The sequence below is a fragment of the Enterobacter sp. 342 genome (genome assembly GCF_036663495.1).
Lineage (GTDB): Bacteria > Pseudomonadota > Gammaproteobacteria > Enterobacterales > Enterobacteriaceae > Enterobacter.
Genome location: NZ_JAWUEI010000004.1, coordinates 1 through 110975, shown reverse-complemented (window position 1 = coordinate 110975; position 110975 = coordinate 1). Strand labels below are relative to the sequence as shown.

General features: G+C 54.6%; 120 protein-coding genes, 2 tRNA genes, 1 other RNA gene, 3 pseudogenes and 2 riboswitches (1 of these 128 running past the window's edge). Of the genes and pseudogenes, 52 read left to right on the top strand and 74 right to left on the bottom strand.

The annotated features are described in order from the left end of the window. The 8 genes in view from V6E55_RS04960 to flgB are tightly spaced (at most 57 nt apart) and all read right to left on the bottom strand, a layout consistent with a single transcriptional unit that may run on beyond the window. Positions 1-497, bottom strand: partial view of a flagellar basal body P-ring protein FlgI gene (locus tag V6E55_RS04960; RefSeq protein WP_029740346.1) — the 5' portion only. Its footprint begins 601 nt before the window's first position; the window shows 497 of its 1098 coding nt (coding positions 1-497); its start codon is at positions 495-497; its stop codon lies off the left edge, out of view. 12 nt (positions 498-509) lie between these two features. Continuing rightward, entirely contained in the window at positions 510-1208 is a 699-nt protein-coding gene (gene flgH, locus V6E55_RS04955) for a flagellar basal body L-ring protein FlgH (RefSeq protein ID WP_008500809.1), read from the bottom strand. A gap of 57 nt (positions 1209-1265) precedes the next feature. Then, a complete protein-coding gene (gene flgG, locus V6E55_RS04950) occupies positions 1266-2048 on the bottom strand; it encodes a flagellar basal-body rod protein FlgG (RefSeq protein WP_008500810.1) in 783 nt (260 codons plus the stop codon). 11 nt (positions 2049-2059) lie between these two features. Continuing rightward, on the bottom strand, positions 2060-2815 hold the full coding sequence (locus tag V6E55_RS04945) for a flagellar basal body rod protein FlgF (RefSeq protein WP_049007894.1): 756 nt from the start codon (positions 2813-2815) through the stop codon (positions 2060-2062). Between the two features lie 20 nt (positions 2816-2835). After that, entirely contained in the window at positions 2836-4044 is a 1209-nt protein-coding gene (gene flgE, locus V6E55_RS04940) for a flagellar hook protein FlgE (RefSeq protein WP_114978220.1), read from the bottom strand. Positions 4045-4070: 26 nt separating this feature from the next. Next, on the bottom strand, positions 4071-4781 hold the full coding sequence (flgD, locus tag V6E55_RS04935) for a flagellar hook assembly protein FlgD (RefSeq protein WP_316942299.1): 711 nt from the start codon (positions 4779-4781) through the stop codon (positions 4071-4073). Positions 4782-4792: 11 nt separating this feature from the next. Next, positions 4793-5197, bottom strand: a complete 405-nt coding sequence (flgC, locus tag V6E55_RS04930; protein ID WP_013097138.1) for a flagellar basal body rod protein FlgC — start codon at positions 5195-5197, stop codon at positions 4793-4795. A gap of 3 nt (positions 5198-5200) precedes the next feature. Further along, a complete protein-coding gene (gene flgB / locus V6E55_RS04925; RefSeq protein WP_316942298.1) occupies positions 5201-5617 on the bottom strand; it encodes a flagellar basal body rod protein FlgB in 417 nt (138 codons plus the stop codon). 157 nt (positions 5618-5774) lie between these two features. Between flgB and flgA the strand changes: the two genes are divergently transcribed. The 3 genes from flgA to flgN all read left to right on the top strand — a co-directional run bounded on the left by flgA (position 5775) and on the right by flgN (position 7251). Continuing rightward, positions 5775-6434 (top strand): flagellar basal body P-ring formation chaperone FlgA, encoded by a 660-nt coding sequence (gene flgA / locus V6E55_RS04920; RefSeq protein WP_316942297.1) that lies wholly within the window; start codon positions 5775-5777, stop codon positions 6432-6434. Positions 6435-6527: 93 nt separating this feature from the next. Further along, on the top strand, positions 6528-6821 hold the full coding sequence (gene flgM / locus V6E55_RS04915) for a flagellar biosynthesis anti-sigma factor FlgM (RefSeq protein ID WP_114978222.1): 294 nt from the start codon (positions 6528-6530) through the stop codon (positions 6819-6821). A 4-nt stretch (positions 6822-6825) separates the two neighbouring features. Next, positions 6826-7251: a flagella biosynthesis chaperone FlgN gene (gene flgN, locus V6E55_RS04910; RefSeq protein ID WP_028019068.1), complete on the top strand. Its 426-nt coding sequence runs from the start codon at positions 6826-6828 to the stop codon at positions 7249-7251. Positions 7252-7310: 59 nt separating this feature from the next. On the opposite strand, the gene murJ is transcribed toward flgN, so the two are convergent. The 4 genes from murJ to rimJ form a co-directional block, all read right to left on the bottom strand. After that, the gene (murJ, locus tag V6E55_RS04905; RefSeq protein ID WP_316942296.1) at positions 7311-8846 is read right to left on the bottom strand and encodes a murein biosynthesis integral membrane protein MurJ; all 1536 of its coding nucleotides are present in this window, start codon (positions 8844-8846) and stop codon (positions 7311-7313) included. Between the two features lie 129 nt (positions 8847-8975). After that, the gene (locus V6E55_RS04900; protein WP_129996108.1) at positions 8976-9899 is read right to left on the bottom strand and encodes a Gfo/Idh/MocA family protein; all 924 of its coding nucleotides are present in this window, start codon (positions 9897-9899) and stop codon (positions 8976-8978) included. Positions 9900-9901: 2 nt separating this feature from the next. Further along, the gene (locus tag V6E55_RS04895) at positions 9902-10552 is read right to left on the bottom strand and encodes a YceH family protein (RefSeq protein ID WP_129996109.1); all 651 of its coding nucleotides are present in this window, start codon (positions 10550-10552) and stop codon (positions 9902-9904) included. A 9-nt stretch (positions 10553-10561) separates the two neighbouring features. After that, on the bottom strand, positions 10562-11146 hold the full coding sequence (gene rimJ / locus V6E55_RS04890; RefSeq protein ID WP_013097146.1) for a ribosomal protein S5-alanine N-acetyltransferase: 585 nt from the start codon (positions 11144-11146) through the stop codon (positions 10562-10564). A gap of 236 nt (positions 11147-11382) precedes the next feature. Here rimJ and mdtH point away from each other — a divergent pair, with 236 nt between their 5' ends. The 9 genes from mdtH (at position 11383) to V6E55_RS04845 (ending at position 18061) form a co-directional block, all read left to right on the top strand. Then, positions 11383-12591 (top strand): multidrug efflux MFS transporter MdtH, encoded by a 1209-nt coding sequence (gene mdtH, locus V6E55_RS04885; protein WP_114978226.1) that lies wholly within the window; start codon positions 11383-11385, stop codon positions 12589-12591. Positions 12592-12716: 125 nt separating this feature from the next. Then, on the top strand, positions 12717-13277 hold the full coding sequence (locus V6E55_RS04880) for a lipoprotein (RefSeq protein ID WP_129996110.1): 561 nt from the start codon (positions 12717-12719) through the stop codon (positions 13275-13277). Positions 13278-13403: 126 nt separating this feature from the next. Then, a complete protein-coding gene (gene pyrC / locus V6E55_RS04875) occupies positions 13404-14450 on the top strand; it encodes a dihydroorotase (RefSeq protein ID WP_316942295.1) in 1047 nt (348 codons plus the stop codon). A 74-nt stretch (positions 14451-14524) separates the two neighbouring features. Further along, a complete protein-coding gene (dinI, locus tag V6E55_RS04870; RefSeq protein WP_114978229.1) occupies positions 14525-14770 on the top strand; it encodes a DNA damage-inducible protein I in 246 nt (81 codons plus the stop codon). 275 nt (positions 14771-15045) lie between these two features. Then, positions 15046-15300 (top strand): biofilm formation regulator BssS, encoded by a 255-nt coding sequence (bssS, locus tag V6E55_RS04865; RefSeq protein ID WP_008500827.1) that lies wholly within the window; start codon positions 15046-15048, stop codon positions 15298-15300. 116 nt (positions 15301-15416) lie between these two features. Next, complete coding sequence (solA, locus tag V6E55_RS04860) at positions 15417-16535, top strand: N-methyl-L-tryptophan oxidase (RefSeq protein WP_129996112.1); 1119 nt, start codon at positions 15417-15419, stop codon at positions 16533-16535. Positions 16536-16595: 60 nt separating this feature from the next. Further along, positions 16596-16709, top strand: coding sequence for a DUF2770 family protein (locus V6E55_RS04855; RefSeq protein WP_048339068.1), 114 nt, complete (start codon positions 16596-16598; stop codon positions 16707-16709). A 208-nt stretch (positions 16710-16917) separates the two neighbouring features. After that, positions 16918-17484: a cytochrome b gene (locus V6E55_RS04850; protein ID WP_316942294.1), complete on the top strand. Its 567-nt coding sequence runs from the start codon at positions 16918-16920 to the stop codon at positions 17482-17484. Position 17485: 1 nt separating this feature from the next. Further along, complete coding sequence (locus V6E55_RS04845; RefSeq protein WP_114978232.1) at positions 17486-18061, top strand: YceI family protein; 576 nt, start codon at positions 17486-17488, stop codon at positions 18059-18061. Between the two features lie 41 nt (positions 18062-18102). Here the strand turns inward: V6E55_RS04845 and trhO are convergent, their stop codons facing one another. After that, positions 18103-19152, bottom strand: coding sequence for an oxygen-dependent tRNA uridine(34) hydroxylase TrhO (gene trhO / locus V6E55_RS04840; protein WP_208594645.1), 1050 nt, complete (start codon positions 19150-19152; stop codon positions 18103-18105). A 222-nt stretch (positions 19153-19374) separates the two neighbouring features. Here trhO and V6E55_RS04835 point away from each other — a divergent pair, with 222 nt between their 5' ends. From V6E55_RS04835 to V6E55_RS04825, 3 genes are all read left to right on the top strand, one after another. Further along, on the top strand, positions 19375-20301 hold the full coding sequence (locus tag V6E55_RS04835) for a Kdo(2)-lipid IV(A) acyltransferase (RefSeq protein ID WP_316942293.1): 927 nt from the start codon (positions 19375-19377) through the stop codon (positions 20299-20301). 140 nt (positions 20302-20441) lie between these two features. Then, entirely contained in the window at positions 20442-21659 is a 1218-nt protein-coding gene (gene mdtG, locus V6E55_RS04830) for a multidrug efflux MFS transporter MdtG (protein WP_129996117.1), read from the top strand. A 97-nt stretch (positions 21660-21756) separates the two neighbouring features. Continuing rightward, on the top strand, positions 21757-22131 hold the full coding sequence (locus V6E55_RS04825; protein WP_114978235.1) for a MysB family protein: 375 nt from the start codon (positions 21757-21759) through the stop codon (positions 22129-22131). A 6-nt stretch (positions 22132-22137) separates the two neighbouring features. Here V6E55_RS04825 and V6E55_RS04820 read toward each other — a convergent pair whose 3' ends face one another. The 3 genes from V6E55_RS04820 to mdoG all read right to left on the bottom strand — a co-directional run bounded on the left by V6E55_RS04820 (position 22138) and on the right by mdoG (position 26521). Next, positions 22138-22365 (bottom strand): YceK/YidQ family lipoprotein, encoded by a 228-nt coding sequence (locus V6E55_RS04820; protein ID WP_008500835.1) that lies wholly within the window; start codon positions 22363-22365, stop codon positions 22138-22140. 81 nt (positions 22366-22446) lie between these two features. Further along, entirely contained in the window at positions 22447-24975 is a 2529-nt protein-coding gene (gene mdoH, locus V6E55_RS04815) for a glucans biosynthesis glucosyltransferase MdoH (RefSeq protein ID WP_129996118.1), read from the bottom strand. Then, a complete protein-coding gene (gene mdoG / locus V6E55_RS04810; protein WP_114978237.1) occupies positions 24968-26521 on the bottom strand; it encodes a glucans biosynthesis protein MdoG in 1554 nt (517 codons plus the stop codon). Before mdoG ends, mdoH begins: the two co-directional genes overlap by 8 nt. 254 nt (positions 26522-26775) lie before the next feature. On the opposite strand from mdoG, the gene mdoC reads away from it, so the two are divergent. Continuing rightward, positions 26776-27933 carry a glucans biosynthesis protein MdoC gene (gene mdoC / locus V6E55_RS04805; RefSeq protein WP_114978238.1) on the top strand — a complete coding sequence of 386 codons (1158 nt, stop codon included), beginning with the start codon at positions 26776-26778 and terminating at the stop codon, positions 27931-27933. Between the two features lie 16 nt (positions 27934-27949). Here mdoC and ymdB read toward each other — a convergent pair whose 3' ends face one another. From ymdB to csgB, 5 genes are all read right to left on the bottom strand, one after another. Further along, a complete protein-coding gene (gene ymdB, locus V6E55_RS04800; protein WP_114978239.1) occupies positions 27950-28492 on the bottom strand; it encodes an O-acetyl-ADP-ribose deacetylase in 543 nt (180 codons plus the stop codon). A gap of 104 nt (positions 28493-28596) precedes the next feature. Then, complete coding sequence (locus V6E55_RS04795) at positions 28597-28917, bottom strand: type 1 fimbrial protein (protein WP_129996120.1); 321 nt, start codon at positions 28915-28917, stop codon at positions 28597-28599. A 160-nt stretch (positions 28918-29077) separates the two neighbouring features. Next, positions 29078-29410, bottom strand: coding sequence for a curli assembly chaperone CsgC (csgC, locus tag V6E55_RS04790; protein WP_316942292.1), 333 nt, complete (start codon positions 29408-29410; stop codon positions 29078-29080). 61 nt (positions 29411-29471) lie between these two features. Next, entirely contained in the window at positions 29472-29930 is a 459-nt protein-coding gene (gene csgA, locus V6E55_RS04785) for a curli major subunit CsgA (RefSeq protein ID WP_129996122.1), read from the bottom strand. 41 nt (positions 29931-29971) lie between these two features. Further along, positions 29972-30427 (bottom strand): curli minor subunit CsgB, encoded by a 456-nt coding sequence (gene csgB, locus V6E55_RS04780; RefSeq protein WP_114978377.1) that lies wholly within the window; start codon positions 30425-30427, stop codon positions 29972-29974. A gap of 761 nt (positions 30428-31188) precedes the next feature. Here csgB and csgD point away from each other — a divergent pair. From csgD to csgG, 4 genes are read left to right on the top strand one after another with little or no spacing between them, the layout of a single operon-like run. Continuing rightward, positions 31189-31839 (top strand): biofilm master transcriptional regulator CsgD, encoded by a 651-nt coding sequence (gene csgD / locus V6E55_RS04775; RefSeq protein WP_114978243.1) that lies wholly within the window; start codon positions 31189-31191, stop codon positions 31837-31839. 4 nt (positions 31840-31843) lie between these two features. Next, entirely contained in the window at positions 31844-32233 is a 390-nt protein-coding gene (gene csgE / locus V6E55_RS04770) for a curli production assembly/transport protein CsgE (protein ID WP_114978244.1), read from the top strand. Between the two features lie 23 nt (positions 32234-32256). Further along, positions 32257-32670 (top strand): curli production assembly/transport protein CsgF, encoded by a 414-nt coding sequence (csgF, locus tag V6E55_RS04765; protein ID WP_114978245.1) that lies wholly within the window; start codon positions 32257-32259, stop codon positions 32668-32670. 26 nt (positions 32671-32696) lie between these two features. After that, positions 32697-33530: a curli production assembly/transport protein CsgG gene (gene csgG / locus V6E55_RS04760; RefSeq protein ID WP_025755858.1), complete on the top strand. Its 834-nt coding sequence runs from the start codon at positions 32697-32699 to the stop codon at positions 33528-33530. 43 nt (positions 33531-33573) lie between these two features. Here csgG and V6E55_RS04755 read toward each other — a convergent pair whose 3' ends face one another. The 4 genes from V6E55_RS04755 to ghrA all read right to left on the bottom strand — a co-directional run bounded on the left by V6E55_RS04755 (position 33574) and on the right by ghrA (position 36488). After that, complete coding sequence (locus tag V6E55_RS04755; protein WP_236920180.1) at positions 33574-34056, bottom strand: DUF1097 domain-containing protein; 483 nt, start codon at positions 34054-34056, stop codon at positions 33574-33576. A 96-nt stretch (positions 34057-34152) separates the two neighbouring features. Beyond that, entirely contained in the window at positions 34153-34707 is a 555-nt protein-coding gene (locus tag V6E55_RS04750; RefSeq protein ID WP_316942291.1) for a TorD/DmsD family molecular chaperone, read from the bottom strand. Between the two features lie 20 nt (positions 34708-34727). Beyond that, positions 34728-35465, bottom strand: a complete 738-nt coding sequence (locus tag V6E55_RS04745) for a phosphatase (RefSeq protein WP_316942290.1) — start codon at positions 35463-35465, stop codon at positions 34728-34730. Positions 35466-35549: 84 nt separating this feature from the next. Then, positions 35550-36488: a glyoxylate/hydroxypyruvate reductase GhrA gene (ghrA, locus tag V6E55_RS04740; protein WP_316942289.1), complete on the bottom strand. Its 939-nt coding sequence runs from the start codon at positions 36486-36488 to the stop codon at positions 35550-35552. A 232-nt stretch (positions 36489-36720) separates the two neighbouring features. On the opposite strand from ghrA, the gene V6E55_RS04735 reads away from it, so the two are divergent. Continuing rightward, positions 36721-36808 (top strand) — tRNA-Ser (locus tag V6E55_RS04735). Between the two features lie 225 nt (positions 36809-37033). Here the strand turns inward: V6E55_RS04735 and V6E55_RS04730 are convergent. Continuing rightward, positions 37034-37938 (bottom strand): annotated as a pseudogene (locus V6E55_RS04730) (LysR family transcriptional regulator). Between the two features lie 109 nt (positions 37939-38047). Between V6E55_RS04730 and V6E55_RS04725 the strand changes: the two are divergent. The 4 genes from V6E55_RS04725 (at position 38048) to V6E55_RS04710 (ending at position 40012) form a co-directional block, all read left to right on the top strand. After that, on the top strand, positions 38048-38908 hold the full coding sequence (locus V6E55_RS04725; RefSeq protein WP_316942288.1) for a pirin family protein: 861 nt from the start codon (positions 38048-38050) through the stop codon (positions 38906-38908). A 20-nt stretch (positions 38909-38928) separates the two neighbouring features. Next, on the top strand, positions 38929-39606 hold the full coding sequence (locus V6E55_RS04720) for an isochorismatase family protein (protein WP_316942287.1): 678 nt from the start codon (positions 38929-38931) through the stop codon (positions 39604-39606). 137 nt (positions 39607-39743) lie between these two features. Then, positions 39744-39831: transfer RNA gene (locus tag V6E55_RS04715), tRNA-Ser, on the top strand. A 44-nt stretch (positions 39832-39875) separates the two neighbouring features. Next, positions 39876-40012: non-coding RNA, RtT sRNA (locus V6E55_RS04710), on the top strand. 41 nt (positions 40013-40053) lie between these two features. Here the strand turns inward: V6E55_RS04710 and V6E55_RS04705 are convergent. The 5 genes from V6E55_RS04705 to efeU form a co-directional block, all read right to left on the bottom strand. After that, positions 40054-41559: an alanine/glycine:cation symporter family protein gene (locus V6E55_RS04705; RefSeq protein WP_236920184.1), complete on the bottom strand. Its 1506-nt coding sequence runs from the start codon at positions 41557-41559 to the stop codon at positions 40054-40056. Between the two features lie 342 nt (positions 41560-41901). After that, positions 41902-42693 (bottom strand): phosphate starvation-inducible protein PhoH, encoded by a 792-nt coding sequence (gene phoH / locus V6E55_RS04700; protein WP_014831397.1) that lies wholly within the window; start codon positions 42691-42693, stop codon positions 41902-41904. A gap of 500 nt (positions 42694-43193) precedes the next feature. Next, on the bottom strand, positions 43194-44477 hold the full coding sequence (gene efeB / locus V6E55_RS04695) for an iron uptake transporter deferrochelatase/peroxidase subunit (RefSeq protein WP_316942286.1): 1284 nt from the start codon (positions 44475-44477) through the stop codon (positions 43194-43196). A gap of 5 nt (positions 44478-44482) precedes the next feature. Next, positions 44483-45610 (bottom strand): iron uptake system protein EfeO, encoded by a 1128-nt coding sequence (gene efeO, locus V6E55_RS04690; RefSeq protein WP_129996130.1) that lies wholly within the window; start codon positions 45608-45610, stop codon positions 44483-44485. A 42-nt stretch (positions 45611-45652) separates the two neighbouring features. After that, a complete protein-coding gene (gene efeU, locus V6E55_RS04685; protein WP_114978258.1) occupies positions 45653-46486 on the bottom strand; it encodes an iron uptake transporter permease EfeU in 834 nt (277 codons plus the stop codon). Between the two features lie 251 nt (positions 46487-46737). Here efeU and V6E55_RS04680 point away from each other — a divergent pair, with 251 nt between their 5' ends. Beyond that, positions 46738-47922: a NupC/NupG family nucleoside CNT transporter gene (locus tag V6E55_RS04680; protein ID WP_114978259.1), complete on the top strand. Its 1185-nt coding sequence runs from the start codon at positions 46738-46740 to the stop codon at positions 47920-47922. Between the two features lie 31 nt (positions 47923-47953). On the opposite strand, the gene V6E55_RS04675 is transcribed toward V6E55_RS04680, so the two are convergent. Both V6E55_RS04675 and putP read right to left on the bottom strand, forming a co-directional pair. Continuing rightward, positions 47954-48373 (bottom strand): DUF3574 domain-containing protein, encoded by a 420-nt coding sequence (locus V6E55_RS04675; RefSeq protein ID WP_316942285.1) that lies wholly within the window; start codon positions 48371-48373, stop codon positions 47954-47956. Positions 48374-48491: 118 nt separating this feature from the next. Further along, positions 48492-50000, bottom strand: coding sequence for a sodium/proline symporter PutP (putP, locus tag V6E55_RS04670; RefSeq protein ID WP_114978261.1), 1509 nt, complete (start codon positions 49998-50000; stop codon positions 48492-48494). A gap of 422 nt (positions 50001-50422) precedes the next feature. Between putP and putA the strand changes: the two genes are divergently transcribed. Both putA and V6E55_RS04660 read left to right on the top strand, forming a co-directional pair. Continuing rightward, positions 50423-54385, top strand: coding sequence for a trifunctional transcriptional regulator/proline dehydrogenase/L-glutamate gamma-semialdehyde dehydrogenase (gene putA / locus V6E55_RS04665; RefSeq protein ID WP_129996133.1), 3963 nt, complete (start codon positions 50423-50425; stop codon positions 54383-54385). Positions 54386-54436: 51 nt separating this feature from the next. Then, on the top strand, positions 54437-54832 hold the full coding sequence (locus V6E55_RS04660; RefSeq protein ID WP_316942284.1) for a lysozyme inhibitor LprI family protein: 396 nt from the start codon (positions 54437-54439) through the stop codon (positions 54830-54832). Here V6E55_RS04660 and rutR read toward each other — a convergent pair. After that, a complete protein-coding gene (gene rutR / locus V6E55_RS04655; RefSeq protein ID WP_129996135.1) occupies positions 54829-55467 on the bottom strand; it encodes an HTH-type transcriptional regulator RutR in 639 nt (212 codons plus the stop codon). The two genes, V6E55_RS04660 and rutR, sit on opposite strands and share 4 nt — an antisense overlap. Before the next feature lie 650 nt (positions 55468-56117). Here rutR and V6E55_RS04650 point away from each other — a divergent pair. The 9 genes from V6E55_RS04650 (at position 56118) to rutG (ending at position 64183) form a co-directional block, all read left to right on the top strand. Beyond that, positions 56118-57632, top strand: a complete 1515-nt coding sequence (locus V6E55_RS04650; protein ID WP_316942283.1) for a hypothetical protein — start codon at positions 56118-56120, stop codon at positions 57630-57632. A gap of 176 nt (positions 57633-57808) precedes the next feature. Continuing rightward, on the top strand, positions 57809-58426 hold the full coding sequence (locus V6E55_RS04645; protein ID WP_316942282.1) for a hypothetical protein: 618 nt from the start codon (positions 57809-57811) through the stop codon (positions 58424-58426). Positions 58427-58742: 316 nt separating this feature from the next. Beyond that, the gene (gene rutA / locus V6E55_RS04640) at positions 58743-59834 is read left to right on the top strand and encodes a pyrimidine utilization protein A (protein ID WP_114978265.1); all 1092 of its coding nucleotides are present in this window, start codon (positions 58743-58745) and stop codon (positions 59832-59834) included. Continuing rightward, complete coding sequence (gene rutB / locus V6E55_RS04635; RefSeq protein ID WP_316942281.1) at positions 59834-60523, top strand: pyrimidine utilization protein B; 690 nt, start codon at positions 59834-59836, stop codon at positions 60521-60523. The genes rutA and rutB overlap by 1 nt, the downstream gene beginning before the upstream one ends. A gap of 11 nt (positions 60524-60534) precedes the next feature. Then, on the top strand, positions 60535-60921 hold the full coding sequence (gene rutC / locus V6E55_RS04630; RefSeq protein WP_028019115.1) for a pyrimidine utilization protein C: 387 nt from the start codon (positions 60535-60537) through the stop codon (positions 60919-60921). A 7-nt stretch (positions 60922-60928) separates the two neighbouring features. Then, positions 60929-61729, top strand: coding sequence for a pyrimidine utilization protein D (rutD, locus tag V6E55_RS04625; RefSeq protein WP_316942280.1), 801 nt, complete (start codon positions 60929-60931; stop codon positions 61727-61729). Positions 61730-61738: 9 nt separating this feature from the next. Next, entirely contained in the window at positions 61739-62329 is a 591-nt protein-coding gene (locus tag V6E55_RS04620) for a malonic semialdehyde reductase (protein ID WP_316942279.1), read from the top strand. Between the two features lie 9 nt (positions 62330-62338). Continuing rightward, on the top strand, positions 62339-62833 hold the full coding sequence (gene rutF, locus V6E55_RS04615) for an NADH-dependent FMN reductase RutF (RefSeq protein ID WP_316942341.1): 495 nt from the start codon (positions 62339-62341) through the stop codon (positions 62831-62833). A gap of 21 nt (positions 62834-62854) precedes the next feature. Further along, a complete protein-coding gene (gene rutG, locus V6E55_RS04610; protein ID WP_129324464.1) occupies positions 62855-64183 on the top strand; it encodes a pyrimidine utilization transport protein G in 1329 nt (442 codons plus the stop codon). Positions 64184-64256: 73 nt separating this feature from the next. On the opposite strand, the gene V6E55_RS04605 is transcribed toward rutG, so the two are convergent. The 4 genes from V6E55_RS04605 to V6E55_RS04590 all read right to left on the bottom strand — a co-directional run bounded on the left by V6E55_RS04605 (position 64257) and on the right by V6E55_RS04590 (position 66320). Then, on the bottom strand, positions 64257-64778 hold the full coding sequence (locus V6E55_RS04605; protein WP_108090257.1) for a GNAT family N-acetyltransferase: 522 nt from the start codon (positions 64776-64778) through the stop codon (positions 64257-64259). A 6-nt stretch (positions 64779-64784) separates the two neighbouring features. Next, a complete protein-coding gene (locus tag V6E55_RS04600; protein WP_028019121.1) occupies positions 64785-65054 on the bottom strand; it encodes a type II toxin-antitoxin system TacA family antitoxin in 270 nt (89 codons plus the stop codon). A gap of 73 nt (positions 65055-65127) precedes the next feature. After that, complete coding sequence (locus V6E55_RS04595) at positions 65128-66033, bottom strand: DMT family transporter (protein WP_114978273.1); 906 nt, start codon at positions 66031-66033, stop codon at positions 65128-65130. 116 nt (positions 66034-66149) lie between these two features. Then, entirely contained in the window at positions 66150-66320 is a 171-nt protein-coding gene (locus V6E55_RS04590; RefSeq protein ID WP_001273664.1) for a general stress protein, read from the bottom strand. A gap of 391 nt (positions 66321-66711) precedes the next feature. Here V6E55_RS04590 and wrbA point away from each other — a divergent pair, with 391 nt between their 5' ends. Together wrbA and V6E55_RS04580 are read left to right on the top strand one after the other, a co-directional pair. Further along, on the top strand, positions 66712-67308 hold the full coding sequence (wrbA, locus tag V6E55_RS04585) for an NAD(P)H:quinone oxidoreductase (protein WP_114978274.1): 597 nt from the start codon (positions 66712-66714) through the stop codon (positions 67306-67308). A gap of 18 nt (positions 67309-67326) precedes the next feature. After that, complete coding sequence (locus tag V6E55_RS04580; RefSeq protein WP_028019124.1) at positions 67327-67554, top strand: YccJ family protein; 228 nt, start codon at positions 67327-67329, stop codon at positions 67552-67554. A gap of 33 nt (positions 67555-67587) precedes the next feature. Here V6E55_RS04580 and agp read toward each other — a convergent pair whose 3' ends face one another. Then, entirely contained in the window at positions 67588-68829 is a 1242-nt protein-coding gene (agp, locus tag V6E55_RS04575; protein WP_316942278.1) for a bifunctional glucose-1-phosphatase/inositol phosphatase, read from the bottom strand. Between the two features lie 151 nt (positions 68830-68980). Here agp and V6E55_RS04570 point away from each other — a divergent pair, with 151 nt between their 5' ends. Next, positions 68981-69424 (top strand): winged helix-turn-helix transcriptional regulator, encoded by a 444-nt coding sequence (locus V6E55_RS04570; protein WP_114978276.1) that lies wholly within the window; start codon positions 68981-68983, stop codon positions 69422-69424. Between the two features lie 126 nt (positions 69425-69550). Continuing rightward, positions 69551-70345, top strand: a complete 795-nt coding sequence (locus V6E55_RS04565) for an SDR family NAD(P)-dependent oxidoreductase (protein WP_114978277.1) — start codon at positions 69551-69553, stop codon at positions 70343-70345. A gap of 1 nt (position 70346) precedes the next feature. Here V6E55_RS04565 and V6E55_RS04560 read toward each other — a convergent pair whose 3' ends face one another. Continuing rightward, a complete protein-coding gene (locus tag V6E55_RS04560; protein ID WP_028019128.1) occupies positions 70347-70706 on the bottom strand; it encodes a winged helix-turn-helix transcriptional regulator in 360 nt (119 codons plus the stop codon). Positions 70707-70806: 100 nt separating this feature from the next. Between V6E55_RS04560 and V6E55_RS04555 the strand changes: the two genes are divergently transcribed. Further along, a complete protein-coding gene (locus tag V6E55_RS04555; RefSeq protein WP_316942277.1) occupies positions 70807-71556 on the top strand; it encodes an SDR family oxidoreductase in 750 nt (249 codons plus the stop codon). A gap of 1 nt (position 71557) precedes the next feature. Here the strand turns inward: V6E55_RS04555 and V6E55_RS04550 are convergent, their stop codons facing one another. Beyond that, positions 71558-72061, bottom strand: a complete 504-nt coding sequence (locus tag V6E55_RS04550) for a DedA family protein (RefSeq protein WP_316942276.1) — start codon at positions 72059-72061, stop codon at positions 71558-71560. A 159-nt stretch (positions 72062-72220) separates the two neighbouring features. Continuing rightward, a riboswitch (M-box (ykoK) riboswitch) is annotated at positions 72221-72390 on the top strand. Between the two features lie 60 nt (positions 72391-72450). Between V6E55_RS04550 and V6E55_RS04545 the strand changes: the two genes are divergently transcribed. Next, positions 72451-73452, top strand: coding sequence for a magnesium transporter (locus V6E55_RS04545; RefSeq protein ID WP_114978281.1), 1002 nt, complete (start codon positions 72451-72453; stop codon positions 73450-73452). Positions 73453-73535: 83 nt separating this feature from the next. On the opposite strand, the gene hpxK is transcribed toward V6E55_RS04545, so the two are convergent. The 7 genes from hpxK to hpxU all read right to left on the bottom strand — a co-directional run bounded on the left by hpxK (position 73536) and on the right by hpxU (position 79875). Beyond that, positions 73536-74765 carry an allantoate amidohydrolase gene (gene hpxK, locus V6E55_RS04540; RefSeq protein WP_316942275.1) on the bottom strand — a complete coding sequence of 410 codons (1230 nt, stop codon included), beginning with the start codon at positions 74763-74765 and terminating at the stop codon, positions 73536-73538. Beyond that, on the bottom strand, positions 74762-76003 hold the full coding sequence (locus V6E55_RS04535) for a pyridoxal-phosphate-dependent aminotransferase family protein (RefSeq protein WP_114978283.1): 1242 nt from the start codon (positions 76001-76003) through the stop codon (positions 74762-74764). The genes hpxK and V6E55_RS04535 overlap by 4 nt, the downstream gene beginning before the upstream one ends. Positions 76004-76017: 14 nt before the next feature. Further along, positions 76018-76755, bottom strand: a complete 738-nt coding sequence (locus tag V6E55_RS04530) for an amino acid ABC transporter ATP-binding protein (RefSeq protein WP_010429436.1) — start codon at positions 76753-76755, stop codon at positions 76018-76020. After that, positions 76736-77395, bottom strand: coding sequence for an amino acid ABC transporter permease (locus tag V6E55_RS04525; RefSeq protein ID WP_114978284.1), 660 nt, complete (start codon positions 77393-77395; stop codon positions 76736-76738). Before V6E55_RS04525 ends, V6E55_RS04530 begins: the two co-directional genes overlap by 20 nt. Next, complete coding sequence (locus tag V6E55_RS04520; RefSeq protein ID WP_236920196.1) at positions 77392-78057, bottom strand: amino acid ABC transporter permease; 666 nt, start codon at positions 78055-78057, stop codon at positions 77392-77394. Before V6E55_RS04520 ends, V6E55_RS04525 begins: the two co-directional genes overlap by 4 nt. 4 nt (positions 78058-78061) lie before the next feature. Beyond that, on the bottom strand, positions 78062-78844 hold the full coding sequence (locus V6E55_RS04515) for a transporter substrate-binding domain-containing protein (protein WP_028019137.1): 783 nt from the start codon (positions 78842-78844) through the stop codon (positions 78062-78064). 191 nt (positions 78845-79035) lie between these two features. Then, entirely contained in the window at positions 79036-79875 is an 840-nt protein-coding gene (hpxU, locus tag V6E55_RS04510) for a MurR/RpiR family transcriptional regulator HpxU (protein ID WP_316942274.1), read from the bottom strand. Between the two features lie 142 nt (positions 79876-80017). On the opposite strand from hpxU, the gene hpxW reads away from it, so the two are divergent. Genes hpxW through hpxZ form a run of 4 tightly spaced genes read left to right on the top strand, consistent with a single transcriptional unit; the run spans position 80018 to position 83577 of the window. Next, positions 80018-81601: an oxamate amidohydrolase gene (gene hpxW / locus V6E55_RS04505; RefSeq protein ID WP_316942273.1), complete on the top strand. Its 1584-nt coding sequence runs from the start codon at positions 80018-80020 to the stop codon at positions 81599-81601. A gap of 10 nt (positions 81602-81611) precedes the next feature. Beyond that, positions 81612-81800 carry an oxalurate catabolism protein HpxX gene (gene hpxX, locus V6E55_RS04500; protein ID WP_316942272.1) on the top strand — a complete coding sequence of 63 codons (189 nt, stop codon included), beginning with the start codon at positions 81612-81614 and terminating at the stop codon, positions 81798-81800. Then, positions 81797-83194: an AtzE family amidohydrolase gene (locus tag V6E55_RS04495; RefSeq protein WP_316942271.1), complete on the top strand. Its 1398-nt coding sequence runs from the start codon at positions 81797-81799 to the stop codon at positions 83192-83194. Before hpxX ends, V6E55_RS04495 begins: the two co-directional genes overlap by 4 nt. Next, entirely contained in the window at positions 83191-83577 is a 387-nt protein-coding gene (hpxZ, locus tag V6E55_RS04490) for an oxalurate catabolism protein HpxZ (protein WP_316942270.1), read from the top strand. Before V6E55_RS04495 ends, hpxZ begins: the two co-directional genes overlap by 4 nt. A 49-nt stretch (positions 83578-83626) precedes the next feature. Here hpxZ and puuE read toward each other — a convergent pair. From puuE to V6E55_RS04475, 3 genes and pseudogenes are all read right to left on the bottom strand, one after another. After that, positions 83627-84478, bottom strand: a pseudogene (puuE, locus tag V6E55_RS04485) (allantoinase PuuE); the annotation flags it as partial. After that, a pseudogene (gene hpxA / locus V6E55_RS04480) lies at positions 84444-85317 on the bottom strand (allantoin racemase). The pseudogenes puuE and hpxA, both read right to left, overlap by 35 nt. After that, on the bottom strand, positions 85317-86033 hold the full coding sequence (locus tag V6E55_RS04475) for a GntR family transcriptional regulator (RefSeq protein WP_049008408.1): 717 nt from the start codon (positions 86031-86033) through the stop codon (positions 85317-85319). The pseudogene hpxA and the gene V6E55_RS04475 overlap by 1 nt, the downstream one beginning before the upstream one ends. 144 nt (positions 86034-86177) lie before the next feature. On the opposite strand from V6E55_RS04475, the gene V6E55_RS04470 reads away from it, so the two are divergent. Both V6E55_RS04470 and guaD read left to right on the top strand, forming a co-directional pair. Continuing rightward, on the top strand, positions 86178-87674 hold the full coding sequence (locus V6E55_RS04470) for an NCS1 family nucleobase:cation symporter-1 (RefSeq protein ID WP_316942269.1): 1497 nt from the start codon (positions 86178-86180) through the stop codon (positions 87672-87674). A gap of 102 nt (positions 87675-87776) precedes the next feature. Next, positions 87777-89093 (top strand): guanine deaminase, encoded by a 1317-nt coding sequence (guaD, locus tag V6E55_RS04465; protein WP_316942339.1) that lies wholly within the window; start codon positions 87777-87779, stop codon positions 89091-89093. On the opposite strand, the gene uraH is transcribed toward guaD, so the two are convergent. Together uraH and uraD are read right to left on the bottom strand one after the other, a co-directional pair. Beyond that, positions 89073-89396, bottom strand: coding sequence for a hydroxyisourate hydrolase (gene uraH, locus V6E55_RS04460; protein WP_316942268.1), 324 nt, complete (start codon positions 89394-89396; stop codon positions 89073-89075). The genes guaD and uraH overlap by 21 nt on opposite strands. After that, positions 89393-89893 (bottom strand): 2-oxo-4-hydroxy-4-carboxy-5-ureidoimidazoline decarboxylase, encoded by a 501-nt coding sequence (gene uraD / locus V6E55_RS04455; protein WP_316942267.1) that lies wholly within the window; start codon positions 89891-89893, stop codon positions 89393-89395. Before uraD ends, uraH begins: the two co-directional genes overlap by 4 nt. 169 nt (positions 89894-90062) lie before the next feature. Here uraD and hpxO point away from each other — a divergent pair, with 169 nt between their 5' ends. The 3 genes from hpxO to V6E55_RS04440 are packed head-to-tail and all read left to right on the top strand — an operon-like array spanning position 90063 to position 93216. Further along, positions 90063-91217, top strand: a complete 1155-nt coding sequence (gene hpxO / locus V6E55_RS04450) for an FAD-dependent urate hydroxylase HpxO (RefSeq protein ID WP_316942266.1) — start codon at positions 90063-90065, stop codon at positions 91215-91217. 17 nt (positions 91218-91234) lie between these two features. Next, positions 91235-92269 (top strand): molybdenum cofactor-independent xanthine hydroxylase subunit HpxD, encoded by a 1035-nt coding sequence (gene hpxD, locus V6E55_RS04445; protein WP_316942265.1) that lies wholly within the window; start codon positions 91235-91237, stop codon positions 92267-92269. A gap of 11 nt (positions 92270-92280) precedes the next feature. Next, entirely contained in the window at positions 92281-93216 is a 936-nt protein-coding gene (locus V6E55_RS04440) for a PDR/VanB family oxidoreductase (RefSeq protein WP_316942264.1), read from the top strand. Between the two features lie 48 nt (positions 93217-93264). Here V6E55_RS04440 and cobT read toward each other — a convergent pair whose 3' ends face one another. Genes cobT through V6E55_RS04335 form a run of 21 tightly spaced genes read right to left on the bottom strand, consistent with a single transcriptional unit; the run spans position 93265 to position 110369 of the window. Further along, positions 93265-94320 carry a nicotinate-nucleotide--dimethylbenzimidazole phosphoribosyltransferase gene (gene cobT, locus V6E55_RS04435; RefSeq protein WP_316942263.1) on the bottom strand — a complete coding sequence of 352 codons (1056 nt, stop codon included), beginning with the start codon at positions 94318-94320 and terminating at the stop codon, positions 93265-93267. A 10-nt stretch (positions 94321-94330) separates the two neighbouring features. Next, positions 94331-94939, bottom strand: coding sequence for an alpha-ribazole phosphatase (gene cobC, locus V6E55_RS04430; protein WP_114978300.1), 609 nt, complete (start codon positions 94937-94939; stop codon positions 94331-94333). Between the two features lie 3 nt (positions 94940-94942). Then, positions 94943-95701, bottom strand: a complete 759-nt coding sequence (gene cobS, locus V6E55_RS04425; RefSeq protein WP_316942262.1) for an adenosylcobinamide-GDP ribazoletransferase — start codon at positions 95699-95701, stop codon at positions 94943-94945. Further along, positions 95692-96243, bottom strand: coding sequence for a bifunctional adenosylcobinamide kinase/adenosylcobinamide-phosphate guanylyltransferase (gene cobU, locus V6E55_RS04420; RefSeq protein ID WP_114978302.1), 552 nt, complete (start codon positions 96241-96243; stop codon positions 95692-95694). The genes cobS and cobU overlap by 10 nt, the downstream gene beginning before the upstream one ends. Further along, positions 96240-97763 (bottom strand): cobyric acid synthase, encoded by a 1524-nt coding sequence (locus tag V6E55_RS04415; protein WP_316942261.1) that lies wholly within the window; start codon positions 97761-97763, stop codon positions 96240-96242. Before V6E55_RS04415 ends, cobU begins: the two co-directional genes overlap by 4 nt. Next, the gene (locus V6E55_RS04410) at positions 97760-98578 is read right to left on the bottom strand and encodes an energy-coupling factor ABC transporter ATP-binding protein (protein WP_316942260.1); all 819 of its coding nucleotides are present in this window, start codon (positions 98576-98578) and stop codon (positions 97760-97762) included. The genes V6E55_RS04415 and V6E55_RS04410 overlap by 4 nt, the downstream gene beginning before the upstream one ends. A gap of 11 nt (positions 98579-98589) precedes the next feature. Then, positions 98590-99267: an energy-coupling factor ABC transporter transmembrane protein gene (locus V6E55_RS04405; protein ID WP_316942338.1), complete on the bottom strand. Its 678-nt coding sequence runs from the start codon at positions 99265-99267 to the stop codon at positions 98590-98592. Further along, complete coding sequence (locus tag V6E55_RS04400; RefSeq protein WP_028019167.1) at positions 99254-99535, bottom strand: energy-coupling factor ABC transporter substrate-binding protein; 282 nt, start codon at positions 99533-99535, stop codon at positions 99254-99256. Before V6E55_RS04400 ends, V6E55_RS04405 begins: the two co-directional genes overlap by 14 nt. Position 99536: 1 nt before the next feature. Next, positions 99537-100274 carry a cobalt ECF transporter S component CbiM gene (gene cbiM / locus V6E55_RS04395; protein ID WP_316942259.1) on the bottom strand — a complete coding sequence of 246 codons (738 nt, stop codon included), beginning with the start codon at positions 100272-100274 and terminating at the stop codon, positions 99537-99539. Further along, a complete protein-coding gene (locus V6E55_RS04390) occupies positions 100271-100984 on the bottom strand; it encodes a cobalt-factor II C(20)-methyltransferase (protein ID WP_129996161.1) in 714 nt (237 codons plus the stop codon). The genes cbiM and V6E55_RS04390 overlap by 4 nt, the downstream gene beginning before the upstream one ends. Further along, positions 100981-101775, bottom strand: coding sequence for a sirohydrochlorin cobaltochelatase (gene cbiK / locus V6E55_RS04385; RefSeq protein WP_316942258.1), 795 nt, complete (start codon positions 101773-101775; stop codon positions 100981-100983). The genes V6E55_RS04390 and cbiK overlap by 4 nt, the downstream gene beginning before the upstream one ends. A gap of 10 nt (positions 101776-101785) precedes the next feature. Then, on the bottom strand, positions 101786-102571 hold the full coding sequence (locus tag V6E55_RS04380) for a cobalt-precorrin-6A reductase (RefSeq protein ID WP_316942257.1): 786 nt from the start codon (positions 102569-102571) through the stop codon (positions 101786-101788). Further along, complete coding sequence (locus tag V6E55_RS04375) at positions 102568-103293, bottom strand: precorrin-3B C(17)-methyltransferase (RefSeq protein ID WP_028019172.1); 726 nt, start codon at positions 103291-103293, stop codon at positions 102568-102570. Before V6E55_RS04375 ends, V6E55_RS04380 begins: the two co-directional genes overlap by 4 nt. Next, positions 103293-104348: a cobalt-precorrin 5A hydrolase gene (gene cbiG / locus V6E55_RS04370; RefSeq protein ID WP_316942256.1), complete on the bottom strand. Its 1056-nt coding sequence runs from the start codon at positions 104346-104348 to the stop codon at positions 103293-103295. Before cbiG ends, V6E55_RS04375 begins: the two co-directional genes overlap by 1 nt. Next, positions 104329-105102 (bottom strand): cobalt-precorrin-4 methyltransferase, encoded by a 774-nt coding sequence (locus V6E55_RS04365; RefSeq protein WP_114978310.1) that lies wholly within the window; start codon positions 105100-105102, stop codon positions 104329-104331. The genes cbiG and V6E55_RS04365 overlap by 20 nt, the downstream gene beginning before the upstream one ends. Continuing rightward, entirely contained in the window at positions 105095-105664 is a 570-nt protein-coding gene (locus V6E55_RS04360) for a decarboxylating cobalt-precorrin-6B (C(15))-methyltransferase (RefSeq protein ID WP_114978311.1), read from the bottom strand. The genes V6E55_RS04365 and V6E55_RS04360 overlap by 8 nt, the downstream gene beginning before the upstream one ends. Continuing rightward, complete coding sequence (locus V6E55_RS04355; protein WP_316942255.1) at positions 105654-106259, bottom strand: cobalt-precorrin-7 (C(5))-methyltransferase; 606 nt, start codon at positions 106257-106259, stop codon at positions 105654-105656. The genes V6E55_RS04360 and V6E55_RS04355 overlap by 11 nt, the downstream gene beginning before the upstream one ends. After that, positions 106253-107392, bottom strand: a complete 1140-nt coding sequence (gene cbiD, locus V6E55_RS04350; protein ID WP_316942254.1) for a cobalt-precorrin-5B (C(1))-methyltransferase CbiD — start codon at positions 107390-107392, stop codon at positions 106253-106255. The genes V6E55_RS04355 and cbiD overlap by 7 nt, the downstream gene beginning before the upstream one ends. Further along, positions 107389-108021: a cobalt-precorrin-8 methylmutase gene (locus tag V6E55_RS04345; RefSeq protein WP_316942253.1), complete on the bottom strand. Its 633-nt coding sequence runs from the start codon at positions 108019-108021 to the stop codon at positions 107389-107391. Before V6E55_RS04345 ends, cbiD begins: the two co-directional genes overlap by 4 nt. Positions 108022-108033: 12 nt before the next feature. Continuing rightward, positions 108034-108993: an adenosylcobinamide-phosphate synthase CbiB gene (gene cbiB / locus V6E55_RS04340; RefSeq protein WP_316942252.1), complete on the bottom strand. Its 960-nt coding sequence runs from the start codon at positions 108991-108993 to the stop codon at positions 108034-108036. Continuing rightward, on the bottom strand, positions 108990-110369 hold the full coding sequence (locus tag V6E55_RS04335; protein WP_316942251.1) for a cobyrinate a,c-diamide synthase: 1380 nt from the start codon (positions 110367-110369) through the stop codon (positions 108990-108992). The genes cbiB and V6E55_RS04335 overlap by 4 nt, the downstream gene beginning before the upstream one ends. A gap of 100 nt (positions 110370-110469) precedes the next feature. After that, positions 110470-110644: riboswitch (cobalamin riboswitch) on the bottom strand. Between the last annotated feature and the right edge of the window lie 331 nt (positions 110645-110975).

The window sequence follows — 110975 nt, the reverse complement described above, 5'->3', positions numbered from 1 at the left end:
GTGATACGTCCGCCGTTCAACTGGTTCACCTGCACACTGCTCCCGCCAGCAGAAGCACCCGCCCCGCCGACCAGAATGTTCCCCTGCGCCAGGGCATACACCTGGCTGTCGACGCCTTTTAGTGGCGTCATTAACAGCGTACCGCCACGCAGACTTTTGGCGTTACCCATGGAGGAAACCACCACGTCAATGGTCTGCCCCTGACGCGCAAACGCCGGGTAGGAGGCGGTGACCATAACGGCGGCAACGTTTTTCAGCTGCATGTTGGTTCCCGCCGGGACCGTAATACCGAGCTGGGAAAGCATGTTGTTCAGGCTTTGGGTGGTGAAAGGCGTCTGGGTGGTCTGGTCACCCGTACCATCCAGACCAACCACCAGGCCATAGCCAATCAGTGAGTTTTCGCGTACGCCCTGAACACTGGTGAGATCGCGAATACGGTCAGCCTGGGCAAACGTTGCCACCAGCGCCAGCGCCACGGCGAAGATCGATTTAAACATGGGTCACCTCGCTTACATCGGCGATAAATTAAGGAAGAAGCGTTGCAGCCAACCCATATTTTGCGCTTCGTTGATGTAGCCGTTACCGACGTACTCAATGCGCGCATCCGCCACCTGGGTGGACGGAACAGTGTTGGTGCCGCTGATGGTGCGAGGGTTTACCACGCCCGAGAAGCGGATGAATTCAGTGCCCTGATTGATAGCAATCTGTTTTTCACCCACAACATGTAAGTTGCCGTTAACCAGAACCTGGTCAACCGTTACCGTCAGCGTGCCGCTGAAGGTATTGCTGGCGTTCGCGCCACCTTTACCGTTAAAGGTATTGCCACCAGAGGCATCCACATCCGCACGCGCATTGCCGAACAGGCCTTGCAGATAACGTGGAACGGTGTCGAAGCCAAAATTCGTTTTGCCATCGCGGCTGGCGTTCGCCGACGAGCTTTTACTCGCACTGACGTTTTCCTGCAGCACAATGGTCAATGTATCGCCGACATTACGTGGACGACGATCTTCAAACAGCGGCTGATAACCGTAGTTAATCGGCTGCGCGGTCTGGAAAATGGAGCCGTTTACTACTGGCGCCGGGCCAGGAACGGGTTGGGCAGTCGTCGCACCCTGGACCAATGGTTTGGACGGGATCCAGGCACACCCGCTGAGAGTGACAGCCAGAACAGTCAGTATCGGATAACGAAACGCCGCGTTTTTTTGCATTGCCTTCATCTTCGAAAACAGGGAGCCGGTGCGGTATTTACCGCACCGGACTACACCTTAGAGTTGCGTCAGTTTCTGCAGCATCTGATCGGTCGTCGATACTGCTTTACTGTTAATTTCATACGCGCGCTGGACCTGGATCATATTCACCAGTTCTTCCGCCACGTTCACGTTGGAGGTTTCAACATAACCCTGGTACAACAGACCCGCCCCGTTCAGACCTGGGGTGCTCTCATTTGGCGTACCGGAGGATTGTGTTTCGGTGTAGAGGTTCTCACCAATGCTTTCCAGACCAGTATCGTTCATGAAGGTGGTCAGGTTGAGCTGGCCAACCTGAACAGGCGCAGCCTGGCCTTGTTGGGTCACACTGACGACGCCGTCACGCCCGATGGTAATGCTCAGGGCGTTCGCCGGGATGGTAATCGCAGGCTGAACCTGGAAACCACCTGCCGTGACCAACTGACCATTCTGATCAACCTGGAATGAACCGTCGCGGGTATAGGCAGAGGTCCCGTCAGGCAACTGCACCTGGAAGAAGCCCTGGCCTTTGATTGCCACGTCTTTACTGTTGTTGGTCTGAGACAGGTTGCCCTGGCTGTGCAGACGTTCGGTGGCCACCGGACGAACACCGGTACCGATCTGCAGACCCGATGGCAGCGTCGTTTGCTCAGAAGACTGCGCACCCGGCTGACGGATGGTTTGATAAAGCAAATCTTCGAAAACGGCGCGCTGGCGCTTGAAACCGTTGGTGCTTACGTTTGCCAGGTTGTTGGCAATCACATCCATGTTGGTTTGCTGCGCGTCCAGGCCAGTTTTCGCGATCCATAAAGAACTGATCATAAGGAGTCCTGTTAACTCATAGCCAGAAGTTGGTTAGCCTTTCCCGCGTTTTCATCCACGCTGCTGATGATCTTCATCTGCATTTCAAAACGGCGGGCGCTGGCAATCATGTCGCTCATGGCGGCTACCGGCTTAACGTTACTGCCTTCCAGCACGCCAGACATCACACGGATGCTCGGATCGGCCTGTAATGTGGCACCACGTGTGGCCTGGGCTGCCTGGGTCAGACGGAACATGCCGTCGTCACCACGCTGCACCTCTTTGCCTTCCGCTTTGACCAGTTTCAGACGACCGACGGGCGCAACGGTATTAGCCGGATCGCCCGGGTTCAGCGCCGAAATGGTGCCGTCAGCAGCGATAGTCAGCTCCGAGCCTTCTGGCACGGTCAGCGGACCCGCTTCACCCATTACCGGGTGACCCTGAATCGTTAACTGGCCCGTCGCGCTCACCTGGATATTCCCGTTACGGGTATAACCTTCGCCACCGTCAGCGGTTTGCACTGCCAGCCAACCGTCCTGCTGCAGAGCAACATCCAGCGGGCGTGACGTGTAATCCATCTGCCCTGGCGTCATATCTGCGCCAGGAGTAGATGCCGTAACCAGCGTACGCGTTGGCAGAGACAGCCCTTCTACCGGCACCGCACGCAGCGCATTAAGCTGGGCACGAAAACCCGGTGTCGAGGCGTTTGCCAGGTTGCTGGCCGTAACGGCTTGCTGATTGAGCGTCTGACTTGCCGCGCCCATCGCGGTATATATTGCGTGATCCATTGCGCTTTCCTGTTAGCCGCTTAACGCAGGTTAACCAGCGTGTTGAGGATCTGGTCCTGGGTTTTGATGGTCTGCGCGTTCGACTGATAGTTACGCTGTGCGACGATCATGTTCACCAGTTCTTTACTCATATCCACGTTGGAGGCTTCCAGCGCGCCGTTAGTCAGCTTGCCGAAGTTACCGGTACCTGCGGTACCCAGCAGCGCCACACCAGAAGACTGGCTGGCAGACCAGACGTTGTCGCCTTCCGATTTCAGACCTTCGTTGTTAGCGAAGTTAGCCAGTACGATCTGCCCCAGAACCTGAGTCTGTTCGTTGGAGTAGTTCCCCACAACGGTGCCATCATCGTTAATCTGATAGCTCACCAGGTCGCCCGGCTTGAAGCCGTTCTGGCTGGTCGCCACAATATTGTTCGCACCGGTATTCTGCTGCATGGAGTTCGCAAAACTCATCGCGAAGGTCGCTGGGGTCGCACCGGGTATGGTCGCGGTAGTTAAGTTGACGTTACCACCACCGGTCAGCGAACCGTTGTTATCGAAGGTCAGCGTGGTCGCCAGTGTCGCCGCGCTACCTGCTACGCTACCGTCCTGGGAATACACTTTCCAGGAGTTAGCGGGCGCAGCATCTTTGACGTAAAACAGGTTCATGTTGTGCGCATTACCCTGGCTATCAAAGACGGTCACAGTCCCTTTTTTGTTATAGGTATCCGGGTTAGTAGGGTCGAATGCCACCGTTGGCGCGGTATCGGTGGAGTTAAGGTTGATCTGCTGGGAAGCCGTGCTCGTCGACTTAGCTGCCATCAGCGTGGTTGGGATAGTGATCGCCTGTGGGTTAGCACCAGTTTGGACTTTTGATGGTGTGCCAGCTACCGGATAACCCGTCAGCTGCATACCCTGCATGTTGACCAGCGTGCGGTTTTCGTCGAGCTTGAATTGACCGTTACGGCTGTAGAACACAGAACCGTTGGAATCGACCATACGGAAGAAACCGTTCTGGCTGATCGCAACGTCCAGACCACGACCAGTGTTGGTGGTGGTGCCGTCGGTAAAGTCCTGAGTGATGCCCGCAACTTTGACGCCCAGGCCAACTTTGGAACCGGCAAACATGTCTGCAAATGAGGCAGAACCGGATTTAAAACCATAGGTCGCGGAGTTGGCGATGTTGTTGCCAATGACATCCAGGTTGGTGGCCGCAGCATTCAGGCCGCTGACCGCTTGAGAAAAGGCCATGACTTACTCCTGATAAGTGTTAAGGCTTAGATAATCTGCCGAACTTCGTCGAGTGTGGTGGTACCAGAGGTACCCAAATCCAGTTTGTTGCCGTCGCTTCCTTTAATCACGCCCTGGACCAGCGCGAACTGCAGCGGCTGCGCCACCAGCTGGGTTGTCCCGTTGCTGGCGCTAATCGCCACTTTATAGGAACCGTTTGGTGCTTTGGTGCCGTCGGTCAGGGTGCCATCCCAGGTAAAGGTGTGAACGCCCGCCTTCAGCTCGCCAATATCAATGGTACGGACAACCGCGCCAGTGGAATCCGTGATCGTGGCGGTGACCTTCTCAGCCGCCTGCTGGAGCTCAACACCAAACGGTGTGGTGGTCGTTGTGGTGTTGCCTTCGGTGGTGCTGGAGCCCGCCAGAATGGTGGTACCCGGGATCATTACCCCATGACCAATCAGGCTCGCGGCCTGCAGAGACTGGCTGCTACTAATCTGACCAGATACGGAACCGAGGGTGGTATTGAGTTTCTCAATGCCGCTAACGGTGCTGATCTGCGCAAGCTGCGTGGTCAGTTCGTTATTTTGCATTGGGTTCGTGGGATCCTGGTTCTTAAGCTGCGCCACCAGCAGCGTCAGAAAGCTGCCCTGAAGATCGGCGGCATTACTCCCGGTGAGGGAGTTAGAACCCGTCGTACTCTTTGTGTTGTTAACACCCGAGTTCGTAGGATCATTCACATTTACGGCGATGGACATGCATGTCTCCTTTACTGGCCGAGAGTGAGTGTTTTGAGCATCATGCTCTTCACGGTATTAAGCACTTCGACGTTGGCCTGGTAACTACGGGAAGCCGACATGGAGTTCACCATCTCACCCACCACATCCACATTAGGCATTTTCACGTATCCGTTAGCATCCGCGAGTGGGTTGCCGGGCTCATACACCAGCTTATCCGGTGCCTGGCTCTCTACCACATCAGACACTTTCACGCCGCCCGTTGCCGCGCCAGGCGCCGCATCAACCTGGAAGACAACCTGTTTGGCACGATAAGGCTGGCCGTCTGGTCCAGTCACGCTGTCGGCGTTCGCCAGGTTACTGGCAGCCACGTTCAGACGTTTGGACTGCGCGGTTAACGCCGAACCGGCGATATCAAAAATATTCAGCAAGGCCATCTATCAGTTGCCCCCCTGCAGGACGCTCATCATGCCTTTGATTTGTCCGCCGAGTAGGGTCAGGCCTGTCTGATATTTCAGGCTGTTATCGGCAAACTGTGTACGCTCCCGGTCCATATCCACGGTGTTACCGTCGAGTGAGGGCTGATCGGGAATGCGATAAAGTAAATCGGTCGTTGGCGCGGTCATCGCCTGAGCAGGAATATGGCGAGAGGATGTCATCGCGAGTGCAACACCCGTTCCTTCGGCACGTCCACGCTCCATCACCTTTTTGAGTTCACTGGAAAAATCAATATCGCGCGCCTGATACCCCGGTGTATCGGCGTTGGCGATGTTGGCGGCTAAAATCTCCTGCCGCTGGGCGCGTAAATTGAGCGCTTCCTGCTGAAAACGTAACGCGGCGTCGAGTTTATCGAGCATGTCTCCTCCGCTGATGGCAAAATTTCAGTTCACAGCTTAAATCTCACCCGGTCTCCCCTATCGACGGAATAAGCGCAAAATGCGTCGCTATTTATTCCGTTGATGCAAAACCACTGCAGGTAGAATTCACTCAATTCTGGAAACGGTGGAACTTGCGATGCAAACGTTAAAACGTGGCCTGGTGGCAACTTTCTTGCTGTTTAGCCCTCTGGTGCAGGCCGAAGGCTTACAGGATCAACTGACGGCTTTTTTCGCTGAAAAGCTGACGGGCTTTAGCGATGACGTTACCGTTACCGTACGCACACCACCGAATCTCTACCCCACATGTGAACAGCCGTCATTCAGCGTCACGGGGACCACGAAGCTGTGGGGGAATGTGAATGTGCTGGCACGTTGCGCCAACGAAAAACGCTATTTACAGGTTGCAGTTCAGGCGACGGGCAATTATGTTGTCGCCGCCGTGCCCATTGCTCGTGGTAGCGCACTTCAGACAAACAGCGTGACGTTAAAACGCGGCCGTCTGGATCAGTTGCCGCCACGAACCATGCTGGAAATCAACCAGGCACAGGACGCCGTCAGCCTGCGCGATGTCGCACCCGGCCAGCCGATACAGCTCTCAATGCTGCGCCAGGCATGGCGGGTAAAAGCGGGTCAACAGGTGATGGTTGTTGCCAATGGAGATGGCTTTAGTATCAACAGTGAAGGGAAAGCGTTAAATAATGCCGCGGTGGCGCAAAACGCCCGCGTCAGAATGACCTCAGGCCAGGTGGTTAGCGGAACCGTCGATTCTGATGGGAATATTCTGATTAACCTATAATCTTTTTAAAGATTTCGCGACGCTTGCCGATAAATATTCAACTAATGATGATGTCAGGCGCAAACGCCGCGAACCCTCGATGAGGACAACACTATGAGCATTGATCGTACATCAGCCCTGAAGCCGGTAAGCGCTGTACAACCTCGCGAAACGAATGACACGCCAGCGCAGAAAACGCGTCTGGAAAAACCGTCAACGTCCAACAGCACCAGCGTGACCCTGAGCGACGCGCAGGCAAAACTGATGCAGCCAGGCAGCAACGATATCAATATGGAACGTGTTGAAGCGCTGAAAACGGCTATTCGTAACGGTGAGCTGAAAATGGATACCAGCAAAATTGCTGATGCCCTGATTCAGGAAGCACAGAGTTTCTTACAGAGTAACTAACCGTATGAGTCGACTGTCAGAAATACTGGATCAAATGACGGTTGTCCTGAACGACCTGAAAACGGTAATGGACGCAGAGCAACAGCATCTCTCTTCCGGTCACATTAACGGTAGCGCGTTGCAGCGTATTACTGAAGATAAAAGTTCGCTTCTGGCGACACTGGATTATCTGGAGCAACAACGCCGCGCAGAGCAAGATCCTAAGCGCAGTGCAAATGACGATATTGTTGAACGCTGGCAGACTATTACTGAAAAAACCCGGCACCTGCGCGATCTCAACCAGCATAATGGCTGGCTGCTTGAAGGGCAGATAGAGCGTAATCAGCAAGCGCTTGAGGTGTTGAAACCGCATAAAGAAACCGGACTGTACGGTGCGGATGGTCAGACTGCTACTGCACGTATTGCGGGTGTTAAAAAGATTTCGATTTGAAGCAGCAGCGACAAATCATGCAGTGGGGAGCACCATAAGGTGAACTCCCCTTTTGGCGTTTATGCCGTACGACGGGTGAATTCTTTCACCTTGAATCCCAACACCGCGAGCGTGGCAAAGTAAGCCACTACACCGACCAGCACCACGGCCATCAGCCGCATCAGCCGGTATGGCATGGTTCCCAGAGACCACTCTGGCATGACATACATCATGCCAAGTAACGCCGCTGACATCACCAGCACCGCGATGATCAGACGCACAAGGAAACGAGACCAACCCGGCTGCGGCGTGAAGATATCCTGCTTGCGCAGCTGCCAGTACAACAGCCCGGCATTCAGACAAGCGGCCAGACCGATAGACAATGACAAGCCTGCATGCTTCAGAGGACCAATAAACGCCAGGTTCATCAGTTGGGTCATAATCAGCGTCACAATCGCAATTTTCACCGGCGTTTTGATGTCCTGACGCGAGTAGAAACCTGGCGCCAGCACCTTGACGACGATCAGCCCCATTAAACCAACCGAGTAGGCTATCAGGGCGCGCTGCGTCATGGCGGCATCAAACGCGGTGAATTTCCCGTACTGGAAGAGCGACACCGTCAGCGGTTTGGCCAGAATACCCAGTGCCACTGCACTTGGCAGCGCCAGCAGGAAGCAGAGACGTAAACCCCAGTCCATCAGGCGGCAGTACTCATCATGATTACCACTGGCAAAACTCTTCGACAGCGACGGCAGCAGGATCGTCCCCAGCGCCACACCCAGTACCCCAGACGGAAACTCCATCAGACGGTCTGCGTAGTACATCCAGGAGACCGAGCCGGACACCAGGAAAGAAGCAAAAATGGTATTGATGATAAGCGAGATCTGGCTGACGGAGACGCCAAGGATCGCAGGCCCCATCTGCTTAATGACACGCATTGCACCGGCATCTTTTAGATTGATGCGTGGCAGTACCAGCATGCCAATTTTTTTCAGATGTGGCAGCTGATAAGCCAGTTGCAGCACGCCTCCCACGGTCACCGCCCATGCCAGCGCCAGGACCGGCGGGTTGAAATGCGGTGCGGCGAACAGGGCAAAGCCGATCATGCTGACGTTAAGAAACGTCGGGGCAAATGCCGGAACGGAGAAACGGTTCCAGGTGTTCAGTATTGCCCCCACCAGTGAGGCCAGCGAGATCAACAGAATATAAGGGAAGGTAATGCGCAGAAGCTGTGAGGTCAGAGCAAATTTATCTGCCGTATCGGCAAAACCAGGTGCGGTCACCATAATCACCCAGGGTGCTGCCAGCATCCCGACGACAGTCACCACGGCCAGGGCCAGCGTCAGCAACCCGGAAACATAAGAGACAAAAACGCGCGTCGCGTCCTCACCCTGCTTACTTTTATATTCCGCCAGGATCGGAACAAAAGCCTGAGAAAATGCCCCTTCTGCAAAAATACGACGCAACAGGTTTGGCAATTTGAACGCGACGAAAAAGGCGTCCGTAGCCATCCCTGCACCAAAGACCCTTGCCACAATTGCATCGCGCGCAAAACCGAGTACGCGGGAAAACATGGTCATCGAGCTGACGGCTGCCAGCGATTTTAATAAGTTCATTAATGTGAATTTCCACAACCCTACGGATTTGTAAGCCGGGTAAGCGTAAGCGTTACCCGGCGAAACCAACAACCGGCGCTTAGTCTACCCGGATTTCAACGAATTACTATCCGCAGATGTTACAGCGAATTATTCACTCATCGCCTCTCGCCAGAGCCGTTCCACAATGCGTTGCGCCATAATAGCCTGCTCTCCGGACGTTTCAGGAACCGTCTGATTTTGCACACAGGTGATAAAGTGGCGGGCACATCCTGCGAACCCGCGCTGCTCAAGGGTACTCTGCCAGCCGGGCGCCGGGAGCGTCACCACGCCGTTGCCCTTCTCTTCCCGCCACTCACGCATGTCCGTAATGTCGTAAAGCGCACCGTCAGTCACCGCCTGAACGGACTCACGCTGACTGCCCGCACGACGATGCATGCTGGTCGTTACCTGCAGATGGTCAATCGCGAAGTGATGTTCGGCATAGACCATCTCGCCCTGCTCATTCGTCAGGAGCGTCCCGCTTTGCAGTTGCGCATTGCCGTTACTGAGCCACAGCGCCGTGTCCACGACGTGCAGATAGTCATCCAGCAGCGTGAAACGTAAATCGTTTGGTCCGATACTATCGGTACGGTGTTTATCCATACGGAGCGAGGCCAGACTACCGGACTGCGCTTTCAGCTGTTGGTAAAGTGGTGCGAAGCGGCGGTTGAAACCCACCATCAGCGTCAGTTTCTTACGTGCCGCCAGCTCAATCAACCGTTCAGCATCCTGGACATTTTCAGCCAGCGGTTTATCCACACAAACATGAACCCCTGCATGGAGTAGCTCGCTCACCACCTGATAGTGGGTTGCCGTTGAGGTATGAACAAAGACCGCATCGCACTCACGGGCTAAATCCTGAAGAGAGCTGGCATAAGGGATTCGCCACGTTTCACAGATCCGCTCTGCTTTCTCGCGAGTGGGTGACCACGCCCCCTGAAGCGTCCAGTCCGTCGCCGCACCCAATACAGGTAGCCAGGCTTTTTGCGCGATGCCGCCCAGCCCTACCACGCCTACACGTAATTTATTCATCCTTAGTCTCCCAGGTGTGCCAGTAACGCATCCAGACGCTGTTTCAGTCCTGCGACCTCCTCTTCCAGCGCTGCCACACGCGTAACCAAATCATCTTGTTCAACAGTTACATCGGTTGCCAGAGACTTTACTGAAATATCGACTTCGCCGCTGAACAGATGCATATAGCGGCTTTCTCGTTTACCTGGCTCGCGCGCCAGACGCACCACATAAGGCCCCTCTTCCCGCGAGGCCAGCTCTTCCAGAACCTGCTCAACTTCCTGCATATCCGCAAACTCATGCATGCGGGAAGCGCGTGTACGCAGTTCACCCGGCGTTTGTGCCCCGCGCAGCAACAGTGTGGTGATCACCGCGACTTCTGCGGCGCTTAACTTCAGATTGCCAAATTCGGAGTTACAGAAACGCTGCTCATATTTGGTCACACGATTACCGAAGCCGCTAACGGTACGCAGGTAATGACGTTTAACCAACTCATCCAGCACGTCCTGAACCTCATGCTCACTCAGATTCATCACTGGCTCACGATTGGTTTTCTGATTGCAGGCCATCGTCACGGCATTGACAGAGAGCGGGTACTGCTCTGGCGTGGTGACTTGTTTTTCGAGTAAGCACCCAATCACGCGCGCTTCGGTACCGCTTAGCTGATATTTCATCTTTTCTCCTTAACGACCTGCAGTCCAGTCCCGGGTGGTTAATGCTGTCAGAACGTGGTCACGCCACTCTCCGTCTATCAACAGATAATCTTTGGCGTAGCCCTCTTTCTCGAACCCTAATCGCGCCAGCAAATTACCGCTACGCTGATTATGCGGCATATAGTTCGCCATAATGCGATGGATATGTTGTGTGCGCTGCATATAGCGGATTGCCACCGTTAACGCCTCGTACATCAGCCCCTGCCCCTGCCATTTCTGGCCGATGGAGTAGCCCAGGTAGCAGGCGTGAAACGATCCCCGTACCACATTGGAAAAATTGGCGATCCCGATGATCTCTTTCTCTTCGGGATCCAGCAGCGCAAAATAGAACGCACTTCCCTGCTTGTGAAATTCCGCAATCATGCTGAGGCGCGCCTGCCAGCCAGAAGGGTAACAATGGCTCTCATCCCGAACGGGTTCCCAGGGTTTTAAAAACTGGCGATTCTCGGCGTAATAGTCCGCCAGACGCCAGGCATCACGCTCATGCACCAGACGAACGACCAGCCTGTCCGTTGTCAGACGCACTTTTGGCACATTACTGCGATAGCCAAACATCGATACCACTCCTTCCCGTCACTTCTGCTTACCCATTAGCTTTACTATACCTGCGCCTGCGCCGTCTGTGAAAACAGTGACATACCATTTTGCCCTCTTTTCACCATTTTCGATGAGAACTCTCTATCAAAGCACCTTTTTGATAAAAAAATATTGTCACGTGCAGGGGTGGGAAAAAGCGGAATGACACCGCAGAATGTTAGCGTGCTCACCTTCTTATTTTCCCCGGAGGGAAAATGTCCCGCGTATCACAGGCCAGGAACCTGGGTAAATATTTCCTGCTCGTCGATAACATGCTGGTCGTGCTCGGCTTTTTTGTCGTATTCCCCCTTATCTCGATTCGTTTTGTCGATCAAATGGGCTGGGCGGCATTGATGGTTGGCATTGCGCTGGGGTTACGCCAGTTTGTCCAGCAGGGTCTCGGTGTCTTTGGCGGCGCCATCGCTGACCGCTTTGGCGCGAAACCGATGATCGTTACCGGTATGCTGCTGCGCGCGGCAGGTTTTGCCACGATGGCGGTCGCTCAGGAGCCGTGGCTGCTGTGGTTCTCCTGCTTCCTTTCCGGTATCGGAGGCACGCTATTTGATCCGCCACGTACTGCGCTGGTGGTGAAACTCATTCGCCCACAGCACAGAGGGCGTTTCTTCTCGATTCTGATGATGCAGGACAGTGCGGGTGCGGTTATTGGCGCACTGCTGGGAAGCTGGCTGCTGCAGTATGACTTCCGTCTGGTGTGCGCCGCTGGCGCGCTGCTCTTTATTCTGTGCGCACTGTTTAATGGCCTGTTCCTGCCAGCCTGGAAGCTGTCGACGGTCAAAGCGCCCGTCCGGGAAGGCCTAGGTCGTGTGCTGCGCGACAAGCGTTTTGTCACGTACGTGTTAACCCTGACGGGCTATTACATGCTCGCCGTGCAGGTGATGTTGATGCTGCCGATCATGGTTAACGACATCGCAGGAACACCTGCTGCCGTTAAATGGATGTATGCCATCGAAGCCTGCCTTTCGTTGACGCTGCTGTATCCAATTGCCCGCTGGAGCGAACGACGTTTTCGTCTGGAACATCGCCTGATGGCTGGGCTGTTCCTGATGACGCTGAGCATGATGCCGATCGGGCTAGTGAACTCTCTTCAGCAACTGTTTACGCTGATTTGCACGTTCTACATTGGTTCTGTCATTGCCGAACCCGCCCGTGAAACACTCAGTGCTTCGCTTGCGGATGCGCGTGCACGTGGCAGCTATATGGGGTTCAGCCGGCTGGGACTGGCGCTTGGCGGCGCATTAGGGTACACCGGCGGTGGTTGGTTATTTGATGCAGGTAAAGCCCTGAATCAACCCGAACTGCCCTGGATGATGCTCGGTGTGGTGGGTTTTATCACACTGCTGGCCCTGTGGTGGCAGTTCAGTCAAAAGCGCAGCGCGAGCGGCATGCTCGAGCCTGGCGCGTAGCACTTCCCTTGAGCGGGAGTACACTCCCGCTCCCATTTCTCAGCTTTTTCTGCTGGTTTCTGCAATTTCACACTGACATACTGACGTCACAGGACAGAAGCGCCGATTTTTCGTTGAGGAACACTATGAAGAAAATTTTTTTCGCCGCAGCATTGATTGTTAGCGGTCTGCTGGTGGGCTGTAACCAGCTAACGCAATACACCGTCAGTGAACAGGAAATTAATCAGGCGCTGGAAAAACATAACAATTTCTCCAAAGACATTGGCGTGCCAGGGCTGGCCGATGCACATATCGTCCTTTCCAACCTCACCAGCCAGATTGGGCGTGAAGAGCCAAACAAAGTCACTCTGTCAGGAGATGCAGATCTTGATATGTCCTCTCTCTTTGGCAACCAGAAAGCCAACATTAAGCTCAAACTGAAGGCCCTGCCCGTTTTCAACAAAGAAAAAGGGGCGATTTTCCTGCAAGAGATGGAAGTGGTCGATGCGCAGGTTTCCCCGGAGAAGATGGCTCCGGTTCTGCAAACCCTGATGCCCTATCTGAACCAGTCGCTGCGTAATTATTTTAATCAGCAACCTGCGTATGTCTTAAGTGAAGACAAGAGCAAAGGTGAAGCCCTTGCGAAAAAATATGCAAAAGGGATAGAGGTGAAACCGGGAGAAATTGTCATTCCTTTCACCGATTAACCTGAAGGGCGCTGAGGCGCCCTTTTTTTTACGGAAAAGTGTGCAAACGAAAACGTTTCCGCTTATGATTTGTGTCCGGCAAAAACAGCCATCCTAATGACTGATTCCTGACAAGCCGGAGCTTCCATGACTGCACAACCCCAGGTTCTTAAAATCCGCCGCCCAGACGACTGGCATATCCATCTGCGTGATGGCGATATGCTGAAAACCGTCGTGCCCTATACCAGCGAAATTTATGGCCGCGCGATTGTCATGCCTAACCTGGTTCCACCAGTCACCACCGTCGATGCCGCAATCGCATATCGCCAGCGCATCCTTGATGCCGTTCCCGCAGGACATGATTTCACCCCATTGATGACCTGTTACCTGACCGACTCACTGGATCCGAACGAAGTGGAGCGCGGTTTTAACGAAGGTGTATTCACCGCGGCAAAACTCTACCCGGCGAATGCCACCACTAACTCCAGCCACGGCGTCACCAGCATTGATGCCATCATGCCGGTTCTGGAACGCATGCAGAAACTGGGCATGCCGCTGCTGGTACATGGTGAAGTCACCCACGCCGAGATCGACATCTTTGACCGTGAAGCCCGCTTTATTGAGACCGTGATGGAACCGCTGCGCCAGCGACTGCCTGCGCTTAAAGTCGTGTTCGAACACATCACCACCAAAGACGCGGCAGAGTATGTGCGTGACGGCAACGATCTCATTGCCGCCACCATCACTCCTCAGCACCTGATGTTTAACCGTAACCACATGCTGGTGGGCGGCGTTCGTCCGCACCTGTACTGTCTGCCGATCCTCAAGCGCAACATCCACCAGCAGGCTCTGCGTGAGCTGGTTGCCAGCGGTTTTTCTCGCGCGTTTCTGGGCACTGATTCCGCGCCTCATGCGCGGCATCGTAAGGAAGCAAGTTGCGGGTGCGCGGGCTGTTTCAACGCCCCAACCGCCCTCGCAAGCTACGCGACCGTGTTTGAAGAGATGAACGCACTGCAGCATTTTGAAGCGTTCTGCTCCCTCAACGGCCCGCGCTTCTATGGTCTGCCGGTCAATGACACCTTCATCGAACTGGAGCGTAAAGCGAGCCTGGTTGAGGAGTCCATTGCCCTGACGGATGACACTCTGGTCCCATTCCTGGCGGGCGAAACCGTTCACTGGACAGTAAAACGCTAAATATTCAGTGCCCCTTGTTGTCAAATCGATAATATACCTGTATAAATAAACAGTATATTACACAGGGGGCATTTATGCGTATTGAAGTCACCATAGCCAAAACTACCGTCCTGCCTGTTGGCGCACTGGATGCGCTGGCAGGAGAATTATCCCGTCGTATTAACAACACCTTTCCCGACAATACAGGTGCCGTAACGGTTCGTTACGCGGCAGCAAACAACCTCTCCGTCATTGGCGGTGCGAAAGAAGATAAAGATCGCATCAGTGAAATTCTGCAAGAAACATGGGAAAGCGCTGACGACTGGTTCATCACAGATTAATACTGCTCCCTCATTGTGTTTTTTTGCCGGGTCGCCCCGGCTTTTTTTTTCACCTGAATATTCTGAAAGTTCAAATTATTCCGATATCTTCTTTAAAAATCGTGAACAAGATGGTGTTTTATTGTTCGATCAATCCTAAAAAGCAGAAAAATGTGTTGCTACCTGTTTATTTTTCCCGTCGAAACCCTTATTACTTGGTATACTGAAAAAGCTTCAGAAAAACATGCATTGAACCTCAGAGCCGTTGTCTTCTAACACGCATTAAGGGGGTTATAATGGAAAAGAATAGTGAAGTCATCCAGACCCACCCGCTTGTTGGCTGGGATATCAGTACCGTAGATAGCTACGATGCACTGATGCTGCGTTTGCACTACCAAACCCCGAATCAACTCAACCGTGAAGAAGCGGAAGTTGGACAGACGCTGTGGCTAACAACAGACGTCGCTCGTCAGTTTATTTCTATTTTAGAGGCAGGTATTGCAAAAATAGAATCTGGCGACTATCAGGAAAATGAGTATAAGCGGCACTAACTGTATGCCAACCTTTCACTCAACAGGCACCCTTGCGGTGCCTTATTTATTTCATCCTTGTCTAAGCCCACGTTGTTAATTACTCTGCTCACATAACGTGAGTTTACGAGATGCATATGAGATACGACTTAATCATTATTGGTAGCGGCTCCGTAGGTTCCGCCGCCGGATATTATGCGACACAGGCGGGGCTGAAGGTCCTGATGATTGATGCCCACCGCCCTCCACATGCAGAGGGTAGCCATCATGGCGACACCCGACTCATACGCCATGCGTATGGTGAAGGAGAGCGCTATGTTCCGCTGGTGCTTCGCGCACAGGCGCTGTGGGATGACCTGGCGAAACAGACTGAAGATCGCATTTTCGAGCGCACAGGGGTGATCAACCTCGGCCCGGCCAGTTCTGATTTTCTCGCCAACGTCGAACGCAGCGCAAAAGCGTTCAACCTTGAAGTTGAGAAGCTGGATGCGATGGCCATCTCGGCACGCTGGCCTGAAATCACTGTTCCGGACGATTATATCGGCCTCTTTGAAGCCAACTCAGGAGTGTTGCATTCAGAAACGGCAATTAAAACCTGGATCGATCTGGCCGCCAAAGCTGGTTGCGCACAGTTGTTTAATTGTCCGGTCGATGCCATCACCCATGACGCGAATGGCGTCACAGTGAGTACCATTGACGGGGAATATTCAGGTTCCCGTTTGCTCATCAGCGCCGGAACCTGGGTAACCCGTCTGCTGCCAGACCTGCCTGTCCAGCCTGTGCGTAAAGTCTTCTCATGGTTCCAGTCAGATGGTCGCTACAGCGCGCAGAATAAATTCCCGGCCTTCACCGGTGAATTACCTGATGGCAATCAGTTCTACGGCTTCCCATCCGAGAAAGACGCGCTGAAAATCGGTAAACACAATGGCGGACAAGTCATCTCCTCACCTGAAGAGCGTAAACCGTTTGGCGCATACCCGCAGGATGGTTCAGAAGCCTTTTCGTTCCTGCGCAATATCCTTCCAGGCATTGGCGGCTTGCTGTATGGCGCAGCCTGTACCTACGACAACACGCCGGATGAGGACTTTATTATTGATACGCTGCCAGGACATGACAACACCCTGCTTATTACAGGCCTGAGCGGCCATGGCTTTAAGTTTGCTTCCGTGCTGGGCGAAATCGCCGCGCAGTTTGCTCAGGGAATCACACCGCAGTTTGATCTGAGGCCCTTCTCACTCTCGCGTTTTAACGGATAATCCCCAACGGGTTCCGGACGTCCTGGAGCCCGTTTCATTCACACTGCATTGCGGAGCGTTATGCGCAGGATTGTTAACTTTCTTATGAATAATATTCGCGAGCATTTTATGCTCTATCTCTTATTGTGGGCACTGTTGGCCATTATTGATTTTGTTTACATTGTATTTTATTGAAAAGCCAGATTGACAATAATTGACATTAATTTAGCCTTATTGAAACTCCCAATTTCATCTTGCACGAAGAGATTGAATTACCTTTATCGATCCTTTTCAAAATCGCTGAAATAAATAAAATAAAAATCAATATACATTTATTTCAGTTGCAATATCACATCTTCACGTTCATTTTTATTCTTCGGTTAATTTGAAAATGGACATTCTGATGCAATTACGTAATTCCTCCCGCCGCTATGGAGCAATATCCATAAGTTTGCACTGGATATTTGCTATTGCCGTCTATGCTATGTTCGGACTGGGACTCTGGATGGTAACACTCAGCTATTATGATGGCTGGTATCATCAGGCACCGGAGTTACATAAAAGCATTGGCGTCCTGTTGATGCTGGGGTTGGTTATTCGCGTGATTTGGCGACATATTTCTCCACCGCCTGGCGCACCGAAAACCCACAGTAAATTGACTCGTATTAGTGCCGTTGCCGCACACATTGCGCTCTATGCCCTGCTCTTTGCCATCCTCATTAGCGGCTATCTCATCTCGACGGCAGACGGCAAACCAATTAGCGTCTTTGGCATTTTTGACGTCCCGGCGACGCTTAGCGATGCGGGCTTTCAGGCTGACACTGCTGGGGTCGTGCACCTCTGGCTGGCATGGAGCGTCGTGATCCTGTCTGTACTGCATGGGCTTGCCGCCCTCAAACACCACTTTATTGATAAAGACGATACGCTAAAGCGCATGCTTGGCCGCTCGTCAGTTGACTCTGGAGTATAAAATGAAAAAACACCTGCTGGGTATCGCACTGGGTTCTCTGTTATTCACTACCGGTTCCGCCGTGGCGGCTGATTATAAAATTGATAAAGAGGGCCAACATGCTTTCGTCAATTTCCGTATTCAGCATCTTGGATATAGCTGGTTATACGGTACCTTTAAGGATTTTGACGGCACATTTAGCTTCGATGAGAAAAACCCTGCTGCCGATAAAGTCAATGTAACCATTAATACCAACAGCGTCGACACAAACCATGCTGAACGAGATAAACACTTGCGCAGTGCGGAGTTCCTGAATGTCACTAAATACCCACAAGCCACCTTCACCTCTACGGACGTGAAAAAAGCGGGTGATAAGCTGGATATTACCGGAAACCTGACGCTTAACGGCGTAACAAAACCCGTCACTCTGGATGCGAAATTAATCGGTCAGGGAGATGATCCATGGGGTGGTAAACGTGCAGGTTTTGAAGCAACAGGTAAAATTCATCTGAAAGATTTCAATATCACAACAGATTTAGGCCCGGCATCTCAGGATGTCGAGCTGGTTATTTCTGTGGAAGGGGTTCAACAGAAATAATAAATTCGCCCGACAGGTTTTCACCTTGCCGGGCGATACCATTATTCCGGGTCGGGGATACCCAGTTTGGTATTCAGGCGGCCGCGAGATTTATTGAAAATCTTATTGCCATTTTCCCGTCCAGCCCGACGGCGACGCTGCTCTTCTTCCGGCAGAATGCTCTCTTCACTGCACAGTTCGCTACAGCAACCGTTAAACTTCTCAGCACAGGTCGGACACTGAATGAACAGCAGATGACAACCGTCATTTTTGCAGTTGGTATGGGTATCGCAAGGTGCGCCACACTGATGGCACTGAGCAATCACGTCTTCAGAAATACGCTCACCCATTCGCTCGTCAAAGACAAAGTTTTTACCGATAAAGCGCACCGGCAAACCCTGCTCACGGGCACGGCGGGCGTACTCGATAATGCCCCCTTCAATGTGCCAGACCTTATTAAACCCGTTGTGTTTCATCCATGCGCTAGCCTTCTCGCAGCGGATGCCACCGGTGCAGTACATAACGATCTTCTTATCTTTATGTTCCTGCATCATCTCAACCGCTTTGGGCAGTTGCTCGCGGAAAGTATCCGCCGGGATTTCCATCGCATTTTCGAAATGCCCCACTTCGTACTCGTAGTGGTTACGCATATCAATGAACACGGCCTCCGGATCGTCCAGCATTGCATTAACTTCTGCGGCCTTGAGGTAATCACCGACATCCGCCGGGTTAAACTCAGGATCGTCAATGCCATCCGCCACGATGCGTTCACGCACTTTCATGCGCAACACCCAAAACGATTTTCCGTCATCATCCAGAGCAATATTCAGGCGTAAGCCATCAAGTGCCGGATCGAAGCGGTAAAGGAAGTCACGGAAAGCATTCACTTTACTTTCCGGTACGCTAATCTGCGCGTTGATCCCTTCGTGAGCGAGATAGACACGTCCAAAGACATTCAGCGTGGTGAATGCCTGGTAAAGTTCATCACGGGTCGCTTGCGGATCATTGATTGTGAAATATTTGTAGAATGAGATTGTTGTGCGCGGTTCGGTTTCAGCCAACATACGCGCTTTTAACATCTCATTCGAAACGCGGTTGTGTAACACTGGCATGGTGTACAAGTCCTGGGATCGTTAGAGAGAATGAAAAATCGGTCGGCATGATATAGCAATCAAAGCTAATTTACATCCACACAATTTACGCTACATTTCACTCTCTCTGGTTAATCAGGCTTAACAATTGCTGTATTCGTGCACGTTTCGAACGCAGATATTTTGGCTATGTCTCAAAAAATGAGACAATAGCGAAACAGGACGTTAGAACACAGGAAAGACATGACCCAGTTACCCAAATTTACTGTCGCCCTTTTGCATCCCCGCTATTGGTTGACCTGGCTTGGCATTGGCTTTTTATGGCTTCTGGTGCAACTTCCCTACCCTGTTATTTTCTGGTTGGGTAAATCTCTGGGCCGTATTGCGCAAAAGCTGATGAAGCGTCGTGCCAGCATAGCGTACCGCAACCTTGAGTTGTGCTTTCCGCAGATGAGCGAGTCAGAACGTCATGACATGGTCTCGAAAAATTTCGAATCCGTCGGTATGGGGCTCATGGAAACCGGTATGGCGTGGTTTTGGCCGGACAAACGTATGGCGCGCTGGAGTGAAGTGACAGGAACCGGCATGGAGCCAGTGCATACGCTGCAGGCGAATCAGACAGGTGTCCTGCTGATTGGCGTACACTTTCTGACGCTGGAAATCGGGGCGCGAATGTTTGGTATGCAGGCTCCAGGCATTGGCGTTTATCGCCCAAATGACAACCCGGTCATTGATTTAATCCAGACCAACGGCCGTATGCGTTCCAACAAAAGCATGATCGATCGTAAAGATCTGAAGGGCATGATCCGCGCGCTTAAATCAGGTGAAGTGGTCTGGTACGCCCCTGACCACGACTATGGTCCGCAATCCAGCGTATTTGTCCCCTTCTTTGCCGTTGAAGAAGCCGCGACAACAACCGGTACCTGGATGCTGGCGAGGATGTCCAAAGCCGCCATCGTGCCTTTTGTTCCCCGGCGTAAACCGGATGGGTCTGGTTACGAGCTGATTATGCTGGAACCTGAACTCGCGCCACCGCTGGATGATGCAGAGACCACTGCTCGCTGGATGAACAGCGTGGTGGAGAAGTGCATTATGCTCGCGCCGGAGCAGTATATGTGGTTGCACCGTCGCTTTAAAACGCGGCCACAAGGCACACCTTCCCGCTATTAATTCACATGCGGCCTTCATGGCCGCATGCTGTTTTAGCATTTAAAGCTCCTCCTCATTGCAGCAACCATAACCCAGGCGCATAATTAGCAGGCTTATTACTTCAAGCTTCAGGTGCTCTGCACCTCATTACGCGGATTGTTATGTCACCCTCAGATGCCCCCATAAACTGGAAACGTAACCTCGCAGTTGCATGGTTTGGTTGTTTTCTTACCGGCGCGGCGTTTAGCCTGGTCATGCCTTTCCTGCCTCTCTACGTCGAGCAACTGGGCGTATCGGGCCATAGCGCACTCAATATGTGGTCTGGCCTGGTGTTCAGCATCACGTTTCTCTTTTCCGCTATTGCCTCGCCCTTCTGGGGCGGCCTTGCTGATCGTAAGGGGCGTAAAATTATGCTGCTACGCTCGGCGCTGGGGATGGCCATTATCATGGCATTGATGGGGATTGCGCAGAACGTCTGGCAGTTCCTGATCTTGCGCGCGTTACTGGGCTTGCTCGGCGGATTTATTCCCAATGCGAATGCCCTGATCGCCACCCAAATTCCGCGTCACAAGAGTGGCTGGGCACTGGGGACGCTTTCAACGGGTGGCGTGAGCGGTGCCTTACTGGGGCCACTGGCCGGTGGATTGCTGGCGGATAATTACGGCTTGCGGCCCGTCTTTTTCATCACCGCCAGCGTGCTTTTCCTGTGCTTTGTCGTCACGTTGATCTGTATTCGGGAAAACTTCACGCCTGTCGCCAAAAAAGAGATGCTTCATGCAAGGGATGTTCTTACCTCACTGAAAAACCCCAGACTGGTGCTGAGCCTGTTCGTGACGACCCTGATCATTCAGGTGGCTACCGGTTCGATTGCCCCAATTCTGACGCTGTACGTTCGCGATTTGGCGGGTAATGTCAGCAATATTGCGTTTATCAGTGGACTTATTGCTTCCGTACCAGGCGTGGCGGCGCTGCTTAGTGCCCCGAGGTTGGGTAAGCTGGGAGACCGTGTGGGCCCGGAAAAGGTCCTGATCTGTGCGCTGGTAATTTCCGTCCTGTTGCTTATCCCCATGTCGATGGTGCAATCCCCATGGCAACTGGGCGTGCTGCGCTTTTTGCTGGGCGCTGCCGATGGGGCGTTACTCCCCGCCGTCCAGACCCTGCTGGTCTACAACTCCACGAATCAGATAGCCGGGCGAATCTTTAGCTATAACCAGTCATTTCGTGACATCGGTAACGTCACCGGGCCGCTTATCGGGGCCGGGATTTCCGCAAGCTTCGGTTTTCGCGCGGTCTTTATCGTGACGGCTGGTGTAGTGCTGTTCAACGCGATTTATTCGTGGTTCAGTTTATCCCGCGCGTTGCGGCCAGTGACGGAATAACACGAACGCCTGACAGCTTATTTTTGCATTCATACTTGCAGAATACGATATTCAGCTATTCTTTCCCTGAAACCTTCTGGAAAACAGGGAGACACCAATGACCATGTACGCCACGCTGGAAGAAGCTATTGATGCCGCTCGTGAAGAATTCCTCGCCGATAACCCTGACATTGAGGAAGAAGATGCTGACGTGCAGCAACTAAATATCCAAAAATATGTTCTGCAGGATGGAGATATTATGTGGCAGGCCGAATTCTTTGCTGAAGAGGGTGAAGAAGGGGAATGTTTGCCGATCCTGAGCGGTGAAGGTGCGCAGGCCGTCTTTGACGGCGACTATGACGAAATCGAGCTACGGCAGGAATGGCTGGAAGAAAATACTCTTCATGAGTGGGACGAGGGCGAATTTCAGCTCGAACCACCGCTGGATACGGAAGAGGGTCAAACCGCAGCCGATGAGTGGGACGAACGTTAATTTCCGCTATTCGTAAGGGCCGTGGCTGGCATCGATGGGCAACAACAGCGTGTCGAAAATCAGCGAGAATGGTAGATCGAGCACGGTCAGGTAGCGCCATGCGGAATCACGGAGATCCCATTTCACGCCCGGGTAATACTGATTTCCGTGACCTTGCCCTGGAATGGTGCGGCTGATGATACTGCCGCAGCCACTGAGCAGGCATGCCATCAAGACGACGATGATTATTCTCATCTCTAACCTCTAAAAAAATACCGGCTTCGCAGCCGGTATTTTATTTGGCGGGCGGAGCCTCTGCCCGCCCTACTTAACAACTTACTTCGCCTTCAACGCCAGAGGATTAAGCGTAATCCCTTTATAGTAGTTGACCCACGAAGAGTATTTCTCCGGAGCGGACCACACGCGGTAGTGAAGGCGCGCCATCGTGACCGGGTCGCTCAACAGTACCAGACGGCGGTCACGGTTGAGTTTTTCCGGTGTCTCGTTCAGCGCCTGTTCAACGTGACGATCGCGAGCAATCTCCAGCACCTGGCTGGCGCGGTGGCGTGCAGTCGCCATCGCCGTTGCCAGGGCGTTGAATGACGGGTTAAACACGGCGTGCATAAAACCATCATCCAGCGTGCGATTGCGGTTCTGCTCCAGATATTTGTCGGTATCGACCAGTACCTGCGGCGGGGAATACTCTTCCGGGATCAGGAACAGCTTCCAGCGTTTGGTACGCAGGCCAACCGTTGAGCGGCTGGAGATGACCGATACAAACGGAGACAGAATCAAGGAGAAAACAATCGGTGCCAGCCAGAACAGGAAGCGCAGATCCAGCCACGCCATCCCGGCCGCCCACACCAGGCCCAGCAGAAGTTGCGAGCCATGACGCATAAAGGCTTCACTCCACGGCGTCGAGTCGTCATCACGCTGCGGTGAATTCCAGACCACTTCCCAGCCCAGGAACGCACTGACCACAAACACGGTATGGAACAGCATACGCACCGGCGCCAGCAGTACGGAGAACAGCACTTCCAGCAGGAGTGAAAGGGTCACGCGGCAGAAACCGCCGTACTCTTTCGAACCTTTGCACCAGATCAGGATGATACTGAGCAGTTTAGGCAGGAACAGCAGCACCATAGTGGAGGCAAACAGCGCAATAGCCAACTCCGGACGCCACTGCGGCCACACCGGGAACAGCTGGCGCGGTTGCAGGAAGTATTGCGGCTCCGTCAGGGCATGCACTACCTGCAGCGCTGTAGAGAGCGCAAGGAACATAAACCACAGCGGTGCGGAGAGATAAGACATCACGCCCGTCAGGAACACCGCACGGTGAACCGGGTGCATCCCTTTTACAAGGAACAGGCGGAAGTTCATCAGGTTACCATGACACCAGCGGCGGTCACGTTTGAGCTCATCCAGCAGGTTTGGCGGCAACTCTTCATATGAACCCGGCAGGTCGTAGGCAATCCAGACGCCCCAGCCAGCACGACGCATCAGCGCCGCTTCCACGAAGTCATGCGACAGAATAGAACCAGCAAACGAACCCTCACCCGGCAGCGGTGCCAGCGCACAGTGTTCGATGAACGGTTTCACGCGGATAATGGCGTTGTGACCCCAGTAGTGCGATTCACCCAACTGCCAGAAGTGCAGACCCGCGGTAAACAGCGGCCCGTAAACACGGGTGGCGAACTGCTGACAGCGCGCATAGAGCGTGTCCATACCAGATGCTTTTGGCGACGACTGAATAATACCGGCGTTCGGGTTGGCTTCCATCAGGCGCACCAGACCGCTCAGGCAGTCACCGCTCATGACGGAGTCAGCATCCAGCACAACCATATAGCTGTACTGATTACCCCAGCGACGGCAGAAGTCATCGATATTACCGCTTTTACGCTTAACACGACGACGACGGCGGCGGTAGAAGATCTGACCTTCGCCCTGCACTTCCGCAATCAGCTCCATCCAGGCTTTTTGCTCTGCAACGCAGATATCCGGGTTGTAACTGTCGCTCAGGATGTAAACGTCGAAATGCTCCGCGTTTCCGGTCGCCTTAACGGACTCCCAGGTCGCACGCAGCCCCGCAAATACACGGTCAACGTCTTCGTTACAGATAGGCATAATCAGCGCAGTACGGTGCTCAGGATTAAGGGGTTCATCCCCGACCGTTGACGCCGAAATGCTGTATTTGTCACGCCCCATCAGCAATTGCAGGAAGCCCATCAGCGCGGTCCAGAAACCGGCCGATACCCAGCAGAACAGGACAGCGAACAGCAGAAGAATGCCACTCTGAAGGATATACGGCAGCAACTGCATAAAGGAGACCCAGAGATCCTGTCCCATCATGTCAGTCGGGTTGATGAACGCCCAGCCCTGGTAAGGCAGAATGGTTTTCATATACCAGGTCGCGACAACCGTCTGTGCCAGCGTCAGAAGCAGCAGGATGTAACGACGGATTGTCCCCACGGTACGCCATTTCTGTTCGGAGGCCTGCTCTTCTTTCGTCAGGCGAGACAGATAGCGCGGTGTCACATCACGTCCGCGCAGGCGATCCCAGAAGCGGCCAACCGGGTTGGTGCGCCACGGATCGGGGAACATTGATGAACGCGTAGCCTTCGGCATCGCCTGAAGCTGATCGCGTCCTTCGTCGTCTTTAATCAACTGCCCTTCTGCCAGCGAGTCTGGCCATGCCTGCTCCAGACGAGCCTTAACTGACCCCAGCGGCGAATCATCATCCCGGGAAAACTGATGATGTTCGCCATCCAGCGCGGTATGAACCGCGCGGATGTCGCTCTTAGGCAGTGCCGCTTTTTCGATATCCGTCAGCGGCATGGCATCAATATATTCAGATGTATTATTCATTGGCAGGTAGCTGATAGCTCCAGGTTTCACTCAGCGGCTGATCGTCACTGACCAGCGCAGCACGCATTTCAGTGGTCTGCTTTGGATCTTTCACTTTCACACGCAGAGTCAGACGCCAGCCTTTCGTTACCGGGTTGTAACGCACGGTATTCTCAACGATTTCACCGTTATCACCGATGCTGGCCTGAGCGGCAACGGCGGTATCCGGTGACAGTTTCTTCATGTCCTGACCAGTGAAGTCCACGACGAAGGCCACAGTGCCGTCAGGTTGACGAATAAGATTAGACTGTTTCACATCACCCGTTGAGCGACGAGTCTGCATGACATACGCGTTATCCGGCGCATGCAGCTTATCTTCATCGCGGCTGAAGGTAATGGCGTACTTGAAGTTCATCTCTTTACCGGCTTCCGGCAGTTGATCCGGTGTCCAGTAAGCGACGATGTTATCGTTGGTTTCATCGTTGGTTGGAATTTCAACCAGCTCCACCTTCCCTTTACCCCAGTCACCTTTCGGTGTGACCCAGGCACTTGGACGCAGGTCATAGCGGTCGTCCAGATCTTCAAAGCGGGAGAACTGACGGCCACGTTGCAGGAGACCAAAACCTTGCGGGTTTTCCATCGCAAAACTGCTTACCGCCAGATGTTTCGGGTTATTCAGCGGTCGCCAGATCCACTCGCCGTTACCGGCATGAATAGACAGGCCATTGGAATCGTGCAGTTCCGGGCGGAAGTTAGTCGCCGGTGACGGCTGGTTTGGTCCAAACAGGAACATACTGGTCAGTGGCGCAACGCCCAGTTTGCCCACTTTATCACGCAGGTAAACTTTCGACTGCACGTCAATGACCGTGTCACGTCCAGGCATAATCACAAAGCGATATGCACCTGTCGCACGTGGGGAATCCAGCAGAGCATAAATAGTCAGACGTTTGTCCGTTGGTTTTGGACGTTCAATCCAGAACTCGCGAAAACGTGGGAACTCTTCACCTGATGGCAGCGCGGTATCAATAGCCAGACCACGCGCAGAAAGCCCGTAAACCTGCCCCGCGCCAATCACGCGGAAGTAGCTGGCCCCAAGCATGCTGACGATTTCGTCGTTTTTATCTTTACTGTTGATCGGGTAAAGCACCTTGAAGCCTGCGAAGCCCAGATCTTTAACCGTATCTTTGTCGTGTTGCACATCGCCGAAATTAAAATAATCCGGGCTGTACTTGATCTTACGTACAGCTGTTGCCGTCACTTCATTGATGGCAACAGGCGTGTCGAAGTACATACCCTGATGATAAAACTCGAGCTTGAACGGGGTCTTAATATTGTTCCAGTACGCTTTGTCGTGATTGAACTGGATCTGCTGATAGTCCGCATACTTCATGTCGCGGAAAACGGAGGGCAAGTTGCTTTTTGGCGCTTCGTAGCTCTTGCCTGCCATCGATTTTGCCTGTTTTGCGACATCATCGATGTTAAAGGCCAGTGCCGATGAGGTATACAGTGATAACACGACTGCAGCACCTAACCAACGCATTTTCATCATCTGTGGTTTATGTTTCATAATAAGTAAGCACTTCCCCCTTTGTGTGCTTATATCGATCCGATCCATTTTAATGGAAACTCAGGCAATCCGACAACATTATCACTGCTTTGTTCAGCTGCTGGCTCATGGATTAAGCAAATGAAAGAACCCGCTATTCACTTTGCGTGCTTATCCTGGAGACAGGGTGTCGGTCTTGGTGTAGGGTTGGCTTCGAATGTAACCATTATGAGTCTTAGGGATAAGGCGAAAAGTCTGAGAATGCACAAAGTTATATGAGCACAACACCGATAGAACGTGAATATTTCCTCGACTCGATCCGGGCATGGCTGATGCTATTGGGGATCCCCTTCCACATTTCGCTGATTTACTCCAGTCATACCTGGCATGTGAACAGCCTGACGCCTTCATGGTGGCTGACACTGTTTAATGACTTTATTCACGCCTTCCGCATGCAGGTGTTTTTTGTCATTTCAGGTTACTTCTCTTATATGCTTTTTCTGCGCTACCCGCTCAAACGCTGGTGGAAAGTGCGCGTGGAGCGCGTGGGTATCCCCATGTTGACCGCCATTCCGCTGCTGACGCTACCGCAGTTCATTATGTTGCAATACGTCAAAGGCAAGGCGGAGAACTGGCCGAATCTGTCTCTGTATGAAAAGTACAACACGCTGGTTTGGGAGCTGGTGTCCCACCTTTGGTTCCTGCTGGTTCTGGTAGTGCTCACAACGGTCAGTGTGTTGATTTTCAGCCGCCTGCGCCATCATTTGAGCAACAGAGCCGATACCTTCTTCGCCGACATTACGCTGGGTAAACTGTCCGTACTCTTTTTGCTGCTGGGGATCGCCTACGCCGCCTTGAGACGTACCTTATTTATCGTCTATCCGCCGATTTTAAGTGATGGGTTATTTAATTTCGTAGTGATGCAATCGCTGTTCTACATTCCATTCTTTTTAATCGGCGCACTGGCATTTATTTATCCGAAGCTTAAATCGCTGTTTATCGCCCCGTCACCGTGGTGCGCATTGGGGGCCACCCTCGCGTTTGCGGCTTATCTGCTGAATCAGCGCTACGGTAGCGGCGACGCCTGGATGTATGAAACGGAGAGCGTGATCACCATGCTGCTGGGCTTGTGGATGGTCAATGTAGTATTCGCTCTGGGCCACCGCTTGCTGAACTTTAAGTCCAGCCGCGTGACCTACTTCGTTAATGCATCGCTGTTTATCTATCTTGTGCACCATCCCCTCACGCTGTTCTTCGGGGCTTACATCACACCGCATATTGCATCCAACACACTGGGTTTCTTTACTGGACTGGTGTTTGTGGTAGGGGTTGCCATCATACTCTATGAGATCCATCTGCGGATCCCGCTCCTGCGTTTCCTGTTTTCAGGAAAGCCACCCGCGAAAGCGTCATTAACAACGGCGGCGCACTGAGTGCGCCACCCTTGTTTCAGGTTTCTGATTCCTGCCCACGCTGAGTCAGAAGCCGTTGATAAAGATGTGTGGTTTCTTCATCAAAACAGACAAAGATAACCTTTTCCGGCATCGGTTTGAGCGACAGATATCGGTAAACGGTTTCTACAGCGATAGTCGCTGCAGCCGCTTTCGGATAGCCATACACGCCGGTGCTGATGGCCGGGAACGCCATCGTCTTATAGCCATTGTCGGCAGCCAGGCGCAGACAGTTTCGGTATGCCTCTTCCAGAAGACTTGCTTCATGCTGGTCACCACCATGCCAGACGGGACCTACAGCATGAATAACCGCTTTGGCAGGAAGATTACCCGCAAGCGTGATCACCGCATGACCCGGCGGGCATTCGCCCTGCTGTTGACGCACGACTTTGCAGGCCTCCAGTAACTGTGGCCCCGCAGCCCGGTGAATAGCACCGTCCACCCCACCGCCTCCCATCAGGGATGGATTAGCCGCATTGACGATGACGTCGACGTGCATGGTCGTAATATCGCCATGAATGATTTCAATTTGCGGTTTCATAAAACCCCTCTGCAACCCGCCTTTTTCTTAAGTGTATCGCAGAGGAGCCAGGGAGAAAAAACTATCAGACAACATCCTCTTCTGCCGGAGAGCGAAAGAGTGAATTAGCGATACTGAATCTGAACAACCGCGAGTGTTTTTTCAGGATTAAGGTATTTCATGCTGAGAGTGGCGAGGCTGGAATCGGTTACCGTGCCATTAAGCGCCTCTTCATAACTGACCATCCGCGTTTGCATACGGTTTTTTTCCGGACATGACATTGCAAACTGTCGCTGTTGCGGCGTGACTTCACAAGGGTCTGCAACAATGGCACCACGAAAATGAATTACCCCACCATTTGCAATGGTGGCTGAATAAGCGGGGAGAATGAAAGCAGAAGCGATCAAACCCAAGCCTGTAGCAAGCTGAGCAAAATATTTGGTCATTATATACACTCCTCAATGAAAATCGTCCTTGAGGGGTAAACGCGCTTCATTAAGGCAAACGAAGGCTCGCGTTACGGAACATCACTACTCAGTTCCTGATATCAGCATAGCTCAACGCCGTCGGCTCGCCACATTCATAACATATTGATTTAATGAATGATTATAAGCTCTTCTCCGCCGGAGACCATTGTTGTGATAAATGAAGCGACTTTCCATCAGTAATGGTGACAACGATTTTTACCGTATCCCCCGCGTCAATATTTAAACTCAACCGCATTAAATCAATCGTCTGATTAGCGGGTATAAAAAGTGTATTTTGCTGCCGCGAAGAACTTTGCCCACTCTGCCCTTCCCGCACAGAGACAATCTGAACCTGGCAATCGCACGACTCCGTCAGAGTGACCTGCGGAATAATAGTGGTCATATTTTCCTGTTGTGACGTTTTAAACGTGATTTGGCTGGAAAGCGCAGCGAGGAGAATTAAGGTATTCATGATGAACTCCCGAAAAAAAACAGGGCGGATGCCCTGTTTTTTTGTAGCACAGATTTCAGTATCAGTACTGATGAGCTGTCGCGTGGTTACCAAAACCAATCTGGGTAACGTTGACAGTTGAGTTAGAAGCAGTCTGGTCGACCAATGCGCCGTTAAGGCCACCGTACTGGCTAACATTCATAGTCGATTTTTTACTGTTCCACTGATCAAGTGTTGCACTGTTGCCGAAACCGTTCTGGGTCAGGTTAATTTTACTGTCATCAGACCCCTGACCAACATCAGCACCGTTACCGCCACCGGTCTGGCTAATATTCAGAACTGAATTTCTGGCATCTGTCTGCAAAGCCACAGCAGAGTTACCGCCACCGTTCTGGTAAATATTCAGGGTTGAATTAGGACCGCTGTATCCGCCATGTCCATGACCATGTCCATGACCCCATCCGCCCTGATCAATCAGGCCAGCCATTGCACTACCAGAAACAACGATTGCTGCGAGTGCTGCCACTTTGAAAAATTTCATGGTAAACCCCCATCGGATTGATTAAAGTCGTCGCGAAATAGTTAGCGCTGGATGACGCGAATTGCCATTTGCGACTGTTTCTGCACTACAACTGCGGTTTTCTGTGTACCGTACTGCGTAATATTTGCTCTATTACCCGACCCTTTCTGGATAATTTTCGCACTATTACCGTATCCATCTTGCGTAATACCTGCATCGTTCCCGTTGCCGCTTTGATCGATCCAGGCCATATTGTAACTCCCTGATTGATCAACTCTCGCTCTGTTACCTGCCCCATCCTGGGAAACTATAGATAATAGTTTTGAACCGTCCTGGTTAACCTGAGCGTCATTAAAAATGCCTCGTTGACCAATAATGGCTGCCTGATTTAAAGATGAAAGACTTAATTCGTTAACCGCGAAATTATATTCAGCTCTCGCTAAATCTGAATTAGCCGCGGTTACAAATCCAGGCGCACCCAGTAATGTAAACATCATAAATAACGATGTGTTTTTCATGTTGTCACCCTGGACCTGGCTATTTAAGTACTCCATAACCATGTAACAAATATGTTGTTAAAACGACTCGTGATACGTTAACGCGTCGTTACGGTGAAGAGTATGTCCGCTGAAACATTTTAAATATCTCACCCACGCGGATTATTTTTATTTATCGGGTCACCACAAAGTAGTAATTTACGTAAAAATTCGCTTTAAACAGGAGCGTTTATTTTTTTATTGAAGGATTCTTTCTGTCAGGTTGTACAACATGGAAAAGGCTGTCCATGCTTCATTCCGCTTTGTTTAAACGTAACGGCAGGATGTCATTTTTTTCATCGCGTGACACGAAGCGTGTTTTCTTAAGACAGAAACTCGCTCACTCCATGGCTTAGAAAAAACCGGTAACTCACACCTAATCTCAATCAAATAAAAATAATTAATTTATAATAAAATCAATCTAATACAAATATTTGTATGATTTTTAAAATCTGTGCATACATATTTACGTGTACAACTTTCCTATCAAATACCGATGTTCAAAAACGTCAAATTTCACAAATTAATATTGATTTTTACATTATGTTACATGTTTAACACTTGCTTTAAACTTCGTAAAAGCTAGATTGAAATTAGATGTACGAAATTGGTTTTATATTTACCTCCCTGTGGAGGTTATGGTCTGATTCTACACACAGCAGTGCAACATCTGTCAGTACTTCTGGTGTCCTCTTTTCGCAGGAGGACAACTGTCAGGTGCCTAAAAAAAGTGGGGTTTCATCATGTATAATGAAGTCCATAGTTTACATGGTCATACATTACTGTTGATCACAAAACCTTCTTTGCAAGCGACAGCTTTATTACAACATTTAAAGCAAACTTTATCACTGAACGGGAAATTGCATAATATTCAACGTTCTTTTGATGATATTGCACCTGGCAGCATTATTCTTCTCGATATGATGGAAGCTGATAAAAAGCTTATCCATTACTGGCAGGATATTTTAAGCAGGAAAAACAATAATATCCGCGTGCTATTGTTGAATACGCCTGATGAGTATCCTTTCAGAGATATTGAAAGCTGGCCGCATATCAATGGCGTTTTCTACGTCACTGAAGAAGAAGATCGGGTGGTGGAAGGCCTGCAGGGTATATTGCGCGGGGAATGTTATTTCTCGCAAAAACTTGCCAGCTATCTCATCACGCACTCCGGAAATTATCGCTACAACAGTTCAGAATCAGCACTGCTAACGCACCGTGAGAAAGAGATCCTGAACAAGTTACGCATTGGTGCTTCAAATATTGAAATCGCCCGTTCGTTATTTATCAGCGAAAATACGGTTAAGACGCACCTTTATAATCTTTTCAAGAAGATAGCTGTAAAAAACCGAACTCAGGCGGTTTCATGGGCAAACGATAACCTCAGGCGTTAATCACATGAAGCGCACGTTAAGTTGGATCGCCGCAGCGAGTTTCTTGCTCGCTGCCGGGAACCTGAAGGCCGTCGAGGTCGAAGTTCCCGGGTTGTTAACGGACCATACAGTCTCCTCTATCGGGCACAGTTTTTACCGTGCCTTCAGCGATAAATGGGACAGTACTTATACCGGAAACATAACAATCAACGAGCGGCCCAGTGCACGATGGGGAAGTTGGATCACAATAACGGCTAATCAGGACGTTATTTTCCAAACGTTTTTATTCCCCACAAAAATGGACTTCGATAAAAACGTCGCCATTGCACTGGCTCAATCAGAAGACGCTATTAATCGCCTGCAAATAGATAAAGCCCTATTAAGCACCAGCGATTTAGCAAAAGACGAGTTCTAGCGAACCGATATGCGGAGGCTGTCATGCGTATTGCATATGCAGTTGTTTCGATAATGCTAATAACACCCATAAGCTGGGCCGGAAATATGACGTTTCAGTTCCGGAACCCTAATTTTGGGGGAAACCCTAATAACGGTGCCTTCATGTTGAATGAAGCTCAGGCACAAAATTCTTATAAAGATCCAAGCTTTAAGGATTTTAGCGTCGATACCCCGTCCGCACTGGACAACTTCACCCAGGCTATCCAGTCGCAGATTTTAGGTGGTTTACTCACCAATATTAATACCGGCAAACCCGGTCGAATGGTGACGAACGACTTTATTGTCGACATCGCCAACAGGGACGGACAGCTCCAGTTGAATGTTACCGACCGTAAAACCGGAAAAACCTCAACGATTCAGGTTTCCGGTCTACAAACTAACTCAACTGACTTCTAAACAACAGCAGAATAAGGACAATGATCATGCAGCGCTTCCTGATATTTGTTGCAGTGTGCTTATTGAGCGGTTGTTTAACTGCTCCACCTAAAGAAGCTGCAAAACCAACATTAATGCCTCGGGCCCAAAGTTATCGCGATTTAACACATTTACCGTCACCAACCGGTAAGATATTTGTCTCTGTTTACAACATTCAGGATGAAACCGGGCAATTTAAACCTTACCCGGCAAGTAACTTCTCTACGGCCGTACCGCAAAGCGCCACCGCCATGCTGGTTACCGCGCTCAAGGATTCACACTGGTTTATTCCTCTGGAACGCCAGGGGCTACAGAACCTGTTGAATGAGCGGAAAATTATTCGTGCAGCGCAGGAAAATGGCACCGTCGCGGACAATAACCGGATGCCTCTGCAATCTCTGGCAGCCGCGAATGTCATGATTGAAGGTTCGATTATCGGTTACGAAAGTAACGTGAAATCAGGTGGTGCAGGAGCGCGTTACTTTGGTATCGGTGCTGATACCCAGTATCAACTCGACCAAATCGCCGTTAACCTGCGTGTCGTCAACGTCAGTACCGGTGAAGTACTCTCTTCAGTAAACACCAGCAAAACCATACTGTCTTATGAAGTGCAGGCTGGGGTATTCCGCTTCATCGACTACCAGCGTTTGCTGGAGGGTGAAATTGGTTATACCTCTAACGAACCGGTCATGATGTGTCTGATGTCAGCCATTGAAACCGGCGTTATCTTCTTAATCAACGATGGTATCGATCGCGGGTTGTGGGATCTGCAAAATAAAGCAGACGTGCAGAACCCGATACTGGTGAAATACCGTGATATGTCGGTTCCTCCGGAATCCTGACAGGAAGCACATAAAAAAGGCGAGATAATCATCTCGCCTTTTTTTATTCACTCACCGCAGTGATGTTTTGCGCTTTTTCCCGTCGAGCTGCCAGCCAAAGACCGCTGTTCTTCATGGCATAGCCAAACAGCAACCCCAGCGCCAGCGAGGGCACAACTACCTTCCAGTCACCCTGCCCTGCAAAGGTCGCACACGCCCCCATAAAGGTTCCTGGCACAAACGAAAGCAGCAGATGCTTTGCCTGAATGCACATCAAAAATGCAACCACGCCCGTCATGACATACCCCAGCATCTCCAGATGCGGGGCCAGTGCGCTGCCTTTCATAATCACCAGTGCCCAGATCACACCGCTCATTAGCGTGGAGCCTGAAATAAAGAGTCCTTTGACACCACCCTGTGGGCAGGCGAAATAGGCCGTGCAGCCAAGAAACCCAGCCCAACTGAGCAGCCCGAGAGACACAGCAACCCATCCCCAAAGTCCAGAGAGAATGCCAGTGGTTAATGCGATACAAAGTAATATGTTCATGGTGCGCATCTTAGCAGAAGCGCACCATAGAAATGAGATCACAAGCACATTACGTGCAAGTAAAAATGTAGAGTTGCATAATTAATGTGATCTAAATCACTTTTCGTTTTCTTCTTCCAGCTCATCCCACATTGCCGCGATGGCGTCTCGGGTCAGCGGAGCCAGCGTTCTCCAGAATGGCGAAGTCGCATGTGCTTCGACTTTGCCAAGGAACGTTCCGACCCATGGCAACAGATACGTTTCGAACAAGGTTTCGATGGCTTCATTCTCATCGTCACCGGCGTTATCTTCGATCCAGGATGCGGCCAGGAGAAGCGTACCAATATGGTCGGCTGGGGTATCGCTCAACGGCATACCGCGCGTAGAGAGGAAAGCACGGACTTCCGCTTCTGTCGCCCCTTTCTGCCAGGCAGAACGGTAGGGTGAAACACGACACTCTTCACCGACGAACAGCGCGTTGTAATCAGTTGAGATCTGCTGCATATCGCAGCTTTTTTGCAGACGTTCCAGTAACTCATCCTGTTCCAGCGGCCAGTTCTGCGCCAGTTTACCTTCACGAATTAACGTAAAGAGGGGAACCAACAGCGGGTCTTGCGGCTGGCGATAATAAAGCGTACCCAGCACGCGGCAAAGGATGGAAAACTCATTCATTTTTTTATTCCATTACTCAATTAAAGATCGGCAAATTCGGTAATCGGTTCCATTCCGCGCGACACCAGGAAATCAAGCATACGGCGTGGTGTCACGTTCAGGATCCTGTCTTCCGGGAAATTAACGTCATTAAGCACTTTCAGGCACTCACTAAAATCCCCCAGCGTAAACGCGGTATGAGAATCAGAGCCCAGTGCCAGCATGCCTCCGGCATCACGCACAGCAGCGGCCACTTCACGGCAGTTTGCTTCACTGCCCTTACGCGAGTGAACAAAGGAGGAGTTATTAATCTCCAGCGCTACGAGGTGTTTCGCTGCCGCCTGAGCGACAGCCTGAATATCAATCGGGTACTTCGGGTTACCCGGGTGGCTGATAATATGCACATTGCCGCTGGCAATAGTGGCAATCATCGCCGTGGTGTTTGTCTCTTTATCCTGGGGAGGGAAAACCGGCTCATGGAAACCGGCGAGGATAAGGTCAAGGGAAGTCAGCATCGGGCCGGTGCAGTCGATCTCACCGTCGGTATTTTTGATGTTCGCCTCAATGCCACGCAGTATCCCAATGCCGTCAACCAGACGCGGCCAAATCCGCATATTCACAAAATGCCAGTAGTGCGGCGCATCTGCCATATCCGGGCCATGATCGGTGATCGCAAAAAGCTTGATGCCCTTAAGCTTTGCTTGCGCGATATAATCATGGAGGTTGCTATACGCGTGGGTACTGGCGACGGTGTGCATATGCAGGTCAACGGGATACATCTCTTTCTCCTCTGCGGTTTTTCCAAAGGATAGCAGTTATCTGCTGCGAATATTAGCAAAAACCCGGCTATCGCCGGGTTTCTCTCAGTAACCGCGCTGCCTGTCAACCTGTCCGGTCACCGCGCTGCCCTGCTCTATCTCACTGATGGTGTGCGTAATATAGGCCACCGCTTCTGCCGGACGAGTCACAGCGGCGATGTGCGGTGTCATCGCCACGCGCGGATGTGCCCACAGAGGGCTTTCTGTTGGTAACGGCTCACGGCTGTACACATCCAGCATCGCGCCTTTCACCTTGCCACTATCGAGGGCTTTGAGCAGATCGGCCTCCACCAGATGGACCCCGCGCGCCAGGTTCATCACGTAACTGTGATCTGCCAACTGATTGAGAAGCGCACTATTAATAATGCCGACCGTTTCCGCCGTATTTGGCAGCAGGTTGATCAGCACACGCGTGCCCTTCAAAAACGCCGGGAGTTCATCTGTTCCGGCATAACTCTCAACGCCAGGATAGTTCTTACGGCTGCGACTCCAGCAACGCAGCGGGAAGCCCCACGGCGCCAGCGCTTCAGCCACTTTTGAGCCGAGCACACCAGCCCCGAGAATACCGATAGTAAAATCTTCACGTTGATACTCTGGCAGCGGTTCCCAGTGGGATTGCTGTTTTAATGCCTGATAGTCATCAAAGCGACGGAGCCAGTGCAGTACCTGGCTCACGGCATACTCCTGCATCTGCTGGCCCATACCGGTGTCTTCGAGGCGAAAAAGAGGAATATCTTCCGGCAGCATTTCAGGGTGTGCCTTCAGTTTGCTCAGAATGGAGTCCACACCGGCCCCCAGGGCAAAGACAGCTTTCAGTTTACGGCCCTGCAGCATTTCTACCGGCGGATGCCAGACCAGCGCGTAGTCAGCATGTTCGTTATCACCCCGCTTCCATTCGCGAACGCGTGCACCAGGCAACGCCGCCGAAAGTGCCTTAATCCAGTAAGCGGTATCAAACGTAGGGTGATAGAAGAGTATATCCATGGTCATTCCTGCCTTTTATTGCGCTGTTTTGTTTTCGTTTTCAAGTGGATTGCCAGCATAACAAATTTATGGGGGAACCGCGTTGCTGATAAAAGAGGCGCTTTCAGCACATTTAGGAATCAGGTTGTCTGAAGTTTGTCTAAACGCGCTAAATTACTGAAAAAGTGGGTTGACGGCGGTTCGGCTTTTCCTTACATTAGCGCCCGTCCCGACAACAACGGGATGACAATATGGTGAGGTGTCCGAGTGGCTGAAGGAGCACGCCTGGAAAGTGTGTATACGGCAACGTATCGGGGGTTCGAATCCCCCCCTCACCGCCATATTTAAAGAAGAGCTCGCATGAAAATGCGGGCTTTTTTTTGCATGTTGCACGCTGCGGGGGGATGAGAATCCCCGACCGGGGTTCGACAACTGGCGACAGCCAGTTGGACAGACTGAGAGCGCAGCGAACAGGCTGCCCGCAGGGCGAGCAAAGCGAGTCAATCCCCCCCGGTGCCAAAGGCAACTCGGTGCGGTCTGACCCCTCCCCAAGGGAGATGGAAAAACTACTCTTCAACCATCTTCGCATACTCTTCGATGAGAAAATCCACCAGCGTCCTGACAGACGGCAGCAAACCTCGTCTGGAGGGATAAACGGCGTGAATCACTTCCCGTCTGGGTTCCCACGCTTCAAGCACCCGAATCAGTTCACCTGAAGCCAACTGATCCTTAACCATCAAAATCGGTAGCTGTACCACCCCCACACCCGCCATCGCCGCTTCCCGTAGCGCCAGCATATCAGTGGTAATAAAGCGCGGAGTGTAATGGATCTCGGCTTTTGCCCCTTCCGGCCCGGTGAGTTCCCATTTATGCACCTGCTTTCCGGCTCCCATACTTAACCCTGGCCATTCGCTGAGTTCAGAAGGCATCACTGGGTTACCCCTGCGTTCAATCAACTGGGGGCCAGCTACCAGGCAATGTCCCCTGTCCGCCAGGACACGTAATACCAGATCGCTGTCATCAAACGGACGCGGACGAACACGGATCGCCACATCAATGCCCTCCCCGACCAGATCGACCCGCCGATTGGTCGCTTCGAGTTGAAGATTGATGCCCGGGTAACGAACCATAAATCGCGCAAGCATGGGTCCCACGTGAACATGCAGCAATGTCACCGGACAGGTGATCCTGACAATACCGCGCGGTTCAGCCTGCAACGCCGCAACGGCTTCCTCCGCAGCCTCCGCCTCCACCATCATCGCTTTACAGTGCTGATAGAAGGTCTGCCCAACCTCGGTCACCGTAAACTGTCGGGTGGTTCGATGGATGAGCCGCACGCCAAGTCGCTCTTCCAGCTGCGCTATCCGGCGGCTTAGCCTGGATTTGGCAGATCAAGCGCCCTTCCTGCCGCCGCAAACCCACCGTAATCCACCACCTTCACAAACCACACAAAATCATTGAGATCCTGCATACGCCTCCATTGTTCCATTTTCAGAACAGTGAATGTCATTTTCACTATCTACCGGGATATTAACCCTGAATATAAGCTAATTACATCAACAGAGCAGCAGGAGTTAATCATGAAAAACGTAACAGGTGTTTATACCGCTCCCCGTCAGCACTGGGTTGGCGATGGTTTCCCGGTACGTTCGATGTTTTCTTACCAGACGCACGGCGAGCCTCTCAGCCCGTTCCTTCTGCTGGACTACGCGGGCCCGTACACCTTCCCGGCAAATGGTGCGAAACGCGGCGTAGGCCAACACCCTCACAGGGGTTTTGAAACGGTCACCATCGTCTATTCCGGTGAAGTGGAGCATCGCGACTCTACGGGCAAAGGCGGCGTGATCGGCCCTGGCGATGTGCAGTGGATGACCGCAGGTGCAGGCATTCTGCACGAGGAGTTCCATTCCAGTGCGTTCTCCCGGAAAGGCGGAGAACTGAAAATGATGCAGTTGTGGGTCAACCTGCCTGCGAAAGACAAGATGGCGACGCCGGGCTATCAGAGCATCACGAAAGACACGATCCCGGTTGTTACGCTGCCGGATAACAGCGGCACGCTGAGGGTTATTGCTGGTCGCTACCAGGATGTGACAGGCCCGGCGCACACCTTTTCACCGTTAAACGTCTGGGATTTCACGCTGAATCAGGGCAGTCATCTCACGTTCAATCAGCCGGAAGGCTGGAGCACCGCACTGGTGGTACTGGAAGGCAACGTCACGGTAAACGGCACGGCTGAAGCGGGTGAAGCGCAACTGGTCGTCTTAAGCCAGCAAGGCGACAAAGTGCATCTGGAAGCCAGTAGCGATGCAAAAGTGCTGCTGATGGCGGGTGAGCCGCTGAACGAACCTATTGTGGGCTATGGCCCGTTTGTCATGAACACGAAAACGGAAATCGCGGAAGCCATTCGTGATTTCAACTCCGGTCATTTCGGCCAGATCTGATCAACATTGAGGAGAAGAAAATGTCTACACCTGCAAATTTTAAAGGAGCACGCCCGGTCATTGATGTTAACGATGCGGTGATGTTGCTTATCGATCACCAGAGCGGTCTGTTCCAGACCGTTGGGGATATGCCAATGCCAGAGTTACGAGCCCGAGCGGCAGCGCTGGCTAAGATCGCAACCCTGGCGAAGATCCCGGTCATTACCACTGCTTCCGTACCACAGGGGCCGAATGGACCGTTAATCCCGGAAATCCACGCCAACGCGCCGCATGCGCAGTACGTGCCACGTAAAGGAGAGATTAACGCCTGGGATAACCCGGAATTTGTGGCGGCAGTAAAAGCCACCGGGCGCAGCACGTTGATTATCGCGGGCACCATCACCAGCGTTTGCATGGCTTTTCCGTCGATCAGCGCGGTTGCGGATGGCTATAAAGTCTTTGCAGTGATCGATGCATCCGGTACCTACAGCAAAATGGCTCAGGAGATCACACTGGCTCGTGTAGTCCAGGCTGGCGTGGTGCCAATGGATACAGCGGCAGTTGCTTCAGAAATCCAGCGGACCTGGAACCGTGAAGATGCCGCCGCATGGGCTGAAGTGTATACCCATATCTTCCCGGCCTATCAGTTGTTGATCGAAAGCTATGGCAAAGCACAGGACGTGGTTAAAAACAGCGAAGTGCTCGATTCACAGCGTTAATCCGGCTCTAAGCGACATGAGCTGATTAAGGCTTAACCGAACAGGCACTAAAGCAGAAAATCTGCTTGACCGTTATAGCGCAACTCCCTATAGTAGCGCCCCGTTGCCCCCCAAGCGGTCAGGCAGCAAAACAATATGGTGAGGTGTCCGAGTGGCTGAAGGAGCACGCCTGGAAAGTGTGTATACGGCAACGTATCGGGGGTTCGAATCCCCCCCTCACCGCCATATTTGAAGAAGAGCTCGTACGAAAGTACGGGCTTTTTTTTCGCATATTGCACGCTGCGGGGGGATGAGAATCCCCGACCGGGGTTCGACAACTGGCAACAGCCAGTTGGACAGACTGAGAGCGCAGCGAACAGACTGCCCGCAGGGCGAGCAAAGCGAGTCAATCCCCCCCTCACCGCCATATTTAAAGAAGAGCCCGCATGAAAATACGGGCTACCACGATTAACTGTTCAGTTTCCCTGCGTTCTGCTCACTCACGAGAGAAGACGTCTGACCCGGATTCGCAACCGGTTCATTGTTACGCTCTTCCAGCCAGTAATCGGCATTTTTAATCCCCAGGCGAATCGGATCAAATTGCGGATCAAGACCTTGCGCATTCTGAATTTCATAATCCTTAAGACTGGCAAACGCTTTTTTATGCAACAGCACGATGGCAATAATGTTGAGCCATGCCATCAGCCCTACTCCAATATCCCCCAGCCCCCATGCCAGATCCGCCGTGCGGACTGTGCCATACACCGTGGAAGCCATCAGACATAGTTTGAGCAAGAAGGTCAGCCACGGACGGTGAATTTTACGGTTGATGTAGGCGATATTGGTTTCAGCAATATAGTAGTAGGCAATAATCGTGGTGAAGGCGAAGAAGAACAGCGCAATAGCAACAAAGTAATTACCAAAGCCTGGCATCATACTTTCCATCGCCGTCTGCACATAGCCAGGCCCTGCCGCCACACCTGAAATACCGGTGTAGAGGGCTGCGCCATCAACGCCCTGAACATTATACAGACCGGTGATCAACAGCATAAAACCGGTCGCGGAGCAGACAAACAGCGTGTCGATATAGACCGAGAATGCCTGAACCAGCCCCTGTTTCACCGGATGGCTCACTGCCGCCGCAGATGATGCATGCGGCCCGGTACCTTGCGCCGCCTCGTTGGAATAGACTCCGCGCTTAACCCCCCACATGATAGCCTGACCCAGAATGGCGCCAAAGCCTGCTTCAAGACCAAAAGCACTTTTCCAAATCAACAGAATAACAGCAGGGAGCTGGGTAATATTAATGGCGATAATCACGCAAGCCACAATAATATAACCAAGCGCCATAAAAGGAACGACCATACTGCTAAAACTGGCGATCCTTTTCACGCCACCGAAAATAATAAAACTTAACAGTACAGCAAGTAATGCCGCCGTGACATTTGTATCAAGCCCAAAAGCAATATCCAGACTGGCACCAATCGAGTTTGCCTGCACTCCCGGCAGTAATAAGCCGCAGGAGAAAATCGTGACTACTGCAAATAACCATGCATACCATTTTACCCCTAATCCTTTTTCAATATAAAAGGCAGGACCGCCACGGTATTCACCGTTAATTTTTTCTTTATAAACCTGGCCTAATGTCGATTCGACAAAAGCAGAACTGGCCCCCAAAAAAGCCACGATCCACATCCAGAAAAGTGCGCCTGGTCCGCCAAAGGTGATTGCGGTGGCTACACCAGCAATGTTCCCGGTCCCTACACGCCCTGCCAGTGTCATCGTCAAAGCCTGGAAAGACGATACGCCTGCATCAGTAGGACGCCCCTGGAACATCAAAGTAATCATATGTTTTATATGACGTAATTGTAAAAAACGACTACGCAATGAGAAATAGAGACCGACACCCAGACATAAGAATATTAACGCCGGGCTCCAGATAACACCGTTAATTGCACCAACCAGTTCGTTCATGTACGACCCTCAACGTGATGTTCCAGGGAAACGGTTCCCCAGGGGATTTTCTTTTTAGAATGTTGTTTGAATCAGTACGAAACATAGATAATCGCTCACAAGACACCAACTTAATTTTTACATCTTAGTAACATTATGTGACAGCATTCACGTTTAAAATTGAGCAAAAAGTTAGCGAGATCATGATATTCATAGGTATTTTGTGGATATCACAAATAGACATCACATTTCGGTGAGAGTGATAAAAACCAAGCGAGAGTATTGCTAAGGAATAAACGAAACTTCCCGGCATTACGCCGGGAAGGGATTGCAGAAGAGAGGTAAAACGGTGATGTTTTACCTTTAGTCGGAATAGACTTGCAGCGTGCGCTGACACAGCGCCGACCGCACGCAGTCATCTTTGGTGAAGCGGACCACCCCAATCATCTCATCTTCCTCAAAACGTGACATAGCGTCGCTCAGTCCGGATTTCACGCCGGATGGCAGGTCACACTGGGTAATATCGCCGTTGACGATAACCGTCACGTTCTCCCCGAGGCGCGTCAAAAACATCTTCATTTGCGCAGCGGTCACGTTCTGAGCCTCGTCAAGAATGACGACCGCATTTTCAAATGTACGTCCGCGCATATAGGCGAACGGCGCGATTTCCACCTTGCCAATCTCTGGCCGCAGGCAGTACTGCATAAAGGAAGCCCCCAGTCGTTTCACCAGCACGTCGTAGACGGGCCTGAAGTATGGGGCAAACTTCTCCGAAATGTCTCCGGGCAAGAAGCCGAGATCTTCATCAGCTTGCAGTACCGGACGGGTAACAATAATCCTCTCCACGTCCTTATGGATCAGCGCTTCCGCCGCTTTGGCCGCACTGATCCAGGTTTTCCCGCATCCGGCTTCACCGGTTGCAAAGATGAGCTGTTTACTCTCGATAGCATTCAGGTAGTGCGCCTGAGCCTCATTGCGCGCCACAATTGGAGAATTATCACGGCTGTCCCGCGCCATGCCAATTGCTTCTACGCCACTCATCTGCACAAGCGAGGTGACCGATTCTTCTTCACGCTGTTTATGGCTACGTGAATCCCGTCTCAGCACACGTTTTGCTTCGCGACGAGCTTTGATCACTGCTTTTTGTCTTCCCATGGATAGCACCTTGAGTTGTTGGTATTCATCACACGCGCCAGTTTCAGCACGATTATGCGCACGAACATCAGAGGGTTGGCTTCCTTGTAAGCCATTGCTTGCTTTATCGGATGACGATACGGAACAGCTACGCGCACCGTTCTGCACGTCGGTCGAATCAGATTCTTGAGGAAGGGGGGAGAATTTAGTGGTGAGGAAATCGCTGCCGGAGTCTGAGCCTCCGCGCCGGGTGCTGCGGTTGTTGTGTTTACCTTGTCCAGTACAGGACGCAACCATTCGCGATCTCCATAGTGATTCAGCATCACTGCCGGGAACTACCGCTGTCTTATCTTAATTACATCAGGTGTTAGCATAAATGCAACATTTATTTTACCTGATTGCAACCTTTAAGACTGTCCCTACAGTTGAAATCAGTCTCATACAGAAATATTACAGAAATATAACAACAGAATCGTCATATGAAAAAATAATGTCCCTGCGACGTGGCGCAGGGACAGTGATCAGGCTTCAATCAGCCCTTGAGCGAGATACGCGTGTTGATCGCGTACACCTGGCAGGGCGAAGAAATAGCCGCCGCCGATAGGTTTAATGTACTCTTCCAGCGCTTCGCCGTTTAACCGCTTCTGTACGGTCAGGAACCCTTTCTCCAGATCATGCTGATAACAGACAAACAGCAAGCCCATATCGAGTTGACCGGAGTTGGTTACGCCCAGAGAGTAACTGTAGCCACGGCGCATCATCAGGCTGGATTGCGTCTCTTTGGTGCGCGGATTGGCCAGACGAATATGGCTGTCCAGCGCAATCACATCGCCATTGGGATCGCTGGCGTAGTCGGGCACATCATGTTCGTTCTTCATGCCGAGCGGCGCCCCACTCTGCTTATCACGACCAAAAATCGTCTGCTGCTCTTTGAGTGGCGTGCGATCCCAAAACTCCACGTGGAACTGAATAATCCGCACGGCCTGATAACTTCCCCCGACTGCCCATGCTGGTTCGCCCTGTTCGGAAGTAACCCACACCACCGCCTTCATCAGCGCACCATCGTGGCTGTCCGGGTTGGCCGTACCGTCCTTAAAGCCCAGCAGGTTAACCGGCGTCTCTTTCCCTTTGCTGCGGGCAGCATGATCTGAGATAAACCCTTCCCGCTTCCAGCGCACGCTCAACAGATCCGGCGTGTGCTTGATGATGTCCCGCAGAGCGTGGATCACCGTGTCCTGGGTATTGGCGCAAATCTGCAGAAGCAGGTCACCGTGACAGAGAGCCGCATCCAGCGAGTCATTCGGGAAACGCGTCATTTTCTGCAGCGCTTTTGGCTTCTGTTTTGCCAGTCCGTAGCGCGCATCAAACAGCGATTCACCGAGCGAAACGGTCATCGTCAGGTTATCCGGGGCGATAAACGGCCCCAGGATACCGGAATCCATTGGCGGAAGACGCGGATTTGGCGTTTCCGGTGCCGGCCCGCCTGCGGTGAGAAATGCGATACGTGTCGTCAGCAGACGGAACAGACGCTCCAGATCAGCTTTATCACTTGCCAGTGAGTCAAACGCCACCAGCATCATCGACGCCTGCTGGGGTGTCAGAATTCCCGACTGATGTTCACCGTAAAACGGCTGCGTCTCCATGCGAGCATTAGGGGACAGCGTGCCAGGTGCACTTTGCGCCTTTGCTGCATGCGCCACCGGGCACCCTCCGGCCAGAGCAAAAGCGCCCCCCAGCGCCCCCACGCCTTTCAACAACCGACGACGTGAAGGTTCAGCCACGTCGTTCTCGTTATGCTTATTCATCGTGCTTAGTCCAGACCCAGTACGCCACGTAACAGAGAGAGATCTTCCGCCAGGGCGGTAATCGGGCCTTTCAGCGCATTACGGTCGGCATCAGTCAGTTTATCGTAGGTTTCAAACCCATCTTTGGTACGGTACTTCGCCAGAATGGTGTCGACTTTTTTGAAGTTGGCATCCACTTTAGCCAGCAGTTCGCTGTTCTCTTTCTGCAGTTGAGGACGCAGCAGATCGACAATTTTTTGTGAACCATCGACGTTGGCCTGGAAATCCCACAGGTCGGTATGGCTGTAGCGATCTTCTTCACCGCTGATTTTGCTGGCGGCTACTTCTTCAATCAGCGCTGCGGCACCGCCCACCACTTTTGACGGCGGGAAAGCCAGCTCGCTAATGCGCTTTTGCAACTCCAGCACGTCGCTGTTTAGTTGCGCAGCGTATTTCTCCATCCCTTTCGTGGAGTTGTCACCAAACAGGGCTTTCTCCAGACGGTGGAAACCGGTGAATTTCGGATCAGCCGCTTTTTGCTCGAAATCGTCTTCGCGGGCATCAATGCTGCCATCAAGGTCAGAGAACAACTCAGCAATCGGCTCAATACGCTCGTAGTGCTGACGAGTCGGCGCATACAGGGATTTCGCTTTTTCGATATCACCTGCTTTCACCGCATCGGTAAAGGCTTTGGTACCCGTGACCAGGTCAGCAGTCTCTTTGGTGACATACGCTTTATAAGCGGTGATGGCATCGCCCAGGCTCAGCAGGGCCGTACCTTTCGCGGCATCCGCCGTGGCATTCCCTTTAACAATGAGCTTACCCTTCGGGTTGGTCAGCAGACCGCAGGTCATGTCATATTCACCCGGCTGCAGGTTAGCCGTCATTTTCTGGCTAAAGCCAGGCGCGATATTTTCGCGCTCTTCCACAACCATCACACCTTTGAGAATTTCCCACTCCAGCGCTTTCTGGCTGTGGTTCTGAATAATAAATTGTGTCTTGCCGCTGTTGACCGTAATGGTCATCGGCTCGCACTGCTTATCATTCACCGTCACCTTGACCTGTGGAATATCAGCAGCCTGAGCGGCAAAGGCAGAAGCAACAAGCGCTGCCACACCAACCTGTAACGCACTACGACGAAATTGAATTGCCATGACCCTTCCCTTTAAAAGTATGTTGTAACTACAGTAAGCACATCAGGGCGCAGTACGCGACGGCTGAGCGCTGGGGCGCGATGGCATAAAGAACAGCGCCAGCGCCGGAATGAGGTAGATAAAGTACATCGCCACTTCGCTGACGCTCGGCGTTTCCTGATAGCCGAAGATGCCTTCAAGCAGGGTGCCGGTCAGTGAATGGGTGGAAAGAACGTTGCTGAGGTCGAACGCCACATCCTGGAAATGGTTCCACAGGCCCGCTTCATGGAAGGCGCGAATCGCCCCTGCCGCCAGCCCAGCAGCCACCAACAAAATAAACAAACTCGTCCACTTGAAGAAGGCCCCCAGGTTAAGGCGAATGCCGCCCCAGTAAAGCAGGAAACCCAGCACCACAGCCGTAGCAAGACCCAGCATCGCACCTAACGGCGGCCAGATGCCGACATCCTGCTGAAATGCCGCCAGCAGGAAGAAAACTGACTCCAGGCCTTCACGCGCGACGGCGAAAAAGACCATCATAATCAGTGCCCAGCCGTGGTTATTGCTCTTTTGCAGGGCGTTATCCACCGCCTGCTCCAGTTGCACCTTTACGTTACGGGAGACTTTACGCATCCAGAACACCATCCAGGTGAGGATCACCACCGCGATCACCGCAACGATGCCTTCAAACAGTTCCTGTTCTTTCTGCGGGAATTCACCGGTGGTTTCATTGATCAGGATACCCAGGCCCAGACACAGCGCCGCGGCAAGGAACACCCCCACCCACATGACGCCAATCCAGCGTCCGCGCTGGGTTCGCTTCAGATAACTGGCGATGAGACTGACAATGAGGGCAGCTTCGAGCCCTTCACGTAACATAATGAGAAATGGAACAAACATGCCGACACCTTAAATGTTTATCGCGGTCAACTGATGCAAAGAAAGGTAAATTCTTGTGATAGTGATTATCATTACGACGGGCAGAAAAACAAGCGAAATGTGTGTTGTTTTGATGACGAGTTGTAAACGCAAAGTCTGGTAATAGTTGCTGTCGTTATCGTTAAGTTTATAAGTTATAACCAAAATGCCCATTTACGGTTAACCAGGGCTGTGGCTAAATATCTGCCTCAAACACCTGGTGAAAATTAATTATGTTTAAGATTGTCCATTTCCTGCTCGCGCTGGTGATTATTCTTGCGCTGGCCTGGCTGGTGAGTTTCGACCGCCGAAAAATTCGCATTCGTTTTGTTTTACAGCTGATTGTCATTGAGATTGCTCTGGCGTTCTTTTTCCTGCACGCCGAAAGCGGGTTATTCCTGATTAAATACGTCTCAGGGTTCTTTGAATCACTGCTGAAATTTGCTGCCGAAGGCACCAACTTTGTCTTTGGTGGGATGGGTGAAAAAGGACTGGCGTTCATTTTCCTCGGTGTACTTTGTCCGATTATTTTTATTTCCGCGCTGATTGGTATTCTGCAACACTGGCGAATTCTGCCGATATTTATTCGGGTGATCGGCACGCTGCTGTCAAAACTGAATGGTATGGGCAAACTGGAATCCTTTAATGCGGTGAGTTCATTGATCCTCGGCCAGTCTGAAAACTTCATTGCCTACAAAGGCGTGCTGGGCGATCTCTCCTCACGTCGTCTCTTCACGATGGCGGCTACAGCTATGTCGACGGTCTCTCTGTCGATTGTTGGCGCCTATATGACCATGCTCGATGCCAAATTTGTGGTGGCGGCGCTGATTCTAAACATGTTCAGTACCTTTATTATTCTCTCCGTTATCAACCCGGCGCGCCCGGAAGCGGAGCCGGATATCAAACTTGAAAAACTGCATGAATCCCAGAGCTTCTTCGAAATGCTCGGCGAGTATATTCTGGCTGGTTTTAAAGTGGCGATGATTATTCTGGCGATGCTGATTGGCTTTATTGCCCTTATTAGCGCCGTTAACGCCCTCTTCTCCAGCCTGTTTGGCATGAGCTTCCAGCAAATCCTGGGTTATGTATTTTATCCCCTGGCATGGCTGGTGGGCATTCCTCTGAGCGATGCCTTAAATGCGGGCAGTATTATGGCGACCAAACTGGTGGCGAATGAATTTGTAGCGATGATTGAGCTGCAAAAAATCGCTCATTCGATGTCACCTCGTGGGCTGGGAATTTTGTCTGTTTTCCTGGTGTCGTTCGCGAACTTTGCATCCATCGGCATTGTGGCCGGGGCGATTAAAGGCCTGAACGAGCAGCAGGGGAACGTAGTATCGCGGTTTGGTTTGCGTCTGGTGTATGGCGCGACGCTGGTGAGCCTGCTGTCAGCGAGTTTTGCGGGTTTAGTGTTGTAAGTCAGGACGGCGGGATATCCCGCCGTTTTTATCAGAACTGCACGCAAACTGGCTGGTCGACACGCATCACCGACTCCTGCGCGAAGCGGGACTTATAAATCCCGCGTAACGCTTCGATGTTCTTTTCACTCTGCGCATCTTTACCGTGGATCAGCATCAGCGCTTTACTCGGTTCACGCGCTACCTTCCCGTCGTTACCCAACCACTGTCCACGCGCATCAAATACCGTCAGACCATCACGAAAACGCGGTGTGACGTCCTGATCAACAAACTGCTGCCACTCGTTACTGGTGATCTGCGCCCCGGCCGGACGGTTCAGGCCGAAATAGAGCGTGGTTTGCTGCATCTGGTTATCCGCTTTGCAGGTCTCTACCGCCGCGTGTTGCGAGGGCGCAGTGCAGCCAGCCAGCATCAAAAATACCGCTGCCATTACCCCTGTTTTGATTGTCATGCTTCGCTATCCTCATTGTTATAAGCACATGGATATCACAGGAAATTACGGATTTTGGCAAGAAAAAAGCCGGGCAGCGCTAGCGCTTACCCGGCTTTCAGTGTTCCGAGGAAAAAAATTATTCCGGCTGCAGCTTAGTCGGCGGTGCAGAATGGTAATGCGCATCTGCTTCAGCAAAGCGTTTCTGCATGGATGCTGACGGCGCTTTACCCAGCAGGCTGAAGACCACAATACCAATGCTACCGAAAATGAAGCCCGGAATGATTTCATACAGACCCAGCCACGCGAACTGTTTCCAGACGATCACGGTAACCGCACCGATAATCATCCCCGCCAGCGCGCCGTTACGGGTCATACGTGACCACAACACGGAGAAGAGCACTACCGGACCAAATGCCGCACCAAAGCCCGCCCACGCGTAGCTCACCAGGCCCAACACGCGGTTTTCCGGGTTGGCCGCCAGTGCGATGGCCACCAGCGCCACCAGCAGAACCATAAAGCGCCCTACCCACACCAGCTCTTTCTGGCTTGCACCTTTGCGCAGGAAAGCTTTGTACAGATCTTCGGTGATGGCACTGGAGCAGACCAGCAGCTGGCAGCTCAGGGTAGACATCACTGCCGCCAGAATCGCGGAGAGCAGAATACCGGCAATCCACGGGTTAAACAGAATCTGCGCCAGCTCAATGAACACACGTTCGGCGTTCTGGTTCACCGCGCCCGCCTGCGCCGGGTTATTGTTGAAGTACGCGATACCAAAGAAGCCTACCGCACACGCCCCCGCCAGACACAGGATCATCCACGTCATACTGATGCGACGCGCATGCACGATGGTGTGGTGAGAATCCGCAGCCATAAAGCGCGCCAGGATATGCGGCTGACCAAAGTAACCCAGACCCCAGCCCATCAGCGACACGATGGCAACGAAGTTCAGCCCTTTCAGCATGTCGACGTTTTCGATGCTCTTCTGCTTAATCACTTCCAGCGAATCACCAAGACCGCCGACGGTGAAAATCACAATCACCGGGGTCAGGATCAGGGCGAAGATCATCAGGCTCGCCTGCACGGTGTCGGTCCAGCTTACGGCCAGGAAACCACCCACGAAGGTATACAGGATGGTCGCCGCAGCACCCGCCCACAGCGCGGTTTCATAGCTCATACCGAAGGTGCTTTCGAACAGTCGCGCGCCCGCCACAATGCCGGAGGCACAGTAGATGGTGAAGAACAGCAGGATAACCACGGCAGAGATAATGCGCAGAATGCGGCTGTTATCTTCAAAGCGTCCGGTGAAGTAATCCGGCAGCGTCAGGGCGTTATTATTGGCCTCGGTATGCACGCGCAGACGGCCTGCCACCAGTTTCCAGTTGATCCATGCCCCGACAGTCAGGCCGATGGCAATCCAGCTTTCTGAAATACCGGAAATGAAAATCGCGCCTGGTAACCCCATCAGCAGCCAGCCGCTCATGTCCGATGCCCCCGCAGACAACGCGGTCACCATCGGGCCTAAACTACGCCCGCCCAGAATGTAGTCGTCAAAGTTCTTTGTTGAACGCCATGCCAAAAACCCTATCAGGATCATGCCAAAAATATAAACGAGAAATGTCACCAGCATCGGTGTGCTAATAGCCATTCAAATTCTCCAAAAAGTCGAGCGACAACCGTCCGGGTTGCCTTGTTATATGATCACCGGAACGTGGTGAATGTATCTTGTGTTTCTGTTGGGCGCGCTATCCTGCCGTATGCGCACCCCGCTGACAAACGATTTAACACTGCATTTACATCAAATTCATCCCTGGTTTGATACAACTTTCCTATAGGTTGCACTCGCTCACACTTATACGGGTTGCACCTTTTAAAAATGTTAAGCACCGCATAAAAACAGGCTTTGGATACAGAAGCCAGTTCTTTTTTCCAGCTAACCATTCATTAACAATCCATTCATTTTCCGGGTTGCAAACCAGGTCACATTTAACACGGTTGCACAAAGTTGCAACATGGTGGATATTTCACGCTAACGACAGAACACTATTAAAGAACAACAGGAGCTTTGGCATGGGTATGACCACCATGGGGGTTAAGCTGGATGACGCAACGCGCGAACGGATTAAGTCCGCAGCCACCCGCATTGACCGCACACCGCACTGGCTAATCAAGCAGGCAATTTTTAACTATCTGGAAAGGCTGGAGAGTGAAGACGGTCTGCCAGAGCTGCCTGCCCTGCTGGCTGGCGCGGCGAATGAAAGCGAGGAAGCGCTGACCGCAGGTGATGAAAGTCATCAACCCTTCCTCGAATTCGCCGAGCAGATCCTGCCGCAATCCGTCAGCCGTGCCGCCATCACTGGCGCCTGGCGTCGTGCCGAAACCGATGCCGTGCCGATGCTGCTGGAGCAGGCTCGCCTGCCAGAAGCGATTGCTGCGCAGGCGCACAGCCTGGCCTATCAATTAGCCGATAAGCTGCGTAACCAGAAAACCGCCACCGGCCGCGCCGGGATGGTTCAGGGCCTGCTGCAGGAGTTCTCTCTCTCGTCACAGGAAGGCGTGGCACTGATGTGTCTGGCAGAAGCACTGCTGCGTATTCCGGATAAAGCCACCCGTGACGCGCTGATCCGCGACAAGATCAGCAACGGTAACTGGCAGTCACACATTGGCCGCAGCCCGTCGCTGTTCGTTAACGCCGCTACCTGGGGTCTGCTGTTTACCGGCAAGCTGGTCTCGACTCATAACGAAGCCAACCTCTCCCGCTCTTTAAACCGCATCATCGGCAAAAGCGGCGAACCGCTGATCCGCAAAGGCGTGGATATGGCGATGCGTCTGATGGGCGAGCAGTTTGTCACGGGTGAAACCATTGCCGAAGCGCTGGCAAACGCCCGCAAGCTGGAAGATAAAGGTTTCCGCTACTCGTATGACATGTTGGGTGAAGCGGCGCTGACCGCCGCTGACGCGCAAGCCTATATGGTCTCTTACCAGCAGGCGATCCACGCCATTGGTAAAGCGTCTAACGGTCGCGGTATTTATGAAGGCCCGGGCATCTCGATTAAACTGTCCGCACTGCACCCGCGCTACAGCCGTGCGCAGTACGACCGGGTGATGGAAGAACTTTACCCACGTCTGAAATCCCTGACCCTGCTGGCGCGCCAGTATGACATTGGTATCAACATCGACGCCGAAGAGGCCGACCGTCTGGAGATCTCCCTCGATCTGCTGGAAAAACTGTGCTTCGAGCCAGAACTGGCAGGCTGGAACGGGATTGGTTTCGTTATTCAGGCGTACCAGAAGCGCTGTCCGTTCGTCATTGATTATCTGATTGACCTGGCAAGCCGCAGCCGTCGCCGCCTGATGATCCGCCTGGTGAAAGGCGCCTACTGGGATAGCGAAATCAAACGCGCCCAGATGGACGGTCTGGAAGGCTATCCGGTCTATACCCGCAAGGTATACACCGACGTCTCTTACCTCGCCTGCGCAAAAAAACTGCTCGGCGTACCGAACCTGATTTATCCGCAGTTTGCTACCCATAACGCCCATACGCTGGCGGCGATCTACAGCCTGGCCGGACAGAACTACTACCCGGGCCAGTATGAATTCCAGTGCCTGCACGGCATGGGTGAACCACTGTATGAGCAGGTCACCGGTAAAGTGGCGGACGGCAAGCTGAACCGCCCATGCCGTATCTATGCCCCGGTGGGCACCCACGAAACCCTGCTGGCGTACCTGGTCCGTCGTCTGCTGGAAAACGGTGCGAACACCTCCTTCGTTAACCGCATTGCCGATACCACGCTGCCGCTTGATGAGCTGGTTGCCGATCCGGTGCAGGCCGTTGAGAAGATGGCGGCGCAGGAAGGGCAGATTGGTCTGCCACATCCGAAAATTGCCCTGCCGCGCGAGTTGTACGGCAAAGGCCGCGTGAACTCAGCGGGTCTGGATCTCGCCAACGAACACCGTCTGGCGTCCCTCTCCTCTGCCCTGCTCAACAGCGCGCTGCAGAAATGGCAGGCTAAACCGATGCTGGAGCAACCTGTCGCTGACGGTGAAATGCAGCCAGTGATTAACCCGGCGGAGCCAAAAGATATCGTCGGTTACGTGCGTGAAGCGACTGACGCGGAAGTGGATCAGGCGCTGGACAGCGCGGTGAATAACGCCCCTATCTGGTTCGCCACCCCTCCTGAGGAACGTGCCGCCATTCTCGAACGCGCTGCGGTGCTGATGGAAGATCAGATGCAACAGCTCATCGGCATTCTGGTGCGCGAAGCGGGTAAAACCTTCAGCAACGCCATCGCCGAAGTGCGCGAGGCCGTCGACTTCCTGCACTACTATGCCGGCCAGGTGCGTGATGATTTCGATAACGAAACCCACCGTCCGCTTGGCCCGGTCGTCTGTATCAGTCCGTGGAACTTCCCGCTGGCGATCTTCACCGGCCAGATTGCCGCTGCGCTTGCGGCGGGCAACAGCGTGCTGGCGAAACCGGCGGAACAGACCCCGCTGATTGCCGCCCAGGGCATTAACATCCTTCTGGAAGCCGGTGTTCCGGCAGGCGTGGTGCAACTGCTGCCTGGCCGGGGGGAAACCGTTGGTGCGAAGCTCACCGCTGATAACCGCGTGCGTGGCGTGATGTTCACCGGCTCGACCGAAGTGGCCTCCCTGCTGCAACGCAACATCGCCACCCGTCTTGATGCGCAAGGTCGTCCGACGCCGCTCATCGCGGAAACCGGTGGCATGAACGCCATGATCGTTGACTCCTCCGCGCTCACCGAGCAGGTGGTGGTTGACGTTCTGGCTTCCGCCTTCGACAGCGCCGGCCAGCGCTGCTCCGCCCTGCGCGTGCTGTGTCTGCAGGATGACGTGGCCGACCACACTCTGAAGATGCTGCGCGGCGCAATGTCCGAATGCCGTATGGGCAATCCGGGCCGTCTCACCACCGATATCGGGCCGGTGATCGACGCGGAAGCCAAAGCCAACATCGAAAACCACATTCAGACCATGCGTGCCAAAGGCCGTCCGGTGTTCCAGGCCGTACGTGAAACCAGCGAAGATGCCCGTGAGTGGCAGACCGGTACCTTTGTGCCACCAACGCTGATTGAACTGGCGAGCTTCGACGAACTGAAAAAAGAGGTCTTCGGTCCGGTACTCCACGTGGTGCGTTACAACCGTAACAACCTGAACGCGCTGATTGAGCAGATCAACGCTTCCGGCTATGGCCTGACGCTGGGTGTGCATACCCGTATTGACGAAACCATCGCCCAGGTCACCGGCAGCGCCAAAGTAGGCAACCTGTACGTGAACCGTAACATGGTGGGTGCCGTTGTGGGTGTGCAACCGTTCGGCGGCGAAGGCTTGTCCGGTACGGGTCCGAAAGCGGGTGGTCCGCTCTATCTGTACCGTCTGCTGGCGAACCGTCCGGAGAACGCGCTGGGTGTCACCCTGGCTCGTCAGGACGCGGACTATCCGGTGGATGCACAGCTGAAAACCGTACTGACGCAGCCGCTGGAAGCGCTTATCACGTGGGCGGAAAAACGTCCTGAACTGCGCGCGCTGGCTCAGCAATATGGCGAGCTGGCGCAGGCGGGTACGCAGCGTCTGCTGCCGGGCCCAACCGGCGAGCGCAACACCTGGACGCTAATGCCGCGTGAGCGTGTACTGTGTGTGGCGGATAACGAGCAGGATGCGCTGGTGCAACTGGCTGCTGCTGCTGCGACCGGTTGTGAAGTGCTGTGGCCGGAAGATGCGCTGCATCGCGACCTGGCTAAACAGCTGCCGAAAGCAGTCTCGTCCCGCATTCACTTCGCGAAAGCGGATGCATTGCTGGCACAGCCGTTTGACGCCGTTATCTACCACGGTGATTCTGACCAGCTGCGCGAACTGTGCGAACAGGTCGCGGCCCGCAGCGGGGCGATTGTTTCGGTGCAGGGCTTCGCCCGCGGTGAAACCAACCTGTTGCTGGAGCGTCTGTACGTGGAGCGATCACTCAGCGTCAACACCGCCGCCGCAGGGGGTAACGCCAGCCTGATGACAATCGGCTAACGCTGTGCTAATAAGGCTCCGGAGACGGAGCCTTATTTTATTGGGGAGTGTATGAAACGAATTCTTATTGCAGGTGCAGCACTGCTGCTGAGCGCCAGCGCATTGGCCGACGAGTGCGGCAAAGCGACTACCCAGCTTGAACTGAACACCTGTAGCGCGCAGCAGTATCAGGCTGCCGATAACAAGCTCAACCAGACGTATCAGGCCGCCATCAAGCGCGCGGCAGCCCCCCAGCGGGAGCTACTAAAAAAAGCACAACAGGCGTGGATCACCCTGCGTGATGCGGACTGCACATTTATGGGGTCAGGAACCGAAGGTGGCAGCGTTCAGCCAATGATCATTAATCAGTGTCTGGCGGAAAAAACCGTTGAGCGCGAAGCGTTTCTGGCCTCGCTGATGCAGTGTGAAGAGGGCGACTTAAGCTGCCCTCTCCCGCCGGGGAACTAACGCACGCGGATCCCTTCAATGATCATCTGCTGTACGTTTTCCAGCGTGCTCTGGAAAAACGCCTCATCCTGGAGCGTTTTACCGGTCACCGCCTCAACCTGGGCCGCAAAGTCAGCATAATGCTGAGTGGAGGCCCAAATCATAAAGATCAGATGATGTGGGTCGACCGGTGCCAGTTTCCCGCTGGCGACCCATCCGGCAATAATGGCTGATTTATCATCAACCAACTGCTTTAAATCCCCTGTCAGTTCCGCCTGCAACAGCGGCGCGCCCTGCAGCATCTCCAGACAGAACAGCCTTGATGCCTGCGGGTAATCACGCGACACCTCCAGCTTCAGGCGAATGTACTCTTTGATCGCCACCAGCGGAGCCAGCTCTTGACGGAATGCTTTGAGGGGTGCCAGCCAGATATCAAGGATCTGCTGCATCACCGCCACATAGAGCGCCTCTTTCGACGGGTAGTAGTAGAGCAGATTGGTTTTGGACACCCCGGACTGCTCCGCCACCTGCTCCAGACGCGTACCGTGAATACCAAACTGTGAAAAAGTCTCCAGCGCCGCGCTGAGGATGGCCTGCTTCTTGGCGCTCACGGCCTGCGAACGTTTACCGGGTGTTTTCACTGCGCCTTGTGTCATTCCTGCTCTCCATATTGATTTGTCATAGCATAGCAAAAGCCCTGCTTTATCTCGACATTTCGGGGGGCAGGCTCGGTGCAAAATCGAAAAAGAAAAGCTGTTGTGGGAGACTGGGTGCGAATGTTGCTACCCCTTCTTCATAGCTGACTACTCGGTCCTTAACACGATCCGCTTCGTGCCAGGTGCAGTTGTTAGAACTACATGAACCATAAATTTGTTGAGAAACAGGCCGATGTTTTTTTCAAAATACCATTGATTCATATAGCGAGGAATCTAGTGCTAAGGCTTTTTGTTCTACCAAGGTAAAATCAATAAAATCCTGAAAGAGTTTAATGCCATGAAATTAAACACCACAATAAAAATAAAACCCAGTGTTTTAATGTTATTTTCATTTCAAACCGGAAATCACTGGAGTTGTTTTTAAGCAGGACTAAGTTTAATGAAGTTACCTACTAGAACTTGAACCACTGTACTTTTATGATTAGAAAACTATTTAATGAGAGAACCATGAGAACAAATCACATTTACTCTTTAACACATTGAATTATTTTCAAGTGAGATTAAGGTGTTTTTATAAATAGATTCTATTGTTTATGAATTATTACATTCAAAAAAAATTCAAATCACAGCACTTGATTGGGTAAACGCACATGAAATTATCAAAAATTTTCATCATCATGCTTTGTTCTGCTGCCAGTAGCTGTAGCAATGCTGATACGGTAATGGCTCCTTATGAAAAAAAACTTGAGCTCAATGACTCAACCACTCGAAGTTTTCATTCTATGTTATATTATCCTTCAGGTATAGCCCTTCACAGCCCCGGATATATCATTGGGGTTGAAAAATCACCAAAAAAAATTATTGGCGGACCAAGTGAAATTAAATCACTTACAAAACACAATATAAAATCCATGTTTATTTCTCATATCATAAAAAATGACTTTAATGTCATAAATGAAAAATCAACCACTCCTTACATTACTAGCAATTACTGTTTTGTTTATAACTCCTATATATCAAAAGAGTTGGTTGAAAAATCAAATATCGACATAGCTAAAATCAGCGGGTGGAATGCATGTGACATTTCAAGCTCTGTTGAAGATGCAAATGACGCTCTGTTACTCTCATTTTATAATAATAGTAACGTAGGGCTTTCTGCACTTAAAAGCAATCTCAAGCATGACCTTAAAAGTGGTGTTTATAGCCATATACTGATCATCGTCATGGGTTGGAATACGTCTCAAAGTGACGCAATCCGTAATTTTAATGATATTACTGGAAATATAATAACAGCCTCTCTTGAACAACAGGATGAAGTTAAAGAAAATCCTTCAAGTCCCGCAAGTAACATGCTAATCCCCCGAGTACGAGTTATCCCCCCCTCCGAAAAAAACAACCTTTCTTTTAGACCGCTCGTAATTGGTATTACCTGGCCTTCATATTGGTCCACTAGAGTAGATAATGTTGCCAGTTACCCAAACAAAGCAAACGATGCGGACGAACTGGGTCTCATCTGGCTCAATAAAATTATCAATCAAACTATACCTGAGAGTATGAGCGAATCAGGCATCAAACTTCCTGTCATCGCCATAGGTCATAGTTTCGGTGCTCGCGCTATGACTCGAGCGCTATTTAGCAGTCCATTAAAAAATGACACAACGGTCTCGAGCCCTATAAATTTAGCTGTGTCATTGCAGGGTGCCATGAGTATCAACAGGTTCTTTCCTGGATTAAGTGAAGAAGGAGCGCCATACAGAGATTACATGAGGTTGGGTAATACTAAATTAGTATTAACAGCATCGAAATTCGACTCAGCAGTAAAATTTGCGAAATGGACTGACCCTGCAGGAGCAGTGAAAAGTTATGTGAAAGCTTGTACGCAACCTGTTTACTCGGGAACATTTCACTGTATGACTGCCTCAGATACATCAGCTACAGAAACATATGGTAAATTTTCACTCTGCAACCGTGGTGATACATCAGAAAAATGTACAAATCCTCTTAACGGTATTAATGGGGCAAGAGTTATTGATTACATTGATACATCAAACGGAATTACACAATACAATTCCTTTGGTACAGGTGGGGATGCTCATAGCGATATCTATCGATTACCGATGGGTCGGTTGTTGTGGAGACTAATCCAGGCTTATGCAATGAAATAAAAACGTTGGCTAACTCCGTAAGATGTTCAGCCATCAGAGCCGCTCAATGGTGAGTAAAGATTGAACCCATTTAATTAACTACAACTAATGTACTAGTGAAGATTTTTTGAATGGCTATAGTTATGTGATATAGAGACCGCCTGTTATTTTAATTATCCTTTTGATTGGAGTCACCCATGTCGACTTATTTTTGTTTTTATTTACGCATTCTCTCAGACTCAAACAAATTGATTGCTCCCTCTATTGTATTGGCTAGTTTAATTTTAAGTGGGTGCACCTCAGAGGCACCTAAGGAAACTGATATTTTAGCGATTACCAATCAAGCTTCATATAATTGCGATGATTATAAGGATGCTAATGGAATTTTACACCACAGAGATAGCAATTGCAGAGTGCAAGGTAAATTAATTTTAACCAACCCTATGAAAAATTTATCTTATGTCCTTTACCGGAAGGGTGATACAGCACACTTTGAACCAGTACTTTGTACTCTTCCATCTCAAGCTGCAGAAGCATTAAAAAAGATCCGCAATACAGAAGCTACAATCGCCGTACCGAAAGTATCTATTACAGGGAAACGTAATGCTCAAGATACTTCTGATGTGGTCGTTCTGAATAAAGATGATGATATGTCATCGGCTTTATTTGTATTATCGTCTAGCTTCTCGCTATGCATGGCTTATGGTTCAAATGCCATAGACCAAAATGCCTACGCACAACTATTCTCTAAAATATTAGATAATGCTATCAAAGGTAAGGAGACAGTGGTTAATGCTAAACCAGCAACTAAATAAAAGACGTTTTTATGCGTGAAGCCACAATAAACGCTAACCTGCGATCCCGGCCCGCACCGGGATCGTGCTGCATTCCCCTCATCGCCCCTGCACCGCCATCGCGCACTGTTGCCTGCTTTGTGTGCATTTCTTTTGACCATTTAGTCCACTTTATTTACACCCAATTCACCAACCACTCATTAACACATTAATAACAAAGCCATTTTAAAAACTGGCATCCCCTTTGCAAAACTCTTTTCACGAGGCTGAACAGGATATGCAGGATGCAGCGCCACGTCTGACTTTCACCCCACATTGAGATGAAGAGAGGTTCGTGATGAAAATTGGCGTATTTGTACCCATCGGCAACAACGGCTGGCTTATCTCGACCACCGCACCGCAATACATGCCGACCTTTGAGCTGAATAAAGCCATCGTGCAGAAAGCGGAGCACTACCATTTCGATTTTGCGCTTTCGATGATCAAACTGCGCGGCTTTGGCGGCAAAACTGAATTCTGGGATCACAACCTGGAATCCTTCACCCTGATGGCCGGGCTGGCTGCGGTGACCTCGCGTATTCAGATCTACGCTACTGCCGCCACCCTCACCCTGCCCCCGGCGATCGTGGCGCGTATGGCCTCCACCATCGACTCCATCTCCGGCGGGCGCTTTGGCGTCAATCTGGTGACCGGCTGGCAAAAACCGGAGTATGAACAGATGGGACTCTGGCCGGGTGACGATTACTTCTCGCGCCGCTACGACTACCTCACCGAATACGTGCAGGTCCTGCGCGATCTGTGGGGCACCGGTAAAAGCGATTTCAAAGGTGACTTCTTCACCATGAATGACTGCCGCGTCAGCCCGCAGCCTTCTGTGCCAATGAAAGTGATCTGCGCCGGGCAGAGCGACGCGGGGATGGAATTCTCCGCTAAATACGCCGATTTCAACTTCTGCTTCGGGAAAGGCGTAAACACGCCTGCCGCCTTCGCCCCGACCGCCGCGCGGATGAAAGAGGCCGCCGACAAAACCGGGCGCGACGTCGGTTCCTACGTGCTGTTCATGGTGATTGCCGACGAAACCGACGACGCCGCACGTGCCAAATGGGAACGGTATAAAGCCGGGGCCGATGAAGAAGCGCTGAGCTGGCTCACCGAACAGAGCCAGAAAGATACCCGATCCGGCTCAGATACCAACGTGCGCCAGATGGCCGACCCGACCTCCGCTGTCAATATCAATATGGGTACGCTGGTCGGCTCGTATGCCAGCGTCGCCAGAATGCTGGATGAAGTGGCCGCAGTGCCAGGCGCTGAAGGCGTCCTGCTCACCTTCGATGATTTCCTCACCGGCGTGGAAACCTTCGGCGAGCGCATCCAGCCGCTGATGCAGTGCCGCGCCCATATTCCCGCTATCACAAAGGAGGTCGCGTAATGACAACACTTGCTGCACGTCCGGAAGCCATCACGTTTGATGCACAGCAAAGCGCCCTGATTGTGGTAGATATGCAAAACGCTTACGCCAGCCAGGGTGGATATCTGGATCTGGCGGGGTTCGACGTCTCCGCCACCAAACCGGTGATTGAGAACATTAAAACCGCCGTTGCTGCCGCCCGCGCCGCCGGGATGCTCATTATCTGGTTCCAGAACGGCTGGGACGATCAATACGTGGAGGCTGGAGGTCCAGGCTCGCCCAACTTCCACAAATCGAACGCCCTGAAAACCATGCGCAAACGACCCGAGTTACAGGGCAAGCTGCTGGCAAAAGGCGGATGGGATTATCAGCTGGTGGATGAACTGGTTCCTGAGCCAGGCGATATCGTGCTGCCCAAACCACGCTACAGCGGCTTTTTCAACACCCCACTCGACAGCCTACTGCGCAGCCGGGGTATTCGCCACCTGGTCTTCACCGGCATTGCCACCAACGTCTGTGTGGAATCCACGCTGCGTGACGGCTTTTTCCTTGAGTATTTCGGTGTCGTGCTGGAAGACGCGACGCATCAGGCCGGGCCGGAATTCGCCCAGAAAGCGGCTCTGTTTAATATCGAAACCTTTTTTGGCTGGGTGAGTAATGTGGCTGATTTCTGCGACGCCCTGAATCCCCCACTCGCCCGTATTGCCTGAGGAGAAACATGATGCCGAAATCCGTGATCATTCCCGCTGGCACCAGTACGCCAATTGCCCCGTTTGTTCCCGGCACGCTTGCCGATGGCGTGGTGTATGTCTCCGGCACACTGCCATTTGATAAAGACAATAATGTGGTGTTTATCAACGACCCAAAGGCGCAAACGCGCCACGTGCTGGAGACGATCAAAAACGTGATCGAAACAGCGGGTGGCACCATGGAGGATGTGACCTTCAACAGCATCTTTATCACCGACTGGAAAAACTACGCCGCGATTAACGAAATCTACGCGGAGTTCTTCCCCGGTGATAAACCAGCCCGGTTCTGCATTCAGTGCGGGCTGGTGAAGCCAGAGGCGCTCGTTGAGATTGCGTCCGTTGCGCACATTGCGAAGTGAGGCCGCCATGAAACTCTCTGTCTCATCGCCCCCTTACGAAGGGGCACCCGTGGTGGTGCTGATTGCCGGACTCGGTGGTAGCGGCAGCTACTGGCTGCCGCAGTTGGCCACACTGGAGAAGGAGTATCAGGTGGTGTGCTATGACCAGCGCGGTACGGGCAATAATCCCGCCACCCTGCCGGAAGGTTATAGCCTCGCTGAGATGGCTGACGAGCTGGCGCAGGCACTGAATGATGCCGGGATCACGCGCTACTGCGTGGTGGGCCATGCGCTGGGAGCGCTGGTGGGTCTGCAACTGGCGCTCGATAAACCAGAATCGTTGACTGCGCTGGTGTGCGTCAACGGCTGGCTGACCCTTAACGCCCATACCCGCCGCTGCTTTCAGATCCGCGAGCGTTTGCTGCATGCGGGTGGTGCGCAAGCGTGGGTCGAGGCACAGCCGCTGTTCCTCTACCCGGCTGACTGGATGGCCGCCCGCGCGCCGCGTCTTGAGGCAGAAGACGCCCTGGCGCTGGTCCACTTTCAGGGTAAAGCCAATCTGTTGCGCAGGCTGGACGCACTGAAAAAGGCCGACTTCAGCCGCCACGCCGCACGCATTCGCTGCCCGATACACATCATCTGTTCTGTTGACGACATGCTGGTGCCTTCGGTGTGCTCCACGGAACTGCAGGCGGCGATCCCGCACAGCCACAAGGCGGTGATGCGCCAGGGCGGACATGCCTGCAACGTCACCGAACCTGACATCTTTAACACCCTGCTGCTGAACGGGCTTGCCAGCCTGCTGCACAGCCCTGAACCCGCTTTATAAGGAGTTTTGATGAGCGAAGCCATTAACCCCACCGCGCTGGAGACGTTGTTTACTGCCGCGCGCACTCACAACGGTTGGCAGGACATTCCGGTCAGCGACGAGACGCTGCGCGAGATCTACAACCTGATGAAATGGGGCCCCACCTCTGCCAACTGCTCTCCGGCGCGAATTGTGTTTGTACGAAGTGCAGAGGGAAAAGAGAAGCTGCGCCCGGCCCTCTCCAGCGGCAACCTGGAGAAAACCCTCACCGCCCCGATTACGGCCATTGTGGCCTGGGACGGGGAATTCTACGAACGCCTGCCCGAACTGTTCCCGCATGGCGATGCCAGAAGCTGGTTTACCTCAAGCCCGGCACTTGCCGAAGAGACCGCTTTTCGCAACAGCTCAATGCAGGCCGCATACCTTATTTTTGCCTGTCGTGCCCTGGGACTGGATACCGGCCCGATGTCCGGCTTTGACCGACAAAAGGTCGACGAGGTCTTTTTCACCGGCACAACGCTTAAAAGCAATCTGCTCATCAACATTGGCTACGGTGATACGAACAAACTTTACGGACGCCTGCCGCGTCTGGACTTCGACGATGCCTGCGGGCTGGCGTAAGGAGCGATGATGACAGTACCGAATAAACAAACCTTTCGCGACGCCATGGCCTGCGTCGGGGCAGCAGTCAATATCATTACTACCGACGGCCCGGCAGGGATGGCCGGCTTCACTGCCAGCGCAGTGTGCAGCGTCACGGATTCACCACCCACCCTGCTGGTGTGCCTGAACCGTGGCGCATCGGTCTGGCCGACCTTTCGCGAGAACCGCACGCTTTGCGTGAATACCCTGAGCGCCGGGCAAGAGCCGCTATCCAACCTGTTTGGTGGTAAAACCCCCATGGAGGAACGCTTTGCCGCCGCACGCTGGCAGACGGGCGATACGGGTTGTCCGCGTCTGGAATCGGCGCTGGCCTCGTTTGACTGCCGGATCAGCCAGGTGGTCAGCGTGGGTACCCACGACATCCTGTTTTGCGACATTGTTTCGATTATTCGCCACCCCGCGCCGCAAGGGCTGGTGTGGTTCGACCGCGGCTACCACGCGCTTATGCGACCCGCCTGTTAACCCTCCTTAAGGAGACAGCTCATGGCAATGTTCGGATTTCCCCACTGGCAGTTGAAATCGACCTCCACAGAACCTGGCGTGGTCGCGCCGGATGAAAGGCTCCCTCTCGGGCAAACCCTGGTGATGGGCGTCCAGCACGCGGTCGCGATGTTTGGCGCCACGGTGCTGATGCCGATGCTAATGGGGCTTGACCCCAATCTCTCCATTTTGATGTCAGGTATCGGTACGCTGTTGTTCTTTTTTGTCACCGGCGGGCGCGTCCCCAGCTATCTGGGCTCCAGCGCCGCTTTTGTGGGGGTGGTCATCGCCACCACCGGGTTTAACGGCCAGGGGATCAACCCTAACCTGAGCGTGGCCCTCGGCGGCATCATCGCCTGCGGTCTGGTCTACACCCTGATCGGTCTGGTGGTGATGAAGATCGGAACACGCTGGATCGAGCGAATGATGCCGCCCGTCGTGACCGGGGCCGTGGTGATGGCGATTGGCCTGAACCTCGCGCCAATTGCGGTAAGAAGTGTTTCCGGCTCGCCGTTTGAAAGCTGGATGGCGGTGATCACCGTGCTCTGTATCGGTCTGGTGGCAGTGTTCACCCGGGGGATGATCCAGCGGCTGCTGATTCTGGTCGGGCTGATTGTCGCCTGTCTGGTCTATGCCCTGCTGGCGAACGTTTTTGGTCTCGGCAAGCCGGTCGATTTTACCCTGCTTCATCAGGCTGCCTGGTTTGGCATGCCGCAGATCACCTCTCCCACCTTTAACACCCAGGCGATGATGCTCATCGCGCCTGTGGCGGTGATCCTGGTGGCAGAGAACTTAGGCCACCTGAAAGCAGTGGCGGGGATGACCGGGCGCAGTATGGACCCGTACATGGGCCGCGCATTTGTCGGTGACGGGCTGGCAACAATGCTCTCCGGCTCGGTGGGCGGCAGTGGCGTGACCACCTATGCCGAGAATATCGGCGTGATGGCGGTGACTAAAGTCTATTCGACACTGGTCTTTGTGGCGGCAGCAGTGATGGCCATGCTGCTCGGTTTCTCACCGAAATTCGGGGCTTTGATCCACACCATTCCGTCGCCGGTGATTGGCGGGGCATCCATTGTGGTGTTTGGGTTGATTGCCGTGGCCGGCGCGCGTATCTGGGTACAGCATCGCGTCGATCTCAGCCAGAACAGCAACCTGATTATGGTGGCGGTCACGCTGGTACTAGGTGCAGGCGATTTTGCCCTGACGCTGGGCGGGTTTACGATTGGCGGAATTGGTACGGCAACCTTTGGCGCGATTCTGCTTAACGCCCTGCTGAGCCGCCGGAAAGCGGCTGCACCGCAGGGCGAGGTCGTGCATCAGGAGTCGTGAAACCTGTATGTCGGGTAATGGCTACGCCTTACCCGACCTGCATGTTCAGTAAGAACAACAGGATGTAGCGTAATCACTCTTGCTCAAACAGTCGTTCGATAGATTTTGTAGGGAAGAACAGAGAATTGCTGTTATCCCCTTGCAGCGGAATAAAACCTTGCTTCAGATAGAACCTTTTTGCCTGCTCATTAAGCGCATCAACAAAAAGGCCATGCACACCCACAGCCTGTGAAGCCAGGTAAACAACCCGCATAGCATGCGTGACGAGTGTTGTCCCCCATTCATTTCCCTGTAGTGTTTTATGAACAGCTAAACGTCCCAAAGTCACACTGGGTACGTTGGTATAGGGGATCCTGCGCTGCTGGGTCTTAGAAGGGAGCATCGCTTTTTCAAAGCAACTTCCAGACAACGTGTAGTAGCCCAGTACGTGTGGATGGTCACGATCTTTTAGCAGATAGCCGCGCAAAATGCGCCCATTGTGCTGGCGCACCAGATGCTCTCTCAGGAAGGCATTTAGCGAGGGCTCACCACAATCGAAATCCTCGAAAGCGTATTCGGTTCCCTCTGAAAACATTTCGATCGTGAGATTTTCCACGACGCTTCACTCCATGTTTTTAAGACGCTTCGCGGCTCGCTTCAGGCGTTCATTCGGCTCGGGTGGATTGTCGATGGCATCCATTACGGCATTCCACGATGCTTCGTTTAATACGAGACGTCGATGCTGATCGATAACTTCTGCAGCACGTTCCGAAGCACTGTTCACCATAAACTGAGTGATCGTTTGATTCGTCATCGCCGCCGCTTCTTCAATCATTGTTTTGTCTTCGTCCGTTAAGCGAAGATCGATACGCTGTTTTTTAAGTGCTGGCATGATTTACTTTTCTATGTACGGTATTTGTCCGTACGTATCCTGGAGAAATCTGTGCATTTTTTCAATCAAAACCTTATTCAACGGTCAAATCACTCACCTCTCTCTGGCGCTTCCTCAGCTTTAGCTCACTCACCAGCACCCCAACGACGATAAACGCCGCACCAACCAGCGCCAGCAGCGGTAAACGTTCTCCAGCGAGTCGCCCGAAAATCCCGGCCCAGACGGGTTCTCCTGTGTAGATCACCGTCGCCCGCGTCGGGGATACGCTGCGCTGCGCCCAGTTCATGGTGACCTGAATAATGGCGCTAAAAATGCCCAGCCCCAGCGCGACCACAATCAACCCGGTGGACATCGGTGGCACGGACTCCCCTGCCGGAACCATCGTCGCAAACGCCACCAGCGATGCCGTAGCGAGCTGCACCACCGTCACGCGCTTAACGTCAACCTTGCCCGCCCAGGCGCTGATCAGAATAATTTCCGCCGCAATGGCAATGGCTCCCACCAGGGTGATGATCTCCCCCGGCCCCAGTGCCAGCAGGTTGTTTTCCGGCCCGGCGAGTAAAATCAGACCAATAAACGCCAGTACGATGCCAATACAGGACATCAGCCCCGGTAATCGCCCAAGACACAGCCACTGCAGTAACGGCACGAGCGGTACATACATGGCGGTGATAAACGCCGATTTACTGCTGGATATCGTCTGTAACCCCCACGTCTGCAGGCTGTAGCCCATCGCAATTGCCACCCCGATGGCGATGCCCGCCTTAAGCTCTTTAAGCGTCAGTCCACGCAGCGTTTTAAGCGATATCAGCCCCACGGCAATCGCTGCCGTCGCAAAGCGCAGACCAACAAAAAAGAATGGATCGCTGAGGGTCACCGCGTACTGGACGGCCAGAAAGGTCCCGCCCCAGAACATGGTGATAAGAATGAGGATGGCTTCCTGCGGTTTAACGGAGAATTTGAAGCGTGAGACAGACATGTGGCACCAGAAATTAACATCAATTCTGTAGTGTGCGTTGCCTTTGGTTACAGTTCAATGTTGCAGAAATAAAAAACCGCCGGGAAATCCCGGCGGCAGGGGTTCAGCCCGGCGTATTACTTGTTACTGCCATGGCTGTTTTTACCCCCTTTTTTGCCAGCCTCTGATGCGCGCTGAGGGTCATTTTTAAAGTTACCCCCGCTGGACTGGCCACCTTTACGACCTGCTTCTGATGCTCTTTCACGGTCTTCAGCGAAATTACCTGAACCACCACGATGGTTTGCCATCTCTAACCTCCAGGATGTGAAACATTAGACATCATATTGCATTCAGTAAAAGAGGATTCTTTCACCTCGCGACACAAGGTGAGTACCTTTATCTGTGTCACGTGAGACTAAGCTTAGTGGAGTGAGGCGATCAGGCAAGTCACAGGTAATATCCTGCAACATGATCTCAGTCTTTCGTATGAGATTGCGTAACGGCCATTAATAAGCCTTTCTTATCGTTTCAAAAATCGACCGACAAAAAGTTGTTTCATTTTGCTACAAAGCGTTTTCTTGCCCATTTTGTTATAAATCAAAGAAATGCCGTTCATTTTTGCAGTCTGGCTGTGATGACATATCTTTAAATGAACGCAGCGATCCGCTGCCAGAAAAAACAAACGAGGAGTGATGCAAAATGGCAAAAGTTCTGGTGCTCTATTATTCCATGTATGGACACATCGAAACCATGGCTCACGCGGTAGCAGAAGGTGCAAACAGGGTGGATGGCGTTGAGGTTGTGGTGAAACGCGTACCGGAAACCATGCATGCGGAAGCCTTCGCCAAAGCCGGGGGAAAAACACAGAATGCCCCGGTCGCCACACCTCAGGAGCTGGCAGATTACGATGCCATTATCTTCGGGACACCTACCCGCTTTGGCAATATGTCCGGCCAGATGCGCACCTTCCTCGATCAAACCGGCGGGTTATGGGCCTCAGGCGCATTGTACGGCAAGCTTGCCAGCGTTTTCAGCTCCACCGGAACCGGTGGCGGCCAGGAACAAACCATCACCTCAACCTGGACGACCCTTGCTCATCACGGAATGGTGATCGTGCCGATTGGCTACGGTGCACAGGAGTTATTTGATGTTTCTCAGGTACGTGGCGGGACACCGTACGGTGCAACCACCATTGCCGGTGGCGATGGCTCCCGACAGCCGAGCAATGAAGAGCTCACTATCGCCCGCTATCAGGGTGAATATGTCGCAGGTCTCGCCAAAAAACTGAACGGCTAACCCAACAGGAGGACAAGTATGCCTACTCAAGAATCAAAAGCCCACCGCGTGGGCGAATGGGCAAGTTTACGCAACACCTCTCCGGAGATTGCCGAAGCCATTTTTGAAGTCGCAAAATATGACGAGAAGCTGGCAGAGCAGATTTGGGAAGAAGGCAGCGATGAAGTGCTAATGCGCGCCTTCGAAAAGACGGACAAAGACGCGCTCTTCTGGGGCGAGCAAACCATCGAACGTAAAAACGTCTGAAACAATCCCCCCCGCCAGTGCGGGGGGGAACTTCTATTTCGCCGCGTTGTTGATTACCGCATTGAATTTATCGACCGGACAGAAACCGTTGGCATCAACCGGACATCCCTTCAGTTCCAGCGTCACGCGCTGCGCCGGGGATTGCAGCGACAGCACGCTGGCGTTTCGCAGTTGCTCCGAACTCTGATAGACATACTCAATTTTCATCAGCTCCTGGTTGGCATTTTTGTCATGCCAGCGCTGGAAGACAATCTTGCCGCCAATCGGGGTACGTTCCTGCTGGTCGTGCAGCTGATACGGTTTGAAATCCAGCGCAGTGAGCAGCGAAGCAATGTTGGAATCATGCCCTACCAGTACGGTGATTTTCGGCGCTTTTGCCTGTTCGGTGACCAGCGTTTTATCAATGTACTTCACCAGAGGCTTCGCCACGTTTTGCGCCACCTCGGTAGAGGTAAATAGCGAATCCTGATAGCCGTTTTTCAGCTTCGACAACACGCGCCACTGCTGGTCGGTTTTGATTTCTCCCCAGGCCACCTTATCGGCCGGGAAACCTTCGTAATACTGCAGCGTAAACGCATCGACCAGCGAGTTACCCACTTTCAACGGTCCGGATACACCGGGCTCTTTTTCATAGTCTGCGCTGAAGGTATCTTTCGCGTCTGCCAGCGAGCATATTTTCTTCTCTTTGCAGGACGGCGAATCGGCGTAATTGGTCATCTGCTCCAGCAGCTTATAGCTTTCCCCGAGCTGCATTTTCTGCCGTTCCGCTTCCATCGCCTTCAGCGCTTTTTCACGGAACTCCGGCGAGTTATCGGTAATCACCGGATTAAAGGTCGGATCCATGGTGCCCATTTTTTCCTGGTGATGCACAGGGATATCGCATCCAGGGAATGCCCCCGTGATGAAGAACTGCGCGGTGGCAACAGTACGTTGCAGACTGTTGGCATAGGCGTAGACGCTATCCGCTGGCGGACATTCTCCCGTCTTTACCATCCCCTGCTCAGCCAGCCATTCCCGCATGTAATGGCCCATGTAGACTTCAAGCACGCCACCTTTGGTGGTGAGCTGACCGCCTGGCACCTCCCATTCCGGCCACTGCTTCGGCGTCGATTGTTCCAATACGCTGCCGTTATTGGCGAGTGGCGCGCGCAGGTTATGACGACTCATAATTAAAACTTGCTCCAGCTGATACCCTTCCGGCGTCTCTTGCGCCTGCACGCCAAATGTCGCTGAAATGGAACCGGCGATTGCCAGCGCGAGTAGTGCTTTTCTCATCCCTAATTCCTCACTCGTTTTAAATGTCGCGTTTAGTGTGACAGATTCGTGACACTTTTCCGGGAAGCATTTCTCAAACTGATGAATAACAGACTTACCCGGTAGACAGATTAGTTTTATAATAAAACCATACCCCGCCGGAGAATTGACTGTGAAACGTACCCGTCTTGAAGAGAGCACCTGCCCTGTAGCCCGTTCGCTGGATATCATTGGCGACTGGTGGTCATTGCTGATTGTTCGCGATGCGTTGCGGGGTATCACGCGCTTCGGTGAGTTCCAGAAAAGCCTCGGTATTGCGAAAAATATGCTGACCACGCGTCTGAAACTGCTGGTCGACGAAGGTATCCTCACACTCCAGCCGGCATCCGACGGCAGCGCCTGGCAGGAGTATGTCCTGACCGATAAAGGGCGCGCCCTGCAGACGGTACTGGTTGCTCTGTCGCAGTGGGGCAATGAATTTTTGTTTGCTGAAGACGAATTCGGCACCGTGCTGGTCGATACCGAACAGCGTAAACCTCTGCGTAAACTGGCACTTATCGCCGACGATGGCCGCGAACTGACACCTGAAGAGATCGTGCCCAAACTCCCCTCCTGACTCGCCTCGCCAGGCAAAAACAAAAAATTGCCAGCAAAATGGTTGCATTATAAAACCAAATGGCAGAGAGTGAATTCAGTTTCATATTGAAACCAAATAATCCACTTTGCTCAGAGGTAACACACGATGACTACGCAACTCACTACCGCCCTGATTACGGGTGCCTCTTCCGGAATTGGTGCTGTTTATGCCGATCGTCTTGCTGCGCGCGGTGCCAACCTGGTGCTGGTTGCCCGACGTGAAGCGCGTCTGCAAACGCTGGCCGCGGATCTTCGTAAGCGCTATGGCGTATCAGTCGACATTCTGGTCGCCGATCTGACCGAGGAAACCGGGATCCGCGCCGTGGAAGAGGAACTACGCAGCAATACCGCTATCGACACGCTGATTAACAACGCGGGCACGGCGCAGATGGCGCCCTTCCTCGCGGGCGATGTGGCGCAGCATCAGGCGATTAATACCCTTAACACCACGGCATTGATGCGTTTGACGTATGCGATCCTGCCGCGTCTGGCGCAGAACAATCGCGGTACGCTGATCAATATCGCCTCGGTATTGTCCCTGCATGTGCGGGCGGGTAGCGCGCTGTACAGTGCCACCAAGGCGTGGGTGCTTAGCTTTACCCGCGGGCTACAGGAAGAGTTTGCCGACAGCAATGTGCGTATTCAGGCTGTTTTACCTGCCGCCACGGCAACAGAGATCTGGAGTCATTCTGGCGTGACAGTTAACGATCTGCCGGAAGGCTCAGTGATGACCACAGACGATATGGTTGATGCCTCACTGGCGGGTCTGGATCAGGGTGAGCTGATCACCATTCCACCGATGCATGATGTCAGCCTGTGGGATCGCTACGAAGTCGCACGTCTTGAGCTGTTTAACAGCGCGCGCACCGGGATTCCGGCACCGCGCTATGTCAAACAGTAGTCTATCGTTTGAGCTGGTCGCCGTATTCACGCATCCAGGCGGCCAGCGGCGAGAGCGCGCCCTGTAGGGTTAACCCCAGTTCAGTTATCTGATACTCCACACGTGGCGGGATCTCCGGGTAAATCGTGCGCGACACCAGCCCTCGCTGCTCGAACAAACGCAATTGTTTCGTTAGCTCTTTTTGCGTAATGGGAGCGGCGGCGCGCAACAGATCGCCAAAGCGAACCGGTGTATTCAACACAATCAGGCGATAGAGGATCGGGATCGCCCATTTACCCGAAATCAGGTTCACAAACTGGGTCATCGGACATAGATAAACGTCAGATTTTTTTTCGCCGGGAACATCGAGTAATTCCGCCATCGCACACCTCTTGCCTCATTAGTATCCAAACGGTACCTGGTTTCCTTTCGATACTAACGTTTCTATAGTGCTTTCTCCAGAGTCATTTCAGGAGAAGAACATGGGTCGTTTAGCAGGTAAATATACGCTGATTACCGGCGGGACCAGCGGCATAGGTCTTGCCACCGCGCAGGAGTTTATCGCCGAAGGGGCATACGTGGCCGTCACCGGACGTCATCCGGAAACCCTTGCCGAAGCGCAACGCATTCTGGGCGACAAAGCCTGGGTGATCCCCTCTGATGCGGGAGATATCGCCGCACAAAAAGCGCTGACGGAGAGGCTCGCCTCCCGCTGGCCGCGGCTGGATGCCGTCTTTATCAACGCCGGAGACGTGACGCACGGTCTGCTGGAAGAGTGGCAGGAAGATGCCTGGGATCGTCTGATGCGCATCAACCTGAAAGGGCCGTTTTTTTTGATTCAGGCTCTGCTACCGCTGCTCAATAATCCTTCTTCGGTGATCCTCTGTGGATCCGTGAGCGCACGTATCGGTCTGCCCGCCAGCAGCGTTTATGCGGCAAGCAAGGCGGGGTTACTGTCGCTGGCCCGCACGCTATCAGCAGAGCTGCTGGCGCGCGGTATTCGTGTCAACGGTTTAAGCCCGGGTCCGGTAGAAACCCCGGCGCTCAATAAGCTGGGGTTAAGCGACGAAGCGCAGAAAGCCTTACAGGGGGATATTGCAAACCTGGTACCGTTGGGAAGAATGGGGACGCCGAAAGAGCTGGCGAAAGCCGCACTCTATCTGGCCTCCGACGAATCGAGCTACACGGTAGGTACGGAACTGCTGGTCGACGGCGGAACAGGAAATCTGTAATTCAAAAGGCGCTGATGCCGGTGACAATGCCGACGTACAGCGCCGCCCATACGGCCGCAGAGAACAGACTGACGACGTATACCTTCACCACGTTAAGCCTGAGCATACCCGCAGCCAGCGGCACGATATAGCGCAGCACCGCCAGAAAACGCGCAGTGAACAGCACCAGCACACCGTTTTTCTGTAGCTGATGTTGCACCCGTAAAAATTTGTCGGCATGTTTTGCGGTGAAGCGTGCCACCCACCGTGTGTTCCCCATCAACTGCCCGATATGGTAATTCAGGACCGAACCCGTCGTTGCACCTATTACCACGGCCAGCCATGCCAGCGCAGGATGCATGCTCGTCTGACTGACGGTAATGCCCGCCAATAGCATCACCGAGGCAGGCGGCAGTACGGAAGAGATCAGCACCGTCGATTTACTCAGTGCCATGATAAACAACACCGCAAACAGGTGTGTCGGATAAAGCGCAAAATGATTCAGCAGATTGTCGAGCCACGTCATTTTCCCCTCCTCCATTTTTCTTTTCACTCTCCATTTAAAATGAACAACCTTAAATAAACCTTCAACATTCCATTAATAAGATTCTCCTAAACCATTCTTAAACATTATTTAAAATTCTGAGCGGCAAAATAAAATAAGCGTATTATTTCTTTCGTTTTACAACGATCTCGTTATGGCGAGGCTCCTGTACAAATACACGTTATCGCTCTGGTGGGTTCGAGAGAACCGGCACAGGGTAAAACAGGCACTGTCGAATCAAGGCTTTGTCAGTATAACTTCCCTCGCGGGATACGGTGTACAGTGCTGAAACCAGGACGTGGGGATCTCCTCTTCGACATGCCCTGTCTTGCTCGCCCCTGAGAGATTTTATTATTCAAAGGGAATTCACTATGTCTTACGCTATTCACAACCAAAACCTGGCATTCAATGACAGCGCCATCGCGCAATATATGAATACCGATTTTATTGTCCTCGATATTTCATTATGCGTGGCGCTGGCACGCGAGCAATTCTTCGAGAAATTAAAAGATGATGATATTCCGTCACATATTTTTATTGAAGATAATGGTCGCCTGGCGGGCATGATTGCGGTGCGCAAATTACTGCAGACCACCGATACGGTACAACCGGTGAGGGCGCTGATGATTTCGCAGTTTCTGCAGGTCAAACCGGAGGATGAACGCGCCGATGTCGCAGGCCTGCTGGCACACGGTGGTGCGGATGTCGTGCCTGTGGTCACCCATGGAAAGCTGGTTGGCTGCCTCACCGAGCGCGAAATTGCACATCTGCTGGAAGATGACGTCACCGAAGATGCCCAGTTGCAGGGGGCCACGTTGCCGCTGGAAAAACCCTATCTGGAAACCAGCGCCTTCAGTCTGTGGAAGAAACGCTCCGTCTGGTTGCTGCTGTTGTTTGTCGCAGAAGCCTACACCAGTTCAGTGATTCAACATTTCGAAGACGCTCTGGAATCCGCCATCGCGCTGGCGTTCTTTATCCCGCTGCTGATTGGTACCGGTGGTAACAGCGGAACGCAGATCACCTCCACACTGGTGCGCGCCATGGCACTGGGGGAAGTGCATCTGCGTGATGTTGGCCGCGTGCTGCGTAAAGAGATGAGCACCTCGCTGATGATTGCCGCCACGCTCGGCCTGGCCGGGTGTATTCGTGCCTGGATGATGGGCATTGGGATGGAAATTACGCTCATCGTCAGTTTGACCCTGGTCTGCATTACGCTGTGGAGCGCCATTGTCTCGTCCGTCATTCCGATGGTGCTTAAGCGCTGTGGCATTGATCCGGCCGTCGTCTCCGCGCCGTTTATCGCCACGCTGATCGACGGTACCGGGCTGATTATCTACTTCAAGATCGCGCAATATACGCTGGGGCTGGAGTAATGTGGTTCCTTGCCCGGCGGCGCTACGCTTGCACGGGCCAATGGGAATGGCAGGACGGGTAAGCGCAGCGCACCAGGCAAAACTCAGTTCGCGCCAAGCGTTCTCACCGCCAGCCCAAACGCCTCAATCGCCAGCGCGACATCTTCAGCCATCACCGACTCCGCCGGATGGTGGCTGATGCCCCCCTTGCAACGTACGAACAGCATCCCGACTGGCCAGCGCTCCGCCAGGGCGATGGTATCATGCCCGGCACCGCTGGGCAGGGATAACGATCGTCCTTGTACCGACTCAACGGCCTGCCCCAGTAGACGTTGCAAACGCGTATCGCATGGCGTGGCGGCGATGCGGTAAAACTCTTCGGCAGCAAAATGCATCCCGCGCCGGGTCGCTATCGTCTGTGCCTGTGCCAGCAGTTCAGTGAGTAGCGCGTCAAGCGGTGCGTCCTGCGGGCCACGAATATCCAGCGAAAGCGCAACCTCACCGGGGATCACGTTGACCGCACCGGGCAAACAGCGTAGCTCACCGACCGTCGCGACCAGATTGCCGCCGTGTTGCAGAGTGGTGTTTTCAATCTGCACCATCCATTCAGCGGCCGCCGCCAGTGCGTCTTTGCGATGATTCATGGGTACGGTCCCGGCATGCCCGGCCTCACCGGTAAAGCGACAGTTCAGGCGGCGAGCACCGTTGATGGCTTCCACCACCCCCAACGCCAGACTTTCCTGCTCAAGACACGGTCCCTGTTCGATATGCAGTTCCAGACAGGCGCTGAAATCGTCCTGATGGCGTGCCGCCAGTGCCACGCGTGAAGGATCGAGTCCTGCCTGCACCATCGCCTGCGCCACGCTGATGCCACCGGCATCACTCGTCTCCAGCCAGCCCTGCGGCCAGGTTCCCGTCAGACCACGGCTACCTAATAGCGTGATGCCAAAGCGGGTGCCTTCTTCATCACCAAAGCCGACAATCTCGATGGCCTGTGCCAGGCGAATACCCTGCTGATGCAGACTGTCCACCACTTCGATTGCGGTGAGCACACCCAGCATGCCGTCGTAGCGCCCGGCATTGCGCACCGTGTCCAGGTGCGAACCCAGCAACACCGCCCGGGCGCCCTCTCGCTCGCCTTCGTAACGTCCGCAAATATTACCCACGCTGTCCTGCCAGACGGTCATCCCCGCCTGACTCATCCACTGCCCGACAAGCTGGTTGGCCTGTAAATGCTGCGTGGAGAGATACACCCGTGTCAGCGCATCCGGGTTTTCGCTGATGGCGGCCAGCGCGTCGGCACGCGCCATCACCCGTTCTGCCGCCGGGCTCATTCTGGCGTCTCACTGCGGTAGTGATCCCACGCGGCCTGCATCGCCGCACCCTGCGTGGTGGTAAATTTCAGGTAGTTGAGTACCGACTCCAGCGCGCTCAGGGTCGTCATCACGCAGTCTTTACGCGCGTTGTAGCCCATGGTGCCAATGCGCCATACCTTGCCATGTAGCGGACCAAACGACGTGCCGATTTCAATCCCGAAATCCTCCAGCATCAGCTTGCGCACCTGATCGCCATTCACGCCCTGAGGGATCACCACACCCAGCACGTTGTTCATCTTGTGCTTCAGGTCACCGAAGGTTTCCAGCCCCATCGCCTGAATACCTTTCAGTAGCGCATCGCCGTGCAACTTATGGCGGGCAATGCCGTTATCCAGCCCTTCCTGCAGGATCAGCCGCGCACATTCGCGGGCGCCAAACAGCGCGGTGGTCGCTTCGGTGTGGTGGTTGAGACGCTCTGGCCCCCAGTAGTCCATGACCATACCGAGATCGAAGTAGTTGGAGTAGATCATCTCCTCATCGCCGTCGCGGTGGGCATCCGTACGGATGCCCTCTTCCACGCATTTACGACGGCGGATGGCCTCTTCCATCCGCGTGCTAAGGGTTATGGGCGATGTCCCTGACGGACCGCCGAGGCACTTCTGCATCCCGGCCGAGACCGCGTCCAGCCCCCAGGCGTCACTCTCCAGCGCGTTACCACCAAGCGATGCGGTGGCATCGGTGTAAAACAGCACGTCGTAACGGCGGCAGATGGCACCCAGCTCCGCGAGCGGTTGCAGCATGGTGGTGGAGGTATCGCCCTGCACGGTCAGCAGCAGGCGCGGGCGCACGCGTTTGATGGCATCTTCAACCTGATCCGGGGTGAACACCTCGCCCCACGGTACCTCGATGGTATGCACTTCGGCGCGACAGCGACGGGCAATTTCGCACAGCAGATGGCCAAAGCGACCAAACACCGGCACCAGCACTTTGTCTCCCGGACGAATGGCCGACACCAGAATCGCTTCAATCCCCGCGCGGGAAGTGCCATCCACCAGCATCGTCCAGCGGTTTTCGGTACGGAACACCCCACGGTAGAGCGCCATCACCTCATTCATATAGTGAGTCATGGCCGGATCGTACTGGCCGATCAGCTGGCTCGACATGGCGCGCAGCACGCGCGGGTCGGCGTTGATCGGCCCCGGCCCCATCAGCAGACGCTGCGGCGGATTGATTTGCGGAAAATGTGCGATGTCCATATTGGTGTCCTTAATTAGTTGAGGCCGCGTACGGAGGAGATAAATTGCTTCAGTTCTGTGGTCTGCGGGTTGGCAAACAGCGTTTTGCTGTCTCCCTGCTCCCACACTTTTCCCTGATGCATAAACACCACGCGGTCGCCCACTTCGCGGGCAAAATTCATTTCATGCGTGACAAGGATCAGCGTCATCCCTTCGGCTGCCAGTTGCTCCAGCACTTTGAGCACTTCGCCCACCAGCTCCGGGTCAAGCGCGGAAGTGATCTCGTCACAGAGTAAAACTTTAGGCGACATCGCCAGGGCGCGGGCAATCGCCACGCGCTGCTGTTGGCCCCCGGAGAGGCTCGACGGGTAGTAATCCAGACGGTCACCCAACCCGACTTTCTCCAGCATGCGCTGCGCCAGCTCCCGACATTCGGCGGCGCTTTTCTTCAGCACCCGACGCGGAGCGAGCATCACGTTTTCCAGCGCGGTCATGTGCGGGAACAGGTTGAAGCTCTGGAATACCATCCCGACCGAGCGGCTGATTTCACGCGCCTGGGAATCCCGGTCGGTAATGGTCATGCCGCCGAGTTTGATGCTGCCGTCCTGATACCCTTCCAGACCGTTGATACAGCGCAGCAACGTACTTTTCCCCGACCCGCTGCGCCCGATAATCGAAATGACCTGGCCCATGTCGATATCCAGATCGACCCCCTTGAGCACGTGGTTTTCGCCGTAGTACTTCTGCACCTGATTAATGGTGATGAGAGGCATTGAATTTCGTCTCCAGATAGCGGCTGTAGCGGGACAGCGGATAACACAGAATAAAGTAGCCCAGCGCCACCAGCGCAAAGACCTTAAACGGCTGGTACGTGACGTTAGTCAGCATCGTCCCGGCCTTGGTCAGCTCGATAAAGCCGATAATCGACGCCAGCGCAGTGCCTTTGATCACCTGCACGGCAAAACCGACCGTCGGGGCGATGCCGATGCGTAGCGCCTGCGGGGCGACCACGCGAAACAACGTCTGGCCAAACGTCAGCCCGAGACAGCGCGATGCTTCCCACTGTCCTTTTGGCAGGGCACGAATGCTGCCAAACCAGATATCGAGTAAAAAGGCACTGGTGTAGAACGTCAGCGCCAGCGAGGCGGCGGTCCACGGCGACACATCAATGCCAAACAGCGCCACGCCGAAAAAGGCCAGGAACAGCTGCATCAGCAGCGGCGTGCCCTGAAACAGCTCAATATAGCCGCGGATGATGCGTTTCACCGTGCGTCCCCCCGTGAGGCGGAGCAGCAGGAGCGGCAGCGTCACCACCGCCCCGCCAACGAAGGCGACCAGCGACAGCAGCACCGTCCAGCGCCCGGCGAGCAGCAGGTTGCGAATAATGTCCCAGTCGGTAAAGGTGGTCGTCATGCCTGCACCCCCAGCCATTTCCGTCCTGCCGCCATCATCAGCTGGCGCAGGGTAATCGACAGCACTAAGTAAATTCCGGTTGTCACCAGGTAAACCTCAAAGCTCAGAAAGGTTCGGGACTGGATCAGGTTGGCGGCAAACGTCAGCTCTTCATACGAGACCTGCGACACCACCGATGAACCAAGCATCACGATAATGCACTGGCTCACCAGCGCCGGATAAATACGTTGCAGCGAGGGTGGTAACACCACCCGGATAAAGGTCTGCAAACGCGTTAACCCCAGCACGCGCCCGGCTTCCCATTGCCCTTTTGGGGTAACCTGAATGCCTGCCCGGATAATCTCGGTGCTGTACGCCCCCAGATTCACCACCATCGCCAGTAACGCCGCTTCCCCGGCGGTCATTTTCAGCCCCAGATTAGGCAGGCCGAAAACGATAAAAAACAGCTGCACCACAAACGGCGTGTTACGAATAATCTCTACGTAACCACCCCAGATCCGGCTGAACCACGTCGCCCGCCCGCTGCGAATGGCCGCCCCAAAAATACCGATTGCCAGGCCGCCAAAAGTTGCCATAACGGTCAGTTGAATGGTGACCCACAACCCCGCCAGCAACTCCGGCCAGTGTGGCCAGAGTTCGGAGAAATGAAGTTGCTCTGTCATCGGCTCAGGCGCCAAGGTTTGCCGGCAGCGGAGCTTTCAGCCATTGCTCAGACAGGCCGTTCAGCGTGCCGTCTTTAATGCCTTGCTCAATCAGCGCATCCACTTTTGCTTTCAACGCCGGTTCATTCTTTTTCAGCCCAATAAAGCACGGCGAGTCCTTCAGCATAAAGCTCGGTACCGGGGCTTTAGCCGCGTTCTGGCGGGAAATGGCCGCCACCACCAGGTTGCCAGTGGCCACATACTGCACCTGGCCGGAAAGGTAGGCAGACAGCGTGGTGTTGTTGTCTTCATAGCGTTTCACGTCAGCGTCTTTCGGTGCCAGGCTGGTCAGCACCATGTCCTCCACCGCCCCGCGCGTCACGCCGATGGTTTTTCCGCTCAGTGCGGCGGCATCTTTCAGCTCTGCCCCTTTCGGGCCAAACACGCCGAGGAAGAACGGTGCGTAGGCGCGGCTAAAATCGATCACCTTCTCGCGCTCCGGGTTTTTACCGAGGCTTGAAATGACCAGATCCACCTTATCGGTTTGCAGGTACGGCACACGGTTGGCGCTGGTCACGGGTACCAGTTGCAGCTTGAGCTTCATCTGTTTAGCCAGATAACGCGCCATGTCGATGTCATACCCCTGCGGCTGTAGATCGGTCCCCACCGAGCCAAACGGCGGGAAGTCCTGCGGAACGGCGATGCGGATGGTGCCGCGTTTCTCAATATCCTGAAGCTGGTCCGCCTTTGCGGGCAGTTGTGTGAAGAGACATACGGCCCCGGTCAGTGCAATCAACAGTTTTTTCATGGTGCTTCCCCGTAACGTTAACATGAAACAAAAGATTCTTTGAATGTGATTTTGCAACTAATGTGCCAGATCAAGCGAAGCGGGAAATATTCTTGTAAAGCCTTATAAAACGCAGGTGGGTCGAAAAAACGCGTGTTTTCCCGACCCGCCAGATGCACCATTTAGATGCAAAGCACCAGCCTGATGCCCCATTATCGTTGTTCGAGTTCGTCCAGTTGCTGGTAGAGGGAGGCAATCTCGTGAATGCGCGGACGGCCTTTATCGAGAATCTCATGCAGAAAGGCATTCGCCAGCAGGTTGATCAGACTGTTGACCGAGGAATAGCTGTCATAGGCCGAAACGCTGTCCAGTGGGGCGCAAAGCTGCCAGCTCGCCAGCGGAAACAGGCTGTGGGCCTGTGGCTCACACATCAGCAGCACCGGGATTCCGCTTTGCTGAAGCTGCTGCATCAGCGGGCGGATAATGCGCGGGCGACGGCGAAAAGCCATCATGATAACCAGGTCGTCAGCGGTTAAATCTACCAGCTCTTCGCTCAGGCTCTGCCCGGGCTGCGGCAGCACCAGCACCTGTCCGCGCGCCTGCAACAACTGCTGGCGGAGATGCAAGGCTGCCGGATAGGCGTTACGCATACCAATAATGATAATGCGCCGCGCCTTCACCATGCAGGCCATGGCGTCGGCAAACTGCTGCGCGTCGAGGGCATTGACCCACTGGGTCAGGTTCGCCATCTCCTGTTTATAGTGACGTGCCAGCAGCGTATTACCCTGCACCGCGTCACGGTTATCGGTAAGCGGCATCCCGCTCTGGCGCAGCGTGCGCAGCTCATCGCGCATCTCTTTATACTTTTCATAGCCCAGACGCTTAAACAGACGGCTCACGGTGGCTTTCGACACCCCGCTAAGCTGCGCCAGCTCGGCGCTGTTGTAGCTGATCAGATCGTCAAAGTGATCGAAAATAAAATCCGCCACCCGCTGCTCCTGCGGCGACAGTGACGGGTATTGTGCTTTCAGACGTTCATCCAGTTGTTCCATAGCGCCTCTGTAACTTTTGTTTCATCACATTTTGCTTTTCATTCTACCTTTCATTATACGTGCCAGTTTACTGAAACTTTTCTTTCAGAACTGGAACAGCTTTTGCAGCACTTTGTGACTTTCTGAGTTACGAGGACGCTTCATGCAAAGTAATGTCTCCACGCACGGCATGGCCGTTGCACCCCACCATCTTGCCAGCCAGAGCGCGCTGGCAATACTGCGCGAAGGCGGCAGCGCGATAGAAGCGATGGTCGCAGCGGCGGCCACCGTTGCCGTGGTTTACCCACATATGAACGGGCTGGGTGGTGATGGCTTCTGGCTTATCGTGCCGCCGGAAGGTGATCCGATCGCCATTGACGCCAGTGGCGCGGCGGGTTCGCTGGCAACACTCGCCGCCTACGACGGGCTGACGCATATTCCCCATCGCGGACCTCAGGCGGCGCTGACCGTCGCCGGTACGGTCAGCGGCTGGGACGAGGCACTTAAGGTCTCGCGCGAGATGACCGGCAAGGCGCTACCGCTGTCCCGCCTGCTCGCTGACGCCATTGATTACGCGCAGAATGGCACGCCGGTCACTGCCTCTCAGGCCAGCGCCACAGCCAGTAAATACGAGGAACTGAAAGAGATCCCCGGATTCGCGGAAACCTGGCTGGTGGAGGGGAAACCGCCACGGGTCGGAAGCCGTTTTTACCAGCCCGCGATGGCCTCAACGCTCAAACGCCTGGTGGAAGACGGTCTGGACAGTTTTTATCGCGGCCCGCTGGCAGAGTGCCTGGCGCGGGGAATGGTGAATCTGGGTCTGCCCGTTACGCTGGCCGATTTAAACGCACATGTCGCCCGGCGCACCACGCCGCTGCGCTTGCAGCATCAACTGGGGGAAGTCTTTAACCTCGCCCCACCGACGCAGGGGCTGGTTTCACTGGCGATCCTGGGCATTACCGACCATCTGAAGATGGCGGAAGCCGACGATGCCGGGACGATTCATCGCATCGTTGAAGCCACCAAGCTGGCCTTTGGTCTGCGTGATACCCACATCACCGACCCGCGCGAGCTGAAAACCGATATCCAGAGCCTGCTGGAACCCGCAGCCCTTCAGACACTTGCCGGACACATTGACGACAGTCGCGCCGCGCCGTGGGGCACCGGAAAAGGCCCCGGCGATACGGTGTGGATGGGCGTGATGGATAACAGCGGGCTTGCCGTGTCGTTTATCCAGAGTATTTATCACGAGTTCGGCAGCGGCGTGGTGCTGCCCGATACCGGCATCGTCTGGCAGAACCGGGGCGCCTCTTTCAGCCTCGACCCCGATCATCTTCTGGCGCTTGCCCCCGGCAAACAGCCCTTCCATACCCTCAACCCGGCGGCGGCACGGCTGAACGACGGGCGTGTGATGGTCTACGGTTCGATGGGCGGTGACGGGCAACCACAAACCCAGGCCACGCTCTTTACCCGCTACGTCGTTCAGGGCATTCCGCTGCAGGAGAGCATCTCCCGTCCGCGCTGGCTGTTGGGACGCACCTGGGGACAAACCTCGGACACGTTAAAGCTGGAAGGTCGCTTTACCGCTGAGACGGTCTCTCAGCTCCGGGCGCTGGGTCATGAGGTGGAAATATTCCCTGACTTCAGTGAAGCCATGGGGCACGCGGGCGCGATTGTCCGCCACCCGAACGGCCTGTTCGAAGGCGCATTTGACCCGCGCAGCAACGGCGCGGCCGCCGGATTCTGAGGAGAAAACAATGACGACACAACAACCCGACTGGCATGCGTATCTGGCGCAAATGGAAACCGTGCTCGGCGTGACGCTGGACGATACCCGTCTCGCCGAGCTGCAATTGCAGTTCAGCCGCATTGCCGCCATGGCCGCCCCGCTGATGGCGTTACCGCTCGACGACCGTCTGGAGATTGCAGGAGTGTATAAAGCATGAGGCTACACGAGATGAGTATCAGCGCGATCCAGCAGGCCCTGAGCGCGGGCGAGCTGAGTGCGAGCGAGATTGCCCGCCAGACGCTGGAGTCGATTGCCCGCGTTAACCCGCAGATCAACGCCTGGACCGCCGTAACGGAAGAACGCATGCTGGCCGAGGCCGAAAATATTGACACCCTGCGCCGGGAAAAACGCCCGTTGCCGCCGCTGGCAGGCGTGCCCTACGCGGTGAAAAACCTGTTTGACGTTGCCGGGCACACCACGCTTGCAGGGGCGGAACTGTTAAGCCAGCGCCCTGCCGCTGCCGCCGACAGCTTTGCGGTGCGTCAGTTGCGCAGTGCTGGCGGGTTGCTGACCGGGATGGTCAATATGGATGCCTACGCCTACGGCTTTACCACTGAAAACAGCCACTACGGCGCGACGCATAACCCGCACGATCTGGCACGCATTGCGGGGGGATCGTCCGGCGGATCTGCCGCCGCCGTTTCCGCCGGACTGGTGCACTTTTCGCTCGGAACCGACACCAACGGCTCCATTCGCGTTCCGGCTTCCCTGTGCGGGATATATGGCCTGAAGCCCACTTTTGGCCGCTTATCGCGCTCCGGTAGCCATCCTTTTGTGGCAAGTCTGGACCATATCGGCCCGTTTGCCCGCCGCGTGAGCGATCTGGCGTCGGTATACGACGCGCTGCAAGGGCGGGATACCAGCGACGGTTTTCAGGCAGAAAGCTCGCGCGAACAGACGCGCCCCTTGCTCGGTCGCGGGCTTGATGGTCTGCGCTGCGCCGTGCTTGGCGGCTATTTTACCACCTGGTGCGACACAGACGCCCGCGACGCCGTAGCGCGGGTGGCAAAAGCGCTCGACGTGCAGGATGAACTGCAATTCCCGGACGCCGAACTGGCGCGTTCCGCGGCGTTTATCATCAGCGCTTCCGAAGGGGGAAATCAGTACCTGCCCGCGCTTCGCCAGGAGCCTGAACGATTCGAACCACACTCGCGTGAACGGCTGCTGGCAGGGGCGATGATCCCCTCCGCCTGGTACATCCAGGCCCAGCGTTTTCGCACGCACGCCCGGCAGGCGTTCAAAACCCTATTCGCCCAGGCTGATGTGCTTATCGCTCCGGCAACACCACGCAGTGCCACGCTGATTGGCGAGCAATTCATGGAAATCAACGGTCAGCAGCTACCCGTTCGCGCCAGCATGGGGATGCTGACGCAGCCGATTTCGTTTCTGGGTTTACCCGTCACCACCGTTCCGCTACGCACCGCCCAGGGTGCGCCGATTGGCCTGCAGTTGATTGCCGCGCCGTTTAACGAGCAGGCCTGCCTGCGCGTCGCGCGCGTGCTGGAAGAGAGTGGAATAACCGATGCCCGTCCGGCGGAGCGTGCAGCATGATGAATCACGATGATATTAACCTCCCGTGGGTGGTTACAGAGGTGACATCCGCGTTTTACCGCTATGAAGACGCGCTGGTGAGCAACAATATTGCGTTGCTGGATGAGCTGTTCTGGCATGACAAAAATACGGTGCGGCTGGGTGCGGGTGAAAACCTGTATGGCATTGAGGAAATCCGCGCCTTTCGTGCGGCACGTCCGTCCGCCGGGTTGCAGCGGACGTTGCGTCACACGGTGATCACCACCTTCGGTGAAGATTACGCCGTGTGCAGCACCGAGTTTACCCGCGAGGGCACAGAACGCATTGGACGCCAGCAGCAGACGTGGGTGCGGTTTGCCTGTGGATGGCGGATCGTGGCGGCACAGGTGAGTGTGATGTCATAGGATAGCTGGCCGGGTAAGGCGCAACCGCCACCCGGCTAAACACAACACATTACTTCTGAAACGGATGCACTTCCCGCCAGTGGTCGGCAATCTGCTGGCGGGTACAGACCCACACCCGCTCATGCTGCTGCACATAATCAAGAAACCGCTGCAACGCGCGAAAACGCCCCGGACGCCCCAGCAGGCGGCAGTGCATGCCGATGGACATCATCTTCGGCGCGTTTTCCCCCTCTTCATACAGCACATCAAAGCTGTCCTTCAGATAAGTATAAAACTGTTCGGCCGTATTAAACCCCTGCGCGGTCGCGAAGCGCATGTCGTTAGCATCCAGCGTGTACGGCACAATCAGGTGTGGTTTACGGGTGCCGTCGCCGCACGCCACTTCCGTCCAGAAGGGTAAGTCATCGCCATAGTAGTCGCTGTCGTAGTCAAAACCACCGTGCTCCACCACCAACTGACGCGTGTTAGGGCTGTCGCGTCCGGTGTACCACCCGGTCGGCGGCTTGCCAAAGAGGTCGGTCAGTACATGCACCGCTTTCTGCAGATGCTCGCGCTCCTGGCTGATGTCCATATTCTGATAATGGATCCAGCGCCAGCCGTGGCTAACCACGTCGTAATCCGCCGCTTTGATCGCCTCAACAATATCCGGGTGACGCGCCAGCGCCATCGCCACGCCAAAAACCGTCAGCGGCAGACCACGCTTTTGAAATTCATTGTGGATCCGCCAGAACCCGGCGCGGCTGCCGTATTCGTAGAGGGAGTCCATGGACATATGTTTGTCGGGGTAGCTGGCAGCACCGATGATATCCGACAGGAATTGCTCTGAACCTGCATCCCCGTGCAGAACGTGGTTTTCAGCCCCTTCTTCATAATTGAGCACAAACTGCACGGCGATGCGCGCCTGATTCGGCCACTGCGCGTGCGGCGGGTTACCTGCGTAGCCACGCAGATCCCGCGGGTAATCCTGTTCAAAAAGCGCCATTACGTCTCCCCTCATCTTCAAAATGGATTCAGTGCCTGAAACTGTCCGCTTAACGCTTTTTTCTCCGGGAACGCCAGGTCCCCATGCTTACTGGTCGACAACCCCAGAGCCACCAGCGACTCCACCATTTTCACCGCCGCGCTGACGCCGTCGATGACAGGCACACGCAACTCGCGCGTCAACTCCTGCGCCAGTGTCGCCATACCTCCGCAACCCAGCACAATGGCCCCGCAGCCATCTTCTTTCAGTGCCTGTATACAACGCGTGCGCACTTTTTCCTGCGCCAGACCGCTACCGTCTTCCAGCGCCAGCACCGGGAGATCGATGGCGTGCAGGGCTGCACAATGATCCTGAAAGCCATACTGGTGCAGCAGGTGACGGGCGATGATCAGCGTGCGCGGTAGCGTGGTGACAATAGAAAAGCGTGTCGCCACCAGCGTGGCCATATGCATGGCGGCTTCGGCAATGCCAACAACCGGCCCCTGCGCCAGCTCGCGCGCCGCCAGCAGACCCGGATCGCCAAAACAAGCAATCACGTGGCCCGATACGCCCTGCTCTCGGCCTTTTTTGATCTGCTCAAGAACACCAACGGCAGCAATGGCTTCATCAAAATGGCCTTCTATCGACGGCACGCCTGCAGTTGGACAGACCGCGAGGATCTCCGTACCCGGCGAAGCCACCGCCCGGGCCGCCGCGCCGATGGTTTCCGTCATCGCGAGGCTGGTGTTGGGGTTGATCACTTGTATACAGACAGACATTACGACTCCTTGTGGCCGGCAAACAGCCGGGCAAAATCAGGCAGGCACTCGCCCGCCCGCTCGAAACAGAGGCTGGCGACGATATGTTCAAAATGGTGCATCAGGGCATCGCTTAGCGGCTGGAGCGCTTTCTGACGCAGCAACTCCACAAGCTGTTCGTGATCGTTGCAGCGGCAACCCTGACGCCACGGTGCTCCCCAGGTGGCAATCACCAGCGAGGAGCGCTGGCTCAGGCTGGTCACCATCTCCGTCAGCACCTGGTTGCCGGAGATGGCCTGTAGCTGAATGTGAAAATTGGCGGAATGGCGGATGGCCGCTGGTCCGTCGTACGCCTCGTGCGCCTGCTGTTCCTGACGAATAATGGCTTCCAGTGCTGCCAGATGTGGCGGCTGGCAGTGGGCCAGCACATCCGGCAGGTTGGCGACCTCCAGCAGAGCACGTGTGCGAAAGATGTGTTGCGCCTCTTCTACAGTCGGGCTGGCGACATGTGCACCACGTTTGGGCGTTAACGTGACCATTTGCACAGCCGCGAGTCGTTGCAGCACCTTGCGGATGCCCGTGCGGCTCACGCCGAAGACCTCGGCCAGCGCTTCTTCCGGCAACTTACTCCCCGGCAGTAACTGATGTTCGACAATCGCAGTCATCAACGCCTGAAAGATGGATTCGTCTTTGTCTTGCAGGTCTGGCGCGGCGTGCAGACTGTTTACGTTGTTCATTACCCACTCCACTTTTTACTTTCCGATATCGAATCGTATACATAAAAATAAAATATTGCATACAAGATTTATTATTTTGGCCTGAATCCTGCAACACCCGTTGCACTCCCACTTAACGGGTTTTCATTCACAGGAGCAGGTTTCATGCCAAACAGTCAAAATACGCAGCAAGGTACGGCCGCTGATTCCAGTGCGGTTTACAGCCCACGGCTTTGCAATGAGGATCTGGCACCGACGCGTGACCAGAACTGGAGCTGGTACAACATCTTTTCTTTCTGGATGTCGGACGTTCACAGCATGGGGGGTTATGTTGTTGCCGCGAGCTTCTTTACGCTCGGGCTGGCAAGCTGGCAGGTGTTGCTCTGCCTGCTGGTGGGGATCTGCATTGTACAGTTGTGCGCCAACCTGGTGGCCAAACCGAGCCAGATGGCGGGTGTGCCCTATGCGGTGATCAGCCGTCAGGCATTTGGTGTCTTCGGAGCGAACATTCCGGCGGTGATCCGCGGGCTTATCGCCTTCGCGTGGTACGGCATTCAAACCTATCTGGCTGCCAACGCCCTGATGCTGGTGGCGCTGAAGTTCTGGCCATCGCTCTCTTCGCTCACCAGCGGCGCGTTCCTCGGGTTGTCGCACCTGGGCTGGATCTGCTTTGCCATTATGTGGGTATTGCAGGCGATGGTCTTCTGGCACGGCATGAGCGCCATCAAGCGCTTTATTGATATTGCCGGTCCGGCGGTGTACGTGGTGATGCTGGCGCTGGCAGGCTGGATTGTATACAAGACCGGGTTCGACGGGATCTCCTTTACCCTTGCCAGCAAATCCCTGAGCGCGGGCGAGCAGACCTGGCAGATGATCACGGCGACTGCGCTGGTGGTCTCTTACTTCTCCGGCCCGTTACTCAACTTTGGTGATTTCTCACGTTACGGTAAAAGCATGGGTGAAATTCGCCGTGGAAACCGCTGGGGCCTGCCGTTTAACTTCCTGCTGTTCTCCATCGTCACCGTGGTGATTGTCTCCGGTACCCAGTCACTGTTTGGCCGCATGATCACCGACCCGATCGAAACCGTCAGCCGCGTGGGCAACGATCTGGCCGTGGCCATCGGTCTGCTGACGATGATCACCGCCACCATCGGGATCAACATCGTGGCGAACTTTGTCTCCCCGGCGTTTGATTTCTCTAACTGCTCGCCGCAGAAAATCAGCTTCCGCACCGGAGGGATGATTGCCGCCGTTGGCTCGATCCTGCTCACCCCGTGGAACCTGTTCAACTCTCCGGAGCTTATCCACTACACCCTGGACGTGCTCGGGGCGTTTATCGGCCCACTGTTCGGTATTCTGATTGCGGACTTCTACCTGATTAAGCGCGGGAAAGTCTCTGTGGACGATCTGTTCGACGACACGCCAAAAGGCAAATACTGGTATCGCAACGGCTTTAACCCGAAAGCCATCGCTGCGCTGCTTCCGTCCGTTGGCATAGGGCTGGTGATAAGCTTCATCCCGGCCCTGCACGAAGTGGCGAACTTTAGCTGGTTCATCGGCGTCTTCCTCGGCGGCGTGACCTACCGCTGGCTGGCGCGAGAAGAGCGCGAAGTGGCTGCTGCCCCGCAATTTAACTCCCGCGTGGCGACGCAAAAAGAGTAACCCTTCCTTCTGGCCGCAGTTTTCCTGCGGCCTTCCTCAAGCTGGCACCCTTTTTGCTCATTCTCATGACTCCGCTACGCAAACATAAAGGCAGGAACCATGATGGAATACCAGACAGCGATCCGCGGTGCATTTTTTGATATTGCCCAGGTCTGCGACAGTGCAGATGCTATCGCCCAACACGCACGCTATCTTGAGGACGGACTGCTGTTCATACAGAACGGTAAAATTCTGGCGCAAATGGCGTGGCAGGATGGCGAGCAGTATCTTGATCCTCGCAAAGGCTACACCGACCTGCGCGGCAAACTGCTGATGCCCGGTTTTGTCGATACCCACGTCCATTATCCGCAAACGGAGATGATCGGTGCGTTTGGCGAACAGCTACTGGAGTGGCTGACCACCTATACGTTCCCGGTGGAGAGCCAGTTTTCCGATGAAGTATATGCAAAAGAGATTGCCGAATTTTTCATTAGCCAGCTGGTAAGCCATGGCACCACTACCGCGCTGGTGTTTTGTACGCTGCATCCCGAATCGGTCGAGGCGCTGTTTACCGAAGCCCTGCGCCTCAACATGCGCCTTATCGCCGGTAAGGTGATGATGGACAGGCACACGCCGGACTATCTCAGTGAAGACGCGAAACAGAGCTACCGGCAGACGCGGGAGCTGATCCAGCGCTGGCACCACCGGGGACGGTTGGGGTATGCCATTACCCCGCGTTTTGCACCGACGTCTTCACCCGAGCTGCTCGCGGCGGTGAGTTTACTCAGAGAGGAGTTTCCGGATACCTGGATGCAGACCCATCTGAGCGAAAACCCGAATGAAGTGGCCTGGGTGGGCGATCTCTGGCCAGAGCATGAACGTTATCTGGATGTGTATCACCACTACGGTCTGACCGGCGAGCGCAGCGTGTTCGCTCACGGGATCCATCTGCATGAGAGCGAATGGCGCTGCCTGCATGATACCGGCTCTGCTGTCGCATTTTGCCCCACCTCCAATCTGTTTCTCGGTAGCGGGCTGTTTCGTTTGCCCACCTGCTGGCAGCACAGGGTGCGCATGGGCATCGGCACTGACGTCGGCGCGGGCACGACCTTCAGCATGCTACGTACCCTGGGGGAAGCCTATAAAGTGGGTCAATTACAGAGCTACCGCCTGCGCGCCAGTGAAGCGTTTTATCACGCCACGCTGGGTGGCGCGCACGCGCTCAGGCTGGACGACAAGATTGGCAACTTCACACCTGGTAAAGAAGCCGATTTCATCGTGATTGACCCTGACGTGACACCGCTACAACGCCTGCGCAATCGTCGCTGCAAAGATATCTACGAGCAGCTTTTCGTACTGATGACTCTGGGCGACGAGCGCAATATCAGCGAGACCTGGGTCAACGGCGAGCAGGTCTGGTCAACTGCCCCTGTAGGTTGACCACCCACCAGGCGCAATCACAAACGGCAGATGGAAGTGCTCCTCTGCCGTTCCTCCCGTTACAAAATCAATTTGCGCGCTGGGATAGAGGGTGTCGCGGCCAGTTTCGCGAAACCATTCGCCGATCTCCGCCACCAGCCGATAACGGCCTGCGGGCAGAAAGGGAACGAACGTGGTAATGCGCCCCTGCGCGTTGGTCACGTCCGTAGCCAGCGTTTTTCCTTCCTGTTGCAGATGAACTGTCACCCCCTGTGCCGGTTTTCCCGTCGAAATATCCAGAATATGCGTACTTAAGGTGCTCATTCGTTTATGACTCCTTCCAGTCGTAGCAGCGTAATTTCCCGCAACTGTTCCAGCGCGACCTGCACTTCCTGCACCTCACTGTTCTCCAGCCGCGCATGCAGCGCCTGTAAAATCTCTTCTCCGCTGCGGCCTTTAGCGCGGATCAGAAATACGCGTCCGAAACGGGCTTCATAACGGGCATTACCTTCGCGCAAGGCCTGCGCAAGGGCTGCGTCGCGGTCATTCACCGCTCCCTGCTCCTGACGGGATAGCGCCGCCTCGGCCTGTGAACCTGTAGGTTTTTCCCCAATGCGGGGATGCGCGCTCAGGGCTTGCGCTAGCGCCACATCATCCCAGGTTTGCGCCTGTGCCGTGGCCGCGTTGAACAATGCCCCCCGGCTCGGGTAAGGCCGCCCACGAACCAACGCGTCGGCCCAGGCAGGAATGGCTACGCAGGGGCGTAACAGCGCAAGCGCATCTTCGTCAGGAAGATGATTAAAGTCGTGCAGTGCGATCATAGTGGCTCCTTTATCACAATCCTTCTGGCTGTTGCACAAATCGCGCCACTTTTACCGCACCAGCGCACCTTAGCAGTGCAATGTCACCTCTCACAATGCCCTTTTCGCCGCTCTGCAGCCTGGTACGCAAATTGCTGAATGTCTTTACACCCTGCAAAAGGAGAGAAGCATGAGAGCAATCGTCATTGGCGCGGGTATCGGCGGTCTGAGCGCCGCTGTCGCGCTCAGAAAAGCGGGCATCGACTGTACCGTGTATGAAGCCGTAAAAGAGATCAAGCCCGTCGGCGCGGCCATCTCCATCTGGCCTAATGGGGTGAAATGTATGCAGCACCTGGGTATGGGCGACATCGTTGAAACCTATGGTGGCCCTATGCGTTTCATGGCCTACAAAGATTACCGACGCGGCGATACCCTGACCCGCTTTAGCCTTGCCCCGCTGGTTGAGCGCACCGGTGGACGCCCCTGCCCCGTCTCGCGTACGGAACTTCAACGCGAGATGCTGACCTTCTGGGGGCGCGACAAGGTACAGTTTGGCAAGCGCGTCGAACATGTCAGTGAAGATGACGCTGGCGTCACGGTGACCTTCACCGATGGCACTAACGCAACCGGGGATTTTCTGATTGCTGCCGACGGGAGTCACTCTGCGGTGCGCCCGTACGTGCTGGGGTATACACCCGAGCGCCGCTACGCAGGCTACGTTAACTGGAACGGGCTGGTGAAGATTGATGAAGAGATTGCTCCCGCTCACCAGTGGACAACCTTCGTAGGGGAAGGCAAACGCGTGTCGTTGATGCCCGTCTCCGGCGGTCGTTTCTATTTCTTTTTTGATGTTCCGCTTCCTCTCGGTCTGGCGGAAGACCGCACGACGGTGCGGGCCGATCTCACCGGCTACTTCCGCGGCTGGGCACCGCCGGTGCAGAAGCTCATCGCGGCGCTGGATCCCGAGACCACCAACCGCATCGAAATTCACGATATCGAACCGTTCGACAGCCTGGTGCGCGGCAAGGTGGCGCTTCTCGGCGATGCCGGACACAGCACCACACCGGATATCGGCCAGGGCGGTTGCGCCGCCATGGAGGATGCGGTGGTGCTCGGGGACTGTCTGCGTGACAACCATAACATCATGCTGGCACTGCGACAGTATGAAGCGCTGCGCTGCGACCGGGTTCGTGACCTGGTACTAAAAGCCCGCAAACGCTGTGACGTCACGCACGGGAAAGACATGACGCTGACACAGGCCTGGTACCAGGAACTCAAAGAGGAGACCGGAGAGCGCATCATCAAGGGTCTGTGCGACACCATTCAGGGCGGACCATTAGGCTGAAGACATGAGGGATAACGATGAAAAGAGAACCGACTCCACCCGCCCATTGTACCTTTGAGCCAGAGGACTGGCTGCGTCTGGCAAAATGCTGGCACCCCGTCGCCCGTGCCTGTGACATCGGCCCGGCACCGGTCAAAGCGACCCTGCTCGATGAACAACTGGTGATTTACAGGATTAACGATCAGGTTGTGGTCGCCCGGGATGTTTGTCCTCACCGGGGTGTGCCGCTGACGCTGGGCTTTCATGATGAGCACGGGATTATCTGCCCTTACCACGGTTTACGCTTTGGGGAAGATGGACGCTGTAACCGCATTCCGTCCAGCCCCGACCAACCCGTTCCGGCGAAGCTGAACCTGATTAACTACGCCGTGGAGGAGCGCTTTGGGTTGATCTGGACCTGCCTGGCGTTTGACCCGGACAATCCAGTGCCGCTGCCCACCATGCCGCACTGGGATGACGACGGATTTCAACAGATTAACTGCCCGGCATTTGAGGTGAACGGTTTCGCCGGTCGCCAGGTGGAGGGTTTTCTGGATGTGGCGCACTTTGCCTGGATCCACACTGATACCTTTGCTGACCCGAATAACCAAATCGTACCTGCCTATCAGCCGCAGGAGACGCCGTTCGGCTTCGTGGCGGATTACTGGAGTTCAGTCAGCAACTATCCCGCCAGCTCGGACGTGCAGGCGCCGGAAGGGTTCCAGTGGTTGCGCCATTTTGAAATGCATCTGCCGTTTACCGCCACCCTGACGATTCATTTCCCGGGAGAATCGAGACTGGTGATCATGAATGCCGCGTCGCCCGTGTCATCACGCGTCACCCGCATGTTCGCCCCTATCGCGCGTAATTTTGACCTGCATATTCCGGTGGAAGATGTGCATGCCTTCAATCTGCGTATTTTTGAAGAGGATCGTCTGATGGTCGAAACCCAGCGCCCGGAAAGCCTGCCGCTGGACCTGACGCTGGAAGCCCATATTCCCGCAGATAAAAGCTCAATTGCCTACCGCCGTGGACTGAAAAAAATGGGCTTTGGCGAATTTTTCCTGGTATGACGGAGGCCGATATGTTGAGCGTGATTGTTGACGGGATTTGGCGTGAGGGCGACAAAAACCTCGCCGTCAGGCTGGTGGCTGAAAACGGCGAAGCGCTGCCGGCATGGCAGCCCGGGGCGCATATTGACGTGCACCTGCCCTGTGGGTTGGTCCGTCAGTATTCCCTAACCGGAGCGCACGAAAGCGCGAGTTATCTAATCTGTGTGGGACGGGAAGCCGCCTCGCGCGGCGGGTCGCGCTATGTGCACGAAACGCTGCGTCCCGGTCAGAAATTATTGATCTCTGCCCCGCGCAATCTGTTTCCGCTTCTTCCTGCAGAACGGGTTTTGCTGCTGGCGGCAGGGATTGGCATTACGCCGCTGTATGCGATGGCTCTGCAACTGAAGGCGTCCGGAACACCGTTTACGCTGCACTATTACGTCCGACAGCGGGAAAGCGCGGCGTTTACCCGCGAACTCTCACCATTTGCTGAGTGCATCATTCATACCAGCAGCCCACGTTCAGCGCTGGCTGAGCATCTCCCGGTGGCTGAGGCGGGGCTTCACGCCTGGATCTGCGGTCCGGCAGGATTTATGGAAAAAGTGCGGGAGGTCGCGACGGCGAAGGGATGGGAGGAGGCCCAGCTTCACAGCGAGGCGTTTCATCCCGCTACCCCTGTCGCAAGCAGCGAAGTGGGCGAAATCTTTACGGTCAAACTGGCCTCCACCGGCGAGCGCTGGCCGGTGCCTGCGGATAAGACCATCGCCCAGGTATTACAGGAAAACGGTGTAGACGTACCGTTGTCATGTGAAATGGGGATCTGTGGGGCGTGCCTGACGCCGGTGATTGACGGCGTGGTTGATCACCGGGATAGCGTGCAGTCGGAAGCGGAAAAAAGCGCGGCAAATCAGCATGTGGCGCTATGCTGTTCGCGGAGTCATTCCGGGGAGCTGGTTATTGGGCTGTAAAGTGAAAAAACCCTGCGATGCTACTATCCCAGGGTTTTTGCTTTTCCGTCACGCCGGAACGGGCAACTCAATACCGCTTTGCGCCAGTTGCCCCATCTCGCAGTACATGGCACATGCCGCACTGACGATAGACATTGCCAGCGCGGCACCGCTCCCTTCGCCAAGACGCATATCAAGATGGATAAACGGCGCCAGCCCAAGGTGCTCCAGCGCACGTCTGGCACCTTTTTCGGCGGAAAAATGAGAGGGAATACAGTAGCTCTTAACTTCTGGTGCAATCTGACAGGCAGCAATGGCCGCGGCATACGAGAGAAAACCGTCTAACACCACGGGCAGCCCGCATGCGCCAGCGCCCAATATCACCCCAGTCATGCCCACCAGGTCATAGCCACCGACTTTGGCCAGAACATCAACCGCATCGCGCGCATCCGGCTGGTTAATGCGTATCGCCTGTCGGACAATGGTTTCCTTATGTTGGACCCGATCCTGCGGCAAATTAGCCCCAATCCCCACCACATCATGCGGATCGCTGTCGGTCAGTACGCTGATGATTGCCGAAGCCGGTGTCGTGTTGGCAATACCAAGCTCGCCAACGCCAAAGATGGAGATCCCCTCCTGAGCGCGTTGTTTAACGAGGCTGGCGCTCGCCAGCAGCAGGTGTTCAGCATCCTGACGGCTCATCGCCGGCCCCTGTGCGATATTACCGCAGCCACGAGAGAGTTTAAGGCTGAGCATATTATCGATAGGCTCTCCGTCAATACCGATGTCAACGGGCAGCACCGACGTCTGGCTATTGCGGGCCAGCACGCATACGCCAGTCAACCCCTTTTGCATATTGACGGCCTGAAGCCAGGTCACCACTTTCGGCGTCACGGCCACACCTTCATCAAATACGCCATGGTCGGCGCACATGACGATAATCTCTTTTTGCAGATTATCGAGCCTGTCGATTCCCCACATTCCCGAAAGCTGTATAGCCAGGCTCTCCAGCCGACCGAGGCTGTTTGTCGGCTTTATTAAGCCATCAACATGCCGCGAGGCCGCCTGAATTTTCTGTTTATCAAGCGGTCTGATGGCCGCTGCCAGCTCCTTCACTGTCCCCATCCTCACACCCTCACTCCTCAGTTTGCCAAACGTTTCTGCCATTAAATACGCGTAACACCCAATACCCGGCCCGATTTTCAACAACCGTGTAGGCATCGTGACTGAACGGGAAATGCCACATTGCCGCCACGGGCATCCCTAACCAGGTTGCCAGCAGCAGGCTTAGCACACCCTGATGCGCCACAATAAGCGTGTCTTCGCGCTGCTGCAGTTGACTCATCTCATCTGCCGCCGCCCTGACGCGCGCGGCGAAATGCGGGAACGCCTCGCCGCCGTCGGGTGTGGCGTTTTGCCAGTCATCCATCCAGCGCTGCCACGACGCGGGATTTTCTTTTTCGATGTCGCTGAAGTGCCGCATCTCCCATTCACCAAAATCCAGCTCATTAAGACGCGCATCAACATGAACATCATGGGCTGTCGGCACGATAAGCCGCGCCGTTTGCTGTGAACGCTGCAGCGTGCTGACGCGCGTTTGTCCGAACGCGACTCCGGACAGGTACCCGGCAACACGCTGGCTTTGCGCAATACCCTGCGGCGAGAGTGACAGATCGGTGCTCCCGTAAAACACGCCGCTGATGTTGGCAGTTGTTTGACCGTGCCGAACCAGAAAAATACGCATGCATCAAACCCACAGAAGCGCCAGAAGGAAGGCCATTTCGCCGATCTCCTCCATCGCGCCCAGGGTATCCCCCGTCAGCCCATTCAGTCGGCGGCTTAAAAAGATCTTTACCGCGTTGACGACAATCCAGGTGATGACGCTGGCGACAAGCCCATGCATCCCCGCCAGCAGCCCCACGAGCGCCACACCGATGCAGAGGGTAATGATCGTCTCTTTGCCGCTGATATGGCCGAGATAGGCGTTTGCCATCCCTGCACCTTCGCGCGCATAGTGCTGCCGGTACATGGCCAATACCATTCCCGTTCGCCCAACGATTGGCGCGCACACCAGCAGCGCAAACAGGGTATGAACCGGAAGTTGAGCCAGGGAGATCACCGTAGCGACTTTGATAAGGATGCAGAATACGATGGCCAGACCACCGTAGGTCCCCAACCGGCTATCGCGCATAATCTCCAGCATCCGCTCACGGGTACGGGCAGAAAACACGCCATCACAAGTGTCCGCCAGACCGTCCAGATGAAACCCACCGGTCAGCAGCACCAGCGCCAGTACCCAGGCAATGGCACCGATATAAATCCCCCCGCCGCTCTGACTCACCGCCAGATAGCCTAAGGCGGCCAGGACCCCAACGATCAACCCCACCACGGGGAACCAGGGGACGCCACGGCCGTATTGCGAGAAATCAACACCGTCGCTCCATTTTTGCGGCACCGGAATGCGGGTAATAAATCCCAGCGTCGCCCACAACATTTTTAACGGCATTTAATCTTTACTCCAATTCCCGAGACAACCAGCCACACTTCCTGCGCCGCCTGCGCCAGCTTTTGGTTCGCACGACCGGCAATATCAACAAAATGACGCGCCAGCCGATTCTCTGGTGTGATGCTCATGCCCAGTTCATTGGTCACAATATAAACTGGCACCGCTGACTGCTGGCAGGCCGCAATCAGGTCATCCACCTGCTGTTGCAACACCGCCTCAAGCGCGGAAAAATCGAGTGTCTCCGGCGAAGCACCGCCGCTGGCATCATAGAGCAGGTTCGACAACAGGGTGGTGACGCATTCCAGGACGACACCTTCCCCCGGCTGCACCTGATGGCGAATCACGTCGCCCAGATCGCGATACCCTTCCCAGGTTCGCCAGTGCGCAGGACGCTGAGCGCGGTGCTTGTCAACACGCAGCGCCATCTCTTCATCGGTAATCACTGATGTCGCGATATACAGCACGCGCTCGCAATGCGCCGCCGCCAGTTGTTCGACGTGCGCACTTTTCCCGCTGCGCGCGCCTCCGGTGACTAAAATCATGCGCCCACCTCCTGATGCTCCCGCATTATTTGATAAATCTTTTTAATATCAATATGTTCTCTCATCGCGCTGGCAAGGAGATCAAACTGTTGCGCTTTCCAGGCGGCGTAATCTACCGCAACGTCTAATGGCGCCAGTCCTTTGCGCTGGCGTAAGCCATCCACCATCGCGCGCGTGAAGGCATCGTTATCGAATAATCCATGGAGATACGTCCCTATTACCTGCCCGTCAGCACTGATGGCACCGTCTGCTATGCGCTCGCCCTCTTTTTCCAGAAACAGTGCCGGATAATCGTCGGATGTCAGACGGGTCTCTCCCATATGAATTTCATAGCCCTGCACCTTAATGCCCGATGCCAACGTCAGCCACGCCGGGAGTGCCGACGCCATCTGCGCCGAAACCTGCGTCGTGGTTTTTCGTTGCGCGAAGCGGGTCACGGTATGGAGTAGACCCAGCCCTGGCTGGGTTCCCATCCCCGACTCAACCTCATCGATGATGGTGTCGCCAAGCATCTGGTAGCCGCCACAAATGCCCATGATGGGTACGTTCTGTTGGTGGGACTGCAGCACAGCGTGCGCCATACCGCTTTCCCGCAGCCAGGCCAGATCCCCCAGCGTATTTTTACTGCCGGGTAGAATCACGAGATCCGCCCCCGCCAGCTCATGGGGATAACGGACATAGCGCACGCGAACATCGGGCTGTGCCGCCAGGGCGTTAAAATCGGTGAAATTGGAGATATGCGGTACCTGCACTACGGCGATGTCGATATCACGCTGCGCGGTTCGCAAGTATTTTCCCTTTTGCAGCGCCACACCGTCTTCGTCTTCCAGATCGACATCCAGCCACGGCATTACGCCCAGTACCGGCACACCGGTCAGGTTTTCAATCTGCTCAATACCCGAGTAAAGCAGCGCAACATCGCCACGAAATTTATTGATGATGACCCCTTTCACGCGCACCCGCTCGTGGTCGTGCAGAAGCGCCAGCGTACCGTAGATGGCGGCAAATACACCGCCTCTGTCAATATCCGCCACGAGGATCACCGGGCACTGCGCCATTTCGGCCATGCCCATGTTGACGATATCGCGATCACGCAGGTTAATCTCCGCCGGACTGCCCGCGCCTTCCAGCACCAGCACGTCATACTCCCCGGCCAGGCTGTTATAGACATCGCGGATCTGCTCCCGCAGGCGCGGTTTGTACTCGTGGTAGCTGACCGCGTCCATATCGGTTGCCACCTGTCCCATCAGCACCACCTGCGCTTTACGGTCGCTGGTTGGTTTTAACAATACCGGATTCATCCGTACGTCCGGCGTAATCCCCGCCGCCTGCGCCTGAAGGATCTGCGCGCGACCCATCTCTTTTCCCTCCGGCGTGATACCGGAGTTGAGCGCCATATTCTGCGACTTAAACGGTGCGGTATGCAGGCCATCCTGATAAAAAATCCGGCATAGCCCCGCCACCAGGACGCTTTTACCGACGTCAGAAGCGGTGCCCTGCAACATAATTGCCTGCGTCATGAGGCCTCCTTCATTACGTTTTTTTGTCGCATACGGCTGAAAAATTCATCTTCGGTTTTACACAACGGCAGGCCAAGCTGCGCGTGCAGTTTGACGAGCCAGGGCTGCGTTAATCCGGCCCGTTCCATCAGTTCATCGCGGGCAAAGACCTCACCCGGCGCGCCGTGCGCCAGCACTTCTCCCTGGCGCAGCACGTAAACGGCATCGCTGACTTCGTAAATCAAGTCAATATCATGGCTGGAGATCACCACGTGGTTCCCTTGCGCCACGATACGTCTGATGATCTCGATCATCTGCGAGCGTCCTGAAGGATCAAGCCCGGCCGTGGGTTCGTCCAGCAGAAGATAGCGCGCCCCCAGCACCAGCGCCCCGGCAATGGCGACCCGCTTCTTTTGCCCATGGCTCAGGCACTGGATCGGCTGCTGGCGAAAACGCTGCGCGTCGACCAGCGTCAGCGCATCGTCGACACGCCGCGCAATCTCCGGTTCCGCTACGCCGAGGTTACGCAGGCTGAAGGCGATGTCGCTATCGATATCGGTATAGAAGATCTGCTGATCGGGGTCCTGAAACACCGTTGCGACCTGCTGACGGAGCGCCAGCAGTCCGCTCTTGCTGTAGTCCAGCGGCTTCCCCTGCCACAGCACCGCCCCTTGTTGCGGCTTCAGCAGACCGCTCAGGTTCATAAATAACGTCGACTTTCCGCAGCCATTGGCCCCCACAAGCCCGGTGACGGCATGTGTCGAAAAATCCAGCGTCAGCCCTTTGAGTACATGCGTCTCCTGATAGCGAAACCAGAGATCGGCGGTGGTAAGCATGGTGCGATTCCTTACAGGGGAAAATCACCCTGGTAGAGTTTAATATCCAGCGTGGTCGCCATCTGCTGATAGCGAATCAGCACCCGGGTAAACAGCAAACCGACCAGCATCGCCAGCGAGCGATAACTTTTTGGCAGGCTACGATAGCCAAAACGCAACGTCTGCGCGCGATGAATCGCCAGCGCTTCGTCCAGCAGAATAAAAATAAAGCGCCAGGTCAGCAGAATCTGCTCGGTAAGCAGGCGCGGCACACGCGCCCGCTTAAGCAGCACAATCAGCTGCGGAAACGGCAAGTTCAGCACCAGCCAGAAGGTTGCTGCCAGCGCGGTAAGACTGCGCCAGAAGGTTTCATTCGCGGCGGTCAGCCCGGAAGCGGTTATCCCCAGCCAGTAGTGCCCCACCGGAACGCTCACCGCCAGCGTATGCGGGTCACGGGTGACGCTAAAGAGGATCGTCAGCACCCCAACCAGCAGAAAGCCAAACGGCAGCGACATCCAGCGACACCAGCGCCAGAAGGTCATACGCAGCAGCCAGCAGGTCAATCCCGCCGTCAGCGCCAGTACGATCCCCTGCCCCAGCGGCGGCAGCGCAAACGCCAGAGTCATCAGCACCAGCCAGAGCAGAAACTTGCGTTCCGGGGCAACCTGAGCCCAACGGCTCTGGTAGCTCAGCCTGTCAAGCCCGGTCATCACGGCGCTGTCTGCCTTTGGTGTAACCCAAAATATAGAAAATCACCGCTGCGCCAATGGATCCCTGGAGCGTAAACAGCAGACTTTCAATTTCACCGCTGGCGGGTTCATAGAGCGGCGTGAACCATGGCGTGTAATGAGGCGCCACAACCTGGATTTGATTTTCGGCTTCACCATCCGAGCCCCCAAATTCGCCACCGTGATCGATAAAAAATGGCATTACGATCAGGGCGAGCACCATCGCTAACAGCATCAGTGTCTTTTTCATCTCAGTATCCTTGCGCGGTAATCAGCCGACGTTTGGTCAACTGGTCATAAATCATTACGGTTAACAATCCCTCCGCAACGGCGATGGGGATTTGCGTCAGGCAGAAAATGCCCATGAATTTCACCATCGAGCCCGCGGCACCCGTTGCCGGGTCCGGGAACGCCGCACCAAGCTGGACCGAGGTAACAAAATAGGTCACCAGATCCGCCAGCATGGCGCACAAAAAGACCCCGACATCACGACGAAGCCCGGCACGGCAGGCCATCTTCCACACCATGTACCCGACAACCGGTCCAATCACCGCCATCGACATGCCGTTCGCGCCAAGCGTGGTTAAACCGCCGTGCGCCAGTAGCAGCGCCTGAAACAGCAGCACGATGGCGCCGAGGATAGCGACGACACCGGGCCCGAACAGAATAACGGCGAGCCCAACACCGGTCGGATGCGAGCAACTGCCGGTTACCGATGGGATCTTCAGTGCCGACAGTACGAAAATAAACGCCCCGCACAGCGCCAGCAGGACTTTCTGGTGGTTATCCTCCTGCACGATACGACGCAGGCGTACCAGCCCGTACCACAGACACGGTAAGAAGAGCAGCCACCACGACAGCGCCCACAACGGCGGTAAAAACCCTTCCATGATGTGCATCGCGAACGCCTGCTCCGGCACCACCATCAGCAATAGCGCCGCCGCCAGGCCACTTAATGACAGCTGTTTAAGCTGTTGTTCGAGTTTCATTGCGCATACTCCCACTGTTTGTTGACCAGAATGGTCGAGAAATAGGGTAACGGCTGGTCATCAGCAACCTCATCCAGATGCCGCCAGCACTGCTCGCCAGGGAGCGTGGCCTCTGACATCATCAGTGCACAGTTCAGTAGTCCGGCCTGCGTCAGTAGCGCTTTGATGCGCGCAAACCGGCCATAGACCTTCATCAGCACCAGACTGTCGTGTTGCTGCAGCGCGTGCGCAATCTCCGCTTCCGGCGCGGTACAGGAAATCACCGCCAGCGATTGCTGTTCCATCGCCAGCGGCATTTTTGAACGCGCGGCAATCGCGGCAAACGATGTCACGCCGGGCACAATCTCCAGCCAGTCCGGGCTGCCGATGCGCTGAAGTAAGAACACCCACGTGCTGAACAGCATGGCATCACCCAGGGTGATAAAACCAACCTGTTTCCCGTCGTTCACTTCACGCACTAACGCGTCGGCCACCTCATCCCACACCGCCTCCTTTTCAGCACTGTCGGCGCTCATGGGAAAGTGGCAGCAGCGGATTTCGGTCTGTTCACCAATAAACGTTCGGACGATAGAAAGCGCCAGGCTATCGCCACCTTTGCGGCCCGCCGGGGCGTAGAGAATATCCAGCGAACCGAGGATCCGTGAGGCACGCACGGTGATAAGGTCCGACGCGCCCGGCCCGGTACTCAGGGCGTACAGTTTGCCACTCATGCCGCCTCCTCCAGCGCCACACTCAGCGCCTGCTGTAAATGGGCGACGAACATCGCGCGTACCGCCGGGTTTTCACCCAGTCCGCTCAGCCACGGCGTTGCCGGGATCCCGGCAGCGTTAAACAGCGTCTTCCAGGAGTCCTCGTCATCAGAGGCCATATCGTTAATGGCGTGATCGCCCGCCACCAGCATCAGCGGCATCAGATGCACGGCGGTGACGCCTTGTTTACAGAGGCTCTCAATCAGGATGTCGACTTCTGGATAGCTCTCCACCGCGCCGACGCGGGCCGGGAAGCCCTGGGCCATCATCATGTGGTCGAGGCAGGCATAGGCCGCAAAGGCGTGATGGCTGGCACCGTGGCCCATAAACACCACTTTTTCCGTGGCCCCAAGCGTCGGCATCTGCTGTTGCAATGCGCGCATCAGCTGCGCGTAATCGTCGTGGCTGCTCAGTAGCGGTGCCCCCAGCGTCAGGCGGGTAAACAGCGGGCGCAGGCTCTGCACTTCATGGACGATTTTCTCGTACTCATCGCCGTTGATGATGTGCAGAGACTGAATCGCCACATCCTGATATCCCTGAGCCGCAAGCTTTTTCAGTGCCTGCAGCGGCGTGTCGATCTCAATGCCATCACGCTGTTTGAGCTTGCGAATGATCATCCCGGAGGTGAATGCCCGAAACAGCTCGCGGTCAGGGCAGCTTTCCGCCAGCGCGCGCTCGCACGCCACAATGTTCTTCTCGCAGGTATCGTGGTAGCTGGTACCAAAGCTGACCACCAGAAGCGCCTTTTTCATCTCTAACTCCTTAATCAGCGGCCAGCCAGCGCGCTAAACGCCCGGCGAATGCGGCCTGACTTTCCAGTAATTCCTCTCCCGTCACCAGCGGTGCCGGGCGTGTAATCACGATGCAGGGGATGCCCGCATCCAGACAGGGTTGAACCTTCTCCTGATAGCCACCCTCTGCGCCGGAGGCTTTGGTTATCATCACGTCAGCCCGGCACTGGCGATAAAACGCCGCGTTAAATTCAGCGCTGAAGGGCCCGCACATAGCGAAGATCTCGGTGACGCCAAAGCCAAGTCCGGCGCATTGCTCAATGACCTCGGGCACCGGCAAAACCCGGGCCAATAGCGTTTTCTCCGGCAGACCTGCGCGCCAGCGTGCCAGGTCTTTACTGCCAGTGGTCAACAGCACGCGTTCGCCAAACCGCCGCGCGATGTCGCAGGCCTCTTCAATTCCCGGCACGCTGTAAAGCAATGGATGCGTCAGATCGCAGAGTTGTTCGGGGCGTTGATAGCGGCTAAGCAATACCCCCACCGTTTCACAGGCCGTCAGAATGTTGCGGCTGACCACCTCAGCGTAGGGATGCGAAGCGTCAATCACCCAGCGGGTTCTGTTTTCCGCCAGCCAGTCAACCATCTGCTGCGTCTCCAGGCGGCCACAGCGCACCCGACCGTTAATGTCGCCCGCCAGCCGCTGCCCGGTGGGCGTCGCCACCGACAGGGTGTAGGCCACGCCCGCCGCATCCAGTTGCTGGCAGATCGCGCGGGCATCGCTGGTGCCGCCCATGACCAGCACGTCGCCATAGTTCACAGCACGTAACCCCGGGGTGTGATCATCAGCCCCTCCTGAACGAAGGTGGCTTTATTTCCGACGATCACCAGGCTTGTCATATCGACCGGTTCAAAGTCCATGTCGCCCAGCGTGGTTAACCACTTCTCCTGCTTTTTACGCCCGGCAGACTTCACTACCCCTACCGGCGTTTGCGGGCTTTTGCTGGCGGACAGCAACTCAAACGCCCGCGCCAGATGGCCCTCGCGACCCCTGCTGCGCGGGTTATAGAAACAGATGACAAAGTCCGCCTCTCCCGCGGCGACAATACGTTTTTCGATGACCGGCCACGGCGTCAGCAGATCGCTTAAGCTGATGTGGCAAAAATCGTGCATCAGCGGTGCGCCAAGCAGAGATGCGGCGGCGATACTGGCTGTCATTCCGGGGATCAGGCGAACCTCAACGTCCAGTTTCTGTTTGCTGACCAACTCCAGCACCAGCCCCGCCATCCCATAAATACCGGCGTCGCCGCTGCTGATAAGCGCGACGTTATGCCCGGCCTGCGCCAGCTCGATCGCCGCCTGACAGCGTTCAATCTCTTTGCACATACCGGTTTTGATCACCTGTTTGTCGCCGGTGAAGGCCTTCACCAGATGGGTATAGGTTTTGTAGCCAACGATGATTTCTGCCGCCTGCAGCGCGTCTACAGCTTCCATGGTCATCATGGCCTGCGAGCCAGGGCCGATTCCAATTACGGTTAACATCAGTGTGAAACTCCCAAAGTGATAGTGACGCCCTGTTCGCGCAGGGTTTCTCCTCGTAGTTGCCCATGGCTCAGCAGCCACGCTGCCGGACCCGAGACGCTTCCCACGCCTACCGTCTGGCGTACAAACGGTGAGGCCGGAAAGCGATGTTCGTGCTCACGCAGCGCGTCAGCGGTAAAGGTTTCAAACGGCACACCGCAGCAGGCGGCAAGCTGGAGCAGGCCCGCTTCGTCTTTTTTAAGGGAGACGCTGCCAATCGCTTTTAGGGCCAGCGGGTCGAGCCGTTGCGCCTCGAACTGACGCGCCAGCAGGGTTGCCAGCAGCGGAAACGGTGTGTCGCGTCGACAGCCGATACCCGCCACGACCCGCTGAGGGACCAGCTTCCAGTGTGGCAATGGCAGTTCCGGCAGTGTGTTTCGCAGCGTAATACACACCAGCGCATCCAGTTCCGGGAGGTGCTGCAGGTCACTCACGGTGATAAACCCGCGCCGATCACACTGACTGACGTCGTCATCGAGTTCCGTATCCCACCACAGCCCTACCCGCTGGTGGCTCACCAGCATCTGGTTGACGATTTTTACTGCCGTTCGGAAATCGCTCATTCGGGCGTTCAGTTGGATGGCCAGGGTATCCAGCGCGGCCATCTCGTTGACGTCCGTGGCGGTGGTAATCACCGGGTCAGCCCCCAGTATTCCCGCCAGATAGCGGGTCAGTGCATTCGCCCCGCCAGCATGGCCGGAAAGCAGGCTAATCACGTGCTGCCCACGTTCATCGATGACCACCACCGCCGGGTCGCTCAGTTTGTCGTGGATGAGTGGTGCCAGGACGCGCACCACAATTCCGGTTGCGCCGATAAAAATCAGCGACGGGTAGTGCGTGAACGCCTCGCGAACCGCCGGGGCAAAGCCGCCGTCGAAGGGAACAAAACCCTCTTCCTGCAAACGCTCGCTGGTAAAACAGGTTACCGGCAGCATTGCCGCCAGGCGCTTCGCCAGCCGCACGCCGCCCGGGGTCAGGCAAAACAGCGCAATAGCCTCAGGCTTTACGGTATTCATGGCTAAAATCCGCGGCATAGAGTTTTGAGTAGTGATACTCCTCGCCCAGGAACTTCCCGACCAGAATGAGCGCCGTTTTCCGGATCCCCGCCTCGCGTACTTTGTCGGCGATATCTGCCAGCGTGCCGCGTACGGTGTGGCTTTCCGGCCAGGTCGCTTTATAAATGACGGCAACGGGCGTGGTGTCTGGATAACCGCCTTCAATCAGACGTTCCGCCACCCGATGAATACGCTGGACCGAAAGATAAATCGCCATTGAGGTCTGATGGCTGGCGAATGACTCCAGCTGTTCACGCTCGGGCACCGGCGTACGGCCTTCGAGACGGGTAATAATCAGGCTCTGTGAGACTTCAGGCACGGTGTATTCCACCCCAAGCTCCGCCGCAGCACCGAGGAAGGCGCTGACGCCAGGTACCACCTGCCAGGCAATGCCGAGTTTGGTCAACTCTTCACCCTGTTCCCGGACGGAGCCGTAGAGCGAGACATCACCGGTCTGTAAACGTACCACCGTTTTTCCGGCCTTCACGCCCGCCGCCATCAGGCCAATGATCTGTTCTAAATGGAGTTCCGCGCTGTCGTGGCATTCGGCCCCCTGCGGGCAATATGCCAACAGTTCGGTATTGATAAGCGAACCGGCATAGATGACCACCTGCGCCTGCTGCAGCAACCGGTATCCCTTGAGCGTAATGAGCTCTCGATCGCCGGGACCAGCACCGACAAACCACACGCAACGGGAATCAAACGTCTCAGACATGGTGTTCTTCCTTCTGACAGGCGATAACAAAAACGGGATTGTTCGGTTTGAAATAGTGGCCGCTGCCAAGCGGCGCCAGTGCGGAGACCTGCATTTGCAGGCAATCAATGTCCTGCGCGCCGATCTGCTGCAGATGGGCCAGCGCGGTTGTGAGGTTTTCCATCAGGATAAACGTCATGACCAGACGTCCGCCCGGATGTAACTGGCGCATGGACCAGTCAATAAGCGATGTCAGATGGCCACCGCTGCCGCCCATAAATACGGCATCGGCCTTATCTGCCACCGGTAATGGCGCAACGCCCGGCAAAATAGCGATATTGTGACAGGTAAAATGCTGGCGATTTTCCGCAAGCAGTTGCAGAGCCGCAGGGTTACGTTCAATGGCCGTCACTCGCAGCGAGGGAAACTGCAGCGCCGCCTCTATCGACACACTCCCGGTCCCCGCGCCGACATCAATCAGGTGGCTGGCGCGATGCAGCGCAAGCTTCGAGATGGCCAGGGCGCGTACCGCCTCTTTGGTCATCGGCACCGTTTCGCCGCGCAAAAACAGTTCATCTTTCATCGAGGATCACCACTGCATTCATTTCATAGTCGGCACTGACCTCACTGACCGGCAGCCAGTGGATCCGTTCGTTTTCCATCGCCAGGTTTTCACCAATGACCATCCAGCGATGGCCCTTACCACGTGCCACCAGCTGCGCGGCAATCTCTTTCGGCCCGCACTGGTTATCGGTGACCATCGCCACTTTGCGATGCCGTGCCAGCTCATCAACATTCACGCTGCGACCATGGCTACTGGTCAGCCACATCTCATTCATATCAATGCCCGCCTGCGCACACAGGTACTGCACCGCGCTAATGCCGGGAATAATGTGCACGTGCGCAATACCGAAATGCGCCACCATTCGCGTTCCGATGCCGTAAAACAGCGGATCGCCGGAGGCGACAATCACCACCTTTTTCGCGTGACGCGCCTCAATCCAGGTCAGCAGCTCCGGAATGTTAGCGCCCAGGACGAATGTCTCGCCGCAAAACGCCGGGAACTGCAGCAGATGACGTTTTCCGCCGACCAGCGCATCGGCATGTTCAATGGCTTCACGCGCAGCGGGCGTCATCAGATGCAATCCCGCAGGTCCCATTCCCACAACCGTTAACATTGCAGCTCCCGGGCAATCGCCTCGACCGGGCGGTTGCTACCCAGCACCTGGTTATCAAAGGAAAACAGAATGGCGTCACAGGTCGGCGGAGTTTTGGTAAAGCGCAACATCTGCATCACGCGCAGGCAGATACGTTTGGCGAGGTGGTTGTAAATAGCCTGAAAACCCCAGGTTTCGATATGCTCCATCGCCGCCTCGGTGGTATCGCAATCGCTGACGAGGGTCAGTAACTCCAGCGGTGCGCCGAGCAGCGCCAGATGTGCCACCAGCGTTTCCATGCGCGCGTCGGCGATATGGCTGTGGGTGTGAAAAATCCCGGCGGCAATTTTGATGAGTTTGCCGGAATGGCCGACCAGCACTATCTGGCGAAACCCCAGCCGCACTGCCTCTTCGATCATGTAGCCGACAAAGTTGCTCATGGTGACCACGACATCTTCATCAATGCCCATCTGCTCGCGCACAAATCGCTCACCATGATTGCCCGGCACCAGCACGACCCGCTCCAGCCCCGCCGCGCGTTTAATTTCCAGCTCCAGAGAGAGCGAGCGTTTCCAGCTCTCTTCTGACATCGGCGTGACAATGCCGGTGGTGCCGATAATCGAAATCCCGCCCAGGATCCCGAGGCGTGAGTTGTAGGTTTTCTGCGCCCGCGCTTCGCCTTCAGGCGCAAAGATTTCAACGTCAGCCCCACGCGTCGGGCCAATCGCCTCGCGCACTGCGGATTCAATGGTGTGACGTGGCGTGCGGTTGATCGCCGCACTGCCGATGGGCAGGCCAATTCCTTTGCGCGTGACGGTCCCCACCCCTTCGCCACCCGAAAGCGTAATCTCGCCGCTATCGTTGAGCGTCACTCGGGCGAAAATCAGCATGCCGTGCGTGGCATCGACATCATCACCCCCGTCTTTGCGGATGGCCGCAATCGCCTGCTGACCTTCAATGTGCGGCGACTCCACGTTCAGACATAGCGTGACACCGGAGGGGGTCACAATGGAGATCTGATGAATAAGATGCTGGCGCAGCACCATCAATGCGGCGACTTTCGCTGCCGCGGTTGCGCAGGAACCGGTGGTGTAGCCTTTACGTAACGCCTTCCCGTTATGCCATACCGGGGCATCGAAGGTTGAATCGCTCATCGCGCCCCCTGCAGGTAATAGAGCATGGCGTTCACAATCGCCGCCGCCACATTGCTGCCACCTTTGCGCCCAAGAGCCGCAATCGCGGGTAAATTGCTGTGCGTCAGCGCCTCTTTCGATTCCGTCGCCCCCACAAAACCCACCGGAACACCCACCACGCCGCTGACAGCAACATCATGCTCAAGCAGGCGAAACAGCGCCGTTGGCGCGTTACCAAAGACGAAGACCTTCTCGCTCTCTTCCGTCACTGCGATATCCACCGCCGCCATCGAGCGGGTTATTCCCTGTGCTTTTGCCTGCGCCACCACCCGCGGGTCGCTGATATAGCAGCGACATTCACCCCCGAATGTCGCCAGCAGCGTTTTGTTGATCCCGGAGAGCGCCATCGTGGTATCGGTATAGATAACTGACGGGCGACGGAGCGCCGCGCAAAGCTGTTCCAGTGCATCATCTGAAAACCAGAGAATATCCAGCCAGTCAAAATCTGCGGTGGTGTGGATCACCCGCTTGACGATCGCCTCATGCAGTGGGCTGGCAAACCGGTATTCCGGCCGCGTTTCGCGAATGATCTCGCCAATGATGTCGAAACTTTTGGCTTCAATCGCCTGGGGTTGCTGGATGTATTGCATTGTCTCTTGTCCTCAGGCCACGCCAACCATCAACCAGCGTGCTGCGATAAACAGCGCCAGCGCCAGGGTGGAGGAAACCCACATCAGTCGAATCGTTCGGGAAATGTCGTCTACCGCAATCGGGCGCAGCGCATCGCCAATCCACGGCTTTTCTACGCGCTGACCAAAATAGTCATTGGGTCCGCCAAGCCGGATGCCCAGCGCGCCAGCGACCGTCGCTTCTGCCCACGCGCAGTTGGGACTGCTGTGGTTGTAGCGGTCGCGCCAGCCGAGGCGCAGCGCGCGGGAGAAATCGTCACGGCATAGCCACGCCGCGATGCTCAACAGAAACCAGCTCAGACGAGCGGGGATATAGTTCGCCAGGTCATCCATACGGGCGCTGACCATGCCGATCGCACGGTATTTTTCGTGCTTGTAGCCCACCATTGAATCGAGGGTATTCACTGCCTTATAGGCCATCGCCAGAGGCGCACCGCCCAGCATGAGGAAAAACAGTGGGGCGATAACGCCATCGACCGTGTTCTCCGCGACAGTCTCCACCACCGCCCGGTTGATCTGTTCCGGCTGAAGTTGAGACGTATCGCGTCCCACTATCCAGGAGAGTTTTTCGCGGCTTTCATCAAGGTCGCCCGCTCGCAGAGGACGTTCAACGTCCCGTGCAGCGTTTGCCAGACAGCGCCCGGCCAGCACGGTAAACATCATCCACACTTCAATCGCCCAGCCCAGCCAGGGATGAACCATCCGTCCGAGTGCCAGTACGCCCCAGGCCATGCCCCAGGTCAGCCCCACCACTACCAGCCACATGACACCGCCACCAATGCGTAGCGCCGTGTCGCTATGACAGCAGCGGCGAATACTCCGCTGCATCGCATTGATCAGGTTGCCTATCCAGCGCACCGGATGCGGCCAGTTTTGCGGGTCGCCGATGATGACATCGAGCAGCCACGCGACGCACCAGGCCAGCAGAGTCATAGCGCCCCCCTCGCCGCCGTCAGCCAGCGGTTGAGCATCATGGGGCATTGGGCAAAGTGGAGGTGCAGATAGCTTGCGAACGTGTTGCCAACCTGCCAGCCGCCCGCCCACTCCTGCATCGTTACGCCATCGCGTACTTTGCGACACGCCAGTACCGCGGGGGTTTGGGGAGAGAAGTCGGAATAGTGAAATTCATGCCCACGCAGCACCTCTCCGCTATCGGCCAGCAGCGTGGACTGGCGCGCCTGCGCCTCACAATAGCCAAAACGGGTCAGCCGTTTACCCATCCTGCTGTGGCCAGGGATAACATTGGCCATCCGGTGGGTGACCCCCTCGCTATCTTCCAGCGTGCTGCCGAGATACATCAGCCCACCACACTCGGCGTAGATCGCCACGCCTCGCCGGTGCGCCTCCCGCAGGCTGGCAAGCATCGTGGTGTTTTCCGCAAGCCGTGCCGCGTACAGCTCCGGGTAACCGCCCCCGAGCCAGACCATCTGGCAGTCAGGTAAATGGGTGTCGCGCAGCGGGCTGAAGCGGATAATGTCGATCCCGGTACGTTCGAGTAGCGTGATGTTATCCGCATAATAGAAGTTGAAGGCCTCGTCATCAGCCATCGCGAGCGTCAACCCGCGCCCGGCGTCCCCATCAGGAAGCGCAGACCAGGAGCCCTGCGGCAGTGACACCATCTGGCTGAGCGAGAGAAGTTGTCCGATGTCCAGCGTACGTTCGAGAATGGCGGCAAAATTCTGCCAGGTCTGCAGGTCCGCGACCGACTCCCGGGCGGTGACCAGTCCCAGATGGCGCTCGGGCAAACCGACGCCTTCAACGCGCGGCACATAACCCAGGACAGGTACCGTGCAGTAGTGTTCAATTGCCGTTTTGAGCAACTGATAATGTGATTCGCTGTTGACGCGATTGACAATCACCCCGGCAATATTGAGGGTGGGATCAAATCGCTGAAAGCCCATTACCGTCGCGGCAATTGAAGTCGAGACCGCCTTGCCATCCACCAGCAGAATCACCGGGCAGCCCAACTGTTTTGCCATCGCGGCGGTGCTGCAATAATTCGGATCCGTACCGTAGCCGTCATACAGCCCCATCACACCTTCAATCACTGCGATATCCGCCTGCTGCATATGCTCGCAGAACAGCGCGTTGAGTATCGGTTCAGGGAGCATGAAGCTGTCGAGGTTGCGGGAGGACGTACCGCTGACTTTGGTATGCCAGCCGGTATCAAGGTAGTCAGGGCCCACTTTATATGGCTGGACGCGTAACCCACGCTGTTTTAACAGACTCAACAGGCCTAGCGTCACCGTGGTTTTACCACAACCGCTTCCGGTACCTGCAAGAACAAACGCGTACTGCTTTGCCGCCATGGCCCTGATCCTGTCCAGGGTGGTCGGGAGGTATAGATACACGTAACCCCAGTCTTTCGACTGTATGATGCATCAGTACAACCCACTTCCCACCGAAGTTGTTGAACGTTCCCGACAGGCAGGTCTTCTGGCTTAGCGTCCTCCTCGCCCGTCCTTCCCAATCTCACGATCAGTGGTCATTACGGGGTCGTCAGCATCACAGCAGCGGGGGCTGCGGGGGATTATCACCCCCTTCCCTACCACAAATGTGGCAAACCGGTCGGCTTACATAATGAGAAAATAGCGCGTTATAAAACAGCAATGCTATTTACGGCGTTTCACTTCACCTTAGGCAAATACTTAACCGTAATGAAATACATGCTGTGTAAAACGTGGCGCCAGAATAATTGACGCCTTCCTCAATAACTCAACGTTTTATCACAAAAAATTAAAAGAAAAGATAATTACGCTTAAAATCTCAATATTTATTGCGCTACGACAAGTTATTGCACCACTTGATATTTTTTCATTTTATCGTGATCAAAATTCATCCTGATTACCATCGAGACTCAGCCAGCTTCAACAGGCGTTGTGGCATTGGAGCCGTTCGACAGCCGATCCTGACCA

Excerpts from the sequence above, each read along its gene's own strand:
- flgH (WP_008500809.1), bottom strand. The coding sequence starts at position 1,208 with ATGCAAAAAAACGCGGCGTTTCGTTATCCGATACTGACTGTTCTGGCT.
- flgG (WP_008500810.1), bottom strand. The coding sequence starts at position 2,048 with ATGATCAGTTCTTTATGGATCGCGAAAACTGGCCTGGACGCGCAGCAA.
- V6E55_RS04945 (WP_049007894.1), bottom strand. The coding sequence starts at position 2,815 with ATGGATCACGCAATATATACCGCGATGGGCGCGGCAAGTCAGACGCTC.
- flgE (WP_114978220.1), bottom strand. The coding sequence starts at position 4,044 with ATGGCCTTTTCTCAAGCGGTCAGCGGCCTGAATGCTGCGGCCACCAAC.
- flgD (WP_316942299.1), bottom strand. The coding sequence starts at position 4,781 with ATGTCCATCGCCGTAAATGTGAATGATCCTACGAACTCGGGTGTTAAC.
- flgC (WP_013097138.1), bottom strand. The coding sequence starts at position 5,197 with ATGGCCTTGCTGAATATTTTTGATATCGCCGGTTCGGCGTTAACCGCG.
- flgB (WP_316942298.1), bottom strand. The coding sequence starts at position 5,617 with ATGCTCGATAAACTCGACGCCGCGTTACGTTTTCAGCAGGAAGCGCTC.
- flgA (WP_316942297.1), top strand. The coding sequence starts at position 5,775 with ATGCAAACGTTAAAACGTGGCCTGGTGGCAACTTTCTTGCTGTTTAGC.
- flgM (WP_114978222.1), top strand. The coding sequence starts at position 6,528 with ATGAGCATTGATCGTACATCAGCCCTGAAGCCGGTAAGCGCTGTACAA.
- flgN (WP_028019068.1), top strand. The coding sequence starts at position 6,826 with ATGAGTCGACTGTCAGAAATACTGGATCAAATGACGGTTGTCCTGAAC.
- murJ (WP_316942296.1), bottom strand. The coding sequence starts at position 8,846 with ATGAACTTATTAAAATCGCTGGCAGCCGTCAGCTCGATGACCATGTTT.
- V6E55_RS04900 (WP_129996108.1), bottom strand. The coding sequence starts at position 9,899 with ATGAATAAATTACGTGTAGGCGTGGTAGGGCTGGGCGGCATCGCGCAA.
- V6E55_RS04895 (WP_129996109.1), bottom strand. The coding sequence starts at position 10,552 with ATGAAATATCAGCTAAGCGGTACCGAAGCGCGCGTGATTGGGTGCTTA.
- rimJ (WP_013097146.1), bottom strand. The coding sequence starts at position 11,146 with ATGTTTGGCTATCGCAGTAATGTGCCAAAAGTGCGTCTGACAACGGAC.
- mdtH (WP_114978226.1), top strand. The coding sequence starts at position 11,383 with ATGTCCCGCGTATCACAGGCCAGGAACCTGGGTAAATATTTCCTGCTC.
- V6E55_RS04880 (WP_129996110.1), top strand. The coding sequence starts at position 12,717 with ATGAAGAAAATTTTTTTCGCCGCAGCATTGATTGTTAGCGGTCTGCTG.
- pyrC (WP_316942295.1), top strand. The coding sequence starts at position 13,404 with ATGACTGCACAACCCCAGGTTCTTAAAATCCGCCGCCCAGACGACTGG.
- dinI (WP_114978229.1), top strand. The coding sequence starts at position 14,525 with ATGCGTATTGAAGTCACCATAGCCAAAACTACCGTCCTGCCTGTTGGC.
- bssS (WP_008500827.1), top strand. The coding sequence starts at position 15,046 with ATGGAAAAGAATAGTGAAGTCATCCAGACCCACCCGCTTGTTGGCTGG.
- solA (WP_129996112.1), top strand. The coding sequence starts at position 15,417 with ATGAGATACGACTTAATCATTATTGGTAGCGGCTCCGTAGGTTCCGCC.
- V6E55_RS04855 (WP_048339068.1), top strand. The coding sequence starts at position 16,596 with ATGCGCAGGATTGTTAACTTTCTTATGAATAATATTCGCGAGCATTTT.
- V6E55_RS04850 (WP_316942294.1), top strand. The coding sequence starts at position 16,918 with ATGCAATTACGTAATTCCTCCCGCCGCTATGGAGCAATATCCATAAGT.
- V6E55_RS04845 (WP_114978232.1), top strand. The coding sequence starts at position 17,486 with ATGAAAAAACACCTGCTGGGTATCGCACTGGGTTCTCTGTTATTCACT.
- trhO (WP_208594645.1), bottom strand. The coding sequence starts at position 19,152 with ATGCCAGTGTTACACAACCGCGTTTCGAATGAGATGTTAAAAGCGCGT.
- V6E55_RS04835 (WP_316942293.1), top strand. The coding sequence starts at position 19,375 with ATGACCCAGTTACCCAAATTTACTGTCGCCCTTTTGCATCCCCGCTAT.
- mdtG (WP_129996117.1), top strand. The coding sequence starts at position 20,442 with ATGTCACCCTCAGATGCCCCCATAAACTGGAAACGTAACCTCGCAGTT.
- V6E55_RS04825 (WP_114978235.1), top strand. The coding sequence starts at position 21,757 with ATGACCATGTACGCCACGCTGGAAGAAGCTATTGATGCCGCTCGTGAA.
- V6E55_RS04820 (WP_008500835.1), bottom strand. The coding sequence starts at position 22,365 with ATGAGAATAATCATCGTCGTCTTGATGGCATGCCTGCTCAGTGGCTGC.
- mdoH (WP_129996118.1), bottom strand. The coding sequence starts at position 24,975 with ATGAATAATACATCTGAATATATTGATGCCATGCCGCTGACGGATATC.
- mdoG (WP_114978237.1), bottom strand. The coding sequence starts at position 26,521 with ATGAAACATAAACCACAGATGATGAAAATGCGTTGGTTAGGTGCTGCA.
- mdoC (WP_114978238.1), top strand. The coding sequence starts at position 26,776 with ATGAGCACAACACCGATAGAACGTGAATATTTCCTCGACTCGATCCGG.
- ymdB (WP_114978239.1), bottom strand. The coding sequence starts at position 28,492 with ATGAAACCGCAAATTGAAATCATTCATGGCGATATTACGACCATGCAC.
- V6E55_RS04795 (WP_129996120.1), bottom strand. The coding sequence starts at position 28,917 with ATGACCAAATATTTTGCTCAGCTTGCTACAGGCTTGGGTTTGATCGCT.
- csgC (WP_316942292.1), bottom strand. The coding sequence starts at position 29,410 with ATGAATACCTTAATTCTCCTCGCTGCGCTTTCCAGCCAAATCACGTTT.
- csgA (WP_129996122.1), bottom strand. The coding sequence starts at position 29,930 with ATGAAATTTTTCAAAGTGGCAGCACTCGCAGCAATCGTTGTTTCTGGT.
- csgB (WP_114978377.1), bottom strand. The coding sequence starts at position 30,427 with ATGAAAAACACATCGTTATTTATGATGTTTACATTACTGGGTGCGCCT.
- csgD (WP_114978243.1), top strand. The coding sequence starts at position 31,189 with ATGTATAATGAAGTCCATAGTTTACATGGTCATACATTACTGTTGATC.
- csgE (WP_114978244.1), top strand. The coding sequence starts at position 31,844 with ATGAAGCGCACGTTAAGTTGGATCGCCGCAGCGAGTTTCTTGCTCGCT.
- csgF (WP_114978245.1), top strand. The coding sequence starts at position 32,257 with ATGCGTATTGCATATGCAGTTGTTTCGATAATGCTAATAACACCCATA.
- csgG (WP_025755858.1), top strand. The coding sequence starts at position 32,697 with ATGCAGCGCTTCCTGATATTTGTTGCAGTGTGCTTATTGAGCGGTTGT.
- V6E55_RS04755 (WP_236920180.1), bottom strand. The coding sequence starts at position 34,056 with ATGAACATATTACTTTGTATCGCATTAACCACTGGCATTCTCTCTGGA.
- V6E55_RS04750 (WP_316942291.1), bottom strand. The coding sequence starts at position 34,707 with ATGAATGAGTTTTCCATCCTTTGCCGCGTGCTGGGTACGCTTTATTAT.
- V6E55_RS04745 (WP_316942290.1), bottom strand. The coding sequence starts at position 35,465 with ATGTATCCCGTTGACCTGCATATGCACACCGTCGCCAGTACCCACGCG.
- ghrA (WP_316942289.1), bottom strand. The coding sequence starts at position 36,488 with ATGGATATACTCTTCTATCACCCTACGTTTGATACCGCTTACTGGATT.
- V6E55_RS04725 (WP_316942288.1), top strand. The coding sequence starts at position 38,048 with ATGAAAAACGTAACAGGTGTTTATACCGCTCCCCGTCAGCACTGGGTT.
- V6E55_RS04720 (WP_316942287.1), top strand. The coding sequence starts at position 38,929 with ATGTCTACACCTGCAAATTTTAAAGGAGCACGCCCGGTCATTGATGTT.
- V6E55_RS04705 (WP_236920184.1), bottom strand. The coding sequence starts at position 41,559 with ATGAACGAACTGGTTGGTGCAATTAACGGTGTTATCTGGAGCCCGGCG.
- phoH (WP_014831397.1), bottom strand. The coding sequence starts at position 42,693 with ATGGGAAGACAAAAAGCAGTGATCAAAGCTCGTCGCGAAGCAAAACGT.
- efeB (WP_316942286.1), bottom strand. The coding sequence starts at position 44,477 with ATGAATAAGCATAACGAGAACGACGTGGCTGAACCTTCACGTCGTCGG.
- efeO (WP_129996130.1), bottom strand. The coding sequence starts at position 45,610 with ATGGCAATTCAATTTCGTCGTAGTGCGTTACAGGTTGGTGTGGCAGCG.
- efeU (WP_114978258.1), bottom strand. The coding sequence starts at position 46,486 with ATGTTTGTTCCATTTCTCATTATGTTACGTGAAGGGCTCGAAGCTGCC.
- V6E55_RS04680 (WP_114978259.1), top strand. The coding sequence starts at position 46,738 with ATGTTTAAGATTGTCCATTTCCTGCTCGCGCTGGTGATTATTCTTGCG.
- V6E55_RS04675 (WP_316942285.1), bottom strand. The coding sequence starts at position 48,373 with ATGACAATCAAAACAGGGGTAATGGCAGCGGTATTTTTGATGCTGGCT.
- putP (WP_114978261.1), bottom strand. The coding sequence starts at position 50,000 with ATGGCTATTAGCACACCGATGCTGGTGACATTTCTCGTTTATATTTTT.
- putA (WP_129996133.1), top strand. The coding sequence starts at position 50,423 with ATGGGTATGACCACCATGGGGGTTAAGCTGGATGACGCAACGCGCGAA.
- V6E55_RS04660 (WP_316942284.1), top strand. The coding sequence starts at position 54,437 with ATGAAACGAATTCTTATTGCAGGTGCAGCACTGCTGCTGAGCGCCAGC.
- rutR (WP_129996135.1), bottom strand. The coding sequence starts at position 55,467 with ATGACACAAGGCGCAGTGAAAACACCCGGTAAACGTTCGCAGGCCGTG.
- V6E55_RS04650 (WP_316942283.1), top strand. The coding sequence starts at position 56,118 with ATGAAATTATCAAAAATTTTCATCATCATGCTTTGTTCTGCTGCCAGT.
- V6E55_RS04645 (WP_316942282.1), top strand. The coding sequence starts at position 57,809 with ATGTCGACTTATTTTTGTTTTTATTTACGCATTCTCTCAGACTCAAAC.
- rutA (WP_114978265.1), top strand. The coding sequence starts at position 58,743 with ATGAAAATTGGCGTATTTGTACCCATCGGCAACAACGGCTGGCTTATC.
- rutB (WP_316942281.1), top strand. The coding sequence starts at position 59,834 with ATGACAACACTTGCTGCACGTCCGGAAGCCATCACGTTTGATGCACAG.
- rutC (WP_028019115.1), top strand. The coding sequence starts at position 60,535 with ATGCCGAAATCCGTGATCATTCCCGCTGGCACCAGTACGCCAATTGCC.
- rutD (WP_316942280.1), top strand. The coding sequence starts at position 60,929 with ATGAAACTCTCTGTCTCATCGCCCCCTTACGAAGGGGCACCCGTGGTG.
- V6E55_RS04620 (WP_316942279.1), top strand. The coding sequence starts at position 61,739 with ATGAGCGAAGCCATTAACCCCACCGCGCTGGAGACGTTGTTTACTGCC.
- rutF (WP_316942341.1), top strand. The coding sequence starts at position 62,339 with ATGACAGTACCGAATAAACAAACCTTTCGCGACGCCATGGCCTGCGTC.
- rutG (WP_129324464.1), top strand. The coding sequence starts at position 62,855 with ATGGCAATGTTCGGATTTCCCCACTGGCAGTTGAAATCGACCTCCACA.
- V6E55_RS04600 (WP_028019121.1), bottom strand. The coding sequence starts at position 65,054 with ATGCCAGCACTTAAAAAACAGCGTATCGATCTTCGCTTAACGGACGAA.
- V6E55_RS04595 (WP_114978273.1), bottom strand. The coding sequence starts at position 66,033 with ATGTCTGTCTCACGCTTCAAATTCTCCGTTAAACCGCAGGAAGCCATC.
- V6E55_RS04590 (WP_001273664.1), bottom strand. The coding sequence starts at position 66,320 with ATGGCAAACCATCGTGGTGGTTCAGGTAATTTCGCTGAAGACCGTGAA.
- wrbA (WP_114978274.1), top strand. The coding sequence starts at position 66,712 with ATGGCAAAAGTTCTGGTGCTCTATTATTCCATGTATGGACACATCGAA.
- V6E55_RS04580 (WP_028019124.1), top strand. The coding sequence starts at position 67,327 with ATGCCTACTCAAGAATCAAAAGCCCACCGCGTGGGCGAATGGGCAAGT.
- agp (WP_316942278.1), bottom strand. The coding sequence starts at position 68,829 with ATGAGAAAAGCACTACTCGCGCTGGCAATCGCCGGTTCCATTTCAGCG.
- V6E55_RS04565 (WP_114978277.1), top strand. The coding sequence starts at position 69,551 with ATGACTACGCAACTCACTACCGCCCTGATTACGGGTGCCTCTTCCGGA.
- V6E55_RS04560 (WP_028019128.1), bottom strand. The coding sequence starts at position 70,706 with ATGGCGGAATTACTCGATGTTCCCGGCGAAAAAAAATCTGACGTTTAT.
- V6E55_RS04555 (WP_316942277.1), top strand. The coding sequence starts at position 70,807 with ATGGGTCGTTTAGCAGGTAAATATACGCTGATTACCGGCGGGACCAGC.
- V6E55_RS04550 (WP_316942276.1), bottom strand. The coding sequence starts at position 72,061 with ATGACGTGGCTCGACAATCTGCTGAATCATTTTGCGCTTTATCCGACA.
- V6E55_RS04545 (WP_114978281.1), top strand. The coding sequence starts at position 72,451 with ATGTCTTACGCTATTCACAACCAAAACCTGGCATTCAATGACAGCGCC.
- hpxK (WP_316942275.1), bottom strand. The coding sequence starts at position 74,765 with ATGAGCCCGGCGGCAGAACGGGTGATGGCGCGTGCCGACGCGCTGGCC.
- V6E55_RS04535 (WP_114978283.1), bottom strand. The coding sequence starts at position 76,003 with ATGGACATCGCACATTTTCCGCAAATCAATCCGCCGCAGCGTCTGCTG.
- V6E55_RS04530 (WP_010429436.1), bottom strand. The coding sequence starts at position 76,755 with ATGCCTCTCATCACCATTAATCAGGTGCAGAAGTACTACGGCGAAAAC.
- V6E55_RS04525 (WP_114978284.1), bottom strand. The coding sequence starts at position 77,395 with ATGACGACCACCTTTACCGACTGGGACATTATTCGCAACCTGCTGCTC.
- V6E55_RS04520 (WP_236920196.1), bottom strand. The coding sequence starts at position 78,057 with ATGACAGAGCAACTTCATTTCTCCGAACTCTGGCCACACTGGCCGGAG.
- V6E55_RS04515 (WP_028019137.1), bottom strand. The coding sequence starts at position 78,844 with ATGAAAAAACTGTTGATTGCACTGACCGGGGCCGTATGTCTCTTCACA.
- hpxU (WP_316942274.1), bottom strand. The coding sequence starts at position 79,875 with ATGGAACAACTGGATGAACGTCTGAAAGCACAATACCCGTCACTGTCG.
- hpxW (WP_316942273.1), top strand. The coding sequence starts at position 80,018 with ATGCAAAGTAATGTCTCCACGCACGGCATGGCCGTTGCACCCCACCAT.
- hpxX (WP_316942272.1), top strand. The coding sequence starts at position 81,612 with ATGACGACACAACAACCCGACTGGCATGCGTATCTGGCGCAAATGGAA.
- V6E55_RS04495 (WP_316942271.1), top strand. The coding sequence starts at position 81,797 with ATGAGGCTACACGAGATGAGTATCAGCGCGATCCAGCAGGCCCTGAGC.
- hpxZ (WP_316942270.1), top strand. The coding sequence starts at position 83,191 with ATGATGAATCACGATGATATTAACCTCCCGTGGGTGGTTACAGAGGTG.
- V6E55_RS04475 (WP_049008408.1), bottom strand. The coding sequence starts at position 86,033 with ATGAACAACGTAAACAGTCTGCACGCCGCGCCAGACCTGCAAGACAAA.
- V6E55_RS04470 (WP_316942269.1), top strand. The coding sequence starts at position 86,178 with ATGCCAAACAGTCAAAATACGCAGCAAGGTACGGCCGCTGATTCCAGT.
- guaD (WP_316942339.1), top strand. The coding sequence starts at position 87,777 with ATGGAATACCAGACAGCGATCCGCGGTGCATTTTTTGATATTGCCCAG.
- uraH (WP_316942268.1), bottom strand. The coding sequence starts at position 89,396 with ATGAGCACCTTAAGTACGCATATTCTGGATATTTCGACGGGAAAACCG.
- uraD (WP_316942267.1), bottom strand. The coding sequence starts at position 89,893 with ATGATCGCACTGCACGACTTTAATCATCTTCCTGACGAAGATGCGCTT.
- hpxO (WP_316942266.1), top strand. The coding sequence starts at position 90,063 with ATGAGAGCAATCGTCATTGGCGCGGGTATCGGCGGTCTGAGCGCCGCT.
- hpxD (WP_316942265.1), top strand. The coding sequence starts at position 91,235 with ATGAAAAGAGAACCGACTCCACCCGCCCATTGTACCTTTGAGCCAGAG.
- V6E55_RS04440 (WP_316942264.1), top strand. The coding sequence starts at position 92,281 with ATGTTGAGCGTGATTGTTGACGGGATTTGGCGTGAGGGCGACAAAAAC.
- cobT (WP_316942263.1), bottom strand. The coding sequence starts at position 94,320 with ATGGGGACAGTGAAGGAGCTGGCAGCGGCCATCAGACCGCTTGATAAA.
- cobC (WP_114978300.1), bottom strand. The coding sequence starts at position 94,939 with ATGCGTATTTTTCTGGTTCGGCACGGTCAAACAACTGCCAACATCAGC.
- cobS (WP_316942262.1), bottom strand. The coding sequence starts at position 95,701 with ATGCCGTTAAAAATGTTGTGGGCGACGCTGGGATTTATTACCCGCATT.
- cobU (WP_114978302.1), bottom strand. The coding sequence starts at position 96,243 with ATGATTTTAGTCACCGGAGGCGCGCGCAGCGGGAAAAGTGCGCACGTC.
- V6E55_RS04415 (WP_316942261.1), bottom strand. The coding sequence starts at position 97,763 with ATGACGCAGGCAATTATGTTGCAGGGCACCGCTTCTGACGTCGGTAAA.
- V6E55_RS04410 (WP_316942260.1), bottom strand. The coding sequence starts at position 98,578 with ATGCTTACCACCGCCGATCTCTGGTTTCGCTATCAGGAGACGCATGTA.
- V6E55_RS04405 (WP_316942338.1), bottom strand. The coding sequence starts at position 99,267 with ATGACCGGGCTTGACAGGCTGAGCTACCAGAGCCGTTGGGCTCAGGTT.
- V6E55_RS04400 (WP_028019167.1), bottom strand. The coding sequence starts at position 99,535 with ATGAAAAAGACACTGATGCTGTTAGCGATGGTGCTCGCCCTGATCGTA.
- cbiM (WP_316942259.1), bottom strand. The coding sequence starts at position 100,274 with ATGAAACTCGAACAACAGCTTAAACAGCTGTCATTAAGTGGCCTGGCG.
- V6E55_RS04390 (WP_129996161.1), bottom strand. The coding sequence starts at position 100,984 with ATGAGTGGCAAACTGTACGCCCTGAGTACCGGGCCGGGCGCGTCGGAC.
- cbiK (WP_316942258.1), bottom strand. The coding sequence starts at position 101,775 with ATGAAAAAGGCGCTTCTGGTGGTCAGCTTTGGTACCAGCTACCACGAT.
- V6E55_RS04375 (WP_028019172.1), bottom strand. The coding sequence starts at position 103,293 with ATGTTAACCGTAATTGGAATCGGCCCTGGCTCGCAGGCCATGATGACC.
- cbiG (WP_316942256.1), bottom strand. The coding sequence starts at position 104,348 with ATGAATACCGTAAAGCCTGAGGCTATTGCGCTGTTTTGCCTGACCCCG.
- V6E55_RS04365 (WP_114978310.1), bottom strand. The coding sequence starts at position 105,102 with ATGTCTGAGACGTTTGATTCCCGTTGCGTGTGGTTTGTCGGTGCTGGT.
- V6E55_RS04360 (WP_114978311.1), bottom strand. The coding sequence starts at position 105,664 with ATGAAAGATGAACTGTTTTTGCGCGGCGAAACGGTGCCGATGACCAAA.
- V6E55_RS04355 (WP_316942255.1), bottom strand. The coding sequence starts at position 106,259 with ATGTTAACGGTTGTGGGAATGGGACCTGCGGGATTGCATCTGATGACG.
- cbiD (WP_316942254.1), bottom strand. The coding sequence starts at position 107,392 with ATGAGCGATTCAACCTTCGATGCCCCGGTATGGCATAACGGGAAGGCG.
- V6E55_RS04345 (WP_316942253.1), bottom strand. The coding sequence starts at position 108,021 with ATGCAATACATCCAGCAACCCCAGGCGATTGAAGCCAAAAGTTTCGAC.
- cbiB (WP_316942252.1), bottom strand. The coding sequence starts at position 108,993 with ATGACTCTGCTGGCCTGGTGCGTCGCGTGGCTGCTCGATGTCATCATC.
- V6E55_RS04335 (WP_316942251.1), bottom strand. The coding sequence starts at position 110,369 with ATGGCGGCAAAGCAGTACGCGTTTGTTCTTGCAGGTACCGGAAGCGGT.